Origin of the sequence: Rhabdaerophilum sp. SD176 (assembly GCF_030143245.1) — a bacterium.
Lineage (GTDB): Bacteria > Pseudomonadota > Alphaproteobacteria > Rhizobiales > Beijerinckiaceae > Rhabdaerophilum.
Window position 1 is genome coordinate 1 of sequence record NZ_JARJNS010000009.1, and the last position, 107,671, is coordinate 107,671.

The window sequence follows — 107,671 nt, forward strand, 5'->3', positions numbered from 1 at the left end:
TGGCCTTCGCGGAGCGCGTGCCGCGGCGGGCAATGCTCGTGGCGCTTGATCTCGTGCGGGCCGGGGTCGCGGTGTTCCTGCCCTTCGTCACCGAGATCTGGCAGGTCTATCTCCTGATTTTCGTGCTGCAATCCGCCTCCGCCGCGTTCACACCGACCTTTCAGGCCACGATCCCCGATGTGCTGCCGGATGAAGCGGAATACACCCGCGCGCTCTCGCTTTCGCGCCTCGCCTATGATCTCGAAAGCCTGCTGAGCCCAATGCTGGCAGCGCTACTGCTCACATTGATGAACTTCCACACGCTGTTCGGCGGAACGGTGATCGGCTTTCTGGCCTCCACTGCGCTCGTGCTTTCCGTAGCGCTGCCAAGTCCCAAACCCACAACTCCGCGCGGGATCTATGATCGGACCACACGAGGTATCCGGCTTTATCTTGCTACGCCGAGGCTTCGCGGGCTTCTGGCGATCTCCTTGGCTGTCGCCGCCGGCGGCGCGCTGGTGATCGTGAACACGGTTGTCTTCGTGCAGGCGAAGTTCGGGATGACGCAAGCCGATACCGCCCTGGCGCTCGCGGCCTTTGGCGCCGGGTCGATGACAATCGCTCTCGCCTTGCCGAGACTTCTCGACCGGCTGCCTGACCGGCCCGTGATGCTGGCAGGGGCAAGCCTTCTCGGCTTTGGCACGGCGCTGGCTGCCCTTCTGCCCGGCTATCTCTGGCTGTTGCCGCTCTGGTTCCTGATCGGCGCGGGCTATTCGATGGCGCAGACGCCATCGGGCCGGTTGCTCCGCCGGTCGTCGGCGGCAGAGGATCGACCGGCTTTGTTCGCGGCGCAGTTTGCCCTCAGCCATGCCTGCTGGCTCATCACCTATCCGCTTGCTGGATGGGCGGGCGCCCGGTTCGGATTGCCGGTCGCCGCGCTTCTGCTGGCGATTATCGCGGCAGGCGGGGTGTTGGCGGCAATTCACCTTTGGCCTCCCGAGGCACCGCTGGAATGAGCGATATCGCAGCCTATGGCGCGTTGTTCCTTGCGGCGTTTCTGGCCGCGACGATCCTGCCTGCGCAGTCAGAGGCCGTGCTCGCCGGCCTGCTGATTGCAGGGGAACACCCTGCCGTCCTCCTGCTGGCCGTGGCGAGCGTCGGCAATGTGCTGGGCTCGCTTCTCAACTGGCTTCTGGGGCGAGGGATCGAGCGCTTCCGTCACCATCGCTGGTTTCCTGCTTCGCCCGGGCAGCTTGAAAAGGCTGCGCGTTTCTATGCGCGCTGGGGCTACTGGTCGCTGCTCGCAAGCTGGGTGCCGATCATTGGCGATCCCCTGACCGTGATCGCAGGCATCCTCCGTGAACCCCTCTGGCGATTCTTCCTGCTGGTTTCGATTGCCAAGATTGGGCGCTATCTCTTGCTGGTCGCCATCGTCCGGCACTGGTTCTGATGGGTAGGCGCCCTGAAATCGCCCCAGGGTTCATTGACAGCTTCGCTTCCCTAGAGCAGCGGCTCGAGGTTGCGCAGCCAAAAAAGTCAAAAACCGGACGTTCACAGTATCTGGAAAATCAGGGGCGACACATGGCACCGGTCCGGCAATCGTATTGTTTTGTGGGGAGCGCTGCGCTCGGCTTGGATATTGTGCCGCAACGTGCCTCGGCGCCTTGTAGCCGAAGTCAATTCGTCTCGATTGATCTCCCCCACCGAAATGGCGAACGGTCAGGGCGAACGCTGCCTGCGCCGACCCAGTTCCCGATAGAGTGCCTCGGGCGAAACACCGATCTCCTCCGCCAGCGCGAGCCAATGCCCCTTTGCGGGCATGGTGCCCTGATGCAGAACAAGCCAGGCATCAAGCCGGTCCCCGACCTTATGCAGTGACAGAATTTCGGCGCGTGTACGAGTTTTTTGAACTTGCACAGCAAGATGCCGTGCCAGTTCCTCCATAATCTGAGGATCTGTTTGAGACATTGCTTTGAAAACGTCGATTGGAACGCTTGCAACTTCAGATTCGATGAGGGCGGTAGCATCACAATGGTAGGCCATGGCAAACATCGAGGCTTCTGCCACGATATCGCCTCCTCGCGCGCGCTGGAGGACAAGCCTGTGTCCTTGCAGCGAAATCCGCTCCAACGCGATCTGCCCCCGAACAACAAGATAGAGTCGTTGCACCTTCTGGCTGGTTCGGAAAAGGTGCTCGCCCGCCGAAAGCTGCTGTCGATTTGAGCCGAGACCAAAAAGTGAAGAGGCAAGCAGAGACATGATCATAATCATGTGCGACCTCCCGCCTTCATGCAATGGAGATCACCATCCGCCGCGGAGGTTCCCCATGAAGAAGTTCAATCTTGCTTTCCCCGGATTGCTGGTCGCCGGCTGGTTTGCGGTGCTCGCAACAGGTGCTTTGGCCCAGCATCAGAACTCACAGCACTCTTCTTATTCCGGGTTTGAAGGCCGGTCGATTAAGGCACTCTCGGACAGCCAGATCGCCGATCTCCGGGCCGGCCGTGGCATGGGGCTGGCGCTGGCCGCAGAACTCAACGGTTATCCCGGTCCGCTGCACGCTCTGGAGCTGGCAGACAAGCTCATGCTGTCAACAGAACAGCGTGAACGGATCCAGAGCCTGACCCTCACCATGCAACGGGAAACGATTGTCATCGGCGACGAGGTCATCGCTGCGGAAGCCGTGCTGGACGGTCTCTTTGCACAAAAGAAGGCTGATCCAGCCTCGCTCGCGAACGCAACAAAAGCTGTATCGGAGGCACAGGGACAACTGCGCGAGGCGCATCTGCGCTACCATCTCCATACCCAAGCCGCACTCACCCCTGAACAGATCGAGGATTATGCGCGGCTCAGGGGCTATGCTTCCCGCCCGTAACGGCTCACTTCACAGCTTCAGCGCTCGCAGCCGCAGGGCGTTGGTGATGACACTCACAGACGAAAGCGCCATCGCTGCGGCAGCTATGATCGGCGAGACCAGGATGCCGAAAGTCGGGTAAAGAATACCGGCTGCGATTGGGACCCCGGCTGCGTTGTAAACAAACGCAAAGAACAGGTTCTGCCGTATATTGGCCATTGTCGCGGCTGAGAGCTGGCGTGCTTTGGCGATGCCTTTGAGATCACCCTTGAGCAACGCTACCGAAGCGCTTTCGAGCGCGACATCAGTGCCGTTGCCCATGGCGATGCCGACATCGGCGGCGGCAAGCGCCGGCGCATCATTCACGCCGTCACCTGCCATGGCGACGATTTTGCCTTCAGCTCGCAAGGTGGCCACGACCTGCTGCTTGCGCTCGGGCGTGACCTCGGCCTCGGATCTGACAATGCCGAGCCGCTCTGCGATCGCTTCCGCCGTGCCTTTTGCATCGCCGGTCAGCATCATGATCTCGATGCCGGCGTCACGCAGAGCCGCAAGCGCCTCTGGCGTCGAAGCCTTGATCGGGTCTTCGATACGAAGAATGCCCGCCAACTGCCCATCGACCGCTACGAAAACGGCCGTTGCGCCTTCATGGCGCATGGTTGCTGCAGCCTCAATGTTCACCACGACACCGATCTCGGCGAGATAGCGTTCCTGGCCGATGGCGATATCGCGGCCGTTGATTCTGGCGCGGGCACCCTTGCCGACGGGCGAATCGAAATCGAGCGCGGGCAAAAGCGCAATACCGCGCTTCCCGGCTTCCGAGACGATAGCATGCGCCAGTGGATGTTCGCTGAGCTTTTCCACCGAGGCGGCGAGCTGGAGCAGGTCGCTCTCATCGATAGAACCCGTGGTGACAATATCGGTCACGCTCGGTCGTCCCTCGGTCAGGGTGCCGGTTTTGTCGATCACCAGCATGTCGACCTTTTCCATCCGCTCGAGCGCTTCGGCATTTTTCACCAGCACCCCGGCGCGCGCACCGGCGCCGACGCCGACCATGATCGACATCGGCGTCGCCAGCCCGAGTGCGCAGGGGCAGGCGATGATCAGCACCGCGACCGCCGCGATCAGCGCGTAGGAGAATTGTGGTGCGGGGCCGAAGACATACCAAGCCAGAAACGCGATGACGGCGATCAGCATTACCGCCGGCACGAACCAGCCGGATACCGTGTCCGCCAGACGCTGGATCGGCGCACGCGAACGCTGCGCCTGCGCCACGAGTTGAACGATCCGCGCAAGCATCGTGTCGCGCCCAACCGCAACCGCCTCGATCACGAGTGCGCCCGTGGTATTGATCGTGCCGCCGATGACGCGCGCGCCGAGCGCTTTCGCAACCGGCATGGGTTCGCCCGTGACCATGGCTTCATCGACATTCGAGCGCCCTTCGACCACGGTGCCATCGACCGGGATTTTCTCGCCGGGACGGACGCGCAGCCGGTCCCCGAGATGGACGTGCTCGAGCGGAACATCGGTTTCCGCGCCCTTCGCATCGATCCGCCGTGCGGTTTTTGGCGCGAGCCCGAGCAAAGCCTTGATCGCGCCGGAGGTCTGCTCGCGGGCGCGCAGTTCCAGCACCTGCCCGAGCAACACCAGAACCGTGATCACCGCGGCAGCCTCGAAATAGACCGCGACCGAACCATCCATCGCCTGGAAAGCCGGCGGGAACAGCCTGGGGGCAAGGGTCGCGACGATGCTGTAGATCCAGGCTGCGCCGGTCCCGATCGCGATCAGCGTGAACATGTTGAAATTGCGGGAGAGGAGCGAAGCCCAGCCGCGTTCAAAGAACGGCCAGCCGGCCCAGAGCACGACCGGGGTCGCGAGCGCGAGCTGCACGAAGTTCGAGGTCTGCCCGGCCATCAGCGCATGAAAATTGAACAGATGCGCGCCCATTTCGAGAAAAAACACCGGGATAGCTAAGGCAAGGCCGACCCAGAACCGGCGGGTCATATCCGCGAGTTCAGGATTGGGGGCGTCATCGAGGCTGATCATCTCCGGCTCGAGCGCCATGCCGCAGATCGGGCAGGAGCCCGGACCCTCCTGCCGCACCTCCGGGTGCATTGGGCAGGTATAGATCGTGCCCTCGGGCATCGGCTCGGCGACGCGCTCAGCGGTGGGCACGAGATACTTCTGCGGATTGGCCTCGAACTTTGTCCGGCATCCCGCCGAGCAGAAATAGTAATCCTCTTCTTCGTGCTCGAAATGGTGTTTCGCGGTCGCGGGATCGACGCTCATTCCACAGACCGGATCCTTCAGACCGGTCGTTGCAGCAGCATGCGCCGCGTGCCCGTGAGGATGGGAATGATCATCCCCGTGTTTATGCCCGCCGCAACATCCTCCAGCCGGCTTTACGGGGTGCATATTGGGTTCCGGGGTGGCCTTGATCATGCGAATCTCCAGCAAATCGAATTTGGAAAAGATGTTATTGAAACCAGTCAGCACCTTCCTACAATGGGAAGGTCAAGCGCTGAAATGGAGTATTCCAGATGCAGATCGGAACAGCGGCCGAGGCGAGTGGAGTCTCGGCGAAAATGATCCGGCATTACGAAGCCATCGGGCTGATCTCCTCCGGCGCCCGACGGATAAACGGATATCGCGACTATGATTCCCGCGATGTCCATGAGTTGCGGTTCATTCGCAGTGCGCGCGACCTCGGATTCTCGCTGGACGAAATCCGGACCCTGCTGGACCTGTGGCGCAACAAGGACCGCAACAGTCGCGACGTTCATCAACTGGCGGCGAGGCATCTTGCCGATATCGAGCGCAAGATCGTCGAATTGCAGGCGATGGCGGCCACGCTTCGTGAGTTGCTCCATGCCTGCCATGGCGATGCGCGGCCCGATTGCCCGATCCTCGCAGGCCTTAGCGGTAAAACCTCGATGGCCGGCCATTAGTTCCGCTTGAGTCGGCGCTGGGATTGTAACCTTCAAGCCGGTTTGCGATATCCTTCGGGATAGTCGAGAAAAACCGTGAGACTGCCATCCTTGTGAAAGGCCATCACGGAAAACGGCTCGGGCTTGGTGTCGGGCATTTCCATGCCGGGCGAGCCAACCGGCATATCCGGCACCGCCAATCCCAGGATTTGAGGCCGTTCGGCGAGAAGCTTTTCGATGGCTTCAACGGGTACATGGCCTTCGATCACATAGCCCTCGACAAACGCCGTGTGACAGGATTGCAGCGCTTCCGGCACGCCAGCCCGATTTTTGACCGGCGCCAGATCGGCTTCGTTGACGATCGTGACCGGAAAACCGGCGCGCCTGAGATGATTGGCCCAGGCGCCGCAGCATCCGCATGTCGGGCTGCGATGCGCTGTGACCGTAGGACGTGTCATCGCCCTGAGCGGAGAGGCGATAGCTGCGGCGAGAAACGCGAGGGTCAGTCGTCGACTAATCATGAGCGCATCTCCGTGTTGCCGTCCGCCGAACTCGTCAACGCGAGAATCCAGAGCGCGATGAGATTGATCCCTGGCACCAGCGCCAGCACCGACCAGAACGGCGAAAACCCGAGCCGCTTCAGGATCAGGCCGACGGGATAGAGGATCGCCGCAGCCATCACGGCGAACATCAGCCAGTGACCTAAACCCCAGCCACCCCCCATCATCCAGCCGTACCCGTCATTTCCAGAATGAAACATAGCTGTTCTCCTTGATGCATAACGTCAGGAAACGGACAACTCGGTCATCATACCTGTCGCCATGTGATAGAGGTGGTGGCAGTGCAGGAACCAGCGCCCCGCCTTGTCCGCATCAAACGCGACCATCACGGGCGAATGCGGCGGAACAATCACTGTATCCCGGATTGGCCCAGCAAACTGGCCGGCACGCGACCCCACGACCTGAAAATGATGCCCGTGAAGATGCATGGGATGCATCATGGAACTGGGGTTCATGAACATGATCGCGATCCGTTCACCGCGCCTGGCCTCGAGCGGCTGATGCTCGCCATGCACTTTGCCGTTGATGGTCCAGCGATATCCGGCTTCTTCTCCGAGCATTAGGTGAAAAGTTCTGTCCGGCTTGCGTTCGGGGAGGGGATTGAGCGCCCGCAGGCGCTCGTCGAGCGCAAGCGTCGCATTGGGTGCGGCCTCGAGCGCATTCTCGCCGATTTTCCTGATTGCCGCGCCGGCCGTGGCGAGCACGATACCGGTCTGCCGAGTATCGGCTTCGACCTGCGCAAGGATGGGGAACGCGCCGCCTTCTCCGGGAAGCGCGAGCAAGAGGTCAATGCGTTGCCCCTGTGCAAGCGGGAAACGCCGTCCCTTCAGAGGCTGGCAGGGCGATCCATCGACCGCGATGCAGGTGGCCTCGATCGATCCTGAATCGAGAAAGAAAGCTGTAGCGGTCGCGCCGTTGATCACACGAAGCCGGATGCGCCGGCCCTTCTCGACCCGGATGACCTCGGGATCGTCCAGTGTCCGGTCGTTTGCGAGATAGGCATCATACATCACGTCATTGGCGTGAACTCTCATGCCTTGGCCCATCCCCGGCATCATGCCCATGCCGGGCATCATTCCCGAGGAACCACCGCCATGATTCATCGCACCATGGTTCATGCCGCCCGGGCGGGATGTCTGCGGCGCAGGTGCTGGTCCCCCTCCATGCCCGCCATGGGCGCTTGAACCACCGAGACCGGCGAGGATTTCCGCCGGCGGACGATAGGCGAAATCGTGCAGCATCAGCACGAGCTCCTGAACCTCGCCAGCATCCTTTTCGCGCGCGATCATCGGCGCCGCAAGCAATTGCTGTTCGGTGAGCTGGTGCGAATGCATCCAGTGTGTGCCCGGTGTGAGCATGAAATCGTGCGTATCATGTGCTCCTGCTGCAAGCATTCCGCCATCAGGGCGCGAGCGGTCCTGATTGGCCGCCGCATGAACCTGTCCGTGCCAGTGCATGATCAGGGGTTCGCCGGTGGCATTGCGGATGGCGCCGGAAAAGCGGTCACCTTCGTTCGCCAATATCCCCTGCCTGCCATTTGCACCGGCAATGCCGAAGACAGTCGCGGCCTTGCCCTTCACATCAAGGGTGCGGCTGGCAACAGTCAGGAGCGGAGCCTCCGCTCTCAGAAGGTTGCCTGTCCATGGGGTCACGAGAGCGGCGACGCCAGAGCTTACGAGAAAGGTGCGACGGGAAATCGACATGGAAGCCTCCGTATCCGGTTGTTCGACTGGAGGTCATGATAGTGTCGCTGCCGAGGCCTGTTCTTGATCTATCGCACTGGAATTGTAACAGATTGTTTCACCATCTCGCCAAATTCAACGCTGAAGAGGCAGCTTTATACCCATACGCTCCAACAGACCATCCCGCCATATGAGGATGTGAACGAGGACGCCGACGACATGCAGCACGAGCAGGACGTAAAGTAGGCGGGTCAACAGGATGTGAACCAAACCAGCGGCGGAGATAATGTACATCTTTAGAAAACCGGTAATCGGCAGCAGGATCAGCGTCGTGTACAAGGCGAGATGTGCCAGCTTCGAGATGGTCGAGAGGGCCGGGTAAGGGAACCTCGGTGGTATGACTGGCGTGCGATGCCTGAGCCACAACCGGACAATCGCGAACACCAGAATAAGTCCGCCACTAATCGCATGAACCTGATGCAAGAAAAGGTCAAAGGGGTCAATCGGCACGCCGAAATGCGGCGCGTGATGCGTGCGCCCAATCGCTGGATATGTCCAAAGCTGGACGAGAAAAAGTGCGAAGGTTGCCCAATGAAGCGACTGGTGAAGGCCGGAATAAGTATGCCTAGTCATGCACCCTCCTTATTACCGGGCAATCTTGCCCATCCCGGCCGCGAAAAAAAGAACGCAAAAGCACCACTTCTCACGGCCCGCTCCATAGCAAGCGGCCCACAAATGGCAAATGCGAGAACCAAGGCCATCAACAAATTCGGATTTGTCACCTCGCCTGACGCAACCAGAAGTTCTCGACTGGACGCCATGAAAATGACGAATGCGAGATAGATCGCCATGGAATGTTGGCCACAATAGGCAAGCCAACCAAAACTGTTCAAACGCGCCAACAACAATGCCAAAACTGCGACAGCGAGCCCTCCCAGCATGCCGAAAAGCAGGGTCAAACCAGGAATACCGGTTATTCCGAGATGCAAAGCATAAGAGTGCATCAGAGCCCAAAGAATAAGCATTACGACTGTTTGTGGAAGTCGTTGCCTCGCAGTTTCAAGCATACCGTCTATCCAACGACGTCCAAAAAAGCCTGCGAGAAAAAAGACCAAGAACAAGGCAAAACTGTTAATGGCGGTCGATGGCGTCGCCTGAGATGCCATGGCGTAGTCCCCCCCAACGGGATACGCCGCGGCCCATAGATGCGCCAAGATGGCGCAGCCAGCAATTATATAGGCAAGCCTTCCTCTAGCCAACCTCGCTGTCAGCATGAAAAACGGCAGAACATAGATGAACCAAAGTGTACTGAACGGTTCGATTAATCCGAAAACAAACGCCAACATAACCTGCCACGGTTCAAGGAGCGAAGCCGTTCCTGATTTTAACAGCATGATGATCAACAGCCAAAGCACATAGAAGTATAAATACCGGAGTATTTTGCGATCAACGAAAAGCCGCCAATTCAACGCCCCCAGCCCTACAGCAAGATAGCCGGACATAAAGAAAAAATCGGGCAATCGAAAGGGTTTCGTCCAAGCGACGATTGAATGGAAGAACCCCGTCTGTCCGATTTCTTTTTCGACGCCAAGCGCGGTATGCATCATCACGACGAGAATAATGCATACGCCCTTTGCAAGGTTAATCCAGCGCTTCGTGAAAGCGCTGGATTGGATAAGCTCACTGTTTCGCTCGGTGATCAAGCGTCGTCACTTCGATTTCTGAAGCTTTGTAACCGTGATCTGCCCATTCACCCGGTCGGCGTCGAACTTTATCTTGTCACCGGCCTTCAGGCCCTTTAGCATCGCCGGATCAGCGGCGCGGAACACCATGGTCATCGAATCCATGTCGAGGTTCTTGATCGGACCGTGGTCGATCGTGAGCTTGCCCTGCGCGTCGTCGATCTTCTTCACCGTGCCAGGAACGGATTGTGCCAAGGCGGCGGACGCCAGCACCACAAGCGCGGACGTGCCAAAAACAGTTTGAATTTTCATGAATTTCTCTTTCACAAGTTTCAGCTGATAATTGACTCAGCGTCGATCACTTCACGATGATTTTGCCGGTCATGCCTGCTTCGCGATGCCCTGGGATGAGACAGGAGAAATCAAACTCTCCGGCCTTAGTGAAATGCCAAACAATGTCGCCGGTCTTCTTGGGGGCGAGGCGCTTGGCGTTTGGATCGTCATGCTCCATGTCCGGATTTTTCTTCATCTCCTCGGCATGCTTGAGGTTCTCCTGAAGAGTCGCGATCACAAGCTCGTGATCAAGCTCACCGCCATTTATCAGTTTGAACCGCACCTGCTCGCCCTTCTTGATCTCAACGATCGGCGGTGCAAAGAACATCTTGCCATCCCCTTCGCCCATTCGGATTTGCACAATTCGCGCAGGCTTCTTCGGATCCCCGGGCTTACCGTATGCGACCTCGGCATCGTGATGTCCGGCGGCACCAGGGCCCGCGATTGCAACATTTGTCGATAGAGCTGCGAACACCACTGCAGAACTAAGGATTGAAAGAACGCGTTTCATGAGCTGATCTCCTTCAGGGTCGAGGCTGTTCAATGATTGGAATGCGCGCCGCCTTTAGGCGCCGGCAGCGGGTTGCCGTCCGGCCCATGCGCGGGCTTGCGCGGGTCTTTCACGCGCCATTCAGCGGATTGGGCTTCTGGCGGCGCGGATGGCGTCACCGCAGCAAGCTTGCCTTTGTACTCATAGGCAACTGTACCCTCCGGGTGCTTGAACCAGCCCGGATCTTTGTAGTCGTTCTTGGCAAGGCCCTCGCGAACCTTCACGACCGAAAACATGCCGCCCATTTCAACGGGGCCAAACTGGGCGAAGCCGGTCATCATGGGGAGCGTATTATCGGGCAGAGGCATTTCCATGGAGCCCATCTCGCCCATGCCGTTTGAGCCCATCGGCATATAACCCGGCGCGATTTTCTGGATGCGCTTGGCGAGGTCCTTCTTGTCGACACCGATATAGGTCTTCACCGAATGGCCCATCGCGTTCATCGTATGGTGCGATTTATGGCAATGGATCGCCCAATCACCCAGTTCATCCGCGACGAAATCAAAGGCGCGCATCTGTCCGACAGCGCAGTCGATCGACACTTCATCCCATGCGGCAGCCGGATCCACCCAGCCGCCATCGGTGCAGGAGACCTTGAACTCATAGCCATGCATATGAATTGGGTGATTGGTCATTGTGAGGTTGCCGAAACGGATACGAACCTTGTCGTTTTTACCGACAACGAACGGGTCGATCCCCGGAAAAGCCCGGCTGTTCCAGCACCACATGTTGAAATCGAGCATGGTGTTGACCTTGGGCACATAGGAGCCCGGCTCGATATCAAAAGCATTGAGCAGGAATACGAAGTCCCGATCCACGCGCCGGAAGGCAGGATCTTTGGGATGAACAACGAAGAAGCCCATCATCCCCATCGCCATCTGGACCATTTCGTCCGAATGCGGATGGTACATGTAGGTACCCGAACGTCTGAGCAGGAATTCATAGACAAATGTCTTTCCAGGCGGGATATGCGGCTGATTGAGCCCGCCAACGCCGTCCATCCCGTTGGGGAGGCGCTGGCCGTGCCAATGCACCGCTGTATTCTCGGGGAGCTTGTTGGTGACATAGATGCGCACCTTGTCGCCTTCGACAGCCTCAATAGTGGGCCCCGGCGACTGACCATTATAGCCCCATAGATATGCGTTCATGCCCGGTGCGATTTCCCGCACAACAGGCTCGGCGACGAGATGGAACTCTTTCCAATCGCCATTCATTCGCCAAGGAAGCGTCCACCCGTTCAGCGTCGCAACTGGCTGGTAATCAGGACCCGACTTAGGAACGAGCGGCGCTTGTGTCTTCGGGCTCCTTGTCGTTGGCGCTTCGGGCACGGCGGCGAAAGCTGACCGACCCGAGACAATGCCTGCGCCGGCCAATACGAGGCTCGATGCTCTGACGAAATTTCTGCGAGAAACATCCATACTCAGTCTCCTTAATGACCCGGCTCGCCGCCACCTTGGGGCGCGGCTCCTCCGCTTGCGGCAGCACCGGAAACTCCGCCGCCGATTAGAGCATGTTTGAAGTCCACATCAGCTATGAAGAAGTCGCGCTTTGCATTGATTGCGGCGACTTGGCTCATCATTCTACCGCGCGCATCAGCAATAAGTTGCGTCACATCGATCAGCATACCGTTATACTGGAGCAGACTTTCTTCCTGAATGATTTTTCGCAACGGAAGAACCTGACCTTGATAAAGGCGAGACACGTCATGGGTACCGCGCCATACCTGATATGCTTCGCGTGCTTCTGATCGGATATTAACAGCCTTCTCAGCAAGCTTGTTCGCAGCCTGCATGTAGGTTTCCTCGGCTTGAGCAACACGGGATTGCCCAAAATCAAAAATCGGAATCTCAAGTTCCAACTCGAGCGTCCGCGTCCGCCGGCTTTCACGATCAAGGCCGCCCGCGCCATTATCTTTAAACTCCCGGTCATACGTTCGGCGCCCGAGCAGGTCGATATCGGCGATTAAGCGAGTCGCCTGAGTGAGACCCAGCGACTTGGCCAGCGCGTCGAGATCCGCTCGCGCCATTTGAAGATCAACACGGCGCTTGAGTGCCTCAGCTTCAACCTCACGCACCGTAGCAAGACGCGGCATCTGCGGCAGGGAGGCAGGAAGTCTTAGGGCTACAAGATCCTGACCCCAAAGCCCCATCAGGCGGATGAGTTTTTCGCGCTCAATCCGCTGCTGAATTCGGGCTTGGGCCAGTTGTGCGCCGGTCTCGGCATAAAAGACAAAGTCGCGAGCTTGGTTGAGTTTATTGACACCACCCGATTCCCCCAGCCGCTTAAACAGCTCGGCAGTCGCCTCGGCTGTGGATTTTGCCTGTACCAAAGCCGCGACCTGTTGGTTCGCAGCGACAGCTCTGTAGTATTGGCGCCGAGTGTCAGCTGCAAGCTTCAAGACATTTTCAAGCGTTCTCAATTGGGCTGAGCGGAATCGATCATTTGCAATCTGCGTGCGTGCTGGCAGAGTCGCCAGGGCCAAAATGGAACCGGAGATTTGCCGTTCGATCTCAAGCGCTAGTGACGCTGTTGTTCTGGCGATGGATATACGTGGATTCGGCGGCAAGCTTGCCTGTATCCTCTGCGCATCAGCGATTCCAAGTTCGTTGAATGCCGCCTGAAGACCGCGATTGTTCCAAAGAGCGATCTGAACTGCGGCATCTGCGCCAAGGGGCTGCTTCAACAGCGCTTCAACACGCGCCTTGGCGCTTGATGCGATCTCCTCAGACCCAATTTTCTCAATTTCCTTGCCAAGATCAGCCGACGCGCTTGCCTGGAGTAGTGCAATACCGTTCTCGGGCTGGACGGTAACGCAACCCGCTAGGAGCACTGCAACGCCACCGAGCAATGACGCGCGAATGGAAACACGGCGCAGCACACGAAAATCAAACTCATGCAACGTTTTCAAGGTCATGATTTCGGTCCCACGCGACGGTTGAGCTCTTCCCACCCCTTCGGCCCAACAGGCCGATAGGTCTTTGTCTCTGCCGCAACCGGAGTGTATCCGAGAGGCAGGATCTTCTGGGAAGGATCAGTGGGCTTCTCTAGGTAAGACGGCACGACCGAACAAGCGGTTAGAGCCAAAAGTACGAATGTGAGAACTAACAAGCGCCGCATAACCTATCCCCAAGCGAACATTCTGTTTGGAAGCGGGTAGCAAGAAGCGGCGCTATCTGTCTGTTACAAATTATTGCGGACGCTAATCCGGCGACTATTGCGAAATATTTCGAAATCCTCATGAAATGAAGGGCTTACAGAACCATACGATCCTGCCGGGACGGTGGGCTGAACGCCTCCGGACACGATAATCGTCAACAGTGGCGATTGACACTGAGGAGAAACAATATGAGCAAATTTGGCGGCTGGTTGATGATAGGCCTCGTTTTGGGAATTGGTACGGCTTCGGCCAATAACGGGATTCTGTTTTCGAACAGCTCCGACCCCTACTTCACGACCCCAGCGGAGTTCGTCGCCCTTGGGCAGCAACTGAATGGCAAGGTCGTGTTGGAGCGAGGTATCTCAGTCGTTGCAACCCGGGATACAGCTGCGACGGATCCGGCGCGAGGCGGGTCGACCGGGAAATAACCCAGTCCGCCCTGCCGAACTGGGCCTCGCTCAATTCGGCAGGGTGGACTTCAGAGGGTCCTATGGAACAAGTCACGACAAATCCAACGAATGACCACGGTAACATTCTCGTGGTGGATGATGATTCCGAGATCCGGTTACTGATTACTAAGTTTCTTCAACGTCACGGGTACTACGTTTACTCGAGCGCTGACGCCGTTAGCGTTCTGGAAACGCTCAAACGGTTTACGATTGATGCTATAATTCTCGATGTTATGTTGCCTGGAAAAACAGGAATCGAAGCCTGTCGGCAAATACGCCAAACCTCGCCAGTCCCTGTCATTTTGCTCACAGCCCGTTCGGAAGAGGATATCCGAGTCTCTGGGCTTGAGGGTGGAGCCGATGACTACATCACCAAGCCGTTTTCACCCCGCGAACTGCTGGCCCGACTTCGATCTGTTCTTCGCAGAGCGAGGAACGGAAGCATTGCAGCGTCAACGGCAACACAGGGCAAAATCCTCTTCGATGGCTGGACCCTGGATACCTTGCGACGCGAACTAACTACACCTGGCGGAGTTTTGATCGATCTCTCAACAGGAGAATACAATCTTCTGGTCGCATTCTTGGAACACGCCAATCGCGTTCTTTCCCGCGAAATGCTGATGGAGCTGGCAAAAACCCGGACCAGCGATCCCTTCGATCGGACGATTGATGTGCAAATAAGCCGATTACGACGTAAGCTCGAAACATCGGAAGCCGCTGGTCTCACAATAAAGACCGTCCGAGGGGCCGGCTATTTATTTGTCCCAAAGGTAACATTTGGATGAGACCGAGCCGCTTTCGCTGGTTACCCGACACCATAGTCGTCCGCGCTGTAATAATTTTGGTCGGCTCCTTAATCGCAATGAGCCTTGTCGGCTATTGGGTCTACCGTGTGGGAGCGGAAGGGCTGGCAACAAACGCCCGCGATCGAGGACTTGCTGAGCGTATTGTCTCGATCAAAAGGGCAATCAGCGCTATTCCTGATGAAGTTGATCGCGATAAAGCTGCTCACTCCCTGGCGACCGCCTCGCTCGAGGTTCACTGGAGCAAAGTCAGCCTTGTTCTGAATAACGCTCCAGTGACGGAGCGCTCACGAGCGATGGAGGGTCGGCTCAAAGAACTGGTACCTGAATTTGGTACGGAATCGTTCAGGGTCGGCTATGCAGACGACGGAGCACTCAACGCGGGAGAGGGTGATGCGTATCGACACATGCTGCTGGTTTCGGTGAAGCTTGACGATAACACCTGGCTCAACTTTGCCTCGCCGACCTTCGGAACAGCGCATCACCTAGCAGGAAACATTCTAGCGATTGCTGCAATTATGGGGTCGCTTATAATCCTCGTCGCTGTTCTGCTGCTTCGGTGGGTTACTCGGCCGTTGCGCAACCTGGCGATTGCGGCTGAACGATTCAGCCTTGATGAGGCGCGCGACCCCGTTGCTGAAATTGGCCCCGCCGAAGTACGCCGTGCGGCAAAGGCATTCAACACCATGGGCGACCGGGTACGTCGCCTCATTTCCGAACGGACGATGGCGCTGGCTGCCGTCAGCCATGATCTACGAACTCCGATTACTCGCTTGCGGCTTCGTTCGGAAATGCTCGATGATGAACAGACCCGTAATTTGATCGACGATGACCTCTCCGAAATGGAGCTGATGATCAATTCGACGCTCGAATATCTTAGTATGGGCGTTTCCACTGAGACCCCGAAAGTCTTCGACCTAGCTACCATGATCAGGACAATTGTGGACGGTGAAGCGGATCGTGGACATTCGATCACTGTAGACGATATCGATCATGTGACAGTGCTGGGTAGGCCTGTCGCGATGAAGCGCGCGATATGGAACATTATCGGCAATGCTCAAAAGTATGGATCCAATGTCTCTGTCGAGTTAAAGCGCGATGGCAAGCAGGTGAAAATACAAGTCCTGGATGATGGTCCCGGAATTCCGGAACCAGAAATCGATAAGGTATTCGAGCCTTTTTACAGAATAGAAAATTCTAGAGGCCGTGAAACTGGCGGATCTGGCCTCGGGCTCACTATTGCGAAATCAATAATACTCGATCATAATGGGAAAATTTTTTTGAACAATAAAATGCAAGGTGGCCTAATAGTGACGATATCAATTCCAATTCATGTGTAAATTTTCGAGTGTCGACAACAAGCGGTGATATACTTGTAGGACGGCTCCCGCCGAAAACACGATCCTAAATCGCTCGATACTTGGGCTACCGCTTGGAGGAGCGACGGAGGGGCAATCAAAACAACACGAAAATCAGCGCATCAGTGTTCATGCTGACAACAACCATGATCAGCGAGAGCATCGATGACTTGGCAGTCAGCGACCGGAACGCCACCCGAACAGCAACTTGATATCCGTTCCAGCTCGCTCTCGAGAGATCGCAGCCGCGCAATCTTGCTTCGCACATCGGCCAGATGCCGCGAGGCGATTGCGTGGGCCTCGTCGCATGGCATGGTGGGGCGATCCGAAAGCGTCAGCAAAGCGCGGATGGCCTCGACGCTGAAGCCGAGATCTCGGCCGTGCTTGATGAAATTGAGGCGTTCGAGATGTGCCTTGCCGTAGCGCCGTTGATTGCCCTCTGAGCGTTCCGGCTCGGGGAGGAGCCCAGCTTGCTCATAATAGCGGATAGTCTCGACCTTCACGCCCGTCCGTTCGGACAGTGTACCAATCGGCATCACACGGGGCAGGGAATAGTTTTTCAATGAGCGATGCATTTTTCGCTTGTTCCTATAGTCGCTAGAGGTTGTAGGTATCCTGGTCCAGAGGCCTGAAAAGGACAAGTCCATGACCAGAATTTCCTCATCTCAATCGGCGGTAACGGCCTCGTGGTTAGTTTCCGGCATGGACTGCGCGAGTTGCGCGGCGAAGATCCGGGGCGCTGTCGAGCGGTTGCCCGGCGTCTCGGACGTCAAGCTCTCGGTGATGACGGAAACGCTGACGCTTGCGCTCGACGAGCACCAGACCAAGCCGACAGAGGTCGAACGAAAGGTCTCAGACCTCGGCTACTTCGTTCAGCGTGTGGAAAAGCCGGTGAGGGAAGAAGATTCGAATGCGACGTCTTGCGGCTGTGGCCACGCCCATGAGCACAAACACGGCGATCACGATCATGAGGAACATGGTCACGACAATCACGACCACGACACCTCCTTGCAAAACACATCCCAAAAGGCTGATTCGGGCCATGGCTTGCCGGGCCACCTCCATGAAGCCACGCCGGATGGCGTGAGCTGGTATCAGACCGGCAAGGGCAGGCTCGTGCTGGGCACCGGAGCATTGTTGGCAGCGGCCTGGGGCCTCGGATTGATTGCCCCCGCGATTGCCAAATGGGCCTTCATTGCCGCCTGCCTGATCGGTGTAGCGCCTGTCGCTCGGCGGGCTTTCGCCGCCTTGCGGGCGGGTATGCCGTTCACGATCGAAATGCTGATGACCATTGCCGCCGCTGGCGCCCTTGTGATCGGCGCTGCGGAAGAAGCAGCACTCGTCGTCTTTCTCTTCGCCGTAGGGGAAGTGCTTGAGGGCGTTGCCGCGAACCGCGCCCGTGCCAGCATCAAGGCGCTTGGTGATCTCGTTCCGAAGACCGCGATTGTCGAGGAGGAGGGCGAACTCCATCAGGTCAATGCATCCAGTCTGAAAATCGGCCAGATCCTTCTAGTGCGACCCGGCGACCGCATTCCCGCCGATGGCGAGATCAGTGAGGGCACCTCGGGCATCGATGAATCCCCGGTTACCGGTGAATCCGTACCCAAGACGAAAACTCTGGGCGAACCGGTATTTGCCGGCTCGATCAATCGCGAGGCGGTTCTTCGCGTACGGGTGACCAAGACCGCGGAGGACAACACGATTGCCCGGATTGTCAGGCTGGTCGAAGAGGCGCAAGAGGCGCGTGCGCCGACTGAACGTTTCATCGATCGGTTCAGCCGCTTCTATATGCCTGCCATTGTCGGCCTCGCGATCCTCGTCGCGTTGGTTCCGCCCTTGGCCATGGGCGGGGACTGGAATACCTGGATCTATCGCGCACTCGCCTTGCTGCTGATCGGGTGCCCTTGTGCTCTGGTCATATCGGTGCCGGCGTCGATTGCTTCGGCTCTGTCGACGGGCGCGAAAAACGGCCTCCTGATGAAGGGCGGCGTCGTCATTGAGAACCTCGCTCGGGTCAAAACCGTGGCCTTTGACAAGACCGGCACGTTGACGGTCGGCAAACCGGTAGTGACCAATGTCAGGACGTTCAACGCAACGGAAGCCGAGGTGCTCGCACTCGCCGCCGGCGTCGAAACCGGATCAAGCCATCCGCTCGCCGAAGCGATCCTCGCCCTTGCCGCGAGCAAGGGGATCACCCCCAAGATTGCCACAGATGCGCGGGCAATCGTCGGACGCGGTGTTGAGGCCAAGGTTGGAGGCGAGAATGTCTTTGTCGGCTCCCCGCGCTTTGCTGCGGAAATCGGTGCCTTGTCAGAGGCGGTTAGCGAGGCAGCAGAAGCCCTCGAAGCAGAGGGCAAGACGGTTGCCGCCGTGTTCAGGGGTGGGCGCGTCATTGGCCTTTTTGCGTTGCGCGACGAGCCGCGCGAGGATGCAAAAATCGCCATTGCCGAACTCAAGGTGCTTGGCGTTGGCTCGGTGATGCTCACCGGCGACAATGCCCGCACAGGAGCGGCCATTGCTGGCAGCCTCGGCATGGATCACAAGGCCGAACTCATGCCGGACCAAAAAGTGGCTGCGATCAAGTCGCTGGCCGCGCATGACGGCGTGATGATGGTCGGAGATGGCATCAATGATGCGCCAGCGCTGGCAGCGGCGTCAGTTGGTGTTGCGATGGGCTCTGGAACCGATGTCGCGCTGGAAACAGCCGATGCCGCAGTGCTGAGGAGCCGCGTAACCGATGTGCCGCGGATGATCCGGCTGTCGCGCGCCGCTATGGCGAATATTCACCAGAACATCGCGATCGCGCTGGGATTGAAGGCGGTGTTTCTGGTCACCAGCGTCATCGGTCTCACCGGCCTCTGGATCGCCATTCTTGCTGATACCGGCGCCACTGTGATCGTCACGATCAACGCTCTGCGACTGCTGACGTTCAAGCCTGAGGCAAGAAGCTGAGGAGGGGATCACCCATGAGCTCGATGGAAGCTGTCAGCTATCTGTTGTTTTGCGTCTATCTCGCCAATTTTTTTGCTCTAAGCGCCGTGGCAGCAAGGCAGGCTGGACGCTCGGTTTGGCTCTTCAGTAAAGGAAAGGAGCAACAGACAATTCCCGCTTGGCTGTTCCGGATCGCCTTTGCCGGCGGGGCTCTCTTGCCTCTCTTGCGCGCGGTCGCTGGAGGCCCCCTCGTCAGCGATCCTGTTTTCTCCGCGCTTGACGGCGTGACGAGCGATATTATCGGCCACCTCCTGGTCGCGGTAGGTGCGATGATTGCCGCAATGTCGCAGATGCACATGGGCGCTTCGTGGAGGATCGGCGCAGCAGAAGGCGAAACTGGCGCCATTGTCGATACCGGGCCGTTCGCACTCTCGCGCAACCCTGTCTTCGTCGGTCAGGTCATCCTATTTGTGGGCCTCCTACTGGTATTTCCGGATGTCCTTCAAGCGGCACTGACCGTAGCTCTGATCGTCGCCATCCGCATGCAGGTCAAGATCGAGGAGCGCGTTCTCGCAGTTTCGCTTGGTGAACCCTACCTTGCCTATAGCCGCCGGGTTGATCGTTGGTTCGGTGCGAGAAAGATTTGATGGCGAGTATACAGTCACTTTTCCAGGAATACGGGATTGCAATCTATGCGCTCCTCTTTGCGTATTGCTTGCTGAAAAGCGGCAGCTTGCCCTTATTTGCAGGTTATGCTGCTCACATTGGATATCTCGATATCGTTTTTGTTGGTGCTGCTACTTTCTCGGGAGGGTATCTCGGGGACGAACTGCGCTTTTGGGTTGCCAGAGGCTATGGCAGTGAGTTCCTCAAAAGTAAGCCAGAAATAAATAATCTACTAAATACAGGGCGTCATTTGCTCGATCGATATGGCGTCGCGTATATCTTTCTCTATCGATACCCGAAAGGTATGCGTACGGTCGGAGCATTGCCGGTTGGGCTCACAAATATAGCGTGGCCCTACTTCACGTTCTTAAATTTCTTGTCCGCAACGATCTGGGCAACTATCCTGGTCGGAGCCGGTTACCTGTTCGGAAGCGCTATTGAAAGTGCAATCAATACGAACTGGGGCGCTTATAGCATTCTGGCTCTCGTGATTTTTGTTGGCTTGACCCTTATTGCGTGGTGGCAAGTGCGCCGCATTCAGCCTCGAAAAAGATGAACTATGGAATGCCGGCTGTGAGCACATTTTCGAAAAGATGTTTGCGCCTCGCGGCGATCGTTCTGGCCTGTCTCCTTGTCGACCAGATCAGCAAATGGATCATTCTCGAGCACGTCATGCAGCCACCCCAGCTGATCAGGATCACGTCGTTTTTCAATCTGACGCTCAATTTCAACACCGGCGTCAGCTTCGGGTTCTTCAAGGAGACACTCGCGGATTGGCCAGGTCTCTTGACCGGATTCAAGGTTTTTAGTGCAGCCGGATTGGTTGTATGGGCGGTTTATTCACCCCACCGCTACGAGCAGATTGGCCTTTCACTCATCTCAGGTGGCGCGCTGGGCAACGCTTTGGATCGTTGGCGGCAAGGCGCTGTGACCGACTTCCTCGATTTTCATTGGGGGGCCTGGCACTGGCCGACCTTCAACATGGCTGATGTCGCGATTGTCGCCGGTGCAGCGCTGATGATGCTTTGTGCTTTTATCCCTTCACAGAGATTACCAACCACCCAAGGCACGGTTGCTCCTGACTCATCGAGGGGCCCATGACAAAATGGCAGTGGGCCGGCAGGTTCGGAGTGGCCTTGGTCTATGCAATGATCGGCGCGATCCTCGGTTTTCTGTTTGGATATTTCTTTGTCCGCCCGTTCCTGATGATCAGTTTCTGGCCAGAATTCGTGCAGACCGCCGCATTCTGGGCTCCTCACGTGACCACAACGGCGACGGGGCTGTTGGCTGCAGCCGGGTATCTGAAAAGCGATACTCAGCCAGCCACGCCGCCATAACGAGAAGCCTTCTACTCAATTCCGGTCACATGATCACAACCACCTCAAGGTAAATGAAGCATTGATTTGTTCATGAGAAACAATGTGTTGGATTTTCCGTGAATTGAACGCGTGTCCTGTAGCTTGCTCATACAACAGAGCAATAACAGAGCGTCAAAACAATGCGTATCTCTTTCAAGAGCATCATCATCGCTGCAAGTTTTTTCGGTTTCGTAGCAATCAGCGAAACAGCTTCAGCCGGCGGGCAAACGGACCTGGCGCACCTGCATTCCGGTCAACGGACATCACCGCCACTGGGATGGACACAGTTCTGCGCTGAAAACCAAACAGAATGCCGGTCGGGTACGTCAACCACAATTTCCGTCGCCTTGAATGAAAAGCTCTGGCGTGAACTGGTGAAGGTCAACCTGCACTTCAATCAATCGATTGAAGCGGTGACCGATCAAGCTCAGTATGGAAGCCCTGAATACTGGACCTACGCAAAATCCGGAAGGGGGGATTGCGAGGATTATGTCCTTGAAAAGCGCCGTGAACTTGCCAGGCGCGGCTGGCCGCTCTCATCGCTGCTGATTACGGTCGTGCTCGACAAGGAAGGTGGCGGACACGCAGTCCTTACCGTTGTTACGGATCGGGGTGAGTTTATTCTCGACAATCAGACCAATCTCATTCTGCCATGGTCACAGAGCGAACTCACCTTCATCAAGCGCCAATCACCGCTGGACCCGAATGCTTGGGTCGAGCTTGGCCGCAAGCTAGGCCGGCCGGAAATTGTGACAGCCGGACTTCGCTGACGCCGCTCACGGTTTGGGAGCGAGAAGCGGCTCCAGGATCTTGTCGAACTGCTCCAGCGTCAGAGCGCCGGTCTGCTTTTCCCCGTTGATAAAAAAGGTCGGTGTCGAATTGACCCCGAATTCCCTCGTCGCGCGCTGAGCTGTCGATGTAACTCCCTTGTAGAGTTTCTCATCGCTGAGGCAGGCCTCGAAGGTTTCCTTCGTAAATCCTGCAAACTTAACGGCATTGAGAAGCGCTTCGACAGGCTTTTCCGAGTGACCCCAAGCTTCCTTGGTGCGGTAGAGCAGGTCAAGTGTGGGGTACCAGCGCTGCTCGCCTGCACACCGCGCCAGCATGAACCCAGCTGTGGCAAGCTGATCGAGCGGAAACTCTCGCATAATGAAACGGACTTTTCCGGTGTCGACGTATTTCTGCTTCAACGTCGGCCAGGTCTCGGTATGAAACCGCATGCAATGATGGCAAGTGATCGAGGCATATTCGATAATCGTCACAGTCGCATCGGCATTGCCGAAAACCTTGTCCGGAAGGTCGCCCGGCTCTAGAAGGCGTGCGGCGATGGACGGCCTTGACTGAGCAAATGCAAGGGATGGCAGGGCAAGCAACGAAACTGTCGCAAGCAGCGGCAAAAGACGGCGGCGATTCATGGCTTCACCCTTCCATTCCACCTTCTTGTAAATGCTGTAGCCACATGAGGTTCAAGAGGCGCGGACGAGACTTTCCTGCCAAGCGATCAAAATAGCGCGAGTTAGTGATTTCAGGCTTGAACCTGAAGCAGCTTCACGCCTTAACAGATTTCTCAGGATCTTTCTTCACGACCTGTCAGGCATAGCCGAGCTACGAATTCAGGATGAAACCCAGTTTTTTGAACCGTCAGGCGGGTCTTGTCGCAGCTCTTGTCGCCGGTGCGTTGCTGCTCGCCGGTTGCGTGACTACTGAAATCGACAACAAGCATTTGCAGCCGATTCCGCCGGCACTCTTGTCGGAAATGTCCGCAAAAGGCATGAGCGCTTCCGATCCGATCCTCGTTCGTATCTTCAAGAAAGAGAGCGAGCTGGAGGTTTGGAAACGCGACAATGCCGGCAGATATGCGCTTCTGAAGACCTATCCGATGTGCCGCTGGTCAGGTCAACTCGGGCCCAAGAAACGGGAAGGCGACCGCCAGGCCCCTGAAGGGTTCTACTCGGTCACGCCGGAATTGATGAACCCGCGTTCGCAATATTACCTCTCGTTCAACCTCGGCTATCCAAACGCTCTTGAACGATCCATGGGCTATTCCGGTTCGGCGCTGATGGTGCATGGTGCCTGCACTTCTGCGGGGTGCTATGCGATGACGGATAGCGGAGTTGCGGAGATTTACGCTCTGGCCCGCGAGGCGCTAGCAGGCGGGCAGAAAAACTTCCAGGTGCAGGCCCTGCCGTTCCGCATGACGCCCGAGAATATGGCGAAACACCGCAACAATCAGCACATCGCATTCTGGCGCAACCTCAAGGAAGGCTCCGACCATTTCGAGGCGATGCGACAGCCGCCGCGTGTTGTGGCCTGTGGCCGCCGTTATGTCTTTGACCCCAAGGAAGGTGCTGGGCCTTTCACGCCAGGCGCTCCTTGCCCCTCTTTCGAGGAGGACCCCACCGTCACCGCGGCCGTGATCAACAAGAAGGCAGAAGATGAAAAACGCCTTGCCGAGCTCGTTGCCAAGGGCACACCGGCACTGAGCTTTACGCATGTCGATGGCGGCATGCATCCGACTTTCCGTTCTATTCTGAAAGCATCAGGCCCCGAACGCCTTCAGGCGATGACATCTGGTCGCGTAGAGATTAGCCGACCTGATGCCGCGCTACTTGATCCATTCAATGCTATTGAGTAGCAGCCAGTATTATTTTTATCACTTTGCTTTTTTTGGTCGCCCATACAATTCAAGCCGGTGACCGGTGATTTCATATCCTAGTCTATCTGCTATTTCAGCCTGCAACCTTTCTATTTCTTCGGATTGGAATTCGATCACTTTGCCAGTGATTGTGTCGATGAGGTGGTCATGGTGGGAGCCAGTTGCGGGTTCGACGCGAAATCGCCCACCATCAAAGCTGTGCTGCTCGATGAGCCCGATTTCTGAAAACATCCGCATGGTCCGATAAACCGTCGCTAGTGAAATTCGTGCATCTCGGCGCATCGCTCGGCGATGAATCTCGGACACATCCGGATGGTCGTCAGCTGAAGAGATAACCTCGGCGATGACCCTGCGCGGCCCGGTAATCCGCCGACCTTGCGCCTTACACTGATCAATAAGCGTTTGCTTGCTTTGCGTCATACGGCTCTCAATTAGGCCCAATTTGTAATTGGGTTGACTCTCGATACTGAATACGTAGGATATCGCTAATGCGAATTATTTGCAATAAGGAATAGTAGATGCCAAGTTCCGAGAAAGCAGCGACCGAACCTGGATGGCGCCAAGCCAGGGGCGAAGCCTCGCTTTCCGATGTGCATCGTTCAATTCCGGTCAAAAGTTCCGGTCCGTCCTGGCGGCGCGCTGCCGCCTTCGTTGGCCCGGGCTACCTCGTCGCTGTCGGGTACATGGACCCAGGCAATTGGGCGACCTCGCTAGCTGGCGGCTCGAAATTCGGCTACACATTACTGGTCGTCGCGCTGGTCTCCAACATTATGGCGATCGTGTTGCAAGGGCTATGCGCGCGGCTCGCGATTGCCTCCGGGCGCGATCTCGCACAAGCCTGCCGCGATGCCTTCCCAAAGCCAGTTGCATTCGTACTTTGGTTTCTCGCGGAAATCGCAATCATCGCCACCGATATCGCCGAGGTCATCGGCACGGCCATCGGGCTGAACCTAATCTTCGGCATCCCCCTCGAAATCGGCGTCATCATCACCGCGCTCGACGTCTTCCTTATCCTCTATCTCCAGCGGCTCGGATTCCGCTGGGTCGAGGCGCTGATCATCACGCTGCTTGGCGTGATCGCGGTCTGTTTCGCGATCCAGATCGCGCTGGCCGATCCGGATTGGGGTGCTGTCATCAAGGGCTTTGCACCGACGACGCAAATCGTCACCAACCCGGAGATGCTGTATCTCGCTCTCGGCATTCTCGGCGCGACCGTGATGCCGCATAACCTTTATCTCCACTCCGGCATCGTGCAGACCCGCGCCTATGGCGACACCCTGCCCGAGAAGCGCGAGGCGCTGAAATTCGCCACCATCGATTCCACCGTGGCGCTGATGTTCGCGCTGCTGGTCAACGCCTCGATCCTGATCCTTGCGGCCGCGACCTTCAACAAGGCCGGGCAGACCAATGTCGCCGAACTCGGCGAGGCGCATAAGCTGCTCGCGCCGCTGCTCGGCCTTGCGATTGCGCCGACGCTGTTCGGTATCGCGCTGCTGTGCTGCGGCATCAACTCAACCGTAACGGCGACGCTCGCCGGACAGATTGTGATGGAAGGCTTCCTCAATATCCAATTGCCGCCCTGGCTGCGGCGTCTAATCACACGCGCCATCGCCATCGTGCCCGCTGCCGTGGTCACTATTTGGTATGGAGATGCTGGCACGGCGAAACTGCTGATCCTGACGCAGGTCGTGCTCTCGCTTCAGCTTTCCTTTGCAGTCTTTCCGCTGATCATGTTCACGGCGGACAAGAAGAAGATGGGCGATCTCGTCGCACCAAAATGGCTCATTGCTTTCGCGCTTATGATCGGCATCGTGATCGCCGTTCTCAACGTCAAACTGCTGGTGGATTTCGCGACCGGCGGCTAACAGGGCAAAAAATGCCCAGCCGCATCTTGGCCTTGGCGGCCGATTGAGCTAGAAAATGAGGATGAATGCCGGCGTAATCATCAAGGAAGCGGGAAAAGCTCTGATCGGGGCTGCTCTGGCCTTTTCTTTGGCGATCCAGCTGCTGCTGATTTCGATGGTTGGCGCAGTCCATGCCGGCAACAAGGCGATGGGGCTCGACCAACTCGGAATAACCTGCATCACCGCAGGTGCCCCCGATACTGAAAACCGATCCGAGCCTGACGACAACCATCATGGCTCCAACGCCTCGGCCTGTTGTACCTGGGCTCCCAGGGATGCACTTGCCGTATTCGCGATTGTCCCGCCTGACAACACAGGTCCACTCGTTCAACCAACACATCGTGTGGCGACGACGATCAGACCTCCCGACACTGCTCTGCAAGAATTGTCGACCTCATCGCGACGTCAACAACCGCGCGCGCCTCCCATCCTGATCTGAACAGAACAGCCGGTGATGAACTCGCCAATGCGAGCGCCGGTTTCGTTTCAGCATCAAAATCAGGATTTCGTCATGACCAAAACCATCCATCAGACGGCCTTCCTGGCGGTTTCTTGCGCTGCTTGCGATAAGCAAAGCCAGCCTTCGCCGATTAACGGCCCAAATCGACAAATCGTGATAGCAGCTAGATATGCAGCCTTGAGTGTCGTCACACTCGCCATGCTTGTCTGCTCAGCTTCTGCCCACGATTTCTCAATCGGAGACATCAATATTGATCATCCTTGGACACGTGCGACCCCAGGTGGAGCGAGGGTAGCTAGCGGGTATATCACGATCGAGAATTTTGGCAGTAAACCTGATCGACTGATCGGTGGCGCCTTTGAAGCGTCAGAACGGGTTGAGCTGCACGAAATGACTGTCTCGGACGGTTTGATGCGGATGCGTGCTCTTTCGACCGGGATTGAGCTTCCTGCTGGCCGACGTATCGAGGTGAAGCCGGGTGGCTATCACATCATGTTTCTCGAACTGCGACGGCCCCTGAAGCAGGGCGAGAAAATCTCCGGGTCTCTCGTGTTCGAACGGGCGGGCACCGTAGCGGTCGAGTTTCAGGTTGATGCCATGGGCTCACCCGGTGTGGAAGCGGGACATCCGCATTGAGGTTGCGCCATCATGAACATTTTGAAGCTGGTGCGATATCTCTCGTGGGCAGCCGTCGCGACAATCGTTTTTGTTACAACAGCTATCGTGCTGGGCTGGTGGCGGGTCGATGGTCCGGGCGGACTGCAAACGGACGCGGGAATTGAAATCAAGGGCCTCCCGCAACTTGGTGGTCCGTTCACGCTCGTCGATCATCGCGGGAAAACAGTTACCGAACGGGACTTTCTTGGCAAGCCAATGCTGGTTTTCTTCGGATTCACTCATTGCCCTGATGTTTGTCCAACGACATTGTTCGAGATCACGACCCGGTTTCAGAAGCTTGGCACCGATGCTGATCGCCTTCAGGCCATTTTCATCACGGCAGATCCTGAACGGGATACACCCGAGCAGATGGCGCTCTATTTGCAGTCATTCGATCCCAGAATTGTTGGTCTATCCGGCTCCCAGGAGCAAATTGATGGGGCGGTTGCGGCCTTTAAAGTTATCGCAAAAAAGGTACCGCAAGGGGACGGAAACTACACAATCGACCATACCGCCTCGACTTTCCTAATGGACAAGAACGGGAAATTCTTCGGCCTGATCGACTACCATGAAAAGGAAGATACGGCGCTTGCAAAAATGCGGCGGCTACTGGCAAAAAAATAAATCTTTTGCCAAATTCGTCTCAGGATTCGGCGAGGCAAGATTGCCCCTCTAACCCAGAAACCACATCATTCTTGGATTTTAGTGCTTTCGCTGCCATGTTCAGGAGATGAGAATCTGGGCTATCTATATCACAGCAGCCTTTGCCGAACTTGCCGGATGTTTCGCGTTCTGGGTCTGGCTGCGCAATGGCCGCTCCTTGCTCTGGGTCGTGCCCGGCATGGTTTCGCTCGTCGCCTTCGCCTGGCTGCTCACCTTGGTGCCGACCGAGGCCGCAGGGCGCGCTTATGCTGCTTATGGTGGAATCTATGTCGTGGCGTCGGTGCTTTGGATTCGGTTCGTGGAAGGTGTGGCACCGGACCGTTGGGATATGATTGGCGCAACGATCTGCATTCTCGGAGCCGCAGTGATTCTACTCGGGCCGCGAACCGCGTAGCTCTCAGCCGCCCATCCCCTCAAGAATTGTGCATTCCGGCAAATCCGCCTTCCCGGCAGGCATCCGAACGGTCCTATCCGACTTTCCCATTGAACCAAGTCCTGCTCGGTTTTTCAATGAACCGGAAGGTGATCCACGAAACCGCTACCACCGCCAGCAGATAGATGAGCGAGTAAAGGTCGTTCAGCAGAAAATGCCCGAAATCGTAGTTTATATGTGGGTTTCCGGCTCCAACATGCTCACGGGTGATCTCAACGCCAGCTCTGTTCGCGGCCAGCACCGGCACACGATTGAAGGGTAAGCTCACAAGCAGCGCGGTCATATAAATGGAATAGGAGAGATCTCCTAGCACGTGCCCGACCTTGCCGGAAAGAACGGCTGATATCCAACCGCTTTGGAAAGCAAATACCAGAACTAGGCCCGCAAAAACGAATGGCGCAGCAAGCGAGGCCTGAGTTCGTCCGACCAACGAGACGAACAGGATAGCTGCCGCGATTGCTCCGATTTCCAGTGATGTCGCGAATTTCGCCGTCAAGGTTTTGGCTCTCAACCAACCCTGCCAGGCAAAACTGGCCAGAACACCGGAGAAGAACCCTGCCAGACACCTCGCAAAGCCGAAATCAAACGTTGTATCCATCCCCTTTGGCGAAAAGGCGCCAACCACTGCAAGCCCGCCCAGGATCAGTGTAGCAGCGGCAACGGCGAGAAGGCGTCGCCCGCCAAAACAGAGCAAGGCGAAGACTATGTAGGTCCAGAACTCTGTTGAGATAGACCAAGCTGGCGTGTTCCAAAGCGTGACGCCGGTGAATCCTAGTGCTTGGACGAGAAGCAAGTCCCATAGAACCGTAATCGGCGCTCGCTGATCAATGAAGACAGAAACCGGCGCTGATCTTATAAACCCTGCAAGACCACGAGCAATTTCAAACGCTAAAAAAATGCCGAGTAGGACCACATGCAACGGCCATACGCGACCAATACGACGCACAATGAAAACGAGCGTTTCGCGAGGTTTGCCCAGTTTTCCAAGATAAGCGTAAGCGATTACGAAGCCAGACAGGACAAAGAAAAAATCGACGAAGAGCCAAGCATTTTGGACGAATGGGAGACCGTGCAGCCAGCCGTCAGCCTCCAGCCGGTATAAGGCAACGAGCAGAGCTGCGATGCCACGCCACGCATCGAGTGCAACAAAGCGATGCGATAGGGAGCCCTGCATTGGTAAATGCTTTCTTGTTCGAGTGCACGGTCGATCGACTTGCGCCTCTTCACTACATGCTCACCTCTTCACAGGCGTTTAATGGCGGTAACGTCAGCGGCACTACGAATCTTTCTGGGGTTCATAGACACCTTGGCACCCCGGAATGTGCCTTCACTTCCGCTGGCAAAAAGTGAAACCCGGACGTCCACCATTCGCTGGTCCGTCTGCCCATTTAGCCGAAAGCCCGTCCGGCAGGCCGCGCCCCTTTATGAGGGCGTAGACTGCCGGGATGACAAGGAGCGTAAGGATAGTCGAGGAGAACATGCCGCCGATCAACGGCACGGCGATGCGTTGCATCACCTCCGACCCGGTGCCTGTGGACCAGAGGATCGGCACCAGACCGGCCATGATGGCAACAACCGTCATCATCTTCGGCCTAACCCGGTCGACTGCGCCTTCCATGATCGCGGAGTCGAGATCGCGCCTTGTCAGCGCGCGCCCCTCGCTCGCCGCCAATTTCCGACGCTCTTCCAGCGCGTGATCGAGATAGATCAGCATGATCACGCCGGTTTCGGCGGCGACGCCCGCGAGTGCGATGAACCCTACAGCCACAGCAACCGAGAGGTTGAAGCCCATCCACCACATCATCCACAGCCCGCCGACCAGCGCGAAGGGGAGCGAGAGCATGACGATCAGCGTCTCCGTCATCCGGCGGAAGTTGAGGTAGAGCAGCAGCAGGATGATCAGGAGGGTGAGCGGCACGACGATGGTGAGGCGCTTCTTGGCCCGCTCGTAGAACTCGAACTGACCGCTCCAGATCACGTAATAGCCCGCCGGAAACTTCACTGTTTCTGCCACGGCCTTTTTCGCGTCCGCGACGTAGGAGCCGAGGTCGCGCTCACGCGCATCGACGAAGATATAGGCAGCGAGCTGGGCGTTCTCGGTGCGGATCGAGGCCGGTCCTTGCACCAGGCGGATTGTCGCGACCTGCCCCAGTGGGATCGAAGCACCGTTGGCAATCGGCACCAGCACCTCGCGCGAAATTGCCTGTGGGTCGGATCGCACATCGCGCGGATAGCGTAATGAGACGCCGTAGCGTTCGCGCCCCTCGACCGTCGTGGTCACCGTTTCGGACCCGATAGCCATAGCGATGACGCGCTGGACATCGCCAATCATCAGGCCATAGCGGGCGAGTTCGGCGCGGTTCGGCTCGATATCAAGGTAATAGCCGCCGATGATCCGCTCGGCGAAGGCGCTCGATGTGCCGGGTACCGTTTTGATCGCGCTTTCGATCTCGCGCGCAAGTTTATCGATCACATTGAGATCCGGGCCGATCACTTTGACCCCTACCGGCGTACGGATGCCCGTCGCAAGCATGTCAATGCGGGCCTTGATCGGCATGGTCCAGGCATTGGCGACTCCGGGGAACTGGAGCGCCTTGTCCATTTCCTGGATAAGGGAATCGATGGTGAAGCCTGGGCGCCATGCACTTGGCTGCTTGAGATTGATGACCGTTTCGAACATCTCGGTCGGCGCTGGGTCCGTTGCGGTGCCAGCGCGGCCCGCTTTGCCGAAGACGCTCTCCACTTCGGGAAACGTCTTGATGATCCGGTTCTGGGTTTGCAGCAATTCGGCCGATTTGGTGATCGACAGCCCCGGCAGCGTCGTCGGCATATACATGATCGTGCCTTCATTGAGGCTCGGCATAAACTCCGAACCGAGCCGCATAGCCGGCCAGATGCTGCCACCCAGGACCACGAGCGCTGCCAGGATGGTCATCACGCGTGCCTTCAAGACCATCCTGATAAGCGGACGATAGAGAAAGATCAGCAGCCGATTCACCGGGTTCTTATGTTCGGGAATGATGCGCCCTCGGACGAACACGACCATGAGTGCCGGAACGACCGTGATCGAAAGCAGCGCGGCGGCCGCCATCGCGAAGGTCTTGGTCCAGGCCAGCGGCTTGAACATCAGGCCCTCCTGCGCTTCCAGCGCGAAGATCGGCAGGAAGGAGACGGTGATGATCAGCAGCGAGAAGAACAGCGAAGGACCGACTTCGGTGGCGGCATTGATCAGCACCTCATGCCGTGGTGTCCCCGCCGGCGCGCGCTCGAGATGTTTGTGCGCATTCTCGACCATGACGATCGCGGCGTCGATCATCGCGCCGATGGCGATGGCGATCCCGCCAAGGCTCATGATGTTCGAAGAAAGTCCGAGCGACCACATTGCCGCATAGGCCATCAGGATGCCAAGCGGCAGGGTAAGGATGGCGACGAGCGCAGAGCGGGCATGGAGCAGGAAGACGAAACAGACCGCTGCAACGATCAGGCTTTCCTCGATGAGCGTCAGTTTCAGCGTCGCGATGGCGCGTTCGATGAGCTGCGAACGATCATAGACCGATACGATTTCCGTTCCCGAGGGCAGGGCGGCGGTGATGTCGGCAAGCCGTGCCTTGACGTTGTCGATTACGGTGAGTGCGTTTTGACCGTAGCGCTGGACCGCGATGCCGGAGACAACCTCGCCCTCGCCGTTGAGTTCGGTGACGCCACGCCGCTCGTCCGGCGCCAGTTCGACCCGCGCGACATCCTTCAGCAGCACGGGCGTGCCGGCCTCAGCCTTGAGCACGATCTGCTCAAGGTCCGAGATCGATCGGATATAGCCGCGCCCGCGCACCATGAACTCGGTCTCGGCAAGCTCGACGACGCGGCCCCCGACATCCATGTTTGAATCGCGGATGGCGTCGCGGATGGCGGTGAGCGGCAGGTTGAAGGCGCGCAGCCGTCGTGGATCGACCACGACCTGATACTGGCGGACGAATCCGCCCACCGAGGCAACCTCCGCAACCCCTTCGGCCTTGGCGACGCCGAACCGGACCTGCCAGTCCTGAATGGCGCGCAATTCGGCAAGCGAGCGCTGCTTACCCATCACCGCGTATTGATAGACCCAGCCGACACCGGTCGCGTCCGGCCCGAGGGTCGGTGTCACGCCGGCGGGAAGCGAGCGGCCGGCTGCGGAAAGATATTCGAGCACGCGCGACCGCGCCCAGTATATGTCCGTGCCTTCTTCGAAGATCACATAGACGAACGAGACGCCAAAGAAGGAGAAGCCGCGCACCACTTTCGAGCGCGGCACCGAGAGCATGGCGGTCGAAAGGGGATAGGTGACCTGATCCTCGATCACCTGCGGGGCCTGCCCGGAATATTCCGTGTAGACGATCACCTGTGTATCCGACAGGTCCGGGATCGCATCGAGCGGCACGCGCGTGACCCCATAAAGTCCGATCGCCGTCACCAGCAGTGTGAGGATGAAGACGAGGCCGAGATTGGTCGCCGACCAGCGGATGATGCGTGCGATCATGGCTGTTTCCTTTCGGCTTCCATCGATAGCTTCTCGGCAACCGGCGCAGCGCTCTCGCCCGGTTTCGGTTCTCCAGGATTGCCGGCGTCGGCGGTGAAGGCCGAAAGCGCCGCCTTGAGATTGCTTTCGGCATCGATCAGGAAAGTCGCGGCGACCACGACATTCTCATCCGCCTGGATGCCATCAAGGATTTCGACATGACGATCATTACGGCGCCCAGTTTTCACGGCGCGCGGCTCGAATCGGCCTTCGCCGCGATCGACCAAGACAACCTTGCGGCTGCCGCTGTCGATCAAGGCCGATAGCGGTACAGTGACCTGGTTCTGGCCAGCCCCCGTTCCGATTTCCACGTCGGCGAACATCTCGAAGCGAAGGCGCAAATCGGGATTGACCACTTCGATGCGCGCCTTCGCCGTGCGGGTCGCCATTTCGAGCGTGGGTTGAATGAAGGTCACGCGGCCCGCGAATTCCTCGTTCGGGAACGCCTTGAACCGCACATTCGCCAATGCCCCGATGCTCACCTCGCCGATATCTTGCTCAGCGATATCGGCGATGACCCAAATGAGCGACGGATTGGCGATCAGCATCATCTCCTCGCCCGAGCGCATCATCATGCCCTCGACCGCCTTTCGGCGCAGGACCACGCCAGAGACTGGCGAGGGCCAGTCGAAGCTGATCACGGGCTCCCGTGTTCTCTGGAGTTCCTCGACGACAGGCGATGGGATCTGGAGGTTCTGGAGGCGTTGCAGCGCGCCACGTTCCTCACGACTGCCGGTTCCGACATTCGCAACCCGGTAGTCGACCTGCACCCGGACCATGTCCGGGGAATAGATGCGGAACAGCGGCGCGCCCTTCTCGACCTTCTGGCCGAGTTCGTTCGCGTGCAGTTTCTCGATGAAACTGTCGGCCCTCAGCACCACCGAATGCAGGGTGCGCTCATCCGGTTTGGCGACACCGGGCGCTCGGATCGCACGCGACAGACTGCGCAACGCGGCAGGCTCCGTACGCACGCCCGAGCGCTGTACCTTGTCGAGGCTGACCTTGACGCTCGACCCATTTTCTTCCTCGCCCTCGTAGACGGGAAGATAATCCATCCCCATCCAGTCCTTCTTTGGCACGGGCGATGTGTCGGGCAAGCCCATCGGGTTGCGGTAATAGAGCAACTTCCTGCCGCCGCCCGCCGGCGCTTCGGCGGTTTTGGCGGGGGCAGGATCAAAGCTGGTCTCCTCGCTCTGACGCACGGCGATAAAGTCGCGGCCATCCGCTGTCTTCCTCGGCTCGGCCGAATAGACCGGCTTGCCGTCGGGATCGCGATAATAGATCACCGGGCCGCTCGGTTCCGGTTTTGGCGCGGCAACCGATGCTTTTGCGCCGATCCATGCTCTCACGGGTGCTGGAACCCAGCCAGGAAGAGGCAGGTCGCTCCGGCCGAGCCAAAAGCCAGCGCCGGCTGCGCCAGCGGTAAGAGTGACGAGCAAAATGGAGCGCGCGGCCCGCATCCACGCGGGCCGCCGCCCCGGACCACTCTCCCCGCCATGATCGGGAAGAGGGCCCGGAGCGGTGCTATTCACTTGCGCACCGCCTTGAGGATGAGGCGACTTTCGAGCGTGCCGGTCTCGCCCTGTACTTTCGCGCCGAGCGAAAGCCGCCAGCCGCCCTCCATCGTCAGGTCGGTCCGGAACCGGTAATGGCCGGGATTGTCGGCCGGGACGGCATCGATCTTCGAGGCCATCATTTCCATGCCGTCCGGTGCCATGTCGATGCGTTTGGCAACGATGACGGCATCCGGGACCGGCGCACCGGTCTTCTTGTTGACGAGGCGAACCTCGACAAAGACACCGTTCGCCTGAGTGACCTCCGGCGTAACGAGTTGGAACTCGTAGTCCCGGATATCAGCAAGGACCGGAGTTGTTGAGGCGAATGCGAGTGATGCCGCACCGCAGGCGGCGAGGAGAAGAGCTTTGGACATGAGAATATTCCCTGAAATGTGAAACCCGGCACAGGCATCACGCGCATGCCGCCACGTGCGCTTTCCAGTGACGGAAAGCGTGATGCAGGCGCCGCGAGCGCCTGATGTTTCAGCTTCGGGGTGGTGGGATATCTGGCGGGATCGTCCGGTTCCCAAGCCAACTCGACGGCGAGGAGCGGTAATTCAGTGTCGAAACCAGCCGCTGTGGCAAGGGTTCATTATCCCGAACAAAACCGGCAAGGCGCTGGGCGGCACAAAGGGCCTGAAGCGGGCAGATGTCGGCGCAATCCGCCGGCATCGGGCCCTCAGGCGGGCAGCGCGGCATGTCAGCCATGATGTCCGCTCCGTTCGTCATGCCCGCCGGCGTTGCGGCAGCAAAACCGGTTGGCGCCAGCGGCAAAAGCGCAGCGATAGCCAGCAGGCAAAGGCCGACAAAACGGCGGATCGAGCAGCGAGAACGCATATTTCTGTAAAGCTCGAATGCGAGTGCGCCGCAAGGCTATCGACTTCACAAATTCGGGATTGGTTCCTCGATCACCCATGTACGTGTTGCACCCCGATGGTCGCACTTGGCTGGGAATGTCTGTAATGCTGCTCCGCGCCGCGTAGACCTGCAGGTCTCCTACCGGCCCCCATTCCGACCTTCAGTCTCCCGCCTCATGGCCTCGCTCGTGGTCCCTTGACTGCCCTCGCGCTTGTGCAAGCCGTTCGAGCATTTCCGTCTGCTGGCGTCTGAGTTCGGCCAAAGGATCGATTGGAACACCGTGTTCGGGTGCTGGCTGAGCCTGATCGCTTACAGGTGATCGAGCTGCAGCTTGGACGCCTGCCGGCACATTCGCCTTTGCTTCCTGCGCCTGTTGCTGGTCGATACGTTCGGCAATCTTTTCGAGATAGCCAGTCGCCTGCTGCGTGAACCGTTGCCGTGACCCCTCCGGAAGCAGGTTTGTGACCTCGGCGATCCGCTGGTTCATCAGGCGGAGGTCTCGCAGCATGGCGTCAGCGGACTTCTCGGCGTTTTCCGTCATCTCTGGCGCTCGAACACTGTTGTTGGGTGAGGGGTGGGATGGGGCGACCTGCTCCGGAGACAGGACCGCCCTGAGGGCGTTGATCGCATCCCCTGCTTCCTTCGCCACGGAGAGCCGGTCGACCATGGCTCTCGCGACTTCATGAGCTGGATCGGCTTTCGCCAAGCCCTGCCAATGCTCGAGGTTTTCGCTCACGCCCGCACGCTCGCGCCCGGTCATTGGAATGCGAATGGGGTTGGCGCGGGCGATTGCCATGCGCTCCTGCGCGTTTCGGATGAGGTTGGCGTTCCGGGGATCGCTGGCATAGGCGCGATCCTGTTCCTTTCGCTTCGGCCTCGGATTGGTCGCAACGTCGACAATAGATTTGTCCTTCGGGCCATAGGAACGGGAGGAGGCCTGTTCAGCCGCGCGCGTCGCGACGACTTTCAGGCCGTGCTCGCGGGCATGGGAGGCATAGTTGACCCGCCATTGCGCGAGATCTGTGGGGCCGGGATGGAGCTTGGTGCCACTCTCACTTCTCACGGCCACGATTGCATGGGCGTGGATATGACCAGCCTCGGCCTTGTCCGTGTGCACGCCGAACATGAACTTGTGATCGGCAAACTGCTGATGGAGAAAAGAGCGGACGGCATTCGTGAAGACCTTCTCATCGGTGCCCGCCTTGGCCGAGACCACCATATGCATGGTGTCACGCGGACTTTGCGAGCGGAGATGACGACCCCAGTCTCGCGTAACGTCCCGGATATCCTCGGCGGTGCGGATCGGCCGCTGGAGATGGTCGAGGGCAGGGGCCTTCGAGATGAGCGTTGAGAGCCGTTGCCCGAGAGCATCCCGCCCGTGGCCTGGCGTTGCAGGTTCGATGCTGATCCCATGCTGGGGATAGCCCGTCGCCGTTTCGATCCGCGCCTTCATGGCTGCTTCAGACCGCGCATCGAACGCTTTACGCATCGGTGCATCCTCGGTGGTTCCCATGCGCTGGTCGACCACGCGAAGGCGAGGTGGCAGGGTAGAAGACTTCTCGCCATTCGTGCGGGCTGCACGGTTTAGCGCCTTCTCTTCTGGCGAGATTGTCCTGGCCATGACGACAACGGCGCGGGCCTCAATCTCTCCGCTGGCGCGGGCCTCAATCCTGAGAGCATGACGATGCCCCTCGAAGGCCGCTCCAGCAGCAAAGGACAGCCGCTCCCGATCCTCGGCAGTGTCGCGCAGACCGCTGAGCTGGAGACGGACGGTCACGACATCCTGACTGGGTTGGCGCTTCTCGAAGCTCGTGGACCAAGCCTTGATCTCTTCGGCAACGGCCGCCTTGTCGGCAAGAAGATTGCCCGCATGTGTCTCGAGTTCGACCTCGTCCCGTTCGATGTATTGGGCGGAGGCCGTCGCACGCGTTGCCCCATGCGCGTAGGAGACGACCTTCACCACTGCCGGCTGATAGCCACGGGCCAGCAGAGCCGCCGTTGAAACATTGCCGGCATCGCCCCGCGACGCCAATCCAGAGACACCCCCAACCATTCCGCTGAGCCCAACAGAAACGCCCTCTGGCTGCCGTCCGCCACGCGCCGAAATTGCGACAAGCCCGCGACGTCGCTCGTCGTCTCGATCGCCTGTGATCGTCTGCCCAGGCCGGAATGAGCCAGCATCCAAACCTCGGATGCCCAGCAAGCCGGTGCCACGGCTGCGCCCCGTGGCAATCCGAGCGGCCAAAGCAGCATTCGCCGCCACCCAGGGCGAGGGGTCAAAGCCGGGGGAGGGCGTAACACTCATTTTGCCGCGACGCTCGTTTCAGATTGTGCAGATGCAAAGGCCTGCAATCCAGCCCGCCCGCACAAGGCGGCGGATTGGCGTGTCGTCGCTTCACTAAAAGCAGAGAGCTCTGCATCAAGCGCCGCGATCAGCTCATGCAGCCCGCGCCAAACCGGTTCGCTCTCGGCGATGCCCACGGCCTCACCGCGATGAATGGCTTTGAGAACCTGCATCAGGTTGCGCCCGACGATCCGCACCTGACCCGCGAGATCTTCAATCTGCGCAATGCTCTCGGTCGAAAGGGCAGGGCCAACCTCTACCGAAGCACGCACCAGACGGCGCACGAGATCGGATTTCCCGACACCAAATAGAGCCGATGCCTGCTCAAGCAGCTCGAAATCCGCCGCGCTCATCTCCACACGAAGCGAGCGCTTCTCGTCCCTGCGTGCCACCGGGCGCTCCATACCAAGTCACTCCATCCGCTAGCAGATTCCGCACTCATTGGTGGCGAGCGCTTATCGCCCAAGCCTGCGTCAGCGCCCTCTGATTTGAACAACAAACCGGTATCTTGTCAATACATAACAAACAATATATTACATGATATAGGCGATGGAACGCTCCTTTCGCAAAGGTTTGCAGGGGCGGGGAGAATGTGATATTTCCTATGCACTTTTTCATTGGATAAAAGCTATTGTCACGCACGCCCACACCACAACGAGCCAACGCAATAGCCCTCCTGGAAGGTGGGGGGCTGATCCGCCTTCGGGATCTGCAGCGCGCGGGAGTAGGCCCAGAGACCCTGTCGCGTCTGGTTCGCGAGGGTGTAGCGACCCGGCCGGCGAGGGGCCTATACCAGCTGGCCGGTGCAGCTATCGATGCGCGCCATACGCTTGCAGAAGCCTCGGCGCTGACATCCAAAGCCGTCGTGTGCCTGACCTCGGCACTCCAGTTTCACGAGCTGACGCTGCAGATGCCGTCCGCAGTCTGGATGGCCATCGACCGCGCCGCCTGGAAGCCGCGTATTGAGTACCCACGCGTCCGCTTCGTCAGGTTCGGCACCAAAGCCCTATCAGAGGGGGTCGAACACCATACCATTGAGGGCGTCAGCATTGCCGTGTTTAACCCCGCCAAGACGATTGTCGATTGCTTCCGATACCGGAACAAGATCGGTCTCGACGTGGCCCTTGAAGGCCTCAGAGAAGGCCTGAGGAGCCGGAAGGTCACACCTGACCAGATCTGGCAATTTGCGCGACAGGCCCGAATCTGGTCGGTGATCAAACCTTATCTGGAAGCAATGGTGGCAGATGGCGCCTGAACTCAAAAACGTCGGCGCCTCTGTCCGAGCACGACTACTCGAGCGTGCCCGGAAAGAGGGATCGGATTTTCAGATCCTTCTGACACGCTATGCGCTCGAGCGCCTGCTCTACCGCCTCAGCTTATCAGGCGAACGAGAGCGCTTCATCCTCAAGGGCGCCATGCTGTTCATCACGTGGCTGACCGATCCATTCCGTCCGACGCGCGATCTTGATCTGCTCGGGCAGGGCGATCCCGATGTTGATACAATCACCTCGCGGTTTCGAGGGATATTCAGCACAGATGTTCCTGATGATGGTGTGAAGTTCGATATCGCAGGAATGCTCGTCGAGCCAATCCGAGATCAGGCTGACTATGGGGGTGTTCGGGTCAAAACATCCGCCTCGATCGCTGGCGCGAAAGTGCCGATCCAGATCGACATTGGGTTCGGCGATGCCATTACTCCAGGGCCGATAGACATCGACTATCCCGCGCTGCTGGACGCGCCATCACCAAGATTGAGGGCGTACCCGCCGGAAACCGTCGTAGCCGAGAAATTCGAGGCGCTCGTATCAATCGGCATCACAAACAGCCGAATGAAGGACTTCTACGATCTCTGGATGATCGCGCAGACGTTTCAGTTCGAGCGCAAGATTCTGAGCACGGCGCTGAGGCGGACATTCGAGCGGCGGAACACGCCGTGGCCGCCGGTCGACCCTACCGGTTTGACCGATGCGTTTTCGCTCGAAAAAGATAGAATGTGGCGCGCTTTTCTGAAAAGGGACCGCTTGGGTGCGGCACCAGAAGACATGTCGCGCGTCGTGGCTGATCTTCGAACGTTTTTCAAACCAATGATTGAGGAAAATACCAGTTATGAGCGCTGGCCAGCCGGAGGACCTTGGTCATAGGCAATGGATCAAAGCATTAGATTGCGATTCGCATAAGGATAATTATGGAACTAAAATATTGATTTAACAGGGTTTTCAGAAGATGTTTGCCGTCTACAATTGCCTGGCCGGGCTCCCAAGTCGTCGCCCTCGAGCAGAGCTGCGGACCAGTTCATTCGTCAACACGCTTGAGCATCGCTTCTATCGCCATACGCAAGGGTGGCAAATCATCCGTGATGACCGCCCAAAGAATATCTGGATCAACGCGCCAATATTCATGCCGAATGAGATTGCCAATCGAGCGAATATCCGTCCAGGCGATTTCGGGGCGTTTGGCCAAGATCGCTTCGGGAAGATGACGAACCGCCTCGGAAATAATCTCAAGCGACCGTTCGACACCGCGCTGAAGGAATAGGTCAGCGGCGAATGCGGCTCGATCCTTGGCGCCAATTGCGCTCTCGACGAGAGAGATCGTGTCCAGGATATCCTCGAGGACAACGCCAGGACGCCGCGGCATCAGAATACACGAACCGCCTCGCGCTCGATTTCGGCGCGGAGTTTGGGATGCAAGCCAGATCGGGTTGTCAGGTCAACGGAAACGCCCAGTTCCGTTACCAGGAGATTGTGCACCCCTGCCATATCGATCAGCGAGAATTTGCGATTTGGCTCAATCTCAATGAAAACGTCGATATCGCTGTCAGGCCGCGCCTCTCCCCGCACGGTAGAGCCAAAAAGATATGCAGCTGCCACGCCCCGTGAGCGCAAAGCTTTCTCGCGGCGGCCAATCTCGGAGAGGGCAAGGTCACGTTTCATGGGTTCATGATACACGGAACCTTGGGGATTTTGAAGCGGGTCACTTCAATATGGCAATCGACACCCCCTGCCCGCCCGAAAATCGGGATTCGGAAAAAAAACGGACGATCCGCCTCGCGCCCCCATGGCGGACGGTCGAAATTTCCAGAAGGTCGACCGACACCGGACGATCACAGCGTCCAGAAATCATGGTCCTGTTCACGCAGCCCGTGCGGCTGAACTGGCATGTTCCAGACATGGACGGCCCGGGAAGCGCTCGGCCGCAGCCAGCAGGCCTGGACCGCCTAGGTGACGCGAGTTGCCGGGTCGAGGCGCTGGTCCATCCTGGATTCTACGGGCGCGACCTCGCCGCCGAGTGCCAGCGCGAAGCTGTCACGGCCTGGGCGCTCGACCTGCGCCGGATCGCCACCATGGCGCGCGAGGCGAGGCGTTAGCCGGAAGGGCCTCTCCTGCCCGGGATTCCTGCCGCTTCTGACCCGCGCCGCCTGCCTCACCTCAATCGTTATTCCACTGAACGATCCGCCCGTCCTTCTCGATTGCGATCCTATGGCCGCCCCCGCAGGTGGTGACCTGACTGGAGCAGGCCCCGCCGGCCCAGCCGCGCGCCGTCCGGCCGTCGCGGAGACGCATGGTCACGTCGAGCATCGAACCGGAACAGCCATGGACCATGACAAGCCGAGCCTCCTCACTCGGCGATGACGGGGTCATGTCGGCCGCCAGCGGCGACCTCGGATCGGGATCGCGGTACAACCTGAAGCTCTCAATCTGCACGTGCATGCGCCGGGCTTCAATCCAGCCTGAACCGGCCAACAGTGTCCGCGCTGGGGTATCGTAGCCGGCGAAGCCAACATCGTGGATCAGAAGCCAGCCAGCCCGGGCACCGATCACTTGGAACTCGGGCGCGATACGCTCGCCTGCTTCGAGGCGGAAGGAAGGGATGGTTTTCAGAACGCGCGCATCGGATCGCGGCGCGGCTCGGATTGCGACCTGGTTTGTCGCTCTGTGGTCGAGCGCGCCTGGAACCCAGCAGCGGTTCACCACCGAAGAGCCAGCCGGAGCCGACCGCAGAAGGTTCGGAACTGCATCGAGTTGCTTCGCCCATTCGTCGGCGCGCGCCGGCGAAACCGACGCCACGATCAAGAGCGCCAGGGCGATGTAACCGAGCGTTAGCCGAGCCTGGTTGATGTCGAGGGCATAGCGTTGGTTTCTCGCTAAACAACGCGAGGGGTGAACGTGAGGGGAACATTGCTCAGGCGGCGGTGTAGGTAGCGGGCAGGATGAGCGCCTTGCGCGCTGTTGTCTGCGCCGCGCGATCCCAGAGGAAATCGCCGGAGAAGGCGATATGCTCCCACCCGACCGGCGAGGTATGAGCCACCAGCTGGTCCGGCGCGGCCTGGCCGGTTGCGGCGAGATGGGCCAGAGCGTCGCTCATGTAGGTCGCATTCCAATAGACGATCGCCGCGATTACGAGATTGAGGCCGGAGGCCCGATAGAGCTGCGCCTCGTGGCTGCGGTCGATGATCCGCCCCTGCCGGAATGTGCAGATGGCCTGGGTCAGGGCATGGCGCTGTTCGCTCTTGTTCAGCCCGGCCTGACAACGTCGGCGCAGGGAGGGATTTTCCAGCCAGTCGAGCATGAACAGGGTGCGCTCGATCTTGCCGATTTCCTGAAGGGCGACGTCGATCTGGTTCTTTCTCTCGAAGGCCGCGAGTTTTCTGAGCATCGCGGAGGGCAGGGCGTGACCCGAGCGGAGCGACGCAACCAGACGCAGGATATCGTCCCAGTGCGCGGCGATGATATCGGCACGGATACGTTTGCCGAGCAGGGGTTGCAGGGTCGGATAGGTCGAAGGGCTTTCCAGCGGCGCAAGACGGCGGTCGGGGAAGTCGCGCAGGCGCGGGCAGAACCGGAACCCGAGCAGCGCGCAAAGCGCGAAGACATGATCGGTCGCACCGCCCGTGTCGGTGTAATGCTCGAGGATGGAAAGCGATGCGCCATGATGCAGGAGCCCGTCGAGCACATAGGGCGCTTCATGGGTCGCTGCCGAAAGCACGGTGACATGGAACGGGGCATGCCGATCGGAGACATGGGTATAGAATGAGAAGCCGGGATCAGCGCCATAACGGGCATTGATCTCGCCGCCCGGTGCCACGCGCTTGCCGCCCCGGAAGAACTGCCCATCCGAACTCGAGGTGGTTCCCTCGCCCCAAGCGGCTGCGATCGGCAGTTTGTGGTGGGCGTCGATGAGGATGGCGAGGGCCGCGCGATAGGTTTCCTCGCGTATATAGGCATCGCGGGTCCAGATCAGCTGATCGCGCGTGACGCCCTGGCTTGAAGCCGCCATGCGGGCAAGGCCCAGATTGGTCGCATCGGCAAGGATCGCGGCCAGCAGCGCATTGTCATGGGGAGAGGGAGCGCCCGTGCGCAGATTGGTGAAGGCAGAGAGGAATCCGGTCTGCCGGGCGACTTCATGCAGGAGTTCCGTGATGCGGATGCGCGGCATCATCGCGTCGAGGCGCTGTGCGAGCTGCTCCGCTTCCGGGATCGGCGTTGCCCGGATCGGGGAGATCGACAGGCGCCCGTCAATCAGCGCGACGCCCTCGAGTTGCCCTCGGGCAAGACGCCGCCCAAAGCGCTTCAGCCGGTCGTCGAGTTCGTGACCACGTTCGGCCAGCCAGCGTTCCGGGTCGCTCGGCAAACCGAGCTTTCCAGCGATGGATGCCGCCTCCGCCGAGGGGACCAGGTAGGCGTCGAAGCGCCGGTAGGATGCGGAACGCTCGACATAGACATCCCCCGAACGCAGCTTGTTGCGCAAATGCGCAAGGACTGCCGTTTCGTAAAGTCGGCGGCTGGTCCGCCCATCAGGCTGGACAACGATTTTGCGCCATTCCTTCCGGAAGGGCATCGGTGCATCCGCCGGCACCTCACGACGCCCGGATCGATAGAGCGTCCTCAGGGTCGCGATAGCCGCGAGGGTGCGGGAGTCGCTTTTGCCCGCTCTGAACTCCAGGGCTTCGATCAGGGCAGGCGCGAACTTGCGCAACGTCTGATACCGATCTGCAGCGAGAACGAGAGGATCTTCTCCCGTGGAAGCGGCAATGGCGACAATCTCGGGCCGGGCGCGCAAAAGGGTTGCCCATCCGATGTTGTTGTCGAGCACGGTGAAGGGATCGGCGTCGGTTTCGACCGCGCTGGCCAGAGCGTCGATCGTGCGTTGGAAGAGACCCATCAGCCGGGCGACATCCCGGGCGGTCCCGGCATAGGTCCTTGCTTGTCGTGCCTTGGCACGCGTGAACAGCCCGCCGATCAGCTTGTCCGCCATCACGAGAGCGTCGTCGATAAGCTGGGCCTCTGCGTCGGCGAGATAAGCGACGAGCATCGCCCGTCGGCGCAGCGGCGTATAGCGTTCGATCAGATAGGCCGGCGACAGGCGGGCTTCCCGGGCGAACTGCCGTGCCCGGTCAGGATGCACCGTAGCGGCTCTTGCCGCTGGCAGATCGAGATCCCGAACGAACGCCAGGCGCTCTAGCAGCAGACTGATATGGTCGGGCCTGGCGGCATCCGGCAAGGTCTTGAGCCAGGAAAGGCGCGACATGCCGAGCACCCTGTCCTTGACAATCAGGGCATCGACAGCAGCGGATTGTATTTCCGAGAGTGGCACGACGAGCGCCTGCATGGCGGCTTTGCGCGCGCGTGCACGACCGGCCAACCCCGCCCGCTCGATCGTCGAGAGGGCCGGCAGCAGGATATGGTTGGCACGCAGCGCTGTCATAATTCCTGTCGCGATCGGCAGCTCACGATCCGTACCGCGTGCCGCTTCGGCTGCGGCATCGATCATCATCGGGATATCTCCGCGCACGGCGAGCCGAAGCCCCAGAGCACTGGCCAGATCGCGGGCATGATCCGTCATGGTCTGCGCCCGCGCCGCGTAGTCGGTGAAGGCCGATGCGGGAAGATCGAGGCCCTCGGAAAGAAACGAGACCAGCTCGACCGGAACGGCAAACCCACCCTGAAGCCAGCCCGCAAGCGTCACACCGGGATGACGCAGCAGAGCGAGTTGCACAGCAACGCCAAGACGGTTGGCATCGTCACGCCGGTCCCTGATTAGGGTGAGATCGGCGGCCTCGAATGTGTAGAGCCGGACCAGTTCGTCTCGCTCTTCCGGGATATGAACGAGCCTGCGGCGCTCAGCATCCGTCAGCAGTCGGTTCCTGTCCATTCCGGTCTCCTCGCCCGTCCACAAAAGGGCGTTCTGCGCTATGGACGGCAAGACATAAAGAGACATAGTTTATGGACTGATTTGCCGATGTCGGCTGGATACGCGCAGTCGCGTCCACGGAACGGCCGGTTGGGAGACAGCAAACAATGGGCGATATCCTGGGCTATGCGCGCGTCTCGACCGGCGATCAGGATATTGCCGGCCAGACCCTGCGCCTCGAACAAGCCGGTGCGATCCGGGTCTTCTCCGATATCCGCTCCGGCAAGAGCATGGATCGCCCGGGGCTCACCGCCCTGATCGACTTTGCCCGCAAGGGCGATACACTCGCCATCGTTCGCCTCGACCGGCTGGGCCGTTCGCTCGCCGAACTCCTCTCCACCGTCGCCATGCTGAAAGAGCGGGGCATTGCCCTGCTGAGCCTTGAGGAAAAGATCGATACCTCTTCCGCCGCAGGCGAACTCGTCTTCCACGTCTTCGGCGCCATCGCGCATTTCGAGCGAAGGCTCATCTCCGAACGGACCCGTGACGGCATCGCGGCGGCAAGGGCAAAGGGCAAGCGCCCAGGCCGCCAGCCCCTCGATCAGGCCAAAGTGGATGCCGCCATGACGCTCATTGCTGCCGGCTCCTCCCCCTCGGAGGCCGCGCGTCAGCTTGGTTTGGGACGCTCGACCCTCTATCGGGAAATGCGAAGGCTCGGTATCACAAGACCGGGCTGAGCGCGGCGCTGTAAATCTCCGCCAGTTTCCGCGCGTGAGCTTGAAGGGTCGGCGGTGCAGCCCAGAAAGTCTCGTATGCCGCCTCGCCCATCTCCCTCACCTTCTCAGGCATCCGCAATTCGGTGATCGCTTGCGCGATGGAATCAACATTGGGCGAAACAACGAAGCCGTTTCTCCCATGCTGTACCCGGCCGGCAGAGCCCGCTCGGTTGGAGACGATCACCGGCACACCTGAAGACATGGCCTCGGCGATCACCAGCGGTCCGGTTTCCGGCCAGCGCGATGGCGCGACAACGGCGAGCGCATCCCGCGCCACACGATCCCTGACGGCGTGTTTGTCAAGCCACCCGGTGATTTCCGCATCGGGATCGATCTCGCGGATGCGCTCGCGCAACGGTCCGTCGCCGATGAACAGGCTCGGCATGCCGAGATGCCGTGCAGCGCTGGCGACGAGGTCCGCGCCCTTTTCTTCGGTCAGGCGGCCGCAATAGACAATCTTGCGTGCATCGCCGAACTCGCGGGCACCACGATCCTCGCACTCGATCGGGTTTTCCAGAACGAATTGCCGGGCTTCCGCTGGTAGGAAATGGCCGATGGTCCGCCGCCCAATCTCCGAGACGTGGATCGCAGTGAAGGAACCATTCCCCAACGCCTTGTCTGTAGCAACAGATCGCATCACCCGGATGGCCTTGTGAAGCGAGGTTCGGGGATCGCATGGGGCGGTGAGGCACGCCAGCGACAGCGGCCTGGCTTCACAAGGTTCCTTCTTGTCGAAACGGTACATAAGCCCGGTAGGACAGCTCAGGAAATAGTCGTGAAGTGAGATCACCAGCGGCAGGCCTGACTTCCGGATAATAGAGAACACGCTCGGTGAGAAGAATTTCGTCCATTGGTGGACATGAACCACGGTATCGGCGGCATCGAACCCGGAGAGGATCGATGCCAGCCGTGCCTTGTGATCGCTATTCCAGATGCCATCCTTCGCGGCAGCCAAAAGATTCTTACTCCAGATATCCTGTCCGCCGAGGCTGATACGCCGGATATCGGAATGGGCATCCAGCGCCGCATCCCCGGCATCTCCCACGCCTTGAATATAGGTGACCTTATGGCCGAGCTCTGCAAGACCGATCGCCGAAGCGATCGCGACCTGCGGGGCACCACCTTCAGAGATCGCGTAATCGGCGATGATGATGACCCGCATACATGCCCTCAATCAGTATGTTCGGTTATGGCCCACAAGCAGGTTCCCGACCTGCTGATCGGGAACATTCCCGAATTCGCTCGTTCCGACCCGTTGGAACGGACCCGCGCCAACAAGTGTAACCGGAACGACTGAACCATTCGTTGCGCCACGCACCTGATTGCCGGTGATCATGACCTGACCGGCACCGCCCGCGTTGGAATAGCCGATGCCGATGGGAGAGAAAGTCACGAGATTGCCCGTGACATTGAGGTCTTCAGTCGCAAGGTTCGTCCCTGCAACAATCCCTACACCTTCGGCTCCCTCGACGATATTGCTGGAAACCACGCAAGCCCCTTCCACCTGTATGCCCACGGCGTTGGAAATCGTCGGCACATAGCCGGGATCGTTAATCTGCCGCTTGCGGACCTGCGCGACCTGATTGCCGGTGATCGTGACACGGCGGGCTATGCCGTCTCCTCCTTGAGCAAGGTTGACGACCTTAATCCCGTCGGCGCATTCAGCGATGATGTTGCCGGTAATAGAGCCCCCGATGGTATCGGCGCGCCCTGACCCTGTTCCCGGCGATTCAATGAAGATCGCTACTTCACGGGAATTCCAGCAATAATTGTTGGCCACAACCAGACTGCCTCCGCCGAAATAACGAACGGAAGAATAAGCGCAGTCCGAGATGAAATTTCCGATCGACCGCACCCCAACCGCCTTGAAGACAGTGATGCCGTTTCCGTTGGCTCCAGTGCCGCTGCCACTCTGAATATTCGAGATATTGTTGCCCTCGACGAGGCTTCCATCATTCTCGATGTTGGTGCGCCAGATGGCGACACCATTGTTCTGACAATTGAAAATCCGGTTCTTGGAGACATTGACCAAGGAATCGATGCTCCAGACCGCGAAGCTGCACAGCGAGAACTGGGAATTTTGAATGGTTCCGACGCTGCCGTTCCTGACGAGGGACCCAACACGGACGGAGCGAACGAACTCACATTGCTCAATCAGGAAGCGTTGCGAATTCTCGAAGCGCACCAAGGCCGATTCAGCATTGATCCCTGTGAAAGCAACGTTGTTTCCATCAAAAATGAGCCCGGAAAAGCGGACATCCGAAATGCCAGACACGAAAAACAGATTTTGTGCGAAGGAGCCGCTCTGGAGACGGAAAGTGACGGAACCCGGTGTTGCGTAAATCGAGCACTTGTTTCCGCCTCCCGTGCCGGCGGTAACAACAACCTGCTGGGTGTCGTAGATGCCTGGCCGCACATAGAGCGGACGGTTGTCCGTTCGGGCTTTGTCGACAGCGGCCTGGACGCTTGCGACAGTGGTCCATCCGGTGCCCGGCGATGAGGCCTGATTTACCAGGACGGTAGCATCGTCAATTGTGCGAACAAAAAGCGGCATGGAGCTCTCCTGTTTCTGAAACAGGGAGACCTGATCTGAGTTTCGTGGCTGGACTGTGACAAAGTCTATTCAGCCGAGCTTGGATAGAGGCAATAGGGCAGTGAAAATAGCACAGCTTTTGTTCTTGACTCGTTCTCCCTTAGCGTTGGTTAGCGAGAAATCAGCGCTATGCCCTCATGTCCCCCTCCCGCGCGGACGGACTTTCACGAATTCTCGCATTGATACGCTTTCGAGCCAGCTGGATTTTGTCAACCGGCATGAGTGCGGCAGTGGTCTCGTCACTACGAGGCAGCTGCGCGCCGCCAGATCTGACGCTCCCCAGCGTTCAATCGTTTCCGAAAACCGGTCATTCCGCATGACCAGAAAACCCGGGGCTATTCATATCTCAGCCCGATAGCGTTCGAAGCAAAGGCTGCGACAGCCTAAACCGGGTGTCCACAGAACCGGCAGCGGGCCACAGCGAAAGGGCTAAGGGATTGTCACGTTGGCCGCAGCTATCGTGGTTGATGGTGAGGCATCGAACCATAGATGCCAAACGGTTATGATGCCTGGATTGTTGGCCGGCGGGGATGTATGTGTATAGAGGAATGACCGGCCATGTTTCGACTGCGCTGCGTCGCAGCCGTTGACGGGATGGGCGGTAAGCCCGGTCTGTACGGCGTAGCTGGCTGCATACGCGGCCTGCGCCAGATAGGGCTGAAGGCGGGCCGAAATTTTCGTCCCATCCCGCACATAGGCAATCATAAACGCCTCACGACCACCCCAGCCATACTGTCCGTCGAGGAAGCGGACTAGGCCCTGGCTGCAATAGAGATGCTCACCGCGGGTCGCGTCAATGATCTTGGCTTCGGCGGTTAATGGAAAGCGGGTGGCGCGGCCCGATAGATGAATCGACAAGTCTGGCCGCTTCTCCAGATGCGTGCCATTGTAGTTCAAACTCTCGGCTCCACGTACCACGCTGCTGACGAGCTGGCGCCATAGTTGATCCTCTTCGATCATGCTGTTGAGCCGCGCCACCAAGATTGAGGTGACTTCTGCCTCGTCGCCGGTCGCGACCGTGCGGGCGTGATTGGCGCGGACGTCTTGGAACGCCTGTACTATACCTTGGGCAATGATCTGGAGATAGATCTCATCAATCGCAGGCAGGGGCAAGGCAAGCCCGCGGGTGAGCTCTGCGATCTGGTCAGGGCGAGGGGAGAGTGCCAAGGAGCTCATCCGCGACGGCGCCCCTTGAGGAAGTCGAGGCGTGACCAGATAAGATGTTGAGCCAGCAGCTTCGCCTGAGTATTGCTCCAGTACCGGTTCTGGGCGAGACGGCCGACCAGCAATGCGCCACATTCGTCCTCTACCACCATCTCGGTAGCAGCTGAGACATCCGCGACTGCGAGCAGCGCTTCCCAGTCCTTTGCGACCGCAGTCGAAGCGCTCTCGCCTGTTTGCAGGACAAAGCCCATCCAGGGTGAGGTCGAATGGCTTTCGATCATACGAACGCTGAGCGACTTGCCGAAGCGGTCCGTCCAAGGCGACAGCTCGCTGTGAAGTAGCGTACAGAACTCCTTTGTGACTTCAGGCTTGGGGCGGGCTTGAGCGGCCTTCTTGTTTTCGGCAAACGGCAAATTGTAGCTGAGCGTATCCGTGATGATCTGCAAATCGCCTGTGCTGAGACCATAGAGGCTCGCGACCCAGCGATCGACTTCGTCCCAAGCCAACGGGGACTGGTATACCGCTTCGAAGAGCTGCATGATTTCTGCCCATCGAACTGGTCCGAGCTGACGGAAGTCTGGAACCGGGATGCGGTCGAGTGCGGCCTTTTCAATGACTTCACGCTCGAAGCCGAATTCTCCGCTGGTCGTGAGCGCCAGCCAAAGTGTGAATTTGCTGCCGAACACGAGGGCGAGGTAGCGCACCAGAATATCCGCATTCTCAAAGCCCGTTGGACAGTAGCCATAAAAAGTTTCGTTGTAGACGGCCGGCCCGACGGCAATGCCGACGCGGATTCGGCCGCGATCGGCAGGCGGCGACTTGTGGACGATCGCGATCGGTCCCTCGAACAAATTCGCGTCGCGTAGTCGGTGAACACGATCCTGCTGGAATTTCTCTAACCTACTCTCGTCGATCACCAGTCGGTCCAAGGAGGCAACCGTGACATCGGGCAAGCCGCGAAGATGCCCGGCATCTTTGCCGGGCGGGGGGGATCCATCCTCGCGGGGACCACTGCTGTCGCGAAGCTGCTGATAGCCCTGCCCCGAACCGGCCATGCGCCCGCGATTCGATACGCCGATCGCCTCTCGCCAGAACGCTTCGACGGTAGGGAAGCCCTTGCCGCGAATGCGCTCGACCAAGCCGAGGTCGGACTTCGTCCCGCGAAATAGGATCTTCAGGATATCGGGAGTTGCGATCATGTGCTGGGTCGCAATGATCTCTGCCGCATGGGCGTCGATGCGCATTGTACCGGCAGCGTTGAGCTCCGTCTCCAGACGAGGGCTGAGCAGCCGGAAGCCGGCACCGGCGGCGGGCACGCGGTTGGTTGCGATCAGCAGGCAAAAGGGCGCCGAGATTTCCGGCCAGACCTTAGTCTGACGCAACTCGACGCCGTTGATCACTGAGGTGATGTCGAGCGCCTGGAATAGCATCCGGCGTGCATCGGCCATGCCGTCGCCTTGCTGGAAAAGCAGGCGCGCGTGGAGCGCGAAAGCGATCTGGCCGCCCGACTTAGCCCATTCCATAGCACGCCAGACAAAAGGGATGTCGAGCCCTTCATTGGGGAGCGGCGGCGCGAGCCTTGCGCTTAAGCGCTCGCTCGCGATTGCCGAAACAGCCTTCAGAACCAGTGACCAGTCGGCAAGCTTTGTACCGGTCGACCAAGGTGGGTTGCCGACAACCACGTCGTAGCGGCCACGATGTTCGTCACCTACCAGTGGCCCGAGACTGCCTAAGCTGGAACCGGGCTCTTCGTATTCGCTCGAGACTAGGTGGAGCACCTTCCCGCGAAGATCATCGAAGCGCAGGTTGTCGACGGGCTTCGGCTCGGGGTCGAGTTCGATCGAGACGAGATAGAGCGCCAGCGCGGCGAAGCGCAACGCCTCCTCGTTGATGTCGAAGCCCGTGATCTGCTCATAGAGGATCTCGCGCAGGCGCTTTGTATCGGGCCGCTTGCCATCAGCCCGCCAACACGCCGCTACGAGTTCGCGAAAGGCGGTCAGAAGGAAAACGCCAGCGCCCGCCGCGGGATCGAGGATGCGCGCCGTCGCGCTCGATCCGTCACGTTCGAGTGCGCGCAAAGAAGCGCGGACGAGCAGATCAGCGATCGGCCGCGGCGTATAGAAACCGCCTTCCTTACGTTGTTTCTCGGGAGCGTGGCGGCGCAGGTAGAGCTCGTAGGCTTGGCTTAGGACGCCGACCGGGATGTGGGCAAAATCGAGCCCATCCCAGCGCTCCGTCCAGCCGAGGAAGAGCTGGCCCCCTTCCGCACGCATCATGATGTTGCCCAGGACGTGATAGGCGTTCGTCGGCAATGTCTCAAAGATCTGCTTCGATAGCGGTAGCAGGTCGCCGTTGAAGGTCCTGTCGAGCCAGGCGTTCGCCTTCCGCGCATTTCCTACGTTGGCAAACAGCGCGGCGGTGGTAGCGGGCGCTGCCATATCTTCCGGCAAGAGATTGCGGTCACCGAGGAAGCGCGCGAACAATGCTCGTCCGACTAGCGAGATTGCGTCGCCATGCCCGACGTCCATTCGGATCAACTGATTGATCGCGTCGGTTAGGAGGTTAAGCACCACATTGGAGATCCAACCTTGCCGAGTGCGCGCCGCGCGCGGACGCCGATTTGCCAGGTGCGGGAACACACCCCTGTTAGGCGTGCCCGAACTGCCCAGCGGCACACGGGCCTGGGCCGGGGTCTTGCGATCAAGGGCAATCGCGTAGACTTCCAGTTGGCCTGGCGCGACGATGCCAAGATACGGCGCATCGCCGCGCATCGCGAGTAGGCGGCGGAGCCGATGGATATCGTCCTCGCCCGCAATCCGGACGGCATCAACGAGGAAGATCAGCGGGGCCTCTTGCCATTCGTACACAGCGCCCACGGTATTGAGGACTGATCCACCCTCTCGCCGTGCATTGGTCAGGGTCGCATAGGGCAGCAGTTCGGGAGCCTCGGCGTCAAGCAGGTGGAGTGCCTGCCGATCGGCGCCGAACGGCTCAAGCCAAGCGAGCCAATCAGTCATAGCCCGGTCCAGTACGGGTCCGCCAACTCATGACTGGAGGTCCAAATTGGCTTGGCGGTCTCCACCAAACTGGCCACGCTGAGTTGCGCCGCGGGGCTTCCGGGTCGGCGCGACCTTAGCGATCGCGCTTCGATAATCGACTGCGCACGCCGCCATCTCAGCCACTAGTACTGCGACAAGCGCGATATGTTGAGGAACGTCGCCCCGGCTGGCATAGTTGGTGATCGAGTTCGGGTTCATGCCGATGAGGTGAGCAAAACCGCGCACGCTGAAGCCTGCGCGCTCAAGTTCCCCGAGGAATTCAGTGTAAGGCATGGCCCGCTTCATCCCACACAGCATTTAATGTGCGCCTGCACATGGTTTGATGTGTTATAGCACACGAATTGATGTGTGCAATATGTTACTATTCCGTTGCGGGGGCAGTCACCTTGCGACGTTTTAGAGGTATCTGCCAAAGTCCGCTCTACCCATTTGCGTTCTTAACAACAGACAAGCAGCTATCGGCCCCAGAGCTGTCATAGCGGAATCCCCATCCCGCCCCGCATGGCCTTCAGCTTGGTGCCGATCAGCGCCATAAGGATGGGCCCGACGGAGAATTGCCCCTCGCGCTTCTTCTCGGTCAGCGCACGCAAATAACCGCCGGGGAAGCGCACCTCATCGCCCTTTTGCAGGATCGCCGCGATGACGATCGAGGCATCGGCCTGCCCCATGGTTTCCACGGCATCGCGCCAGGCATCCGGCGAAATCCCGAGCATCGCTCGCACCAGCTCCGCCGCCTTCAGGAACTCGGCCCAGCTTGGGGGTGAAGCCCCCTGCCCTTCCCGACCGTGGATGTAATCGAGGATATCCGGGCACGCCTCGAGCACCATCGGCAATGGCGTGCCGAGGCTCGGGCGGGTTGCGGCCGTCTCCCCTTCCCTCCCCTGCTCCGCTTGAACCGAACCATGGGTCTCAGGCTCGGGCCGGCGCTCACCGCCCCTGTCTTTCTCGAAAGCAGGTTCAGATTCATGAAGTTCTGGTTTTGAATTCTGTTTGTGGCGCTCGGAATGGGACTCATTGGCGCTTGAATCTGCGAAATTTGTGAAGAGTTCCAGATGCTTCAGGATCTCAGTGGAAAAGCCTTCGAGATCGTCCGCAATCACCTCCAGATCAGCGTGGCTGGCGGAGCGCTTGAGACGCCCGACAAGCGCCAGATACTGCCCGTGCAGGCCCTGCCAATCGCCCGGAAGCGCTTCTTCCATGCCGAGCAGGATCATTTTGGTGATGTCGCGGCGCGCCAGCGTGATGCGCTCCCGGGCGAGCCTCTGCGCCCGACGCTCGGCCTGAACCTCGGCCGCGAGTGCCTGAAATTCCTCGGCGCGCGCGACGAGCGGCGTCAGCTCGAACCCGAAGGCGAGGCTCACTTCGCCATCCATCCCGCGGCGGGCGTAGCGCTTACCGTTGGGGCTGTCACGGCGGACGACGATACCGGCTTCCACGAGAGTCGCGAGATGTCGCCGGAGAGTTGCCGGGGCGATCCCATGGGCGCGGCTGCAGAGTTTTTCGTTCGAGGGGAAGACGATCAGCGGATCGCCTGCCGTCAACGCCGTCTCCTGATGGAAAGACAACAGCGCATGGAGCACGGCAATCGCCCGGTCCGGCAGGCCGAGCTTGCCCTTGGCCTCCGTAATGGCCTGAAAGATTTTCCACTTGTGGACGGTCTTTTCCGGTTCAACCGCCCTCGCCTGCTGCTGCGTGGCGATCAGGCCAAGCGACAGCGTTCGCCGCCCGAAGGGCGTCGTCACCAATCCCTGTTGCGTCATGGTCTTTGCCTCAATCAGGCAAAAGAATTGCGCCCGCCGAAAAGGCAGTTGTCCGCTCGGGACTCTTGACAGCGATTCGCGGAAGTGGGATTCTCAAGGTGCGAACAAGAGAGGGCTTCCGGTGGAAACGTCGGGGGCCTTTTTCTTTTGTCGAATTGTCCTTTCCTGGTTGGGTCAGTGGTTCGGGTTCACTGGTTCCGCTTCTCGTACTCCTCAAAAAGCGAGGCGAGGCGTGAGCCTAGAAAAGTCGCGAAGTCTTTCGGCACCGATGGGTCGAACCGTAGGATGGTTCGACCGCTGTCTTCGGCCAGGAAGGCAAGCCCCCTCCCCTCGCCGCTTGACCAGATTGGTTGCGGCTGAAGCGGTTTTTCCGGCTTTGAGATTGCAGCCAGAACCCTCAGAAACCGGGTATCTGAATCGCGGCTGAGATCGGGATCGGCAAGAACACGCTGAACCACGGCCAGCGCCTTTCCCTGTTTGAGACGATCCGAAAGATCCATCCAACGGCGTCGGCCCGCCTTTGGTGCAGGTCCGATTGCTCGGGCAATCGGTTCGGGCACCGCCCTTGCGACGGAGATGAGCTTGGAGAGTTCCGTCTTATCGGTCGACAATGCCGCCATGATCAACTGGCGATCAGTTCCTCGATCTTCGAGAGATTTCGCGAACATCGCCTTCTCGATGAAGGACAGATCTTTTCGCGCCGAGTTCTCCAATCCCTGGGCGAGGACAAGAGCCTCATCATCGAATGCGCGAATAACGGCCTTGAGCGACAGCCCCAGTTCCTTCGCAGCCCGCCAGCGGCGATGCCCGTAGGCAAGCTGAAAATATCCGTCGCGAACAGGATGCGGGCGCAGCAGGACCGGAACTTCCTGTCCGTGCTCCCGCAGGGACGCCTTGAGCTGTTCAAACGCCTCGTCATCCGCCTGGTCAAAGCGGTCCAGAACGAAGGACGGCTCGACCCGCGCAGGATCGATCTCGACGACGTTCTGTCCCTTCGCCAGAGCCTCTTTCAGGGCCCGCGCTTCATCTTCGATCTTGTCCAGCGTCAGCCCCATCGTTCGTACGGGCCCCGCCAGCGTTCGCTGCGGCGGCTGCGCGGGTGGAGCCTGTTCAACAGGAGCAGCCGCGGCGGGAGCAGAGTTGGCCGCGGCCAACTGTTCCTCGATCAGGGACTTAATGAGATTGCGGCGCGTCATGCATCTCTCCCCCACGCTTTGCGGATGAGCCCAAGAATCTCGCCATTCACTGCGTCGAGCGATTCAATCGCACGATCATAAGTCGCACGCCCAACTGCGCCGCGATCAAGTTCATAGAGGGATTGTTTGGTGAGCCCAGCATCAGCGATGGCAGTGGATTTCCATACCGTCGCCGCCAGCACATCATCTCCAAAGAGCCCGCGAAGCAGCGCCACGACCTGCGACTGCGGCCCATCATGAGGTTCATGCCGGGTGACAACATAGCGAATGAAATCGTGGTGCAGATCACCGCCTGCATTGCGGACAACGGACATCAAGTCGGCCGTCATCAGCAGAAACTGCGACATCGAAGCGACGTCGACCATCTGCGGATGAATTGTCACGAGCAGCGAGGTAGCGGCACACAGCGCTCCGAGCGTCAAGTAGCCGAGCTGGGGCGGGCAATCGATGATTACCACGTCATAATCAGCCTCGACTTCGTTCAGCGCCTTGCCAACGCGCTGGAAGAACAGTCCGCCAGCCGGACGACCACCTTCAAGGAGAGCCCGGGGTGTATCATGCTCAAACTCCATCAACTCGAGATTGCCGGGGATCAGATCGAGGCCGTCGAAATAGGTCTTGCGAATGCACGACTTTGCAGAACGACGGGCATCGTCGTAGCGGATAGCTCCGTAAAGCGTGTCCCCTTCCGCAAGATCGAATTCCGGCTGAAGCCCCAGCATGGCCGTCATCGAGGCCTGGGGATCAAGGTCCAGAGCCAAAACCCGATATCCGCTCAATGCAAGAAATTGTGCCAGATAAAGCGCTGTTGTTGTTTTGGCTGAGCCGCCTTTGAAGTTGACGCAGGCGATTGTCTGAAGCCGCTCACCGGGCTTGCGGTGAGGCAGAATAACGTCGGCATCACGAGGCTTAGCATTGGCGATGTAGCGCCTAAGCACGTTGATTTGTGCCAGCGTATAGGAGCGCCGGCCAGTCAGGGAAACCTCCGGCGTCGGCCCAATTCCGTCAATCGAAAGCTGGCGGAGATAACCGTCAGACACATTCAGCAGCCGCGCAGCCTCGCCGGAGGTAAACGACCTCAGAGATTTCCTGCTATCTGGTGGAAAGAGTCGCGACCCGAGCGACTGCAACTGCCCAGAGAGCAGCTTTGCATGCGCCGCAATTTTGGCGTCTGATGCGACCCGACCGGAACGAAGCGAAGCCGTGTCCACGAATTAATTCTCCGATACGGATTTCAGTGCGAAACACCAGAATTTCCGTATCAGGAGAGACACGATTCTTTCGAACGAGCAAGAACTTTATCGTTAAGCCAGGTTAACCCGATTCTAGAAATGGCCTGCTCAGAAAGTTGGCCGCGGCCAACTCGAGAAGACCGCCCACCATTCAGCGGGCGGCCCTGTGTTCTCGCCTCAGTGGCGTGAGCGCTTCGCGGTACTGCGCGGACGGTTCCAGAGGAGGTCGAAGCCACCGTCACGATTGACCACCAGATTGGCGAAGATGGGCTTCGGGAGGCTCGGGTCATCGATGCGGACCTGATGGTATTCGCGGCCACTCTCGCGGGCGGTCTTGGGCCATGCGGCGCCAAGTTCGATATCGCCAGCGTAGAGCCGGAAGGAAGGCGCGCCCTTGCTCTCGCTTTCGACCGGCTCGAAGGTCGCCTGGGTGTCGAGGGTCAGGGTCTTGATTGCGCCCTGGAGGAAGCCGTCCTTGGCCAGAGAGAAGGTACCGATCGTCGCCATTTTGAATTCTCCATCTGTCTTGAGCTTCAGGCTCGCATCCATCGCGTTCCTGATGGCGATCGAAAGACCGGTGGCGAAGCGACCGGCACCCTGTGGGCCGAAACGCAGTGGAGGACGGGACAGACGGAGAAATTTGTTTCGCGATGCAAAGGCGGGTTACCCGCCGGCGGAAATTTCTTCGGATGGCCCGTTGCCAGGTCGAAGCGAGGATGCCCCGCAGCCGGCCTCCGGTCAGATCCGCCCATCACGGACGAGAAGGACTGCGCCAGCATCTCAGGACAGGTGGTCAAACAGCATGGCGCCTGAGACTCACCTTCCCTGCCAAGGATTTGAACTCTCCGAGTGCATTCACCCCCCTGCCCTCAGGCATCTGGGGTCGCTGTGGCGAAACGAAGAGGAAGCAGCGGCCAACCAACCGACTGTGTGTCGCGGCAGTGAGCATCCAAGCCTGAGCAATGATCCAGCGAGACGTCGGCAGATCCAGCTTCGGGGACCAATCCACACCAGCCACCCCTGCCCTGCAGGACCCAGTCAAGCGAGGCATTCGCCAATGGCTCCGCTCTGACCGGGCAAACTCACATCGCCAGCAGACGGAGACATTGCCCCTTGAGAGCCTACCCGCCGATTCCGCTGGGCGGGCTAGCTCCGTTAGAATCTGAAGCCTGAGCATCGCACGCGTCAGATCTTCGCCTCCGCTTCCTCCCGGCATAGCGGTCGTTTTTGGGGAATATGGCGATGGGCTGCACCGCAGCTCACACACACGCGTATCGATTGACCGGAGCACACGCACGAGGGCGCGCTTCCGCCCTCGATCAAGGCGACAGGCCGCGATTGAGAAGACGGCGGCGCCTATGCGCCGCCAGGCCCGCATTTCCAAACAGGAATTCCGAGCTTCCGCGCCTTGTCGCCGAGGTTCTCGACGATGCCTGAACCTGGAAACAGGATCAGGCCGATGGGCATGGCCTCAAGCAACTGATCGTTGCGCTTGAAAGGCGCCGCATTGCGGTGTTTTGCCCAATCCGGCTTGAAGACGACCTGCGGAACTTTCCGGCTCTCAGCCCAGCAGGCGGCGATGCGTTCGGCGCCACGATTGCCCCCACCATGGAGCAGCACCATGTCGGCGTGCTTGGCGCGGGCCTTGTCGAGGATATCCCAGATTCTGACGTGATCGTTGTAGTCGGTCCCGCCGGCAAAGCCGATCCGATGGCCCACCGGGACAAGGACTGTCGTCTCGGCCACCTTCCGCGCATTGATGAAGTCACGGCTGTCGATCATGGCTGACGTCAGGGCGCGATGATTGACGATCGAACCCGTTCTAGGGCGCCACGTCGAGCCGGTCTCGACGGCGAAGAGATTGGCCGCGCTGTCCCGGAAATACTCGAAGGCATTGCGGCGTTCGATGAGCGAGAGACCAAGAGCGGTGAGGCGCTCCAGCTCGACCGAGCGAACCTCCGAGCCATCCTGCTGGGCTTGGGAATTTCTCTGGGCGATCTCGTTGTCGTCGAGCAGCCGGCCCATGCGCTCGGTCTGACGGTGGAAGAGATTGACGAGGCTCCAGAGAAGATCGGGCAGATCCGGTTCAAGGCGCGTTTCGGCAAAGAGACCAGTTGCGGCTTCGAAGATTGTCGCCAATGCGAGTTCAGCGCCCTCAGGCGAGGGGAGGGGGCTCGGATCGCCCTCTTCCTCCAGTGGTCGATAGCCATGAAGCTGAAGCTCATCGAGGAGGTGTACCGAGGGTGAAGCCATAGTGACCTCTGCCCTCTCGTCCCTGAAGTCCTGATCATCCAACATCGTCGCGCCTTTCGTGAGATCGACCCCGCATCCACGCAGGGCCTTGACGGGCGATAAACGGGCGCGAGGGGAAGGGCGGTGCATCCCAAGGGGCCTTGTGCCCCGCCCGGGACCGCAACGAAGAGAAGGACAGCGCCAGCTGTTGCACCGACCTGAGCCTTGTGGCCCGATCGACCGTCTCTCCAAGGCCCGGGATGCGGGCTCTGACACCGACAAGGCGAGGGAAGGGGAGGAGGAATTCAGCGTCGGGCGTAGGCAGAGGTTAACAAAGCGTTAACGCCGTCATGCTGCCAACACCTCTGGCCATTGCCTCAGGAGGTTGGTCACGAGCACCTCCCTGCCGAGGAGACGCAGGTCCGCGTTAAAGTCCTTCAGGACCGGCCGAAGGATCGAAACGTTGATGCCGTTTTCGGCCGCACGGCTGGCGAGTTTCCGGGCTGCACGGATGCCCGCTGGCTCATTGTCTCGGGCAATGAGCAAAGATTTCACCCACCCCGGCAGGATGAACCCGGCGAGGTGAGAGGCCGAGAGAGCAGCGACCAAGCTTGCCGAAGGCAACACGGCGGCGAGCGAGAGCACGGTTTCGACGCCCTCGCCGATCAGAAGGGCGCCAGAGGGATGTTCTCGATCATCATGGCGCAGCCAGACCCCATGGCCGTGGATATGCCCCAGGGAGCGCCTGGGATCGTCAAGTGCAGCCTTCTGGCCATTCAGAGCCAGCCAACCGCGCTGGATACCCCTCAGGCAGCCTGAAGCGTCCCTGACGGCTGCGAGCAGGGCAGGGTGGAAGGCAATCTCGCCGGTCTCGTGGTCGCGATACTCCAGAGCAGAGTGGAAGCGGAGATCTGGAGGATAGGGTGGAGGCAAATGCCGAAGGCTGAGGTAGGTCTCGGCCAATGTGTCGGATAGCAGCCTGCCATCGGCCCAGATGCGCCTCGCGATTGCCGACGTATCGGATCGCGTGTGGAACGGAACATCACAGGCGTAGCCATCTCTGTCGCGCCGTTCCGGCTTACCCAGAAAGCGCCGGGCCTCGGCCAGGGTTTCGGCAAGGCTTCGAAGTCCTTCTCTCGCGGCTAAGAGATCCAGTAGATCGCCATGCTCCCCGGTCGCGGCGTCCTGCCACTTGCCCCGCGCGCCTTGGCCGTGCGGCGGTCCAGTGAGCCTGACAAAAAGCGAACGCCCTCGGTTGTTTCCGGTATCGCCAACGATCCAGTATCTCCCGGACCTGTGCCCATTCGAGAGGTAGTATCGGCAGAATGCCGCTGCGCGCTCTGCCAACTGGATCGAGAGATCGCGCGCCGGAGACCCGGCGCAGGAATGATGTCGTGACATCGCATCCCCCTCACGCAGCGTTGACACGTGCCGAAGGCACGATGCGGAGGAGAGGGTAGAGGTCGAAAAGGCGGCCGAGGATTTTGGCCGCATCATCGCCCGCGGGTACGAAGAGCCGAAGCTTCCAGGCGATGATCTCGGAGATCAGGCCAAAGGATTTAAGGCGCTGAACATCGAGATCCGAGAACCCCGAGAGCTCAATCCTGTGCCGCCCCATCACAAGCGAACGCTTGAGGGTGAGGCCCTCCCGCAGGATGAGACCGGTATTGTCACGGATAATCGTATCCGCAGCCTCTGCAGCTGAAAGGGTAGGGGCCTCGGACAGAAGCGTTTCCTTTAATGCTGCTGCGGTTACTGGCGAGACCAGCCGTCCGATCAGGCGCTGACCGCAATCGGTCTGCAACCGATAAACGCGCGTATTTTCCTCCGGAAACTGCTTCCAGACCGGCAGAAGCAGTCCTACAACCATATGGAAGCGGGTCTCGGTGAAGGGCGGGATCTCGCTGACTTCAGTTTCCCAGGCAACGTGGAAGCTGGTCTCCTCGGTCTCCCGCCATTGAGACTTCTCGAGTACCTCAACCGGCATGACATCTCGAGCATTGGGCCGGATCAGCCTGACGCGAGGCGTTACCGAACCATCATCCTGCATCAGACTCGTCGTCGGGATTACGAGCGCAGCCCGTCCGGATTGCCGGTTCAACATCAACCGCGCTTTCTGGTTGGCCTCGTGATGGGCGAAAACCTCATCGCTTGTCGTGATCTCGGTTTGATCTTTGCGCAGGAGCGTCATTAGCGACGTCGTGGCGCCACTCGCCTGATGCGTGGCAATGACCTTCTCCTCCTGAACCACGAGGCTCTCGGCCCGCATGGTCTCAACCCCGATATCGAAGGTCCCGGACTGCATGGCGCCTTCGATCGCTGTCTCCATCAGGCTCTCGAAGACCTCGAAGAGCTGGTTCTGGAGCGCGATCGGCAAAGCGAGGATGCGATTGAGGAAGGTCGTGATCGGCGGAAGCTCCTCAAGCAAGCTGCCATCTCGGTCCGTGAGACTGAGCCCCGTTGCCGCTTCGAAACGCGCGAGCGAACACGCCTCGACCTTGCCGGCATAGATCAGCTGGTAAAGCTGACGGAGCGCAAGGCGGCCATAGACGGATTCGAGATTGTCCTCGGCCCGGAACATGCCCTGGCCGCCGGTCTGGCGTTGTCCCCGCGTAATCGCCCCGAGCGTATCGAGACGCCGGGCGATCGTGGACAGAAACCGCTTCTCGCCCTTCACATCGCTCGCCACCGGACGGAAGAGCGGTGGCTGCGCCTGATTGGTTCGATTGGTGCGCCCAAGCCCCTGGATCGCGTTATCCGCCTTCCAACCGGGTTCCAGCAGGTAATGGACGCGCAAGCGCTGGTTCTTCGCCGAACGCTCGGCATGATAGCTCCGGCCAGTACCACCGGCATCCGAGAAGACGAGGATCCGCTTCTGATCACCCTGAAACGCACGGGTCTCCCCGAGATTGGCCGATGCGGCACGTGTTTCGACGCAGAGCCGCCGGGATCCATCAGGATTGGTCTTGGCGACGATCCGCCGCGAGCGCCCCGTCACCTCCGCGACCATATCCGTCCCGAAGCGCTGGATAATCTGGTCGAGTGCACCCTGTACGGCAGGAAGCGACGCCAGATGCTCGATCAACCTGTCCCGGCGTTCGATCGCTTCGCGAGAGTGGACGGGGTTTCCATCCTCATCGAGGGCAGGACGGGACTGAAGGTTCCCATCCTCATCCGAATAGACCTCGAAGAGTTGCGTGGGGAAGGAATGGACGAGATAGTCGAGGACATATTCCCGAGGCGTGATATCGACTGAGAGATCGTTCCATTCCGCTGTCGGGATCTCTGCCAAGCGCCGTTCGAGCAGGGCCTCATTGGTCGAGACGATCTGAATCACAGAGGCATGTCCTGCCTCCATATCCGCCTCGATCGCCTTGATGAGGCTCGGTGCCTTCATCGCGGTGATGAGATGGGCGAAGAACCGCTGCTTGTTCGACTCGAATGCCGAACGCGCGGCGGACTTGGCGTTCTTGTTGTAGGATTTACCGCCTTCGCCGGTGATGTGCGACGCCTCAAGCGCAGCATTGAGATTGTTATGGATGATCTCGAAGGCCGAGGCATAGGCATCGTAGATCCGAATCTGCTTTGACGAGAGCGGATGCTCCAGCATTGCAACTTCGACGCCGGCATAGGAGAGGGCGCGGGCAGTATAAAGCCCCAGGGCTTTCAAATCCCGCGCCAGCACCTCCATGGCCGCGATCCCACCGGATTCCATCGCCTCGACAAAGGCCTCGCGGGTGGCAAACGGCATATCCGTTGAGCCCCAGAGTCCAAGGCGAGAGGCATAGGCCAGGTTCGAGACCGTCGTCGCACCCGTTGCCGAGACATAGAGCACACGGGCCTGCGGCAGCGCGTTCTGGAGCCGCACACCGGCGCGCCCCTGTTGCGATGCTGATTTATCGCCTCGCTCGCCCTTCTCGGCCGCGGCATTCGCCATGGCATGAGCCTCATCGAAGACGATGACACCATCAAAGCTTGAGCCCAGCCAATCGATGATCTGCTTCAGGCGGGAAACCTTGATCGTGCCATCCGGACCCTGCCGTTCATCCGAACGCAACGTGGCATAGGTGGTGAACAGGATCCCCTCGGGAAGAGCGATCGGTGTACCCTGCTTGAACCGGGAGAGAGGGACGATCTGCAACTTCTCCTGCCCTAGGGCTGACCAGTCGCGTTGGGCGTCTTCAAGAAGCTTGTCGGATTTCGAGATCCAGAGCGCCTTTCGCCGGCCCTTCAGCCAGTTGTCGAGCACAATGCCCGCAACTTGGCGGCCCTTGCCGGCCCCTGTCCCGTCCCCGAGATAGAACCCGCGCCGAAACTGGAAGGCCGCATCATCATCTTCCGCCGCCGCTTCCAGCGCATCGAAGGTCTCGTTGACGCGCCAGAAGCCCCCAAGGTGCTGGCCGTGGGCTTCTCCAGCGTAAATTACCGTCTCAAGCTGGGCATCCGAGAGCAATCCGTCGGAAATGACTGCTTCAGGTAGATGCGGTCGGTAGGAGGGTTGAGGTAACGCCACGGACGCCATGGCAGCCGATTGCACCAGCACCGTCGGATGCGGCTTTGCGCCGTCAATCACAATCGATTGGACCGCGTAAGGCTCATAAAGGCCAGCTTCGATCTCAGCCTTGGGCGAAGCCACCTCTTCGCGAGGGGCGTAGGCAAGCTCGATGATTTCGAAAGTGACCGCCGTGGAACGCGGTGCTATGTCGGAAGAGATGACGGAAACAGGAGCCGCAGCGACGCCCTCAGCAAGAGGGGAGGGTGAGGTGCAATAAATTGGTTCCGGCGAACTCGCATCTCCAGAGGTGACGACAACCGGTCCACCCCCAGGCTCAAGGCGCCGGACAAAGGCTTGGTCAGCCAGTCCGGCGGTCAGAGGCTCTTTCGGAATCCGGGCCTTTCGACCGAACGCCAAGAGACGCGATGCGGGACGCGGTGCCAGAATCTCAACGGGCGAAGCCACAACAGACGCCAGAGGTGTCGAGAACCGCTCGACACGAGGCGGCACATGCTCCTCGACCAGAGCGAGGAGTTCTTGCAGGGTTTCTGCCGGGGGAAGCGGCACCGGAAACTGCGTCGGGTTCACCGCGGGAACCTTGTCGATCACAGTCAGCCGACTTTCGATATCTGTGCCATGCCGCCGGAAAAAGCCGCGCCGCATCGCGAAGGTTGCACGCAATACGGACGTCTGCTGGAGCGTTTCGAAGGCTCCACGCCAGGAGCGGCTATAGGGCGAGAAGCTTTCGCCTGTGATTGCAACGAGACGACCATTCGGCTCGAGGCGCGCAAGGGCTGAGCGGATATGCTCGAATGTCGCCGAAGTATGCCGTCCAGCGATCAGCGGTGAAGCCGAGAATGGCGGGTTCATCAGCACAACGCTCGGACGCAACGCGGGATCGAGCCGATCGTGGATCTGCGAGCCATCAAGCCGAGTGATAAAGTCCTTCGGGAAGAGCCCGGTCAGCAGTGCATGCCGATCCTCGGCCCACTCGTTCAGCAGAAGCTTCGCACCTGCGATTTCCGCCTGAATCGCAAGCATCCCCGTTCCGGCCGAAGGCTCGAGCACGAGGTCATCGGCGGTGAGCCTAGCGGCAATCGCCGCGACAAACGCCAGCTCAACCGGCGTCGAGAACTGCTGCAGCGCGTGCGAGGTTTCCGAGCGGCGGGTTTCGGTCGGGAGAAGGGCACCAAGGCGCTCGAGGATTAAGAGGATGTCGGCCGGCAAGCGACCGCTTCCGAAAATCGGGGCACCAAACTGGCGGAAGAACAAGACCTGCGCCGCCTCGACCGCCTCATAGGCGTCTTTCCAGGACCACAAACCTTCGGCGTCTGAACCGCCGAAGGCTTGTTCCATTGCGCTACGCATCACGCCGGCATTGATCTTTCGGCCAGCTGACAGGGCCTCGAAAAGATTCCGGGCGGCAGCCATCAGCAAAGCGCCATGATCAAGATGGGGCAACAGGCCAGACGGAATTGACGCGGCAAGTGCCGCAGCAGCAGGAGGGGTCATCACAAGTCTCCGGATTGGCAGGAAAAGCCCGGAAAACTCTCTCTTCACCTCCCAGGCTTCGAAAAACCCAGGGGCAACCCCCTACTTACCTGGCGAACACTCCGTCATGCTCAACGACCGGAAGGGGGCCGATTGCCGTTTGGCTCCTTTTGGTCGCAAACTCGCTATAACTGCCGAACGCCAGTTCGAGATTCTCGATACTTGTCCGTCGGATCGCGACGTTGTTGAAAGAGGAGTGAACGGCGAATGGACGAATTTGATTTGGAATAGCAGTGCCTCTGCGCCGAATCTAACCTCACAGACCTTGAGGGCGACGCATTCGGAATCAAATTCAGTCGGTCGCGAAGTTACTTTGGCAATTGGACTTCACACTTATGGGGCGCCGAAGCGACCTGAAGTGCGACGGGTTTCGGGCTTCAACTGGCACAACGCGCTTCTGCTGCGTGATCTGAATGAGCAGGCATATTACATGGGCGCCGTGGTTCAGCGAATTTCTAACCGGGACATGATCGGATAATGACTAACGAGGAAGTACCGAGAGGCGAAGCTGTACCCGATCCCTATGAGAATGATCCATTTTTCAAGCGGATCTTCGACAGCCAATGGAACGCATGCATCGAAAAGCAGGGGGAAGAGGAAAATTATATAGACGGATACATCGAGGCCGCTATCGAACTTGTGGACGCGATCTTCGACAAACAACTGATGGGGAAGCGCGACACGTTGGTCCTGCCCATCTTGTACAACGCGCGCCATGCCATCGAGCTGGCTTTGAAATTCGCAACGGAGCGTCTGATCGAAGCAGGTGCCATCAAGGATGAAGGCCGGAAACTGAGCCATGATATCAAGGCTTACTGGGATCACCTGCACAACAGCGAGATCGGGGACGAGATGCTCTCAGAGACGATCACAGCCCTGAAGCCGTATGTGGAAAGCCTGTCTCAGATCGATTCCGACGGTCAGGAGCTTAGGTATCACCGGAACCGGGAAAATGATCCCAGTCTCGCGAACTACGCCACTGCCAACCTGCGGCTTATTCAAGCCAGCCTGCGCAAATTGGAAAAAGTGCTATCCGCGCTGAAATACCGGACGGTGGATTTTGCCGACGAGCGGAAGACAGGCACTTTCACCAATCGGTGCTCAAGGCGCGATCTTCTTGAAGTCGCACGTTTAATGCCGAAGCGGGATTCTTGGGGTTCGCAGGCATTTGATGATCAGAAGGCCGCCGTGAAGGCACGTTACGGTTTGAGCGATAAACAATTTTCGATTGCACTCGACCGTCTTCAGAAAATGCGCCAAACGCGCTCCATGCTGGGCATGGAGAGCGACCTCATCCATCTGATTGATGATGAAATCGTGTTTGTGGTTGAGCGATGGCGTACGTTGCATCCCAAGCGCGAGCCCAACAACGAAGTCATTACGCTGGACTATTCTGACCCCAGTCATTTCGAGAAGCTGCGGGAACACGCAGCGAAGCGACAAGCAGTGGTTGAGTTAATCGAACTTCGACTGTCGCCGGAAGCTTTGGCCGAGCTAGAAGCCATGTTTTATGGAGCACGGGATCGCGTATTCGTCGAATATCACGACGCAATGACCGAAAGGATACTGAAAGAACATGTCGTAGCCAACGATAGGCAGGAGAACATTCGGCATCTCATCGAGAAGACGAATTTCCTGCAATGCATACAGCTTGGCGCGGCCCGTCTTGGTCGCCTGTTGCTGGCCGAGAGATTGAAGGGGATGTGAGCGATACTAATATGGCGGCACCGAGCCATTATCGCTTCATCGCAACATTCCAGTCAATCGCGAAGCCGGCGGCCTGCAACTCGCGGCTGAGAGCCTGCTTCCAGCCGCCGCCGGCATCGAAGGGTTCATAGACGACGCCCCCGAAGTCCGACGGAACCTCCATGTCCCCGCGCTTGAGCGCGCAGACACGCGAGCGCCCGAGGCGTCCCACGAAGTACCCCAGTTCGAGAAGGACATTCTGGCGTGCTCTGGGCTGGAGGTCGCCACCCTTCACGCTGCCGACATCATCGGGCGTGAGCAGGATGACCGCGAAGCCGACATCGCCGTGCGCTTCAATCTTTTCGATGATCGTGCGGCCCTGATTAGCCTGTTCATGCAGGATAATCGGGGCGAATTTGAGCTGTTCCAGGAACCGCGCGACCGACTCGCGCGCGCCTTCGTCGTGACCGTGCACGATGAATACTTTGCGCGCGGCCGGACCTGAGCGCTCGGGCAGGAGAGTCGGCTCGGCCGTGCCGGTCGTCGTCTTGACGTGATCTATATAGTCCCGCGCAAACGGCACGATCATCTGCGCCACCATGTTTTGCAGATTGGCGGTCAGCTTGTTTCCCGCGTAGTAGAAGGTGTGGGAAAAATCCATTGCCGCGTCAGGATTCTCGGCAAACCGATCTATCAGGAGGATGACCAGTCCAAGTTCCCAGCGCGTATCGCTGGGCCATTCGAGCGAAGCGCTGCCGACCATGCCGCCCTGGGTGGCTTGGCCCACGTTGAGCCAGGCATCAAGATCAACGCCCTCGGTGAGCGCGCGTGAGATCGGCTCCAGCGTCACTGAATGCAGGATGCGCGAGAGTTTTTTGATGTGGCGGTCGAAGGTGGCGTGTTCGGCCGACCGAAGGTCGCTCACGGTGTTCTCGATTTGCCTTAAAATGGTTTGGTCAATCGGTCCGTTGGTCATGTTGTTTGCCTCGTTATTCAGCCGCGCGGCGGCTGCGCGCGACAGAATCTCCTCTTCGTATTGCTGTTTCAGTTGCGCCACGAGCCCCTCCACTGCGGCGCTGCGTTCGAAGCCCGAGACTTTCTGATCAATCGCGAGCTTCATGTCGGCGATTGCGCGCTCGATGCTGGTCTGGTCAGTGGGGTCGAAGCTCAGCGTGGCGATGTCGCCGTGGAGCGCTTCCGCGACACTGGCCAGCAACGACATCTCGCGCTGAAGTTCATCCAGTCCTGTGATCTTGAAGCTCATGCTCGCTCCGTACGCTTAGCCTGCGCGTGGGTTAGGCACGGGGCCACGGATACTGTGCCTAATTCGCCGTTGGCCCGTTCAAGAGCCAAAGAAGTGGAAAGAAGTTGGTGCGGGTTGTCATAGGTTCACGGTACCGACTTAAGGCGCGAGCCGGTGCAGCCGGTTTGGGTCGGCTGGCGGAGCGTTGGCGGCGAGACCCGCAGCCCGCAGGCTGGCATCGGCGCCTGCATATCCTGCCGTGAGCAGGAGGTTGATTTCAGCGGTGGAGAAAGGATTGAGCCGGGTGCGAAGGCGAGCGGCATGCGATGCCGCTTCATCGGAAAGCTTGATGGCATCTGACACGCCGTAGGCGCGGATCGGCGTCTCGATGCTCCAGAATGCGACGCGGCGTTGCTTGAGATTATGCACGCCAAACAGAAGGCGCTTGCGCGAGTTTTCAGCCTGCTGCTGCACGATGCTCAGGACTCGGTACACTTGCCCGAACCATTGGCTTGTCGGCGAGCCCAGCTCGGGCGTCGTGGCGCCTCCGTTGCTCACCAGAACGGTGCGGCAGCGGCGCCAAATGCGTTCAAGCCCAAGATTGTCATAGACACCGCCGTCTGTGAGCACGGCTTGTTCGGTGAAGGGGGATTTGTGAAGATCCGCGCCCGCCATCGGCTTGACGCTGCCGGGCTCGAAGTCGAGCCGGACCGGGGACAAGAACGGCGGGAATGCCGATGATGCGGCGATAACCCGAGATAGCGCCAGGCGCGGAGTCTCGATGCGCCCGACGCGGTGGTCGGCCGCGTAGTCTTTGGCGAACCGCCAGCCGCTGCCGGTCTGAAGGTTGGTCGCCATGAAGGTGAACCGCGGTGTATCGGGCAGGTCCTGGAGCGTGGCTCTAGCGAACAGGTGACGGTCGTACGCCTTGGCGACTTCTCCGGCAGCCGTAAGGCCTGGCAGGAGGCCCACGAGAATGGCCTTCACATCAACACCGGTAGTGGCGAAGCGTGCAAGCGGATTGACAACGAGCGGGAGAAAGTTGGGAGCATGGCCGGTAGAATCAAAGTCGAGCTTGGACCATGCCCGGCCAAGTACCCCTGCCGTGATGGAGCCACCGGAGACGCTGGCGATTTCGCGCAGACGCGGCAGGAAGCCGAGTTCGTTCAGTCTGGCGAGCGCGCCCGCGTGATACAGCATTGCTCGGTATCCGCCGCCGGACAGACAGAGCCCGATCACGTCCTCGATCTTCCCGGCGGTGAGAAAGTCGTTTCGTCCGGCCTGGGCTTCAAAGAGGCCCTGAAGATCGCTCCGGCGGACAGGCAGGCCCGCATTGTTTGATTCACCCGTTGCCTTCATTGGGCGTCCCCAGTGTTGGCCTTCGCGGGACGGCTCAGGGCAAACGAGAACCGGTCATCCTGTGCGGCAATCGCCATCAATCCCGGCAGGCCTTCGTTCTCAAGTTCGTGCCCCAGCCAGCGGAGTTGCATGAGGTCAACGCTGCTGGGCATGGACGAAGTGCAATCCGGATGGGAATGCCATTCGCCGACGTAGCGGAGCTGGTGCATAGTCGCAGCGACGGCGGCAGCGACTTGCTCGGTGAGATTCACCACGCCCCGTTCGAAGCCGGTCTGCGATGCGCGGCTGTCTTCCGGCGCGGGCAGCGCATGCGCGATATGGACTGACTTGCGGCTCATATCGGCGATTCCAAGGAGCACCCCGCCCGTTTCATTGGGCAACATGGCGCGGCGCATGGCGGCAAGGTCGTCCAAGAGGCCAGCGTCGTATGCAATCGTCCATGCGCCCAGGTCCAGGTGGACAACAGGCGCGCCGCGACGCTGCACGCGGCTGACTTCCCCGTTGGGATGGAGGGTCCAGAGCGTGATAGTCGCTTCGTCCTCCGCCAGCGCGGAAACGATGCCTTTGGCCACGAGCGCGCTTAGGATGGCGGCGCTGCTGGCCGGGATGCGATTGGTCAGCGCCCGGCATGACCCGGTATAGCGCACGCCGGGACCGCTTGCGGCGAGGTGACCGGCCAATGCAGCGTCGGTCAACACGAGGCGGTGATACTGGGCTTCGAGATCACGCAGTGTCAAAGAGCGATCGGCATTCTCGGTCAGAAGCACGACCGAGGTGCCGGAGGGATTAAAGAAGGCGCAGACGCGGCGGGCCTTTGCGTTCGGCAGATCGGACAGATGGCGCGAGACCGCGACCGACGCCGAAGCGTCAATGATGACCTCGGCTTCCGTCAGCGCAGTGTTGAGGCGGGTTTGGCAGTCAGCGGCCGGGGTAAGAACATTGCACTGGATCGCGTCAACCGGTTCGTCGAGCAGGCCCGCAAGCGTATCGGCTAGCGCGGCGGCCTTAGGGGCGCCGAGATCACCAACAAACAGGGCGTGGCGGACAAGGTTATGCGGCAATAGGAAATCGTCGTCGCTGATCGTCCATGCAAAGGCACCCTCGCGGGCAAGAGCGACTGAGAGCTGCGAGCCCAGGGAACCAGCGCCGACCAGCACCGCGCGGCGGCGGTCAGGCGTTGCATGGCCCGCGATGGCAGCGGCGAGGTCTCGGTTGAGGGAAAAGTGCACCTGCGCGGGTTCAATGCGCAGCGGCTGGTTGCCCGGCGCGCCTTCGGGGATAGCCGTCATATAGGCGCGCTTATCGCCAACCTTGCTGTTGTTGGCGCAAAGGACACCGAGCGCGACGCCGATCTCTCCGGCGGTGTCGAAGGTAAGGAAGGCGCGGAAGTCGTTGACGGCACGACACTGGCCCTCGGCTACGGGAAAGACCACCACGACGGCGAGACGGGATGCAAGGCGGCGGACATCGGCGTGTTCAAGCCCAGCCCAGGCTTTCAGCCGGTTCTTGAGTTCATCCATCAGCCGGATACCGCATTTACCCAGTTCGTCAGCGAGTGCTGCCAGCGTATCAGGCGCGTGCCGCAGGCGGGCCATGGTCTGCGGCTGGGCCTGAAACGCCAGCACGGTGAACGCCGGGGGCTGCCGGTCGGAAGGATCGGCGGGCCGTGAAATGATTAAATTCTGATTGTCGGGGCGGACGATGCCCGCCACCTCGCCCGGCTCCTTCGTGTCGGCAAGCGCCGCTTGGGGAAGAACGAGGCCAAGCTGCGAGGTAAAGAAGAGCGGATCGGGCGGTTGCGCCGGATCGTGCAGTTCGCCTCGCGCCGCCTTAGCTAGCCAGAGCTGGATGCGGCGCGCGATGTCGTTGGCGGAGGTCGTCAGCCGCGCTTCGGCCCACGGGCGGTCGTCAATGCACAAGGCGTAGGGACCGCCGGGCGGCGACCAGTTCTGATGCAGCGTGTCGGGAAAGTCCTCGCGTAAGGACACGATGCTTGGCTGGCCGCCTGCGTAAGGAAGCACAACGGCGACCTGCTCGATGGCCCGGATGGGATGAGCGAGGTCTTGCGGGCGCTCCACGGCCACCTCAAGCCCGACCGCCGCGTAGCCCAGTTCCGTTGACTGGCGCAGTCCGATCAGCGTCATGCCGGGTAGCGCGCCCGCCATAGCGAGCGACGCCAGCTCCCGGGCGAGAACCGGAATCAACCCGGCGGTGTCGGCGACCTCGGTGCCGAAAGTGGTCCACCATGTGTGCAGGGCCATGGCGTCCGGTCACCCCGCCCGCGCCGGGGTGGAGATCACGCTGGCCGCGCCGACGGTGGCGGAGACTGTGAGCAGTGTCGCGCCGCGATTGGTAATCTGGATGGTGGTGGGCTTGGGTTTGCTCGCCGACGGCAAGTCCATCGTTACCTTGAAGGCACCATCCTTCATCTTCGCGACGCGCTTGTAATAGGCTGCTGCCTCGCGATGCGGCGGCTGCACATCCCTGTCTTCGGCACTGCCCTTGATAGGAATGGTGTCGCTCGTGGACATCATTGTGCAGCGCTCCTGCCCTTGCTCTTCACACAACCACTTCACATCAGCGGTAGGCTCTGTTTCGTCTTCACCCTTTTCCGGCCCGATCGAAAGGTAGGAGCAGTGGTGCGGAATCTTGAAGACATCCCAGCGCAGACGGTCCTCGTTCTTGTGGCGTTTGCTGGTCTGCACGATCTGGTCAATCGAGTCGGAATTAATATCCGACATGAACAGCGCGTTCGTTTCGCGTGCCCCTTCGAGGAAGGTCGCCTGAAAAACGACGCTGTCCTGGTTGCGGTCCACGACCTCGTTCTCGTTCTGGCGCCAGCCGAACGGGCTGTGGATGAAGAACTGCACGCGCTCCGGTCCGGCGGTCGAGAAACCGGGCACGTACTGGCCGGCGTCGGTGATGAGATGGGCGCGCGATTCCAGCGTCAGGCCGTTCTTCTCCAGCCACTCCTTGAGCTTCGTCGGGCGCGAGAAAACGCGGATGCCGGAGCCCTTCTTGAGGCGGTGGCGCGCTTCCTGGCGGATGATGCGCGCGCTGTCGTCGAGACCGTCTTCGAGGATCGCGGCAGCGGGCACCCAGAGTTCCTTGATCTTGATGCGCCCCTCGCCTTGATACTTGCTTGCATGCTCGAGCCAAAAGAAATCGCCGGAGCCACAGCAGTGGTCGTCGTCGAGATGCGTGAACAGGGCAACATCGAAATAGTCGCGCTTTGCCACCCGCAGGTCGGCTTTCAATTCCTCGGGCAAATCGATGCGAAGGTCTGACGAGTCGGCCGAATTACGCATGTCGGCGTAGTCGACAAGCAGCTTCCTGCCGTCCGCAAGGTCGAAACGGGTGCAATCTGCATTGCCGAGAGGGTGGAATGTGAGTTTCGCGGTCATAGCCCGCCAATCCTTTCTAGATCGCAATATGGACGATTTCGTATAGATATATCTTACGATTTGCATCGTCAAGGCGTTGTTATATGAAACCGTGCAACTAAATCAGACGGCGCGCTTGAGGGCATTGGACGAGTGCGCAATAATGGGAGCAAAATGCCATGACATTAGCGTCTAAGATCAAAGAGTTACGAATGAAGAGCGGAAAGTCTCTTCAAGAGGTCGCTGATGCCGTTGGCGCGTCGAAAGCCCATATGTGGGATATCGAGCGAGGAGCGAGCAAGAATCCATCGCTCGATCTCTTGGGCAAGCTGGCTGGATTTTATCGGATTCCAATCGCCGATCTGGTTGGGGAAAATCCAAATGCTTCAGGAGAGCCGGAGGAGCTGGTAGTTATGTACCGTGACCTAAAGGAACTTGATCCGCGAGACCGGGAGGTCATTGCCGGATTAATGGAACAAATGAAAGCACGGAAGCAAAGCTGATGGCAGTCTCGCGGATGGATCTGGCCGATGCTGCTTCTCCTGATCGAATCGTGATGGAGATTTTTAAGCATGAACCCAACCTACCCATCCCCGTTCCTATCGAATCGCTTTGCCGCCAACTCGACATCAGCGCAGTCCAGCCGTTACAAACTGCTGGTTATGAAGGTGGATTGATTACTGATCGTGACAAATGCGATGGCATCATTCTGTTCAATGCCAACAGCCCAGAGACGCGAAAACGCTTCACGATTGCCCACGAACTTGGGCATTTTCTGATACCCTCACACGTGCCGTCTGCAGACGGCCAATTTCTGTGCTCGCAGCAGGACATGTTTCGCTTGTCAGCCGGAGAGCGGGACAAGCGCCATCGTATGGAAGTTGAAGCCAACCGGTTTGCGTCACGCCTCCTCCTTCCCGCCAAGCAATTCCGGATCGATGTCGCGGCATCCAAAGATCCAGACATCCAGCAGGTGGCAGCACTTGCCCGCCGATACAATGTCAGCAAGGAAGCTCTGGGACGAGCGTATGCCGAGTTTCGTGAGGAACCAACCGCGATCCTGATTACCAAGGACGGAAAGCTGCTCCGATCGTACGTCCCGCCTACAAAATTTCCATTCCTGTCGGTTCGCAACGGTTCCCCGATACCACGGCAGTCTTTGTTATGGCGCCGCCGTCATGAAGTTGGCATCGCAAGCGATTTGGACGAAGCCGATGCTGGTGTCTGGATTGACATTGAGCGCGGAAAACGCGCACCAACGCTCTACGAGCAGGTTCTCCCGCAAAAACAAGGCTTCGCGATGATCCTGCTGACGATAGATCCGCCAGCCGATGACGATCATGATCCTGACGGGGATCGAACAGCGAAGGAACGTTTGCAACATCGACAGGCGCAGTGGCGACGTTGAGGAGCTTTGTCTAGGATTCAAAGTGCGCTTGATGACCGGATTTCGAAATTGGGTTTGTGTACTTTGCGACAGCAATGGGGGCGCGCAAAGCTATCCTAGAAGCTAGAGGCGGTTCAGGCATGCACGCTCACTCTTCTGGGAAAATGATCCGGGCTTCAAAGCCGATTTCCTGCAACAGGTAGAGCAGATTGCCCCCATCGATGAGCTCGATCGGCTTATCCTTGGCGAAATCAAAGGCATCAGGTCCATACCCGCTGGTCGAAACGAGAATTCCCTTGTTGGCCCCCTCATTCATCATGGTTCCGTAAAGATCGCGGACGGCTGACACACCAACCGTGTGGCGGTATCGTTTGGCCTGAATGACAACCTTGCCGCCCAGGACCGGACGCCTGTCGAAGGCTACGCAGTCAACCCCGCCGTCGCGCGAAGAACGAGTCAGTTTGCTTTCGAGGCCCATCTGCCCAAACAGATTCGCCACGAGCTGCTCGAACTCGAAAGGCGTCAATTCCATTAGGTTTTTGGCCGATGCGAGGCCGGACACCAGGTCGGTCTGATCAACGAAGCGCGCATCCGCCATCTTGAACTCGATGATTGGTTTCACCGGTTGTGCTTCTTCCGGCCGTCTTGAGACTTGTGCACCGAGGTTCTTGAGGCAAACCGCTTTGTCGATGCGTCGAAGGTCAATCTGCTGGAATTTCTCGCGGGTCGTCCTGACCGATATCAGATGCGGCTGGATATCCTGACCTGTCGCTGGGTCGACTGTATGGATATAGCCGTTGAAACAAATCACCTCTATATGTGTGTGGCTGTCTGCCTCGAAAAGTTCGTGAATCGTGCGCAGAGCAGTTGCTGCGATCACGTCCTGATAAATCTCTTTGATTTCTGACGCCTTGCGCGGTTTCTCGCTGATCGTGTCCTGCGAACGGACATAACGGTATTCGGCTACGGCAGGCACAACGTCGCTTGTGGGGAGCTGATATTCGACAACCAGCTGTTTTGAGGCACTCGTGTAAGCAACCGAAAAGACCTGCGGGAAACCCTCAGGGTACGATGAGCGTTCCAGAACCATAGTTGAATATGAGACAATCGCATTTGGATCGCCAGCTTTGTAATCGGCTTCAAAGAGATCGACCTCAGCGTTCCGTTGAGCTTTTTTCGCGTCGAAGTCATGCTGCTTACGCGCATGTTCAGCCCGAGCAGCATCTAAAGTCGCGATCCGTTGCGCCTCTCTCAACTTCCAGGCCGCAAGCTCTTTCTCAAATTCCGATTTCGCGTTCTCGATCGCCTTCTCATGGCGCCCCTTAGAGCCCGGCACCAGCTTCTTCATAAATGTCAGTGCAGGAATGCGTTGGAGATAGCCATCCAGATCGGGTGTGGGGGCCTGTGTGATCTGCGAGCGTGCAGGAGTAAATGCGGGAAATGTATCGTGTATCCGCAGCGCGGAAAAATCGATCCGATCATCGACAGAAAGGGTGTCGTTCAGGATCGATTTCAATTGTTCAATCTTCTGCTCGGCTTCCGCCTTGAGATCAGCGGCTTCTTGTTCGCGATCTTCCAGATATTGCTCTTTTTCGTAGCGGGCTTGCTCTTTCAAAGAACGAAGGTTCTCACGTTCCTCTCGTGCTGCTTCCCGTAGTTGCGCTCTGACATATCGATCATGTTCGCGAGCGGCCTTAGCACGCGCTGCTTCAGATTGCCGCTGGGCGCGCGAGACATCGCGCGCGATCGCCATCAGTATTCCACCTCTGCGCCCCACAGTTCTTGGCTCCCGTTCACGTTGCTATATTTTTATTTCACAAAATAACGCACGCGTTGCAACTGACTTGGAACTCCAGCTTGTGTATCGCCCATTTATCCGGCCAGACCGCGAACAAGTCCCAGATAACGCTTGCCAATCTGTCATCGGCATGCAGCTCGCGATGATCCGATTACCCCCTGGAAGCGGCCAAAGCGCCGCTCCAACATCGGGGGCAATAAGGGGGCGAGGTGAATGACCGGCTGAAATGGAGAGCGCATACCTGCCGCTACCCAAATCTGCTTCCCGCCTCGGTGAACGTATACCCGCTGGCGATAATGCCTTCTTGCACCACCTCGTTCGACATCTGGTGGTCATATTCCTGCTCAAGCTGGCGATAGAGCCATCGCGCGAGATCTCGGAGGGCGTCTGAAACGCCTTCCTCGGCGTTGGCGGTTGGAGGCTGAGATCGATCGCTGTTTCGCTCGACAGAAATCTCCATGCTGTGCTCGTGGTAGTATCGGCCCCGATGCGTGACGCGGGCCTCAAGGGCATAGAGGTTCTTGTGCTGGATCTGCTGAAGCTGGTCGGCGATTGTGGCCAGCCGCATATCCCTTGGCGCATAGGCTCGGATGGCGCGGGACGCGCCTTTCCGATAGCTATAGCTGCCTTCGAAGCACGCGCCGTCACCCTGGCTCGCAAACCCTGAAAACCAGATGCAGGACTTCTGGCAGGTACCGCCGCCATAGAGGCGCACAGGCCGGGTTGCGAGAACCACACCGAGGATCTCGCAGATGCGCTCGAAATCCTCGAAGACTGTAACATGCCAGTCGTCATGGGCAGACGCCTGACGATACCAATCGCGAGCGCGCTCCTGGGCGCGCTCATCCAACTCATCGAAGGTGTAGACGGTTGTTTCGATCAACTCAGGCATCGGAAATCTCCCGGATCAGGAGATGAGGATCGAGATCGATCTCGATTTTCTGGGTGCGCCCCATCCATGGCACAGGCTGGATCGCTCGAGCCCAGTCCGCGAAACTCGGGATGAAACCGAGATCCTCGGTGACATGCTGCTCGCCGACCCAGCGTGTCGGGATGACGCGGCCCGACGAGAGGGTGATCGTCACACCGAAGATCGTCTCGGCCATGAAGATGCCCTCGGCATGATGCCGGAGCGCCCTGTGCCGGAAATCCGCAACGATCTCCTTCGACGCGTCGAACCAGGTGTGGATCGCAAGATAATCGTCGACGGTGCCGCCCCATTTTTTGCTTGAGGAGAGAGCGTGGTGATAGGGATGAGCCATGATCGCCTCCGCTCAGAACGTGTGGGAGGAGAATTCGGTGACGGTCATCCGCTCGTGATAGTCGAGCCGGATTTCCTGAGGGGTAACGTCGAAGACGAACTCCCCATAGGCACCTTCATTGAGCTCCCATCCGCCATGGGTTTCGCTGAGGGCGTCGTAGACCAGATGCTCGATCGCTTCGGTCAGCGTCATCTCGCGGGGCTCCGGTTCGCTCTTTCCCCAGACAATCGCGACAATGCTGATCGCCTGGTCGGGTAGCGGAAGGATCATGTTGGCGGCATCGCGCGCCTCGATGCTCTCGATCTGCCCGCTATCGCCGTAGCCATCAAAGCTGACGGTGACGGTTGCGACGCCAGCGCCGGCGAGCGCAGCAAAGACGGCAGATTTGTTCGCGGGGCGCAGAGCTGCGCGTTGTAACTTCTCGGCTTCAATCTCAGCCATGATGTCGGACATCGTCACCGGAAGGGCGATGAGTGTCGGTTCGGGCGTTGCGGGACTATTGGCTTCGTTGGCCATGGGGCTCTCCAGAATGAAAAAGCCCGACACGAGACAGGCTCGGCCGGGCAGGGGATCGATGAGGCAAGGAAGGGCTATTCGGCGGCGATGGGATAGGTGGCCACCGATGCCAGGCCCTCGGTCAGGAAGGCTGGGAGCGTGACAGCCTCTGAATTGGCATCCTCACTCCCTTCGCTCGCGGGCTGTGTGGGAGCTTCGACCGTCGTGGCAGATGGGGCGACAAGCGCGTGCGAGCCCATTTCATGCGTCGATCGCAAGGGGGCCGGCAACCAGTTCGCGCCAGTGACAAGGCGCTCGGCCTCGGTCGCCATGTCAGACTTCTTGAGGTGATCGATCATTTGTGCCGCCGCCTCGCCCTTCACCTCACGTACCGTCGCGAGGATCTGGGATTTCGTGACCTTCCCGAAGAAGCTTTTCGAGGTCGCAGCCCAATGGCGGCGCATATCGAGAACAACATGATCCGCAAGCCGGTCGGCATGAGCGAGTTCACGGGTGCGGCGGATATGCGGGAGTTGCAGTGCATTGACGCCTGTCGAGACGCACCAAGCGAAGAGGGCTGCGAGCGCATCCGCATCAAAAGCGACGAGGGCGTCCCAGAGATCAGCCGGATTCTTCGGTAGCATCCCGGCCCAGCGCGCCTGGCGAGCGCTCATGCGGTTGGCGACATCGCTTTCGCCAAGCTCGGCAGCATGGGCATCCAACGAGGAGGACCGGACATCGAGTTCGAGACAGGTTTCCGAACCGGCGAAGCGATAGAAGCTCTTGAGCACCAGGGCATGGGTCAAGGTGAGGAGCGCGGTATCGGGATCATCGGCGAGCGATTCCCGAAGGGCGAGCGTCCGATAGGCCGTGAGTTCAGCGACAAGGCGATCGGAGAGGCGGGCAGTGGTCTCGATTTCGACGTCATCGGCGTCCTCTGACGCGTTCGGCCCAGCGCCTCCAGACTGACCGGACAAAGCAGAATCATCGCCTGTGGTCGGATTGCCCGACGGCTGACCAGATGTGCTCGGAACCCGATCTTCGGGGCGGACATAGCCAGCCTCGATGCGCAGACGACCATCATGCTCGATGCTCACGAAAACGCCGGCATGGGCGATTTCGTGAGGGATGAAGATTTCGGAGCGTTCATCGACCGTGGCGAGGATGTCCTCGAGCTCGCCCATGCGCAGGTCGATTTCCTCGGGAAGCTCCTCGACGCCCTCGAATTTCTCCGACAGCGCGTTGTATTCGGCAAGGGCGGCGTCATAACGCGCCTGCTCATCAGCCGAGACCGGCACCGGTGTCGGTGAGAGCCGTGTCAGTCCGTTAAGATGGCCATAGGGGAAGCTGAGGGCCGTTTCGACCCATTTCCAGCCCTCGGTGGCGATGGCCTTGGCCTCTTCGGCCAGCTTCTCCGTCGCGAGGCGATCCAGCAGCGCGACATCCTGGAACCAGCCACCCCCATCATCCGAGAAGAGGTCACGGAGGATCAAACCGCCTGCCGCCTCATAGGCCGCAGCACCCACGAAGAGGACACGCCGATCATTGCCCCTGACCGCACCTTCCGTGAGAAGGCGGCGGATGACATACGGTTCCTTGTTGTAGCCATGCCGGATCTGCTCCCAGACCGCCTCCTGACGGGCATGGTCTGCGGTCACGCAGAACGCCATGAGTTGATCGAGCGTCATCTCGTCCTCGGCATAGGCCGCAAGCAGGGTCAGGCTTGCAGAGGCGAGCTTCAGGCGTTGGTGAACGATCTGCGGCGAGACAAAAAACCGTGCCGCGATCTCATCGACCGAAAGCCCTTCGTCGTCGGCCAAAGCCTTGAAGGCCCGGAACTGGTCGAGCGGATGAAGACCGGCGCGCATCACATTCTCGGCAAGGGAATCCTCGATCTCGATGCCCGTGGATTTGACGAGACAAGGGATCAGGTGATCAGGGTTGATGCGTCCTTCAGTCTGCAGCTTCTGCAGGGCGGCAAGACGCCGCCCACCGGCCTGGACCGCGAACTGACCGGTCTCGTCGCCGGCCTCATTCTTCAATGGACGCACAGAAAGCGACTGCAAGAGCCCACGACGCGCGATGTCCTCCGCGAGATCGTCAATGCTCACGGCGGCTCGAACCTTCCGGACGTTGGCAGCAGAAGCGACGAGCTGGGAAAGGGGAATCTCGCGAGGGGCGGCGAGGGCACCAACTATGGGCCTGTGAGTAACAGTGCTGGAATCCGTCTGGGTCATGTCCGTCATCTCCGCGACGGCCGGGGAAGAACCTCTCTCTTCCCCTCTCAAACCGTCACAAACGGCCCGAAATCACCTCTTCCTCCAGCCAAAGCCAGATGGACGTAAACCCCGACAGTTTCATAAAAAACGGTCAATACATGATCTAATATATTGCAGATTGTATTGTACGAAAGTCTATGGCATGGCTCCGCGCTTTCCGCCCACGGCACAGACGGGGAGACCAATGCCGGAAAGCCTGAAGATACCAAAGATACCAGAGCGTGCGCCGATCGATACGCTGCTCCCCTATCTGCAGACATGCCCTGAAGCAAACGTCAAAGAGCTGATTGCTCGCAATCTCGCGACCGGCGTGTTTTACAACGATCCGAACGAGGTTCTCTACTGGGCGACGGTCCAGATCGCCTATTCCGGCAAAGGTCTGCACGCATCACTTATCTCTGAAGCGATTGACCGATTGGGCAAACTGGCGCCGGTGAACCACTAGAACGGATTTCCCTCCGACCCGGCCCAATGGGAACGGTCATCCATCCGAAGGTCTCTCATTGTGCGATCTATTGCGTATCGTAGAAAATGTATGCACGCTGCAGCCAATCATTGGATCATGGATCGGGCAGGCAGATGGCTCCCAAAGCGGGGCGCGGCAGAACCGCGGAAAAGACATTGGCATCGGTACTCGGCATCAGGCTTGAACAGCTTGCGGCTGACCACGAGGATCTGGCGAGCTTTCTAGCCAAGGTCGGGATTTCTCCGGGGACCTACTACCTGCTCGTCAAGGGCGACGCCAACCCGACGCTCGATACCCTCGAACTCATCGCGAAGGGTCTGGGGCTCTCGGTCTGGGAACTCCTCGGGCTCAACGATGGCGTTGTGAAGAAAGCGCTGGATGCCCGGGACATTGATCTCGAGGCCATAAAGGCTTCCAGTCGGGCACGCGTCGAGGCGCTCGCGCAACTCGAAAGCCAGCGCGTCGAGTTCAAAAAGAAATCCACGGGGCAGGCGAAGAAGCCGGACAACGAAGCTTGAGCGCCTGATGTTCAACAACATTCTATTTTGTTGAACATCAAGCGCTCAATCATGCCGGGTTCTTTGGAAGCACCTCGACGCTTGCGGCCCCAGCGGCCGAAGCGAGCGCTCGATCAAGTGTCACAAGAGGCAAGCGTTTGCGCTGTGCGAGTTCCAGATAGGCAGCGTCATAGACCGTAAGCCCATGGTAATCCGCCAGTTGTAGCGTCGCCTTCCAGGCATGCCGTTCTGTCTCAGGATCAATCGAGATTTCCAAAGCGGAGAGATCAGCAAGAGCATCGCTCCGCTCTTGCGGCGATATCCGCTCTCGCCGTATGGCAACAGTCAGCGAATTGGCGACTTCCAGAACCCAAAGAGCGGGAACGACGGCACCCTGCTCAGCGATCTGATCGAAGATTGTATCAATTGCGGGCGTGGACTCGTCACTGAAAATCCATGCCAGTGTCGCCGAGCTATCCAGAACAAGGCTCATTTCCGGCCTTCATTCTTATAGGCGATCCAGTCGTCAACGGAGAGAACGGGACCGGTTCTATTCAGTTTGCGGGCACGAATCCGGGCTACTGCCTCGCGAGCAGCCTGGCGATCGCGCGCTTCATGCTCGGGAATGAGGCGCGCGATGGGCTTTCCATGGCGAGTGATCACAACCTCCTCGCCCTTTTGGACGAGATCCAGCAGTGACCCGAGTGTGTTCTTTGCCTCGAACGCACCGATTTCGCGCATAGCTATTCTCCAAACCAGCTTACCTAGCTTAAAATAAGCCCGCTAGGCAGCCGATGCAAGCGGAACTTACAGATATCCGTGGTCGCCAGGCGCATGAGAATATCCCGCGTCACAGCGGGATAGAGCACATTGGCGTCGAGGAGCGCGGTGTAGGTCATCCCCGCTCAGTATCCCATGCCCTGCTCCTGAGCGTCGGCAACAAGAGCGTCGAGCACGGCTTCCCGGTCACGGTCGATCCGCGCCTTATAGGCCATGACGTCTTCCATTCTGACCCGGCGGTGCTTCCCAACTTTCCGGTGCGGAATGGCATTATCCTCAAGAAGCTTGATCAAAAACGGACGCGAGACATTGAGAACCCCGGCAGCTTGCACGGTCGTGAGCTCGGCATTCTCAGGGATGATGGTCACGCCTTGACCAGCAGCCATCGCGCCAAGGATATCCAGCAGGAGGTCAATGGCGACGGCAGGAAGCTCGATCGGCGCCTCCTGTCCGCGATCAATCACACGGACACGCAAAGGCTCGCTTCTGCGGACAAGCGAACCCAGGCGCTGAGCCGAGGAACGGGCAAGCGTAATTTCAGCCTGGTTGGGCGGCGGAGCACGATGTGCGGTGGTGGCGCGGGACATGACACTCTCTCTGATGGTGCTTGCGCACTCTTAAACGCATTAAGTGCTACAAATGAAATAAGTGCAAAGATTGTCAAGCGCCATGTCTGACGTGCCGCATTGGAAGGCAGCGCTTGGCCTGTGACTTAAACCTCTCCCGAGCCCACCATGATATCCGTCGCGGCCGGCGCTGGTGGCACGGCAGCAACAGGTTGGCCAGGCGGAAAATCCCCTGGCCCCTGCTCGCATGCGGGCGTGTTGGGATTGTTCTGACAATTCGGGTCGGCATTGGATTGCGCGGCGCGCGCCATGTCGCAGATGGTTGTGCCGTTCGAATCCGCGAAGCCCGAACAGCGCCCGGAATTCACCATGGTCTGGCAATTGCCAACACCGAGCTGGATGCAGGCGGCGATAAAGCTCGCATCCACGCGTCGCCCATCAAACACGCCCATTTCGGTCAGACGGAGGACTACACCGGTTCTGTATCCGTCATTGGTCAGGCGCGCCCAGGCATCGACCTGCTCCTGCAGGCTCATGCAGCCAAAGGTCTCTCGATCGACACCGGCATAGTCGCGAACGTTCCGATTGTTGAGCTGGAAGATGCCGGTGCAGCAGCTCCCATTGTAGACGCCCTTGTTTCCACCCGATTCAAAGCGGCCAAGCCCACCGAGGGAACAGGAGGTCGCTTTCAGCTCATCCCGGAGCGGCGAGGCGTTCACGGCGTTGGTGATCTCCTGAGCGGAGTAATTGGTGCGCTCGCAATATTGCTGGCGCTGAGCCGTAGCCGAGAACGGCATCAACAGAGCGACGAGAGCAAGCATTGCTGCACGGGAGAGTTGGCCCTGCTTCCACCTCTGGAGGTACAACATCACGGCAACCGGAACTCGCGGGAGCAGCGAGATGCCCACTGGCCGCCGATCAAGGCACGCATCCGAACCACACGCCGCGCCGGATCAAACTGCACCTGCACGCTGTCATGCTGGTTGGCCAGAGGCGCCCCTTGCTCAGGTGGCTCAACGAGGCAGCCGGTATCCTCTATCGCGATCTGGACATTCCCGCCGGATACCAGCGCGATCTTCAGCGGACAAACCGAAGCTTCTCGTCCGCTGGCATTGTGGTTCGCGCCATTGTCGCATTGTCGGGATGTCAGGACGGACACCACGAGGCGCTGATCGCCGAGTGCGAACGTCGATGCGAGCGCATTGATCCAGGCGTTACGCCCGCCAAGATCGCGCTTGAGTTCTTTTTCGACGAAGTCATTCTGGGATCGGATTTCAGCCGGCCACATCGTGGTCTGCAGAATATCCGTCGAGGATTTCTCGCGGAGATCGCGGAACTCCATCGACGTCCACTCGGCGTTCTGGGCGAGGGCAGAGCCACTGGTGGCGCCGAGAAGCACCCCCATCAAAAGGCCAAATTCGACAGGTCTCATCTCTTACTCTCCTCTCACGGGGACCGATTGCGAACAGCCGTCCACGGCCTCTCCTCCTGCCACGACACCGAGGCGGATCGCGCGGGATCTGGGGTCATATGATGCATAGGCGCGCGGCCCCGCACCGCCTGCGGAAGCACCCACGAAACAGGCCTTGCCCTCGCGGATCGTCGTCCCGTTGGGATCGAAGCGCACGAGACGCATTGGACAAATCAAGACCTGCGGCGCGACGGGCCGAGGCTCACATGCCCCTTCGACCTGCAGGATCGACAACATGACCACGACTTCTGGGGAGCGGATCACGACATTGGCGGCCATGGCTGATTGGCCACCTAGAGACGAATTGAGCGGGGCACTCTTAGACTTGGAGAAAGCTGCAAGCCGGTCATGCCAGAGCCGTGCCGTGGGCAACTGGTTCGGTCCGACGAGGCGAAGATCGACCATCGTCAGGGGTCGCCAGGCTTTGGCCGGATGCGGCTCGCTTTCGGCTCTCGAGATGGCAGGGGCAGCGCACTGCATGCCCATCGCCAGAGAGCATATCAAAAGCCAGCGCTTCATCGTGGCGCTCCAGGTCCAACGGGTTGAGCCGCGCGGAGCGTCTTGAGAATGATCGGCCCAGGCTCGGGTAAATCGACAAAAGCCCAGAGACCTGCCTTCGCCCGTTTCGCATCGAGTTCGGCCACAAAGTAGGGCAGGTGAACCGGCTTGCCGTCGGGCTGAAGTGCGGCGAATGCGAAACCCGAGGCGATCAGCGCTGTGCCAAGGTCAATCCGCGATCCTGAGGAACTGCTTCCTTTCGCTGCAGCGACGCAGGTAACGTAGCGGATACCGTTGGGCGCACCTTCGAGAACGTGCGCACAGAGCGGCCGATAGTCCCGGATCAGGCTGATGAGCATCGCGAGGCTCGCTTCGCCGCAATCCCGCTTCTGGCCCGAGGCATTGGTGAAAGCCGTGCCTCGAAGGCAGGCCTGAACGCCATAGAGTCTGAAGCGCTGTCCGCCAGCGATCCAGCTATCGCCGGTCTCAAAAATTGCATTTTCGGGGATGGCGGCCCAGGGCGAAGTCTGTGCTGCCGAGGGCAACGACGCCACGAGCACACCCGCAGCCAACAGCCAGCTTGATCGGGCCATCGCTCAATAGCCCCGAAGTGAAAAATAGAACCGCGACGTCTGACCACCGCTGGTGATGTCGACGTAATGCGGGTTTTCCCGCTGGGGCCTCGGGATTGGCAGGTCGGCGGGATCACAAACCGGACCGTTATCACCACGGCTTTGGCAGGCACGTTCGAGCCGTGTTGGATCCGCGCATTGGTCGCCATTGGGATCGGGCCGCAAGGGCTCAGGACCGTTGTCACCGCCCGTCGGGCGCCCCCCGGAATACGCAATCATTGGCGCCGGGCAGGGAAGATAAGGATCATAACCGAGCCCGCCAGCATTACCTTCGGGGCAGGTTGGCCAGGGACGACCACGGGCGAGCATCCGGAAGAGCTGCGTCATCACCGGCACGCAATAAGGAATGCCGGACCAGGATGGGTTCGAGGCGGCAGCACAAAGCAGAACCTTGCAGCCGAACGAGGCATCCTTTGCGTGCGCAGGCAGGGATGGCGTCATTGCCAACATCGCGGCAGTGGCGCCTGCGATCGCATATCGACGCAGCGGAAAGACCAGAAACATGTGGAGACTCGACCCGCCCCAAAAAGGAGCATTTGTTGCGTTGACTTTAATACATTGTTTATTGCATATCGCTTGAAAGAGATCACCGCAACCCCAGAACGGTGATCCCTATGATTCGAATTGTCAGCGCCGGCCTCGCCCTTCTTGTCGCCGGATCAGGAGCTGTGATGGCGCAGAACGCGCAAAATCCTGCCGGATCGCCTGCCCACATGTCGGCAAAGGTCGAGGCGCGACTGCCGCCGACGCGCGTGTCGCTTCGCGAGGCGCCCGCGCCGCAGCCAAACGCCATTCTCGACGCGCATGGGCGTGTTGTTCCCTTGGCCGCTGTGAATGTCGACGCGGTGCATCCAGGTAGGGAATGCAGCACGGCGAGTCGCATGCGGCCGGCCGAAATCCGTAAGATCGCGGAGGCGGAGGCAGAGCGGATCGGGCTGTCGCAAGATCTGGTTGTCGCCGTGATCCGCGCAGAAGGCCTTGTGGGTCCTGATACATCCGCAACAGGCGCTGCGATGCTCAAACAGGGGTCTGCGGAGGGATCCTGCGCCGATCAGGAAGGCGCCATTCGCAAGGCTGTCGCGCATCTCGCACGCATGCGCCAGCTCTACCCGGCGCCGGTTCACCACCTCACGGCCTATCGCGAGGGAGAGGAAGCGTTCCTAGCGAGTGGTGGTCTTCCTGAACGTGCCGAGACCCTGCGATTCGTTGTGACCGCCTTGAATGAACTCGCGACGCCTCCGGGCGAACTCCCGGCAGCCAGTCGGTCCCAGAGCGCCAGAAGAGCAGGAGCTCCACCAGCTGTGGCCGCGCCGCAAACAGCGGCCAATCGCACACCTCAAGCCGGAAACCCCGACCCCCGCTGGGTCTCGGGCTTTGTGTTTAACCTCGAGTAAGTGATCATGACATCAGCGTATCCACGTTCCGCCGCCCGCTTTGCCGGGATCGCCGCCGCAATCCTCTTTTTCGCTGGGGAGGCCTTCGCACAAGGCACGCTCCAGCCGGTACAATCGACGCTGCAGACCCTTGTTCAGGCGCTGACGGGACCGATCGCCACCTCGCTTGCCATTCTCGCGGTCATCGCCTGCGGCTTCCTTGCCTTCACTGGCCGATTGACATGGGGCATTGCCGGCTCAGTCATCTTTGGGATCGTGCTGGTCTTCGGCTCCGCACAAATCGTCCAGTTCTTCCAATCGGCTGTCGGCCGATGACCGAGAACGATCTCGAAAAGCCCCTGATCGTTCCGCTCGTGCGGGCACTGACGCGCGCGCCGACGCTGATGGGCGTGCCCTACATGTATTTCATGATGAACGGTGTTGCGACCGCCGTCATTTTTCTGGCGAGCCACAACTTGGCCATGCTGCTCGTTGCGATCCCGCTGCATCTCTTCGGGTTCGTCATGACCCTTCGCGACGAGCGCATTTTCGAAATCCTCTTCGTCCGCTCCACGAAATGCCCACCCCGCTCTCGCGCCTTCTGGGGTGCGGACAGCTATTCCGTGTGAGGCAGGGATGGTTGCGCGGGCACTTCTAACGGAAATGACCTTTGGGACGGCTGCCAGTCGCGAGCGCCCGCTCGGGATCCATATCCCCTATGCCCGTCATGTCGATGATCGCACCATCAGAACCAAGACGGGCCTCCTCCTGACGACCCTCAAGCTCGAGGGCTACTGTTTCGAAACAGCTGATATGAGCGAGATCAACGCGCGCATGATGGCGCGCAACGATCTCGTGCGCATGCTCGGGAATTCCCGTTTCGCGCTTTACCAGCACATCATCCGCCGCGAGGTCGAACCCGGCATACCCTCGACCTTTGACAACGCTTTCTGTGCCGAGCTCGACCGTCGCTACCATCAGGCGCTCGGGAAACGCCGGATGTTCGTCAACGACATCTACCTCACGATTCTCCGCCGCCCTCTCCAGGGACAGGCCGGCAATTTCGAAGGCCTCCTTGCAGCCATTCTCGGCAAGAAGACCGCTGGCGGCCATTCTGCGGATGAAGCGGAAGCTCTCTCTGAACTCAGCGATGTCACAACAGCCATTCGGGAAACCCTGGGGGCCTATGGCGCAAGAAGCCTTTCGGTCGAAGCCCGTGACGGCATCTGGCATTCCGAGCCGCTCGAGTTCTTGCTCCAGCTGGTCAATGGCGGTGTGCCGCGTCCCATGCCCTTGCCCCGCATGCCGCTCGATGAAGCGCTCTCCCAAAAGCGCATTTTCTTTGGTCGCAACGCCGTCGAAATCCGAGGGGCTTCCGATGCCGAGACCCGCTTTGGCGCGATGCTCTCGATCCGGGAATACCCCGCTTTTTCCGGTCCGGGATCCCTCGACCTCCTTCTGAAGGTCCCGCACGAGTTTATCCTGACCCAGAGCTTTGCGATTATCGATCGGCCGGAAGCTGCCAAGCAAATCGACCGCGTGACGCGCCAGGTCGATATGTCGGATGAAGCGGAATCCGTCGTCGCAGACCATCTCGCGATCGCAAGGGACGAACTTCTCGCGTCAGAAGCGATCTATGGCGAACACCATTTCTCGGTGATGCCGCTCGGGCGCAATCTCAACGAGGTCTATGCCGCGATCACCGCGCTTGGCGCGGCACTCACCGATCGCTCCGTCATCTGGGTGCGCGAGGATCTCAATTGCGAGCCCGCCTTCTGGGCGCAGCTCCCAGGAAACTTCGCCTATATCGCGCGCAAGGCCACGCTCTCCTCGAAGAATTTCTCCGGCTTTGCTTCGCTCCACAATTACCCCTCGGGACAAGCCAGGGGGAACCATTGGGGTCCCGCACTCTCGGTCTTCGAGACGAGTTCCCAGACCGCCTATTATTTCAATGCCCATATTCGCGACCTTGGGAACTTCACCGTGGTCGGTCCCTCAGGTTCGGGTAAGACGGTCTTTCTCTCGTTTCTCTCCGCTCAGGCGCAGCGGATTGTCCCGCGCCCCAAGCTCCTCTTTGTCGACAAGGATCGTGGTGCTGAAATCTTCATACGTGCTATGGGCGGGCAATATGAGGCACTCTCACCCGGAGAACCCACGGGCTTCAACCCGCTCGCACTGCCGGATAATGGCGAAAACCGCGAGTTCCTGTTCCAGCTCTTCGCCTACATGCTGAAACCGGTCGACGATCGGCTGATGTCCGCATCCGAAGAGCAGGTCATTCGCAACGCGATCGCCGCGGTGCTCACGGGACCTATCGAAGGCAAGACACTTCCTGCCTTTGCCACGCTCCTTCGGGGCCGCATTCGCGCGGGGGAGGGCGATCTTCTCGGGCGCCTCGAGACCTGGCTGCGACAGGATCAGCGCGGCTGGCTCTTCAACAACGAGACGGACAAGTTTTCCCTCACATCCATGTTCGGCTTCGACATGACCCGCGTGCTGGATGACCCAGTCATCCGCACATCAGCGCTGATGTACATTTTCCACCGGACGAATGAGCTCCTGACGGGGGATCCCGTCATGATCTTCCTCGATGAGGGCTGGCGGCTTCTCGACGATGAGGTCTTTGCAGGGTTTATCAAGGACAAACTCAAGACGATCCGCAAGCAGAACGGGATCATCGGCTTTGGCACACAGTCTGCCGCCGATATCGTCCGTTCGAAATCTGCGAACACGCTAATCGAGCAGACCGCAACCAATATCTTTTTCCCCAATCCGAAGGCGGATGACGAGAGCTACCGGAAGGCTTTCCGGCTCTCGGCGCGTGAGGTCGAATGGATCCGGACCTCCGTGCCGGAGCAGCGCTCGTTCCTAATCAAGCATGGTCAGGACAGCGTCATCGCCAAGCTCAACCTCTCCGGCATGAGCGATCTCATCAAGGTCCTCTCGGGACGGACGGAAACCGTCGCCGAGCTCGAACTCCTGATGGAGGCGGTCGGAACAGACCCCGCGATCTGGCTCCCGATTTTCATGGGCCGGGCACCCACGCCCGGGAATGTGCCGTCATGACCCGGCTCCTCCTGATCCTGACCTCGGCACTTGTTCTCGGAAGCCATGCGCTTGCTGCCGTTCCCACCCGCGATGCCGCGATCCTCGAGAGACGGGCACAGGAAAGCGGGCACAAAACCGAGCTAAAAACCATCCTGCTCGACCACAAGAGAAAACGCGAGGGGATCAACTGCGCCGTGACCAAGGGCGGACGCGGCAATGTCCAGAATCCAGAGAGCCCGGCTAATCCCGCCACGGGGTCGAATGCCGTCCAGCGTTATGCACCCGGCGCCCCCGCTGCGCCGCTGACCGGCGCAACAGGCGGCACCCTCAGCGAACAGCAACTCGGATCAGAAACCGGCAAGGTCATCTCCGGGGTCGAAGCCACGCAAGGTACGGTTCAAGCGACCCAAGGGGCCTACCAAGCCCGCTCTGGTGAGGTCGGGTCCGCAAAGACGGTCATGGAAGCCTTCGACCAGAACAGTTCAATCCGCATCCAGAACGGGATGAGCTGGAACCAGACCATCGCCACGACGAACCTTCTCGTTCAGGCGCTCAATGCGCTCAACCTCGCGAACCAGAGTGATACCAGCCAAGGCGCGAGGGTGCTGGTCGGACCACAACCACCTGTTTTGCCTGGCCGAACATGTCCGGCCGGGATGACTGGCTCCGGGACGAGTGCAGATCCTTGCCGCCCCTCCCAATGTTCGACGACACCGTCCGGCACGCCGGCTGATCCTGCCTGCATCGTCAGGCGCTACACCGACAGCCATGGGAACGTCCTGACCTATCTCGAACTCGCTTCGCGACGGGTGCCCGACACCCCGGTGGCAGCGACCCGGCAGCCCAATACCGGGGCGATCACAGAAGCCGATCTCCTTGAAGCCCTTGCTGCAAGCCATGCGCGTGCTGCTGGCCAGAACTGAAGGAACTCCCATGCGTTACTCATGCAATTCCACCGTCATTGCTGGCCTCCTTTTTTGCCTTGGCGCTGGGCCTACTTTGGCGCAAGTGCCGGTCAATGATGCGGCCAATCTCGCCAAAGCGCAGGAGATCGCCTCCTCCACGCGGCAGATCCTCGAGACGGACCGGGAGATCCTGACGAACACACAGCGGACCTTGCAGGCGATCACCGGCGATCGCTCCTCTGTCGCACAAGGGTCGCTGGCCCAAATGGCGCTTGGCGGCGGGTTCACGATGGCCAGCGCGCCCTCCCTCGGTTCCGTGATCTCCGGCGGTACGCTCGCCTTCGGCGGCATGGGTTCGGATGCCCAAGGGATCGTCTCGAACCTCATCAACGGGCTTCAGCTCGTTCGCTCGATCACGGGCCTCATCAATGGTTCGTCACGTCCGACGGATCAAGCCTACCAGAACTCGGTCAATGTCGCGGCGACCATCACCGGTCTCGTCTCGGCAACGCAAGGGGCGGTTCAGCAGAGAAGCTCAGCCTTCATGCAGGGCGGCAACCAGATCGGCTCGGCTCCGGATCTCAAAGGATCGATCGATCAGAATACGCAGGTGCAGATCCAGACCGGGCAGACCGTCAACGAACTGACCGGCGTCGTCAACACAGCCGTGACCGCGACCAACCAGGCCAATCTCGACCGTCTCGCGGCGGCCTCCGCTGCGGCCAATGCCATGACCTATCGTCCGTTCAATGCGACCAACACCCCGGATGGGGCCGCACGATGATCGGAAGGCTGGCCCTGGCGATCGGTGTTGTGATGTTTCTCGGGGCTTGTGGACACAGGCCCCTCAAGGCGCCCTGCGAACCGGGGGATGCCCAACCTCTCTCGGCTCTGATCGTCTCGATACTACCGGAGACGCTGGGAGCGCTGATCCCGCACGGAACTGAATGCGGTCCGTTGCGCCCGCTCTGATTGGTCCTGTCGCCCGAAAGCTCGCCCGATGTCGCTCGTCACCGATCTCCTCAACAACGTGGACCGTGCAGGGAACACCTACGTCGCCAACGCCTATGGCGCGCTCGCGCAATCCCTGACCGAGGGCGGGCCCGTCTCGGTCGGCAGCCTCATGCTCACGCTCTATGTCATCTTCTGGGGAATCGGCATCTGGCAGGGAACAGCGAGCGGGGGGCCAAGCGACCACGCCTTCCGGCTCTTCCGAGCCTTCCTGATCTACACGCTCGCGACCGAGTGGGGCAGTTTCCAGAGCCTGGTCTATACCGCGATGAATGACGGGCCAGCCGCGATCGGCAACTCGCTCCTCAACACCGTCGGGTCCATGAACAATACCGGGCTCTCGATCAACCTGACCTCGGTCAATGCCGTGCAGACCGCCCTCCAGAACCTCTGGGATACAACGGGGAATGCAGTCGCGGCCTTTGTCAAGAACGCGGGCATCACCAATCCCGGTCCTTACGTGATCGCAGCGATACTCCTCATCGCCATGGCCATCCTGATCGGGTTCGGGCTCTTCCTGATCATTCTATCCAAGGTCTTCATGTGGCTGCTTCTCGGACTCGCCCCCATCTTCATCGTGCTGCTGCTCTTCGGGGTGACCTCGCGCTTCTTCTCTGGCTGGCTCGCGACGCTAGTGCAGTATTTCATCGTGCAGGTCATGGTCTATGCCTTCATCGCCTTTTATGTCGGCCTGACCCATCAGTTTTTCGATCGTCTCAACACGGCGAATAACAGCTACACAACGACGTTTGCAGACATTGCCCCGATCATCCTCGTAGCGATCATCGGCGTTCTGCTTCTCCACCAGCTCAACGCCGTTGCAGCCTCAATCGCTGGCGGGATTCCCATGGGCTATACCTGCCTCGGGCGCTTCTTCAACGCCGCAGGCAATGCCCGCATCCCGTTCACGCCAATGCTCTCGATCAATGAACGGATCGCGGCACGGCGCATGGCGCGGATGCAGAATGCCGTCGCAGGCTACCGCGAAACCGGGATACCCGCTCCGCCGGGACGAGCCCGTGAAAACCCGGATCAGAACCGCCTCGCAAACCAGCTGAGGCAACCGATTTGACGGCGCAAGCAAGCCAACGCGCCTTCACTCCCCGAACGAATTTTCAGAGATCTTGATATGACCATCCCCAATGCGGTTCAGGCGCCGCCAGCTCAAAGCAACGAGTCGCCACCAGCACAGCGACACGAGTCGCCGCCACCTCTGTCACCGTCCCGCTACTATGACGAAGCCCGGACCTGGGAACATGATATCGCGCGGCGCAACCGGAATAGCCGGGCCATCGCCTGGATCATCGCGAGCGTCATGACGATCCTCGCGGGCCTAGCGCTTCTCGCGCTCGTGTTGCTCGTGCCGCTCAAATCTTACGAGCCCTATATGGTGGTCGTCGACAAGGCGACGGGCTTCGTCGAGGTCAAACGCCCAATAGCCGAGGGCGTTCTCAATCAGGATGAAGCGGTGACGACCTTCAATGTCGTCCGCTACATCCGGATGCGCGAGACCTACGATCCCAAGGCGCTGAAGGAGAATTTTGAGATCGCGCAGCTGCTTGCGACCGGCGACGCCGCGCGTGAACTGACGGAGATCTATTCGCCAGCCAACCCGAAAAACCCGATCAAGGCTCTTGGCCTCAATACGGTCGTCGCCGTCACCATTAAATCCGTGACCTTCCCGAATAGCCGCACAGCCCTTGTGCGCTTCTCGACGGAAGAAAAAAGCCAGACCAACATCGTGACCCGTCATTGGGTATCGCTTGTGCGCTTTCGCTACACCTCGACCCCGATCCGCAATGAGTACCGCTTCGAAAACCCCCTCGGGTTTCAGGTCACAGAATATCGTCGCGATCAGGAAACAGTGCCGTCGCCGGGATCCGTTCCGGGAGCCAAGCCATGACACCCGCAACGATGACCCGCGCTGCTGTTGCCGCTGCGATGATGCTAGCGGTTCCCACCCTGTCGCATGCCGAATCCTCACCGCGCGCCGGGCAGCTCGATCCGCGCGTCCGCGATGTCGTCTACCACAAGGACAATGTGGTCGGCGTCGATGCCAGCTACGGCGTCTCGACCATGATCATCCTTGGCGAGGATGAGAAAATCGAGACGCTTGCATTGGGCGACTCCATCGCCTGGAAGGTCGAGCCCAATCGGCGCGGGAACATCATCTTCATCAAGCCGGTCGATAAGGACGCGCATTCGAATCTGAATGTTGTCACGAACAAGCGGCTCTATTCCTTCATCCTGCGCTCGGCCTTCCGCGACCCGAAACGCCAGATCTTCAAGATCCGCTTTCGCTATCCCGAGGATGATCTCGATCAACGCCTCCTCGCCAAGGCGAAAGAGCGGGCGGCGATGCCGAACATGCGCGATTTCAACCGGGCCAATGGCAATACCGAGTATGGCTTCAAGGGCTCAACCAGGATCAAGCCGGTTCTCACCTTCGATGATGGCGTGAAGACCTGGATTGAGTTCCGTCCCGAAACCGAGACACCGGCGATCTTCCTCGTCGATAAGGACAGGAACGAAAGCCTCGTCAATTTCCGGCGAGAGGGGAATTTCCTCGTCATCGACAAGGTCAATTTCCAATGGACCCTTCGGCACGGGGACGAGGTTACCTGCCTCTTCAATCTCCGTCTCGACCCAGACAACCAGCCCGTTGCCTCTCCCGCCCTTCAGCGCATCGGCTTTGATGCCAATGCAACCCCGGAGGCGCGCTGATGCCGAGCCCTCAGGACTACCGCAATCTCGAACTCGATCACGCGGCAGCGACATCCGTCGCGCGAGGCGCCACGACCTTTGGAGCGTTCCTCAAGGTCGGCGTCCCGCTCGGCGCAGTGGGGCTTGCCGCCTTTATGATCTACCAGAGCCTTTATGGAGCGAAGGGGCCGACAACGAACGCGGACCGCGAGGAGTTCCGGACGACACAATTCCCGGCGCCGAACCTCGAAGCGCCTCGGGCGCAGGTCGATACCGGACGCTTCACCCTGCCTCCGCCGGAACCTGCCCCACCCCCTCCACCGCCGCCCCCGATCGCACCCCCGGTTGCAAGCCTGGCGCCTCCGTTCGCACCACCCGATGACGGCGAGGCACGGCGATTGGCTGAACTCGAACGCCTCAGGCGTGAAGAGGAGGAGCGCCGGAAATGGGAACGCCTTCGCGCGCCACAGGTCGTCGCGGATAATGCCGATGCCTCAATGCCCGGCAGGGCAGGGGGAGACAATGCCAACGCAGCCCGAGGTCCCGCTGAGCGCGAAGACGATCCCAACCGCCGGTTCCTCGCGAGCGCGGGAAGTGCCGGCGTTGAGGTATCGACCGCCACGAAGAACAACCGCATCGATGCCCTGATCGCGCAAGGCACGTTCATCCGCGGCATTCTCGAAACCGCGATCCAGTCAGATCTTCCGGGCATGGTCCGTGCGGTGACGTCAGAGAATGTCTGGTCCTTCGATGGTCGGCGCATACTGATCCCCGCAGGCTCGCGTCTCATCGGAGAATACAAATCCGGCATCGCACAGGGGCAGACCCGTGTCTTCATCGTCTGGACCCGGCTTCTTCTGAGCGACGGCGTATCGGTCCAGTTGGCATCATTCGGGACCGATAGTCTCGGGCGCGCCGGCAGCTCTGGATATGTCGATAATCATTATTACGAGCGCTACGGCTCAGCCGTGCTCCTCAGCCTCGTCGGCGGTGTCTCCCAGTTCATTGCCGGTCTCGGTCAATCGAGCCAAAGCCAGCAGGGCCGCACGATCACCGTAACCGATCCTGTTACGGGGCAGACCTCGACGACAACCATTCAGCCCGACGGCATGCTCGGCAATGCGCGCCAGATCGGCGCGCAGCAGGTCTCGCAAACCCTGACCAATCTCGCGAATGAGGCCCTGAAAAATTCGATCAACATTCCGCCGACGATCCATATCAACCAGGGCACACCCATCACGGTCTTCGTCCGGCGCGATCTCGATTTTTCGCTGTTCTATCCGGACCCGGTCCGCGAAGCGCTCTCCGAGATCAAGGCAGAGATGAAGCGCGGGCCTATTCCTGCAACACCAGCGCCAGCGTCTATGCCAAGCGGCCGGATCGTCAAATGAGCCTCCGCCCGCTCGCTAAAACAGGAGCTTTGCATGAGACGGTTTTTGTCGAGACCGCTATGCAACCGCTCAGGCCCTGGCTCGACAATCCTAACGTGGTCGAGATCTGCGCCAATCGCCCGGGTGAAATCTGGGTTGAGGTGATTGGCGCCCCCGCGATGGTCCGGCATGAGCTGCCCGCCCTGACAGTCGGGGCCCTCCGCCATTTCGCGGAGCGCGTTGCGGGACATACGGGGCAATCGATCAATGAAGAACACCCACTCCTCTCGGCCGCCCTTCCATCAGGAGAGCGGTTTCAGGGGGTCCTGCCACCAGCGACAACGGAAGGTGGCGCCTTCGCAATCCGAAAACAGGTTATCAAGGAGATGCGCCTCGAAGATTACCGGCGCATGGGTTCCTTTGATCGCGTCAAAGCAAGCGGGGCAGGGGAACTCACTGACCTCGACCGTGAGCTCTGCACACTTCTTGAGGCGAACGAGATCGAGACTTTCATTCGTCTCGCAGCACAAAACCGGATCTCGATGCTCGTCTCGGGTGGCACGTCCTCGGGCAAAACGACATTCCTCAATGCCGTCCTGAAGGAGGTTCCCGTCGAGGAGCGTATCCTATCGATCGAGGATACACGGGAGTTGAAACCCCACCAGCCGAACTACCTGCCGCTTGTCGCCTCCAAAGGTGATCAGGGTCAGGCGCGTGTCACGGTCGATAGCCTCCTGCAGGCTTCGCTCCGTCTTAGACCTGACCGAATCTTCCTCGGCGAGATCCGGGGCGCCGAAGCCTATTCCTTCCTCCGCGCGATCAACACGGGGCATCCCGGATCGATCACCACGGTTCACGCCGATAGCCCCGCCGGTGCCTTCGAGCAGCTCGCCCTCATGGTCATGCAATCCGGCCTTGGCCTGAGGAAGGATGAGATCATCGCCTATATCCGGGCTGTCCTCCCCATCGTCATACAGCAAAAGAAAATCGGCGGATGGCGCGGCACGGCCGAGATCTACTTTTCGAAGATGGCGGAATGGCGCCAGGAGAACAGTCACAAGGAGAAGGGCAGGGGCGCGACAACAAAAGGATCGGCAAAGAGAGCCAGACCGCGATCCCCGAGAGCCTGATCGATTATGGCTCGTCTCGCCGGCTCTCTGTTCATTGGTGTGTTCATCGTCGTCTCGGTCGCCCTGGCCTGGGTCATTCCCTATGCGGCGATCACCGGTCTGCGCTCGGGGCATGTCGATCGCGCGAAGAAATGGGAGCTGCTGGTTCGGGTCTCGACCGAAAACCCGAAATGGGATTTTGCCAACACCCCGCCGATTTCGATGCGCCACGGGTTTCCGCTGGCGTATTGGCATGCCCTGACCTACGGACAGGACCCGAAATACCGCCAACGCATCCTCGAGAATGCCGGGCTCGCGTTCGGCGTTCTTGTGCTTTTTGCAGGCGGGATTGCCGTACTCTTCCTCTTGAGCCGCCCTTCAACCCTTCATGGCGATGCGCGCTTCGGAACGATCAGCGATGCAAGAAAAGCGCGGCTTCTCGGCAAGAAAGGTCTGATCCTCGGGAAGCTTGGCGGTCACATTCTCCGGTCCAACGATCCCGGCCATATCCTCGTGGTCGGCCCGACACGCTCGGGCAAGGGAATCTCCTTCGTGATCCCCAATGGCCATGCCTGGTCAGGGTCCATGGTGATCCTCGACATCAAGATGGAAAACCACGGTGCTTTCGCCGAAGCACGCCGCAGTCAGGGCAATGAGATCTTCGTCTTTGCGCCGGGTTCGATAAAGAGCCATCGCTACAACCCGCTCGACTTCGTGCGGCCCGGCCCGGAGATGGCGACCGATTGCCAGAACATCGCGGGGTTCCTGACTGCCGTTCAGAACGAGAACGAATGGTCACTCGCCGCCAGAAAACTCGTCGCAGCGCTTCTCGGTTACGTCTTAACCAGCCCTCTTCATGAGCAAAGCCGCACAATCCGCACCGCCGTCACCGTCATATCGACCGGCAACGATATTGCTGACGTCCTCAAGGTATTGGTCGCGACCGAGCGGCAGCATCTTCCACAATGGGTCGTCGATGACTTCAACCAGTTCATCGCGATCCCCGAGCGCACACGCGGATCGGTGCTGTTCAACGTCGCCAACGCCTTTGCGCCCTGGTCATCCGAGCTGATCGCGGAGGCAACATCGGCGAGTGATTTCGACATCCGGGAACTCCGGCGCTCGCGGATGACGATCTTCATCGGCACACCCCTCGCGGATCTCGAGAGCTATCGCCCTCTGATCCGCATCCTGTTCCAGCAGATCCACGATGTCCTGATGCGCAACCTTCCGGGTAAGGACGAGCCCCATCAAGTGCTCCTCATGCTCGATGAGTTCTTTGCCCTGGGACGGATGACGTCACTGGCTTCAAAAATCGCGGTCTCAGCCGGGTATGGGTTCCGGATGGCGATCATCCTGCAGAACCTCTCGCAGCTCGATGAGATCTATGGGAAAGCGACGCGAGAGACACTGATCGCTGGGTGTGCTGCGAAGCTGTTTGTTGCGATCAACGATAATGCCACCGCGCAATACGTCTCGGAAGCGCTTGGGAACTATACAACCGACAACCGCACAAAGATCGTCGGCACCGGGATCACGCAATCAGCACGGATCTCGGTGACGAAAATCGGTGTGCCACTGAGGAGACCAGAGGCGTTGATGAAAATGTCGCGAGATAAATCGCTGCTTTTGATAAGCGGGACAAGGGCGATCGAGGTGATAAAGGCGACCAGAACATCCGTTTGAATCGGAGCGGCCCGGTAGGCAGACTTTCTCGCAGATCTGAGTGCTCGGGACTCGATTATGTAGCCCGCAGCCGAACAGCAACATCGTAACAAGCGCCGACGAGCAAAGATGAATTTCTATGAAGATCCGAATGTCGTTTCGGCACGATGCCCATGCCATTAATCATTTTCGTCAATGATTCCAAACAACGCACTTTGGCCGATTGCCGCTATCCGGCGCCACGAATACGCGTCCATTTGGGGGGCAACAATGGCGGCATCTTTCCAACATGGTTTGATGTCGGCATATTCTACGGTTAGCCGTGACCCGCAGACTCGCAAATCGGGAGCTGGCAATGGTGGGACTGAAACAACCGGACAACGCCCTACAATTGGTGGTCATTTGGGTGGCAGGCCTCAACCTCGCTTATTTCGGGGTTGAGTTCACGGTTGCCCTCGCTATCGGATCCGTTTCGCTGTTCGCCGATAGCATTGATTTTCTCGAAGATGCCTCGGTCAACATACTGATCGCCCTCACGCTGGGATTGTCGGCCAGAGGCGGCGCCCGCATTGGCATGCTGCTAGCTGTCATTTGTTAGTTCCGGCTCTGGCCACACTTTGGACGGCCTGGGACAAGTTCTGGGTGTCATCAGCGCCACCCCCTCTGCCGCTCACCCTGGCAGGTCTTGGAGCCCTGGCGGTCAATCTGACGTGTGCCATTATGTTATCGCGCTGTCGCGGCCAGGGTGGCAGCCTTACCAAGGCCGCGTTTCTCTCTGCCCGCAATGATGCTTTTGCTAATCTGGCTATTGTTGCTGCGGGCCTTGTCACAGCATATTTTTGGCGTTCATTTTGGCCGGATCTGATTGTCGGAATAGCCATTGCAGCGATGGATGCCGATGCGGCGCGCGAGATCTGGGACGCCGCTCGTGGTGAAGACGAAATCGTTGCTTGATAAGACCAAAAACCGAAATGAATGGTTGTCTTATCCAATCATCGGCGTGGGCCTCGCCTCGTGCCTCAATGCAGGATCTGGCTGAGGAAGAGCTTTGTGCGCTCGTGCTGGGGGTTCTTGAAGAAGGCGTCCGGCGTGTTGATCTCCACTATGTGGCCCTGATCCATGAAGATCACGCGGTTTGCCACCTGGCGCGCGAAGCTCATTTCGTGGGTCACGCAGAGCATGGTCATGCCCTCTTCCGCGAGGGCCACCATGGTGTCGAGAACTTCCTTCACCATTTCCGGGTCGAGCGCCGAAGTCGGCTCGTCGAACAGCATGATTTTCGGGCTCATGCAGAGCGAGCGGGCAATCGCCACGCGCTGCTGCTGGCCGCCCGAGAGCTGGCCCGGATACTTGTGCGCCTGCTCGGGGATCTTCACGCGGGTGAGGTAGTGCATGGCCACCTCTCCCGCTTCCTTCTTCGGCATCTTCTTCACCCAGATCGGCGCGAGCGTGCAGTTCTCGAGGATGGTGAGATGCGGGAAGAGGTTGAAGTGCTGGAACACCATGCCGACTTCGCGGCGGACTTCGTCGATCTTCTTGACGTCGTTGGTGAGTTCCACACCATCGACCACGATGTGGCCCTTCTGGTGCTCTTCCAGCCGGTTGATGCAGCGGATCATCGTCGATTTGCCGGAGCCCGAGGGCCCGCAAATGACAAGGCGTTCGCCCTTGGCAACCGTGAGGTTCACATCCTTCAGGACATGAAACTCGCCATACCATTTGTGCACATCCGTGAGCTTCACGGCCGTGTCGGTGTTGAGCGGGGTGGGCTTCATAGTGGCGAGTGACATGGGACTGAACTCCTGACCGGCCGTCAATGTCCGGTTTTGTTGCGCCGCTCTAAGAAGTCTGCAAAGCGAGCGAACGAAAAGGCTAGAGTAAAGTAGATCGCTCCGATGAAGAGATAGGTCTCGGCTGACGGCGAGGGCCAGGCTGGGTCGGCCAATGCCGCTTTGCCTGAGCTGATAAGGTCAAACAACCCGACAACGAGCACGAGGCTGGTGTTTTTGATCATCACGATGATCGTGTTGGCGAGCGCGGGGATGACGATGCGAATCGCCTGCGGCAGGATCACTAGCCTCTGCATGCGCCAGTAGCCTAGGCCCAAGGCCTTCGCCCCCTCGTACTGGCCGCGGGGTACCGCTTGCAGACCGCCGCGGATGACCTCGGCGAGGTAGGCCGAGGCGAACAATGTTAGCGCGATGAGCGCGCGGACGAACTTGTCCGGCAGCAAGGCCTCGGGGACGAAAAGTGGTAGCATGATCGATGCGACGAAGAGGATCGACAGGAGCGGCAGACCGCGAACCGTTTCGATGAACAGCACGCACATCACGCTCACCACCGGCATCTCCGAGCGCCGGCCGAGCGCCAGCAGAATCGACAGTGGGAAGGCGATGCCGATAGCGACCACAGTGAGGATCAGCGTCACCGGAAGGCCGCCCCAGGAGGATGTCGGTACAAACGGCAAGCCGTAGCCGCCGGCCATTATCCAGATCACCAGAACGAGAGTCGCGGCCCACAGAAGAAACAGCCGTCCGTTCCAGCTCGTCGGCCGCACCGACCAGCCCAGCAGTACGAGGATCAGGACGCAGGCGAGCCCTGGCCGCCAGCGCTCGTCCGGGGGATAGATGCCGAACAGGATCTGGCTGGACTTCGCAAACACGAAACTCCAGCATGCGCCCGCCGCTGCCTGACAGGTGCGTGGCTCGGCCGGAAGGAACGCGGCATCGAAGACAAGCCAACGGAGAAGACCAGGCAATATCCAGAGCAGGCCACCGAGGAACACGGCGCTGAGCGCCGCGTTCAGCGGAGTTCCGAACATCCTCGAGATGATGCCGGGCGGACGAACAGGCGGCCGCTCAACCTCAACGGCGCCCGCTTTTCGGCTGCTGGCAATGCTAGCGGCGTCAGTCATGGCTAGCGCTCCACGATCGCCATGCGGCGGTTCACCCAGTTAAGCGCGCCCGACAGTAGGAGATTGAGGATCAGGAAGATGCCAAGGATGATGGCGATGCCTTCGACGGCATGGCTTGTCTTGTTGATGATCGTACCGACGATCGTCATGAAATCCTGATACCCCACGGCGATGGCGAGCGTGGAGTTTTTGACGACGTTGACGTACTGGCTGGTCAGCGGCGGCAGGACGACGCGTAAGGTCTGCGGCACGACCACGAGCCTGAGGATCCTGCCTTGCGTCAGGCCCAGCGATCGCGCCGCCTCCCATTGCCCTTTGCCGATCGCGAGGATGCCGCCCCTGACGATCTCCGCGATGAAGCCGGTGGTGTAAATCGTCAGACCAACGAGGATCGTGGTCAGCTCCGGCGTCAGCTGGAGTCCTCCAATGACATTGGTCCTGCCGAGCCTCGGCCACTCGACGGTGGCGGAGACCCCTGAAAGGACGGCAGTAGCGGCGAGCGTCGCGATGGACGCTGCGACCGCCACGGTGACATAGGCCGGTCGGTGACCGCTCGCCTCCTGCCGTCGCACGGCGAGGCCGCGCGCCGCCCAGACGGCTGCCGCGCAAGTGATGAGCGTCATCACCAGCGCGGGCGGCCATGCGATATCGACCAGGGGCAACGCCAGGCCGCGCATCGACAAATAGACGCCAGGCAGGGGGTTCGCCGCCTCGCTCGCTGTCGGCAAGATCTTCCACCACAGCGCATAGACGAAGATCAGCAGGATGAGGACGGGCGTGTTTCGGGCGATCTCCACCCAGACGCGCGTCGCGCCGGCGACCAGCGGGTTGCCGCTAAGCCGCCCGATTCCGACGAGCAGTCCCAGGATCGACGACGCCGAGATCACGACAGCCGACACAAACAGCGTGTTGGCAATGCCAACGACGATGGCCCACCAGTTCGGATCCTGCGGCTTGAACGGCAGCAACGTCTCGGAGATCGAAAAGTTGGCGGGCGCGAAGAGGAAGCCGAAGCCGAGCGGGATGCCGCGCGCTGAGAGGTTGGCCGCGGTCCCGGTGACGAGCACATAGGCTCCGACGCTGACCGCCGCGATCAGGGCTCCCTGCAGGACGATCGCGCGGTGGCGGGCATAGGTCAGCATCGTCGCTCAACCTTTCGTAGGGCGGTGCAGTGATGCATCCCTCGGGCTGGAGGGACGCACGCTTCTTATGGATGGCGTCAGTTCATCGGGATGGGAAAATGCAGTCCGCCGTCCTTAAAGAGGCGGTTGCGCCCGCGCTCGGCCTTCAGCGGGCTGTCCTTGCCGAGGTTGCGGTCCCAGACTTCTGCGTAGTTCCCGATCTGCTTGATGATGTTGTAGGCCCACTTGTCGTCGAGGCCGAGATTGCGGCTCCAGCCCGGCTCCAGGCCAAGAACCTTTTTGACCTCCGCGCTGCCTGTCGTCCTGGCGATCTCATCGACGTTCTTCGAGGTGATCCCCTTCTCTTCCGCCCAGATCAGGACGTTCACCGCATAGCGCACGATGTCGAACCACCGGTCGTCGCCGCGGGGAATGGCGACGCCCAAGCCCTCAAGCGTGAGCCCGCTCGAAATTATCTGATGCTGATCGGGGTCACGTGCATTGGAACGTTGCCCGACCGCAGCGAGCCCGTCTGTCATGTATGCATCACAGCGACCGGAGAAGTATGCATCTCGCGCTTGCACGGTTGAGTCAAAGTAAACTCGATTTACCTTGATCTTGAAGACTTCGACAGCCTCATCAAGTGCTTTTTCGAGTAGGCTACCACCGCCTTGCAGGCAAACAGTTGCGGTGTTGAGATCATTGAATGTCTCCGCCTTAAAGGCCTTGCGGACCATTGCAGCGTCGCTGTCGAAGAGGTTGGTCGCGACGAAGCGCACCGCCAGATCGCGTGAGAAGGTCCAGGTGGTGGTCCGCGACAGCACGTCGATTTCTCCGGTCTGTAGAGCCGGCAGACGTTGGGCAGCGTTCAACGGGACAAATCGCGCCTTTTCCTTATCGGCAAAGACCGCGACAGCGACGGCGCGGCAAGTCTCGACGTCGAAGCCCGTCCAGGCGCCACGCTCGTCCGGGCGCGACAGGCCGGGCACCCCTTGGCTGGCACCGCAGCTTACATAGCCGCGCTGCTTGATTTTATCAAGAATAGATTGGGCCGACGCGCCCACAGGCATGGCGATCGTCAATACTACAATCGCACTGATTCCAAACCCTCTAAAAGATTTGATTTTCATTCGATGTTCTCCCTTCAATGATGGTTTGTGTTATTCTGCGGAACCGCCGAATGCGTTTGCAGCGGGACTGCCGTTGACCTGATCGAATACAGATAAGGCGAGTGAAAGATCGTTGATAAGGTCGGAACAGTCTTCCAAACCAATCGACATCCGCCAATAAGGACCATCAACGATCCCGTTAGAGAAAGACCTGCCCTTCCTGGGAACGCTTGGGGCCACAAGGCTTTGCACGCCCCCCCAGCTTGCGCCGATCCGAAAGACTTTCAGCTGGGCCAAAGCAGCAGCTTGGAAATCACGTGGGAAATGCTTGAACACGATGCCAAAAACGCCAGGTGCTCCAGAAAAGTCACGCTTCCAGATATCATGCCCTGGATGCCCGGGTTGAGCAGGATGCAGAATCTGAGCAACAGAGGGTTGCGCTTTCAGCCATTCGATCAACGTTGCCGCCGTCATCGCAGAGTGGCGCATGCGGACGGGCATCGTTTTCAGCCCACGCTCGCACAGGGCGCAATCATCGGGTGAAACCCCATATCCCATTAGTCGTGCGACATCCTTCAAGCGCCGGAACAGTTCCACATCTCGAACTGCGACCGACCCCAAAAGCAGATCTCCGTGCCCACTTGCGTGTTTCGAGAGGGCCTGCATCGAGATGTCGACGCCGTGTTCCAGTGGGCGGAAAAAGAGATGTGATGCCCAAGTATTATCGGCAGCAACACGAATGCCGCGCGCATGTGCGGCACGGACAATCGCGGGGACGTCCTGAGCCTCGAACGATAGCGAGCCGGGCGACTCGACCCAAACGAGCCTTGTCTGGTCAGTCAGAATTTCGCCGATGCCGCCTCCTACTAACGGGTTATAGATACACACCTCGACACCGAGCGGCGCGAGAATGCCGAGAGCCATATCTTTCGCTGGGCCATACACAGAATCCGGCAGGAGCACCCTATCTCCCGCAACCGCACAGGCCATTGTGGCAACAACGATGGCGGAGAGCCCTGAAGGCGTCAGGAGTGCACGCGTCCCTCCTTCCAGCTCAGCAATATGGTCTTCCAGAACCCGGCTGGTTGGCGTCCCGTACAAGCCGTAGCTGAAACCATCGTACAGATTAGCCCCTCGCTGCTCGAAAGAGTCGAGGTCATCGAACACCACGGTCGACGCCCGCTCGATTGCCACGCTCAACGAACGAAAGGGCGCCGTGCTGCGCTCAGGCTGTCGGATATGATTTGTGTCGCTCATAAACTTTTTCATGGGCGACAACGCTATGTCGAAGCATCATATCATGCTATGGCTCAAAAATGAGATATCAATCCATTTTAGTTATGAGTCGATCTTGAACCTACGTGACATCGATGTCTTTCGAGCAATCATGAAAGCGGGTGGCGCGAGCAATGCAGCCGAGATTCTCGGAATTTCCCAGCCTGCAGTCAGCCGTGCCCTTGCCTCACTGGAGAGTGATGTCGGCTTCAGGCTGTTCGATCGGGTAAGGGGACGCTTAGTGCCAACCCGTGAAGGGCAACTGTTTCACCAGGAAGTGAGAGCAAGTCTGGCAGGGCTCGATCGCCTGAAACTGCGCGCCGCCCAGATCAGAGAAGTTGGCCAGGGTACTCTCAGCATCGCAAGCCTTTCGGCTCTCGGTCATGGAGTGGTCCCGCGGGCTATCGCGGCTTTCATCAAGAAGCACCCGGGTGTTCGTGTGAGTTACCAGGTCAGAACGTCCAACATCGTCCGAGACCTTGTCGCGTCGGGACAGGCAGATATCGGCCTTGCCGCGGACGAGGTCGATACCTCCGGTGTTCTACACACAGTGTTCACGACTCCCCGAGCAGTCTGCGTCATGCCTCAATCGCATCCGCTATCCCAGCTTCCCGAGATCACACCGGAAGATCTTGCTGGTGTACCGCTTCTAACGCTCGCGCCAGACGATACCGTTCGCCGTGCGATGAATGAAGCCTTCAACGAGGCGGGGATCACCCCTCAGATCCTGATTGAGACCCCTTATTCGCTATCGATAGCAATTCTTGCCGCGCAAGGCATCGGTGTAGGTCTTTGCAATCCCATGACCGTCGCTGACGATATGGTGAGGGGGCTAGCTGTACGCATTTTTAAGCCAGCCATCTATTTCCGAACGTTAGTTCTACGCCCTGCTGACAGCACAAGTTCCGTTTTACTGAACGAATTCATGGCAGAACTGTATCAGGCTCGAAACGCACTTTCATTTCAACCGGCTTGAGAACTGCGACGACGCCTGCTCAATTCTCGATGCAAAGCTTCAGGTTTGACCGCCAGTTCGTAGGCAAATGGCAGCCAGCGTCCTCTACCGGGAAGCGCATCGTTGTGGAACAACAGCCACGCGTCCTTTGTGTAACATCCGAACGTATAGCCATCGAACTCACTTTGAGCGCATCCGATAGCTATGCGGGCGGCACTATGGGCCGCCCGTCTAGATAACTTGGCTTACATCTTCTTGAGGTCGGTGTAGTCGCCATTGACCTTCAGCTTGATCGTGACTGTTTCCTTGTCACGATTGCGCCAGAACCAGCCATGGGTGCCGTCAAACTTCGCTTCGAGCACACCGGTATCGCCGGCCACGCCGCGATCCTTCTTGTAGCTCGTCTCGATCTTGCTCCAGGGCGTGCCGTGCATATCATAGTTGACCTTGCCGCCGGTCACTTCCCAGCCATAGTTCACCTTGGCCCCCTTCTTCATGGTCATCTTGTATTCAGCCCCTTCGCCGGGCTTGAGCGAGATCGTCAGCTCTTCGGAGCGTGCAGCCGCTTGAGCGATCTTGAGCTCCTGCGCCTGTGCTGACCCGATGATCCAGCTGGCGATCGTTGTGCCGAGGCTCGACTTTTTCTCCGGCTGGGACTGCTGATCCTTGATCCGGTCAGCTTCGGCTTCTGCCGCGAGCTGCTTCTTGATCTCGCCCATTTCGGTCAGCTTCAGCATGCGCCCGATCCCGGTGGGGTCGATCGCATGTTCGGCCGGCAACACGACCGTGAAGAGCAGGACGATCGCAACGACAAAAGCGATGATCGTCGATTTGATGAGCTGGGCCGTGCTCGGCAGTTCGGCGCGGCTGGGAATGTCAGAATTGTACATGGGTCAGGTCCTCAAGCGAGTGATTTGACGTAGCCGGCGATATGCATGCCCATCAGGATGAAGCCGGCAGACATCATCGCGACATTGGCGGTGTAGGCGTGGCGCCAGAAGCCATCGGAACGGCGCCAGTAGCTCATGGCGATCAGGATCGCGCCGAGCGCCAGCAATTGCCCGAGCTCGACGCCGAGGTTGAAGGCGATGAGGTTGGTGAGCAGGCCATCCTGAGCGATCTGGTATTCCTGCACCTTGGCCGCGAGGCCAAAGCCATGGAACAGGCCGAAGATGAAGGTCGCCGCCTTAGTGTTCGGCTGGAACCCGAACCAGCGCCGGTAGGCGCCCATATTGTCCAGCGCTTTATAGACCACTGAGAAGCCGATGATGGTATCGATGATGAAGGCGCTGATCGCGATGTTGTAATAGACGCCGAGGATCATCGTGGTCGAGTGGCCGATCGCGAACAGGGTCACATAGATCGCGATGTGGTTGAGCCGGTAGAGGAAGAAGATCACACCGGCCAGGAATAGCAGGTGATCATAGCCGGTCATCATGTGTTTCGCCCCGAGATACATGAACGGGATGAAGTTGATGCCAGTAATCTCCTGGATATAGCCCTTATCGCCTTCCGCGACGGCATGCGCGAGGGCATGGCCGGGCAAGGCGAAGAGGCTCAGCGTGATGAGCGCGAACGTGAGGACAGCATTCCGGCCAAGCCGGATGGCTGCCCTCGGGGCAGTCTCTTGCATGGAAAAACTCCTGATGAAGGGAAATATGAGGCCACAGAATCAACCGTGCCGGTTCATCAGGTATGGCGGGGCGGCCTTTCCAGCGGCGATTGCGTGCCAAGGGGCCCCTCCATCGTCTCGAGAGTGACAATGCTTTTTGGCAGCGGGCAAATTATCGGGTGGTTCAACCGGGCCGCCATAGCGGTCTCGTGACTGTGATCGCCAGGATTGTGTGGCTTGTGGCCGCTATGCTCTGGCTCATCATCATCATGCGAATGGCCGTGATCTGCTTGGCCATTCTCGTGATCTCCGACTGGCAGGCTGGCCAAGTCGGTCATCCCGGCGTCCGGCTTCCCATGAAAATGGAATTCAGCACGCAAAGGTGGCGCCAGCAGCAGGGCCAGCGTCAACAACCCGAACAGGATGGCTCGAAGGGCGTGCATGCAGCGATAACTGGTTCGGTGCCCGACATCGGGCAAGGCGATGAAAAGTGTTCAAACCACGAATGCGGTTAAAATTTGATTGATGTATCCTATCAGGGGGGATAGGACACAAAACACGCCATCCATTGTTTTGAAAGGCAAGGGCATGTCTGTCCATTCCTCCCATCCCGAGATCATCAAGCGGCTGAAGCGCGCCGAGGGGCATCTCCATGCGATCATCGGGATGATCGACGCCGGACGGCCTTGTCTTGATCTCGCCCAGCAGTTGCACGCGGTCGAGAAGGCCGTAGCGGAAGCGAAGAAGACCCTGATCCGCGATCACCTCGACCATTGCCTCGAGGATGTTGCCGGCGCGATCTCGCGTGACCAGCGCCATGTGATCGACGAGTTCAAAGCCATCACCAAATATCTGTGAGCCCCATGCTTGGCGTGCTCGCGAACCGCACCTACCGGCACCTGTTCCTCGCGCAAGTTGTGGCGCTGATCGGGACCGGCCTTGCCACGGTGGCTTTGGGCTTGCTTGCTTTCTCGCTGGCGGGAGAGAATGCCGGCGCGGTTCTGGGCACCGCCTTGGCGATCAAGATGGTTGCCTATGTCGGCGTGGCGCCGGTCGCGATGGCCTTCGCGGAGCGCGTGCCGCGGCGGGCAATGCTCGTGGCGCTTGATCTCGTGCGGGCCGGGGTCGCGGTGTTCCTGCC

Annotated in this window: 104 protein-coding genes and 2 pseudogenes; 46 read left to right on the forward strand and 60 right to left on the reverse strand. The window is 59.5% G+C overall.

The features are described 5' to 3' along the window. Both P0652_RS17225 and P0652_RS17230 read left to right on the forward strand, forming a co-directional pair. Positions 1-995: MFS transporter (locus tag P0652_RS17225; protein ID WP_284180118.1), on the forward strand; the 995-nt coding region annotated here is incomplete at its 5' end. Then, a complete protein-coding gene (locus P0652_RS17230; RefSeq protein ID WP_284180119.1) occupies positions 992-1,429 on the forward strand; it encodes a YqaA family protein in 438 nt (145 codons plus the stop codon). The genes P0652_RS17225 and P0652_RS17230, both read left to right, overlap by 4 nt. 269 nt (positions 1,430-1,698) lie before the next feature. On the opposite strand, the gene P0652_RS17235 is transcribed toward P0652_RS17230, so the two are convergent. Continuing rightward, positions 1,699-2,250 carry a Crp/Fnr family transcriptional regulator gene (locus P0652_RS17235; protein ID WP_284180120.1) on the reverse strand — a complete coding sequence of 184 codons (552 nt, stop codon included), beginning with the start codon at positions 2,248-2,250 and terminating at the stop codon, positions 1,699-1,701. A 55-nt stretch (positions 2,251-2,305) separates the two neighbouring features. On the opposite strand from P0652_RS17235, the gene P0652_RS17240 reads away from it, so the two are divergent. Then, positions 2,306-2,851, forward strand: coding sequence for a Spy/CpxP family protein refolding chaperone (locus tag P0652_RS17240; RefSeq protein WP_284180121.1), 546 nt, complete (start codon positions 2,306-2,308; stop codon positions 2,849-2,851). A 9-nt stretch (positions 2,852-2,860) separates the two neighbouring features. On the opposite strand, the gene P0652_RS17245 is transcribed toward P0652_RS17240, so the two are convergent. Then, the gene (locus P0652_RS17245; RefSeq protein ID WP_502947548.1) at positions 2,861-5,272 is read right to left on the reverse strand and encodes a heavy metal translocating P-type ATPase; all 2,412 of its coding nucleotides are present in this window, start codon (positions 5,270-5,272) and stop codon (positions 2,861-2,863) included. Positions 5,273-5,370: 98 nt separating this feature from the next. Here P0652_RS17245 and cueR point away from each other — a divergent pair, with 98 nt between their 5' ends. Next, positions 5,371-5,778, forward strand: a complete 408-nt coding sequence (gene cueR, locus P0652_RS17250; RefSeq protein WP_284180122.1) for a Cu(I)-responsive transcriptional regulator — start codon at positions 5,371-5,373, stop codon at positions 5,776-5,778. A 32-nt stretch (positions 5,779-5,810) separates the two neighbouring features. Here cueR and P0652_RS17255 read toward each other — a convergent pair whose 3' ends face one another. The 9 genes from P0652_RS17255 to P0652_RS17295 form a co-directional block, all read right to left on the reverse strand. Next, positions 5,811-6,278: a DUF411 domain-containing protein gene (locus tag P0652_RS17255; RefSeq protein ID WP_284180123.1), complete on the reverse strand. Its 468-nt coding sequence runs from the start codon at positions 6,276-6,278 to the stop codon at positions 5,811-5,813. After that, positions 6,275-6,517, reverse strand: coding sequence for a hypothetical protein (locus tag P0652_RS17260; RefSeq protein WP_284180124.1), 243 nt, complete (start codon positions 6,515-6,517; stop codon positions 6,275-6,277). Before P0652_RS17260 ends, P0652_RS17255 begins: the two co-directional genes overlap by 4 nt. 24 nt (positions 6,518-6,541) lie before the next feature. Next, positions 6,542-8,020, reverse strand: coding sequence for a multicopper oxidase family protein (locus tag P0652_RS17265; protein WP_284180125.1), 1,479 nt, complete (start codon positions 8,018-8,020; stop codon positions 6,542-6,544). 114 nt (positions 8,021-8,134) lie between these two features. Continuing rightward, positions 8,135-8,632 (reverse strand): cytochrome b/b6 domain-containing protein, encoded by a 498-nt coding sequence (locus P0652_RS17270; RefSeq protein ID WP_284180126.1) that lies wholly within the window; start codon positions 8,630-8,632, stop codon positions 8,135-8,137. Further along, a complete protein-coding gene (locus P0652_RS17275) occupies positions 8,629-9,702 on the reverse strand; it encodes an acyltransferase family protein (RefSeq protein ID WP_284180127.1) in 1,074 nt (357 codons plus the stop codon). The genes P0652_RS17270 and P0652_RS17275 overlap by 4 nt, the downstream gene beginning before the upstream one ends. Before the next feature lie 6 nt (positions 9,703-9,708). Next, complete coding sequence (locus tag P0652_RS17280; protein WP_284180128.1) at positions 9,709-9,993, reverse strand: copper-binding protein; 285 nt, start codon at positions 9,991-9,993, stop codon at positions 9,709-9,711. A gap of 46 nt (positions 9,994-10,039) precedes the next feature. Then, positions 10,040-10,525, reverse strand: coding sequence for a cupredoxin domain-containing protein (locus P0652_RS17285; RefSeq protein WP_284180129.1), 486 nt, complete (start codon positions 10,523-10,525; stop codon positions 10,040-10,042). Positions 10,526-10,554: 29 nt separating this feature from the next. After that, entirely contained in the window at positions 10,555-11,982 is a 1,428-nt protein-coding gene (locus P0652_RS17290) for a multicopper oxidase family protein (RefSeq protein ID WP_284180130.1), read from the reverse strand. A gap of 11 nt (positions 11,983-11,993) precedes the next feature. Then, the gene (locus tag P0652_RS17295) at positions 11,994-13,478 is read right to left on the reverse strand and encodes a TolC family protein (protein WP_284180131.1); all 1,485 of its coding nucleotides are present in this window, start codon (positions 13,476-13,478) and stop codon (positions 11,994-11,996) included. Positions 13,479-13,909: 431 nt separating this feature from the next. Between P0652_RS17295 and P0652_RS17300 the strand changes: the two genes are divergently transcribed. The 3 genes from P0652_RS17300 (at position 13,910) to P0652_RS17310 (ending at position 16,313) form a co-directional block, all read left to right on the forward strand. After that, positions 13,910-14,149: a hypothetical protein gene (locus P0652_RS17300; protein WP_284180132.1), complete on the forward strand. Its 240-nt coding sequence runs from the start codon at positions 13,910-13,912 to the stop codon at positions 14,147-14,149. 62 nt (positions 14,150-14,211) lie between these two features. After that, on the forward strand, positions 14,212-14,955 hold the full coding sequence (locus P0652_RS17305; RefSeq protein WP_284180133.1) for a response regulator: 744 nt from the start codon (positions 14,212-14,214) through the stop codon (positions 14,953-14,955). Further along, positions 14,952-16,313: an ATP-binding protein gene (locus P0652_RS17310; RefSeq protein WP_284180134.1), complete on the forward strand. Its 1,362-nt coding sequence runs from the start codon at positions 14,952-14,954 to the stop codon at positions 16,311-16,313. The genes P0652_RS17305 and P0652_RS17310 overlap by 4 nt, the downstream gene beginning before the upstream one ends. A gap of 140 nt (positions 16,314-16,453) precedes the next feature. On the opposite strand, the gene P0652_RS17315 is transcribed toward P0652_RS17310, so the two are convergent. Continuing rightward, complete coding sequence (locus P0652_RS17315; RefSeq protein ID WP_284180225.1) at positions 16,454-16,870, reverse strand: MerR family transcriptional regulator; 417 nt, start codon at positions 16,868-16,870, stop codon at positions 16,454-16,456. A gap of 106 nt (positions 16,871-16,976) precedes the next feature. Between P0652_RS17315 and P0652_RS17320 the strand changes: the two genes are divergently transcribed. The 6 genes from P0652_RS17320 to P0652_RS17345 all read left to right on the forward strand — a co-directional run bounded on the left by P0652_RS17320 (position 16,977) and on the right by P0652_RS17345 (position 22,056). Continuing rightward, positions 16,977-19,283, forward strand: a complete 2,307-nt coding sequence (locus P0652_RS17320; RefSeq protein WP_284180135.1) for a heavy metal translocating P-type ATPase — start codon at positions 16,977-16,979, stop codon at positions 19,281-19,283. A 14-nt stretch (positions 19,284-19,297) separates the two neighbouring features. Beyond that, positions 19,298-19,909, forward strand: a complete 612-nt coding sequence (locus P0652_RS17325; RefSeq protein ID WP_284180136.1) for a methyltransferase family protein — start codon at positions 19,298-19,300, stop codon at positions 19,907-19,909. Then, positions 19,909-20,484, forward strand: a complete 576-nt coding sequence (locus P0652_RS17330) for a DedA family protein (protein ID WP_284180137.1) — start codon at positions 19,909-19,911, stop codon at positions 20,482-20,484. The genes P0652_RS17325 and P0652_RS17330 overlap by 1 nt, the downstream gene beginning before the upstream one ends. Positions 20,485-20,501: 17 nt before the next feature. Beyond that, on the forward strand, positions 20,502-21,029 hold the full coding sequence (gene lspA / locus P0652_RS17335; protein WP_284180138.1) for a signal peptidase II: 528 nt from the start codon (positions 20,502-20,504) through the stop codon (positions 21,027-21,029). Beyond that, positions 21,026-21,265, forward strand: coding sequence for a hypothetical protein (locus tag P0652_RS17340; RefSeq protein ID WP_284180139.1), 240 nt, complete (start codon positions 21,026-21,028; stop codon positions 21,263-21,265). Before lspA ends, P0652_RS17340 begins: the two co-directional genes overlap by 4 nt. Before the next feature lie 161 nt (positions 21,266-21,426). Next, positions 21,427-22,056, forward strand: a complete 630-nt coding sequence (locus P0652_RS17345; RefSeq protein ID WP_284180140.1) for a transglutaminase-like cysteine peptidase — start codon at positions 21,427-21,429, stop codon at positions 22,054-22,056. Positions 22,057-22,062: 6 nt separating this feature from the next. On the opposite strand, the gene P0652_RS17350 is transcribed toward P0652_RS17345, so the two are convergent. Next, positions 22,063-22,701: a DsbA family protein gene (locus P0652_RS17350; RefSeq protein ID WP_284180141.1), complete on the reverse strand. Its 639-nt coding sequence runs from the start codon at positions 22,699-22,701 to the stop codon at positions 22,063-22,065. Between the two features lie 203 nt (positions 22,702-22,904). Between P0652_RS17350 and P0652_RS17355 the strand changes: the two genes are divergently transcribed. Then, positions 22,905-23,921, forward strand: a complete 1,017-nt coding sequence (locus tag P0652_RS17355) for a L,D-transpeptidase family protein (RefSeq protein WP_284180142.1) — start codon at positions 22,905-22,907, stop codon at positions 23,919-23,921. Positions 23,922-23,939: 18 nt separating this feature from the next. On the opposite strand, the gene P0652_RS17360 is transcribed toward P0652_RS17355, so the two are convergent. Beyond that, the gene (locus tag P0652_RS17360; RefSeq protein WP_284180143.1) at positions 23,940-24,362 is read right to left on the reverse strand and encodes a Fur family transcriptional regulator; all 423 of its coding nucleotides are present in this window, start codon (positions 24,360-24,362) and stop codon (positions 23,940-23,942) included. Between the two features lie 98 nt (positions 24,363-24,460). On the opposite strand from P0652_RS17360, the gene P0652_RS17365 reads away from it, so the two are divergent. From P0652_RS17365 to P0652_RS17385, 5 genes are all read left to right on the forward strand, one after another. Further along, positions 24,461-25,807 (forward strand): Nramp family divalent metal transporter, encoded by a 1,347-nt coding sequence (locus tag P0652_RS17365; RefSeq protein WP_284180144.1) that lies wholly within the window; start codon positions 24,461-24,463, stop codon positions 25,805-25,807. 61 nt (positions 25,808-25,868) lie between these two features. Then, a complete protein-coding gene (locus tag P0652_RS17370) occupies positions 25,869-26,285 on the forward strand; it encodes a hypothetical protein (protein ID WP_284180145.1) in 417 nt (138 codons plus the stop codon). A 72-nt stretch (positions 26,286-26,357) separates the two neighbouring features. After that, positions 26,358-26,942, forward strand: a complete 585-nt coding sequence (locus P0652_RS17375; RefSeq protein WP_284180146.1) for a copper chaperone PCu(A)C — start codon at positions 26,358-26,360, stop codon at positions 26,940-26,942. A 12-nt stretch (positions 26,943-26,954) separates the two neighbouring features. After that, positions 26,955-27,587: an SCO family protein gene (locus tag P0652_RS17380; RefSeq protein WP_284180147.1), complete on the forward strand. Its 633-nt coding sequence runs from the start codon at positions 26,955-26,957 to the stop codon at positions 27,585-27,587. Positions 27,588-27,693: 106 nt separating this feature from the next. Continuing rightward, entirely contained in the window at positions 27,694-28,020 is a 327-nt protein-coding gene (locus P0652_RS17385) for a YnfA family protein (protein ID WP_284180148.1), read from the forward strand. Between the two features lie 73 nt (positions 28,021-28,093). On the opposite strand, the gene P0652_RS17390 is transcribed toward P0652_RS17385, so the two are convergent. The 6 genes from P0652_RS17390 to P0652_RS17415 all read right to left on the reverse strand — a co-directional run bounded on the left by P0652_RS17390 (position 28,094) and on the right by P0652_RS17415 (position 37,773). After that, positions 28,094-29,233 (reverse strand): acyltransferase family protein, encoded by a 1,140-nt coding sequence (locus P0652_RS17390; protein ID WP_284180149.1) that lies wholly within the window; start codon positions 29,231-29,233, stop codon positions 28,094-28,096. Positions 29,234-29,386: 153 nt separating this feature from the next. Further along, positions 29,387-32,572 carry an efflux RND transporter permease subunit gene (locus P0652_RS17395; protein ID WP_284180150.1) on the reverse strand — a complete coding sequence of 1,062 codons (3,186 nt, stop codon included), beginning with the start codon at positions 32,570-32,572 and terminating at the stop codon, positions 29,387-29,389. Further along, complete coding sequence (locus P0652_RS17400; protein WP_284180151.1) at positions 32,569-34,071, reverse strand: efflux RND transporter periplasmic adaptor subunit; 1,503 nt, start codon at positions 34,069-34,071, stop codon at positions 32,569-32,571. Before P0652_RS17400 ends, P0652_RS17395 begins: the two co-directional genes overlap by 4 nt. A 68-nt stretch (positions 34,072-34,139) precedes the next feature. After that, positions 34,140-34,541 (reverse strand): FixH family protein, encoded by a 402-nt coding sequence (locus P0652_RS17405; RefSeq protein ID WP_284180152.1) that lies wholly within the window; start codon positions 34,539-34,541, stop codon positions 34,140-34,142. A gap of 644 nt (positions 34,542-35,185) precedes the next feature. Then, positions 35,186-37,057, reverse strand: coding sequence for a relaxase/mobilization nuclease domain-containing protein (locus tag P0652_RS17410; RefSeq protein ID WP_284180154.1), 1,872 nt, complete (start codon positions 37,055-37,057; stop codon positions 35,186-35,188). Between the two features lie 269 nt (positions 37,058-37,326). Continuing rightward, positions 37,327-37,773, reverse strand: coding sequence for a hypothetical protein (locus tag P0652_RS17415; RefSeq protein ID WP_284180155.1), 447 nt, complete (start codon positions 37,771-37,773; stop codon positions 37,327-37,329). A 227-nt stretch (positions 37,774-38,000) separates the two neighbouring features. On the opposite strand from P0652_RS17415, the gene P0652_RS17420 reads away from it, so the two are divergent. Continuing rightward, positions 38,001-38,624 (forward strand): type IV toxin-antitoxin system AbiEi family antitoxin domain-containing protein, encoded by a 624-nt coding sequence (locus P0652_RS17420; RefSeq protein ID WP_284180156.1) that lies wholly within the window; start codon positions 38,001-38,003, stop codon positions 38,622-38,624. Further along, positions 38,614-39,510, forward strand: coding sequence for a nucleotidyl transferase AbiEii/AbiGii toxin family protein (locus P0652_RS17425; protein ID WP_284180157.1), 897 nt, complete (start codon positions 38,614-38,616; stop codon positions 39,508-39,510). Before P0652_RS17420 ends, P0652_RS17425 begins: the two co-directional genes overlap by 11 nt. Positions 39,511-39,661: 151 nt before the next feature. Here the strand turns inward: P0652_RS17425 and P0652_RS17430 are convergent, their stop codons facing one another. Both P0652_RS17430 and P0652_RS17435 read right to left on the reverse strand, forming a co-directional pair. After that, a complete protein-coding gene (locus P0652_RS17430; protein ID WP_284180158.1) occupies positions 39,662-40,006 on the reverse strand; it encodes a HepT-like ribonuclease domain-containing protein in 345 nt (114 codons plus the stop codon). After that, positions 40,006-40,302 carry a nucleotidyltransferase family protein gene (locus P0652_RS17435; RefSeq protein ID WP_284180160.1) on the reverse strand — a complete coding sequence of 99 codons (297 nt, stop codon included), beginning with the start codon at positions 40,300-40,302 and terminating at the stop codon, positions 40,006-40,008. Before P0652_RS17435 ends, P0652_RS17430 begins: the two co-directional genes overlap by 1 nt. A gap of 50 nt (positions 40,303-40,352) precedes the next feature. Between P0652_RS17435 and P0652_RS17440 the strand changes: the two genes are divergently transcribed. Beyond that, a complete protein-coding gene (locus P0652_RS17440) occupies positions 40,353-40,736 on the forward strand; it encodes a hypothetical protein (protein WP_284180161.1) in 384 nt (127 codons plus the stop codon). A gap of 61 nt (positions 40,737-40,797) precedes the next feature. On the opposite strand, the gene P0652_RS17445 is transcribed toward P0652_RS17440, so the two are convergent. Together P0652_RS17445 and P0652_RS17450 are read right to left on the reverse strand one after the other, a co-directional pair. Continuing rightward, a complete protein-coding gene (locus P0652_RS17445) occupies positions 40,798-41,436 on the reverse strand; it encodes a hypothetical protein (protein ID WP_284180162.1) in 639 nt (212 codons plus the stop codon). Between the two features lie 115 nt (positions 41,437-41,551). Then, positions 41,552-44,521, reverse strand: a complete 2,970-nt coding sequence (locus P0652_RS17450; protein ID WP_284180163.1) for a Tn3 family transposase — start codon at positions 44,519-44,521, stop codon at positions 41,552-41,554. Between the two features lie 146 nt (positions 44,522-44,667). On the opposite strand from P0652_RS17450, the gene P0652_RS17455 reads away from it, so the two are divergent. Then, entirely contained in the window at positions 44,668-45,237 is a 570-nt protein-coding gene (locus tag P0652_RS17455; protein ID WP_284180164.1) for a recombinase family protein, read from the forward strand. Here the strand turns inward: P0652_RS17455 and P0652_RS17460 are convergent. The 12 genes from P0652_RS17460 to P0652_RS17515 form a co-directional block, all read right to left on the reverse strand. Further along, a complete protein-coding gene (locus P0652_RS17460; protein ID WP_284180165.1) occupies positions 45,221-46,438 on the reverse strand; it encodes a glycosyltransferase family 4 protein in 1,218 nt (405 codons plus the stop codon). The two genes, P0652_RS17455 and P0652_RS17460, sit on opposite strands and share 17 nt — an antisense overlap. A 12-nt stretch (positions 46,439-46,450) precedes the next feature. After that, positions 46,451-47,899: a TIGR03808 family TAT-translocated repetitive protein gene (locus tag P0652_RS17465; RefSeq protein WP_349774997.1), complete on the reverse strand. Its 1,449-nt coding sequence runs from the start codon at positions 47,897-47,899 to the stop codon at positions 46,451-46,453. 399 nt (positions 47,900-48,298) lie between these two features. Then, complete coding sequence (locus tag P0652_RS17470; protein WP_284180166.1) at positions 48,299-49,036, reverse strand: hypothetical protein; 738 nt, start codon at positions 49,034-49,036, stop codon at positions 48,299-48,301. Between the two features lie 5 nt (positions 49,037-49,041). After that, positions 49,042-52,050: an HsdM family class I SAM-dependent methyltransferase gene (locus P0652_RS17475; protein ID WP_284180167.1), complete on the reverse strand. Its 3,009-nt coding sequence runs from the start codon at positions 52,048-52,050 to the stop codon at positions 49,042-49,044. A gap of 27 nt (positions 52,051-52,077) precedes the next feature. Continuing rightward, positions 52,078-52,365 carry an XRE family transcriptional regulator gene (locus P0652_RS17480; protein ID WP_284180168.1) on the reverse strand — a complete coding sequence of 96 codons (288 nt, stop codon included), beginning with the start codon at positions 52,363-52,365 and terminating at the stop codon, positions 52,078-52,080. Between the two features lie 200 nt (positions 52,366-52,565). Beyond that, a complete protein-coding gene (gene repC, locus P0652_RS17485; protein ID WP_284180169.1) occupies positions 52,566-53,852 on the reverse strand; it encodes a plasmid replication protein RepC in 1,287 nt (428 codons plus the stop codon). Positions 53,853-54,040: 188 nt separating this feature from the next. Then, positions 54,041-55,048, reverse strand: coding sequence for a plasmid partitioning protein RepB (gene repB, locus P0652_RS17490; protein WP_284180170.1), 1,008 nt, complete (start codon positions 55,046-55,048; stop codon positions 54,041-54,043). Continuing rightward, positions 55,045-56,259, reverse strand: a complete 1,215-nt coding sequence (gene repA, locus P0652_RS17495; RefSeq protein ID WP_160084477.1) for a plasmid partitioning protein RepA — start codon at positions 56,257-56,259, stop codon at positions 55,045-55,047. The genes repB and repA overlap by 4 nt, the downstream gene beginning before the upstream one ends. 198 nt (positions 56,260-56,457) lie before the next feature. Continuing rightward, entirely contained in the window at positions 56,458-56,787 is a 330-nt protein-coding gene (locus tag P0652_RS17500) for a DUF736 domain-containing protein (protein ID WP_160084478.1), read from the reverse strand. A gap of 849 nt (positions 56,788-57,636) precedes the next feature. Next, positions 57,637-58,533: a DUF2493 domain-containing protein gene (locus P0652_RS17505; protein ID WP_349774996.1), complete on the reverse strand. Its 897-nt coding sequence runs from the start codon at positions 58,531-58,533 to the stop codon at positions 57,637-57,639. Positions 58,534-58,860: 327 nt separating this feature from the next. After that, positions 58,861-59,859: a DUF7146 domain-containing protein gene (locus P0652_RS17510; RefSeq protein ID WP_284180172.1), complete on the reverse strand. Its 999-nt coding sequence runs from the start codon at positions 59,857-59,859 to the stop codon at positions 58,861-58,863. 64 nt (positions 59,860-59,923) lie between these two features. After that, entirely contained in the window at positions 59,924-64,519 is a 4,596-nt protein-coding gene (locus P0652_RS17515; protein ID WP_284180177.1) for a strawberry notch-like NTP hydrolase domain-containing protein, read from the reverse strand. Positions 64,520-64,625: 106 nt separating this feature from the next. On the opposite strand from P0652_RS17515, the gene P0652_RS17520 reads away from it, so the two are divergent. Continuing rightward, the gene (locus P0652_RS17520; protein WP_284180178.1) at positions 64,626-65,036 is read left to right on the forward strand and encodes a hypothetical protein; all 411 of its coding nucleotides are present in this window, start codon (positions 64,626-64,628) and stop codon (positions 65,034-65,036) included. Next, positions 65,036-66,265 carry a hypothetical protein gene (locus P0652_RS17525; protein ID WP_284180179.1) on the forward strand — a complete coding sequence of 410 codons (1,230 nt, stop codon included), beginning with the start codon at positions 65,036-65,038 and terminating at the stop codon, positions 66,263-66,265. Before P0652_RS17520 ends, P0652_RS17525 begins: the two co-directional genes overlap by 1 nt. Before the next feature lie 28 nt (positions 66,266-66,293). Here the strand turns inward: P0652_RS17525 and P0652_RS17530 are convergent, their stop codons facing one another. The 4 genes from P0652_RS17530 to mblB all read right to left on the reverse strand — a co-directional run bounded on the left by P0652_RS17530 (position 66,294) and on the right by mblB (position 72,250). Next, positions 66,294-67,508, reverse strand: coding sequence for a YuaX family protein (locus P0652_RS17530; RefSeq protein ID WP_284180180.1), 1,215 nt, complete (start codon positions 67,506-67,508; stop codon positions 66,294-66,296). A gap of 138 nt (positions 67,509-67,646) precedes the next feature. Next, positions 67,647-68,846, reverse strand: a complete 1,200-nt coding sequence (locus tag P0652_RS17535; RefSeq protein WP_284180181.1) for a patatin-like phospholipase family protein — start codon at positions 68,844-68,846, stop codon at positions 67,647-67,649. Then, positions 68,843-71,107, reverse strand: a complete 2,265-nt coding sequence (cap2-3, locus tag P0652_RS17540; RefSeq protein ID WP_284180182.1) for an anti-phage 6A-MBL system cap2_3 protein — start codon at positions 71,105-71,107, stop codon at positions 68,843-68,845. The genes P0652_RS17535 and cap2-3 overlap by 4 nt, the downstream gene beginning before the upstream one ends. Positions 71,108-71,116: 9 nt before the next feature. After that, positions 71,117-72,250, reverse strand: a complete 1,134-nt coding sequence (gene mblB / locus P0652_RS17545) for an anti-phage 6A-MBL system MBL-fold protein (protein ID WP_284180183.1) — start codon at positions 72,248-72,250, stop codon at positions 71,117-71,119. A gap of 158 nt (positions 72,251-72,408) precedes the next feature. Here mblB and P0652_RS17550 point away from each other — a divergent pair, with 158 nt between their 5' ends. Together P0652_RS17550 and P0652_RS17555 are read left to right on the forward strand one after the other, a co-directional pair. Beyond that, positions 72,409-72,732, forward strand: a complete 324-nt coding sequence (locus P0652_RS17550) for a helix-turn-helix domain-containing protein (protein ID WP_284180184.1) — start codon at positions 72,409-72,411, stop codon at positions 72,730-72,732. Then, positions 72,732-73,637, forward strand: coding sequence for an ImmA/IrrE family metallo-endopeptidase (locus P0652_RS17555; RefSeq protein ID WP_284180185.1), 906 nt, complete (start codon positions 72,732-72,734; stop codon positions 73,635-73,637). Before P0652_RS17550 ends, P0652_RS17555 begins: the two co-directional genes overlap by 1 nt. 127 nt (positions 73,638-73,764) lie before the next feature. Here the strand turns inward: P0652_RS17555 and P0652_RS17560 are convergent, their stop codons facing one another. The 5 genes from P0652_RS17560 to P0652_RS17580 all read right to left on the reverse strand — a co-directional run bounded on the left by P0652_RS17560 (position 73,765) and on the right by P0652_RS17580 (position 79,417). Further along, positions 73,765-75,369, reverse strand: coding sequence for a restriction endonuclease (locus P0652_RS17560; RefSeq protein WP_284180186.1), 1,605 nt, complete (start codon positions 75,367-75,369; stop codon positions 73,765-73,767). Positions 75,370-75,661: 292 nt separating this feature from the next. After that, positions 75,662-76,306, reverse strand: a complete 645-nt coding sequence (locus P0652_RS17565; protein WP_284180187.1) for a DUF8835 domain-containing pootine — start codon at positions 76,304-76,306, stop codon at positions 75,662-75,664. Next, on the reverse strand, positions 76,299-76,676 hold the full coding sequence (locus P0652_RS17570; RefSeq protein WP_284180188.1) for a DUF6915 family protein: 378 nt from the start codon (positions 76,674-76,676) through the stop codon (positions 76,299-76,301). Before P0652_RS17570 ends, P0652_RS17565 begins: the two co-directional genes overlap by 8 nt. A gap of 12 nt (positions 76,677-76,688) precedes the next feature. After that, positions 76,689-77,192 carry a DUF6878 family protein gene (locus P0652_RS17575; protein WP_284180189.1) on the reverse strand — a complete coding sequence of 168 codons (504 nt, stop codon included), beginning with the start codon at positions 77,190-77,192 and terminating at the stop codon, positions 76,689-76,691. A gap of 74 nt (positions 77,193-77,266) precedes the next feature. Then, positions 77,267-79,417, reverse strand: a complete 2,151-nt coding sequence (locus P0652_RS17580; RefSeq protein ID WP_502947549.1) for a ParB/RepB/Spo0J family partition protein — start codon at positions 79,415-79,417, stop codon at positions 77,267-77,269. A 217-nt stretch (positions 79,418-79,634) separates the two neighbouring features. Here P0652_RS17580 and P0652_RS17585 point away from each other — a divergent pair, with 217 nt between their 5' ends. Next, on the forward strand, positions 79,635-79,895 hold the full coding sequence (locus P0652_RS17585) for a hypothetical protein (RefSeq protein ID WP_284180190.1): 261 nt from the start codon (positions 79,635-79,637) through the stop codon (positions 79,893-79,895). 176 nt (positions 79,896-80,071) lie between these two features. Then, positions 80,072-80,434, forward strand: a complete 363-nt coding sequence (locus tag P0652_RS17590; RefSeq protein WP_284180191.1) for a helix-turn-helix transcriptional regulator — start codon at positions 80,072-80,074, stop codon at positions 80,432-80,434. A gap of 49 nt (positions 80,435-80,483) precedes the next feature. Here the strand turns inward: P0652_RS17590 and P0652_RS17595 are convergent, their stop codons facing one another. From P0652_RS17595 to P0652_RS17630, 8 genes are all read right to left on the reverse strand, one after another. Continuing rightward, on the reverse strand, positions 80,484-80,906 hold the full coding sequence (locus tag P0652_RS17595) for a type II toxin-antitoxin system VapC family toxin (RefSeq protein ID WP_284180192.1): 423 nt from the start codon (positions 80,904-80,906) through the stop codon (positions 80,484-80,486). Next, positions 80,903-81,154: a type II toxin-antitoxin system Phd/YefM family antitoxin gene (locus P0652_RS17600; RefSeq protein WP_284180193.1), complete on the reverse strand. Its 252-nt coding sequence runs from the start codon at positions 81,152-81,154 to the stop codon at positions 80,903-80,905. Before P0652_RS17600 ends, P0652_RS17595 begins: the two co-directional genes overlap by 4 nt. A 164-nt stretch (positions 81,155-81,318) precedes the next feature. Continuing rightward, a complete protein-coding gene (locus P0652_RS17605; protein WP_284180194.1) occupies positions 81,319-81,780 on the reverse strand; it encodes an excisionase family DNA-binding protein in 462 nt (153 codons plus the stop codon). Positions 81,781-81,905: 125 nt separating this feature from the next. Further along, entirely contained in the window at positions 81,906-82,667 is a 762-nt protein-coding gene (locus P0652_RS17610) for a hypothetical protein (protein WP_284180196.1), read from the reverse strand. Further along, positions 82,628-83,164, reverse strand: coding sequence for a hypothetical protein (locus P0652_RS17615; RefSeq protein WP_284180197.1), 537 nt, complete (start codon positions 83,162-83,164; stop codon positions 82,628-82,630). The genes P0652_RS17610 and P0652_RS17615 overlap by 40 nt, the downstream gene beginning before the upstream one ends. Before the next feature lie 30 nt (positions 83,165-83,194). After that, positions 83,195-83,749: a hypothetical protein gene (locus P0652_RS17620; protein WP_284180198.1), complete on the reverse strand. Its 555-nt coding sequence runs from the start codon at positions 83,747-83,749 to the stop codon at positions 83,195-83,197. Further along, the gene (locus tag P0652_RS17625; RefSeq protein WP_284180199.1) at positions 83,746-84,321 is read right to left on the reverse strand and encodes a thermonuclease family protein; all 576 of its coding nucleotides are present in this window, start codon (positions 84,319-84,321) and stop codon (positions 83,746-83,748) included. Before P0652_RS17625 ends, P0652_RS17620 begins: the two co-directional genes overlap by 4 nt. Before the next feature lie 3 nt (positions 84,322-84,324). Continuing rightward, positions 84,325-84,864 carry a hypothetical protein gene (locus P0652_RS17630; RefSeq protein WP_284180200.1) on the reverse strand — a complete coding sequence of 180 codons (540 nt, stop codon included), beginning with the start codon at positions 84,862-84,864 and terminating at the stop codon, positions 84,325-84,327. A gap of 167 nt (positions 84,865-85,031) precedes the next feature. On the opposite strand from P0652_RS17630, the gene P0652_RS17635 reads away from it, so the two are divergent. From P0652_RS17635 to P0652_RS17695, 13 genes and pseudogenes are all read left to right on the forward strand, one after another. Continuing rightward, on the forward strand, positions 85,032-85,754 hold the full coding sequence (locus P0652_RS17635) for a hypothetical protein (protein ID WP_284180201.1): 723 nt from the start codon (positions 85,032-85,034) through the stop codon (positions 85,752-85,754). A 6-nt stretch (positions 85,755-85,760) separates the two neighbouring features. Then, a complete protein-coding gene (locus P0652_RS17640; RefSeq protein ID WP_284180202.1) occupies positions 85,761-86,069 on the forward strand; it encodes a TrbC/VirB2 family type IV secretion system protein in 309 nt (102 codons plus the stop codon). Then, on the forward strand, positions 86,066-86,362 hold the full coding sequence (locus P0652_RS17645) for a VirB3 family type IV secretion system protein (protein ID WP_284180203.1): 297 nt from the start codon (positions 86,066-86,068) through the stop codon (positions 86,360-86,362). Before P0652_RS17640 ends, P0652_RS17645 begins: the two co-directional genes overlap by 4 nt. A 7-nt stretch (positions 86,363-86,369) precedes the next feature. Beyond that, the gene (locus P0652_RS17650) at positions 86,370-88,799 is read left to right on the forward strand and encodes a VirB4 family type IV secretion/conjugal transfer ATPase (protein ID WP_284180205.1); all 2,430 of its coding nucleotides are present in this window, start codon (positions 86,370-86,372) and stop codon (positions 88,797-88,799) included. Further along, complete coding sequence (locus P0652_RS17655; RefSeq protein ID WP_284180206.1) at positions 88,796-89,704, forward strand: hypothetical protein; 909 nt, start codon at positions 88,796-88,798, stop codon at positions 89,702-89,704. Before P0652_RS17650 ends, P0652_RS17655 begins: the two co-directional genes overlap by 4 nt. A gap of 10 nt (positions 89,705-89,714) precedes the next feature. Further along, the gene (locus P0652_RS17660; RefSeq protein WP_284180207.1) at positions 89,715-90,470 is read left to right on the forward strand and encodes a type IV secretion system protein; all 756 of its coding nucleotides are present in this window, start codon (positions 89,715-89,717) and stop codon (positions 90,468-90,470) included. A gap of 216 nt (positions 90,471-90,686) precedes the next feature. Further along, positions 90,687-91,769, forward strand: a complete 1,083-nt coding sequence (locus tag P0652_RS17665) for a TrbL/VirB6 family protein (RefSeq protein ID WP_284180208.1) — start codon at positions 90,687-90,689, stop codon at positions 91,767-91,769. A 57-nt stretch (positions 91,770-91,826) separates the two neighbouring features. Beyond that, on the forward strand, positions 91,827-92,600 hold the full coding sequence (locus P0652_RS17670) for a VirB8 family type IV secretion system protein (protein WP_284180209.1): 774 nt from the start codon (positions 91,827-91,829) through the stop codon (positions 92,598-92,600). Continuing rightward, positions 92,597-93,421: a P-type conjugative transfer protein VirB9 gene (gene virB9 / locus P0652_RS17675; RefSeq protein WP_284180210.1), complete on the forward strand. Its 825-nt coding sequence runs from the start codon at positions 92,597-92,599 to the stop codon at positions 93,419-93,421. Before P0652_RS17670 ends, virB9 begins: the two co-directional genes overlap by 4 nt. Continuing rightward, positions 93,421-94,791, forward strand: coding sequence for a type IV secretion system protein VirB10 (virB10, locus tag P0652_RS17680; RefSeq protein ID WP_284180211.1), 1,371 nt, complete (start codon positions 93,421-93,423; stop codon positions 94,789-94,791). The genes virB9 and virB10 overlap by 1 nt, the downstream gene beginning before the upstream one ends. A gap of 59 nt (positions 94,792-94,850) precedes the next feature. Further along, positions 94,851-95,900 (forward strand): P-type DNA transfer ATPase VirB11, encoded by a 1,050-nt coding sequence (virB11, locus tag P0652_RS17685; RefSeq protein ID WP_284180212.1) that lies wholly within the window; start codon positions 94,851-94,853, stop codon positions 95,898-95,900. A 201-nt stretch (positions 95,901-96,101) separates the two neighbouring features. Beyond that, a complete protein-coding gene (locus P0652_RS17690) occupies positions 96,102-97,565 on the forward strand; it encodes a type IV secretory system conjugative DNA transfer family protein (RefSeq protein ID WP_284180213.1) in 1,464 nt (487 codons plus the stop codon). A 334-nt stretch (positions 97,566-97,899) separates the two neighbouring features. Next, positions 97,900-98,498, forward strand: a pseudogene (locus tag P0652_RS17695) (cation efflux transmembrane domain-containing protein). 65 nt (positions 98,499-98,563) lie between these two features. Here the strand turns inward: P0652_RS17695 and P0652_RS17700 are convergent. The 5 genes from P0652_RS17700 to P0652_RS17720 form a co-directional block, all read right to left on the reverse strand. Continuing rightward, positions 98,564-99,319, reverse strand: a complete 756-nt coding sequence (locus P0652_RS17700) for an amino acid ABC transporter ATP-binding protein (RefSeq protein ID WP_502947550.1) — start codon at positions 99,317-99,319, stop codon at positions 98,564-98,566. Positions 99,320-99,357: 38 nt separating this feature from the next. Continuing rightward, positions 99,358-100,458, reverse strand: a complete 1,101-nt coding sequence (locus P0652_RS17705) for an amino acid ABC transporter permease (protein ID WP_284180215.1) — start codon at positions 100,456-100,458, stop codon at positions 99,358-99,360. Between the two features lie 2 nt (positions 100,459-100,460). Then, positions 100,461-101,600: an amino acid ABC transporter permease gene (locus tag P0652_RS17710; protein WP_284180216.1), complete on the reverse strand. Its 1,140-nt coding sequence runs from the start codon at positions 101,598-101,600 to the stop codon at positions 100,461-100,463. Between the two features lie 77 nt (positions 101,601-101,677). Then, a complete protein-coding gene (locus tag P0652_RS17715) occupies positions 101,678-102,709 on the reverse strand; it encodes a transporter substrate-binding domain-containing protein (RefSeq protein WP_284180217.1) in 1,032 nt (343 codons plus the stop codon). Positions 102,710-102,739: 30 nt separating this feature from the next. After that, positions 102,740-103,945: a trans-sulfuration enzyme family protein gene (locus P0652_RS17720; RefSeq protein ID WP_284180218.1), complete on the reverse strand. Its 1,206-nt coding sequence runs from the start codon at positions 103,943-103,945 to the stop codon at positions 102,740-102,742. A gap of 10 nt (positions 103,946-103,955) precedes the next feature. On the opposite strand from P0652_RS17720, the gene P0652_RS17725 reads away from it, so the two are divergent. Beyond that, positions 103,956-104,939: a LysR substrate-binding domain-containing protein gene (locus P0652_RS17725; RefSeq protein ID WP_284180219.1), complete on the forward strand. Its 984-nt coding sequence runs from the start codon at positions 103,956-103,958 to the stop codon at positions 104,937-104,939. 224 nt (positions 104,940-105,163) lie between these two features. On the opposite strand, the gene P0652_RS17730 is transcribed toward P0652_RS17725, so the two are convergent. Together P0652_RS17730 and P0652_RS17735 are read right to left on the reverse strand one after the other, a co-directional pair. Next, entirely contained in the window at positions 105,164-105,808 is a 645-nt protein-coding gene (locus P0652_RS17730) for a transmembrane anchor protein (RefSeq protein ID WP_284180220.1), read from the reverse strand. Positions 105,809-105,819: 11 nt separating this feature from the next. Beyond that, positions 105,820-106,551: a HupE/UreJ family protein gene (locus P0652_RS17735; RefSeq protein ID WP_284180221.1), complete on the reverse strand. Its 732-nt coding sequence runs from the start codon at positions 106,549-106,551 to the stop codon at positions 105,820-105,822. A gap of 218 nt (positions 106,552-106,769) precedes the next feature. Here P0652_RS17735 and P0652_RS17740 point away from each other — a divergent pair, with 218 nt between their 5' ends. From P0652_RS17740 to P0652_RS17750, 3 genes and pseudogenes are all read left to right on the forward strand, one after another. Next, positions 106,770-107,045: a hypothetical protein gene (locus tag P0652_RS17740; RefSeq protein ID WP_284180222.1), complete on the forward strand. Its 276-nt coding sequence runs from the start codon at positions 106,770-106,772 to the stop codon at positions 107,043-107,045. Positions 107,046-107,118: 73 nt separating this feature from the next. Continuing rightward, complete coding sequence (locus P0652_RS17745) at positions 107,119-107,388, forward strand: metal-sensing transcriptional repressor (protein WP_284180223.1); 270 nt, start codon at positions 107,119-107,121, stop codon at positions 107,386-107,388. Positions 107,389-107,393: 5 nt separating this feature from the next. After that, positions 107,394-107,671, forward strand: a pseudogene (locus P0652_RS17750) (MFS transporter); the annotation flags it as partial.

Bases quoted from the DNA above. Each gene is read 5' to 3' on its own strand.
- P0652_RS17565 (WP_284180187.1), bottom strand. From the start codon at position 76,306: ATGCCTGAGTTGATCGAAACAACCGTCTACACCTTCGATGAGTTGGAT.
- repC (WP_284180169.1), bottom strand. From the start codon at position 53,852: ATGACGCAACAGGGATTGGTGACGACGCCCTTCGGGCGGCGAACGCTG.
- P0652_RS17325 (WP_284180136.1), top strand. From the start codon at position 19,298: ATGAGCTCGATGGAAGCTGTCAGCTATCTGTTGTTTTGCGTCTATCTC.
- P0652_RS17580 (WP_502947549.1), bottom strand. From the start codon at position 79,417: ATGACGGACATGACCCAGACGGATTCCAGCACTGTTACTCACAGGCCC.
- P0652_RS17285 (WP_284180129.1), bottom strand. From the start codon at position 10,525: ATGAAACGCGTTCTTTCAATCCTTAGTTCTGCAGTGGTGTTCGCAGCT.
- P0652_RS17715 (WP_284180217.1), bottom strand. From the start codon at position 102,709: ATGAAAATCAAATCTTTTAGAGGGTTTGGAATCAGTGCGATTGTAGTA.
- P0652_RS17340 (WP_284180139.1), top strand. From the start codon at position 21,026: ATGACAAAATGGCAGTGGGCCGGCAGGTTCGGAGTGGCCTTGGTCTAT.
- P0652_RS17480 (WP_284180168.1), bottom strand. From the start codon at position 52,365: ATGCCTTACACTGAATTCCTCGGGGAACTTGAGCGCGCAGGCTTCAGC.
- repB (WP_284180170.1), bottom strand. From the start codon at position 55,048: ATGACGCGCCGCAATCTCATTAAGTCCCTGATCGAGGAACAGTTGGCC.
- P0652_RS17725 (WP_284180219.1), top strand. From the start codon at position 103,956: ATGGGCGACAACGCTATGTCGAAGCATCATATCATGCTATGGCTCAAA.
- P0652_RS17430 (WP_284180158.1), bottom strand. From the start codon at position 40,006: ATGCCGCGGCGTCCTGGCGTTGTCCTCGAGGATATCCTGGACACGATC.
- P0652_RS17255 (WP_284180123.1), bottom strand. From the start codon at position 6,278: ATGATTAGTCGACGACTGACCCTCGCGTTTCTCGCCGCAGCTATCGCC.
- P0652_RS17655 (WP_284180206.1), top strand. From the start codon at position 88,796: ATGACCCGGCTCCTCCTGATCCTGACCTCGGCACTTGTTCTCGGAAGC.
- P0652_RS17355 (WP_284180142.1), top strand. From the start codon at position 22,905: ATGAAACCCAGTTTTTTGAACCGTCAGGCGGGTCTTGTCGCAGCTCTT.
- P0652_RS17300 (WP_284180132.1), top strand. From the start codon at position 13,910: ATGAGCAAATTTGGCGGCTGGTTGATGATAGGCCTCGTTTTGGGAATT.
- P0652_RS17520 (WP_284180178.1), top strand. From the start codon at position 64,626: ATGCTCAACGACCGGAAGGGGGCCGATTGCCGTTTGGCTCCTTTTGGT.
- P0652_RS17600 (WP_284180193.1), bottom strand. From the start codon at position 81,154: ATGCGCGAAATCGGTGCGTTCGAGGCAAAGAACACACTCGGGTCACTG.
- P0652_RS17505 (WP_349774996.1), bottom strand. From the start codon at position 58,533: ATGGCTTCACCCTCGGTACACCTCCTCGATGAGCTTCAGCTTCATGGC.
- P0652_RS17240 (WP_284180121.1), top strand. From the start codon at position 2,306: ATGAAGAAGTTCAATCTTGCTTTCCCCGGATTGCTGGTCGCCGGCTGG.
- virB10 (WP_284180211.1), top strand. From the start codon at position 93,421: ATGCCGAGCCCTCAGGACTACCGCAATCTCGAACTCGATCACGCGGCA.
- P0652_RS17605 (WP_284180194.1), bottom strand. From the start codon at position 81,780: ATGTCCCGCGCCACCACCGCACATCGTGCTCCGCCGCCCAACCAGGCT.
- P0652_RS17515 (WP_284180177.1), bottom strand. From the start codon at position 64,519: ATGACCCCTCCTGCTGCTGCGGCACTTGCCGCGTCAATTCCGTCTGGC.
- P0652_RS17370 (WP_284180145.1), top strand. From the start codon at position 25,869: ATGAATGCCGGCGTAATCATCAAGGAAGCGGGAAAAGCTCTGATCGGG.
- P0652_RS17730 (WP_284180220.1), bottom strand. From the start codon at position 105,808: ATGTACAATTCTGACATTCCCAGCCGCGCCGAACTGCCGAGCACGGCC.
- P0652_RS17615 (WP_284180197.1), bottom strand. From the start codon at position 83,164: ATGGGGGTGCTTCTCGGCGCCACCAGTGGCTCTGCCCTCGCCCAGAAC.
- P0652_RS17450 (WP_284180163.1), bottom strand. From the start codon at position 44,521: ATGGACAGGAACCGACTGCTGACGGATGCTGAGCGCCGCAGGCTCGTT.
- P0652_RS17260 (WP_284180124.1), bottom strand. From the start codon at position 6,517: ATGTTTCATTCTGGAAATGACGGGTACGGCTGGATGATGGGGGGTGGC.
- mblB (WP_284180183.1), bottom strand. From the start codon at position 72,250: ATGACCGCGAAACTCACATTCCACCCTCTCGGCAATGCAGATTGCACC.
- P0652_RS17455 (WP_284180164.1), top strand. From the start codon at position 44,668: ATGGGCGATATCCTGGGCTATGCGCGCGTCTCGACCGGCGATCAGGAT.
- P0652_RS17595 (WP_284180192.1), bottom strand. From the start codon at position 80,906: ATGAGCCTTGTTCTGGATAGCTCGGCGACACTGGCATGGATTTTCAGT.
- P0652_RS17500 (WP_160084478.1), bottom strand. From the start codon at position 56,787: ATGGCGACGATCGGTACCTTCTCTCTGGCCAAGGACGGCTTCCTCCAG.
- P0652_RS17350 (WP_284180141.1), bottom strand. From the start codon at position 22,701: ATGAATCGCCGCCGTCTTTTGCCGCTGCTTGCGACAGTTTCGTTGCTT.
- P0652_RS17475 (WP_284180167.1), bottom strand. From the start codon at position 52,050: ATGACTGATTGGCTCGCTTGGCTTGAGCCGTTCGGCGCCGATCGGCAG.
- P0652_RS17230 (WP_284180119.1), top strand. From the start codon at position 992: ATGAGCGATATCGCAGCCTATGGCGCGTTGTTCCTTGCGGCGTTTCTG.
- P0652_RS17245 (WP_502947548.1), bottom strand. From the start codon at position 5,272: ATGATCAAGGCCACCCCGGAACCCAATATGCACCCCGTAAAGCCGGCT.
- P0652_RS17415 (WP_284180155.1), bottom strand. From the start codon at position 37,773: ATGGAGCGCCCGGTGGCACGCAGGGACGAGAAGCGCTCGCTTCGTGTG.
- P0652_RS17710 (WP_284180216.1), bottom strand. From the start codon at position 101,600: ATGCTGACCTATGCCCGCCACCGCGCGATCGTCCTGCAGGGAGCCCTG.
- P0652_RS17280 (WP_284180128.1), bottom strand. From the start codon at position 9,993: ATGAAAATTCAAACTGTTTTTGGCACGTCCGCGCTTGTGGTGCTGGCG.
- P0652_RS17745 (WP_284180223.1), top strand. From the start codon at position 107,119: ATGTCTGTCCATTCCTCCCATCCCGAGATCATCAAGCGGCTGAAGCGC.
- P0652_RS17620 (WP_284180198.1), bottom strand. From the start codon at position 83,749: ATGAAGCGCTGGCTTTTGATATGCTCTCTGGCGATGGGCATGCAGTGC.
- P0652_RS17390 (WP_284180149.1), bottom strand. From the start codon at position 29,233: ATGCAGGGCTCCCTATCGCATCGCTTTGTTGCACTCGATGCGTGGCGT.
- P0652_RS17535 (WP_284180181.1), bottom strand. From the start codon at position 68,846: ATGAAGGCAACGGGTGAATCAAACAATGCGGGCCTGCCTGTCCGCCGG.
- cap2-3 (WP_284180182.1), bottom strand. From the start codon at position 71,107: ATGGCCCTGCACACATGGTGGACCACTTTCGGCACCGAGGTCGCCGAC.
- P0652_RS17660 (WP_284180207.1), top strand. From the start codon at position 89,715: ATGCGTTACTCATGCAATTCCACCGTCATTGCTGGCCTCCTTTTTTGC.
- P0652_RS17550 (WP_284180184.1), top strand. From the start codon at position 72,409: ATGACATTAGCGTCTAAGATCAAAGAGTTACGAATGAAGAGCGGAAAG.
- P0652_RS17625 (WP_284180199.1), bottom strand. From the start codon at position 84,321: ATGGCCCGATCAAGCTGGCTGTTGGCTGCGGGTGTGCTCGTGGCGTCG.
- P0652_RS17460 (WP_284180165.1), bottom strand. From the start codon at position 46,438: ATGCGGGTCATCATCATCGCCGATTACGCGATCTCTGAAGGTGGTGCC.
- P0652_RS17670 (WP_284180209.1), top strand. From the start codon at position 91,827: ATGACCATCCCCAATGCGGTTCAGGCGCCGCCAGCTCAAAGCAACGAG.
- P0652_RS17735 (WP_284180221.1), bottom strand. From the start codon at position 106,551: ATGCAAGAGACTGCCCCGAGGGCAGCCATCCGGCTTGGCCGGAATGCT.
- P0652_RS17690 (WP_284180213.1), top strand. From the start codon at position 96,102: ATGCGCCACGGGTTTCCGCTGGCGTATTGGCATGCCCTGACCTACGGA.
- P0652_RS17320 (WP_284180135.1), top strand. From the start codon at position 16,977: ATGACCAGAATTTCCTCATCTCAATCGGCGGTAACGGCCTCGTGGTTA.
- P0652_RS17555 (WP_284180185.1), top strand. From the start codon at position 72,732: ATGGCAGTCTCGCGGATGGATCTGGCCGATGCTGCTTCTCCTGATCGA.
- P0652_RS17560 (WP_284180186.1), bottom strand. From the start codon at position 75,369: ATGGCGATCGCGCGCGATGTCTCGCGCGCCCAGCGGCAATCTGAAGCA.
- P0652_RS17265 (WP_284180125.1), bottom strand. From the start codon at position 8,020: ATGTCGATTTCCCGTCGCACCTTTCTCGTAAGCTCTGGCGTCGCCGCT.
- P0652_RS17310 (WP_284180134.1), top strand. From the start codon at position 14,952: ATGAGACCGAGCCGCTTTCGCTGGTTACCCGACACCATAGTCGTCCGC.
- P0652_RS17635 (WP_284180201.1), top strand. From the start codon at position 85,032: ATGGCGCAGAACGCGCAAAATCCTGCCGGATCGCCTGCCCACATGTCG.
- P0652_RS17295 (WP_284180131.1), bottom strand. From the start codon at position 13,478: ATGACCTTGAAAACGTTGCATGAGTTTGATTTTCGTGTGCTGCGCCGT.
- P0652_RS17400 (WP_284180151.1), bottom strand. From the start codon at position 34,071: ATGCGGGCCGCGCGCTCCATTTTGCTCGTCACTCTTACCGCTGGCGCA.
- P0652_RS17530 (WP_284180180.1), bottom strand. From the start codon at position 67,508: ATGAGCTTCAAGATCACAGGACTGGATGAACTTCAGCGCGAGATGTCG.
- P0652_RS17360 (WP_284180143.1), bottom strand. From the start codon at position 24,362: ATGACGCAAAGCAAGCAAACGCTTATTGATCAGTGTAAGGCGCAAGGT.
- virB11 (WP_284180212.1), top strand. From the start codon at position 94,851: ATGCAACCGCTCAGGCCCTGGCTCGACAATCCTAACGTGGTCGAGATC.
- P0652_RS17705 (WP_284180215.1), bottom strand. From the start codon at position 100,458: ATGACTGACGCCGCTAGCATTGCCAGCAGCCGAAAAGCGGGCGCCGTT.
- P0652_RS17645 (WP_284180203.1), top strand. From the start codon at position 86,066: ATGACCGAGAACGATCTCGAAAAGCCCCTGATCGTTCCGCTCGTGCGG.
- P0652_RS17235 (WP_284180120.1), bottom strand. From the start codon at position 2,250: ATGATTATGATCATGTCTCTGCTTGCCTCTTCACTTTTTGGTCTCGGC.
- P0652_RS17525 (WP_284180179.1), top strand. From the start codon at position 65,036: ATGACTAACGAGGAAGTACCGAGAGGCGAAGCTGTACCCGATCCCTAT.
- P0652_RS17330 (WP_284180137.1), top strand. From the start codon at position 19,909: ATGGCGAGTATACAGTCACTTTTCCAGGAATACGGGATTGCAATCTAT.
- P0652_RS17665 (WP_284180208.1), top strand. From the start codon at position 90,687: ATGTCGCTCGTCACCGATCTCCTCAACAACGTGGACCGTGCAGGGAAC.
- P0652_RS17570 (WP_284180188.1), bottom strand. From the start codon at position 76,676: ATGGCTCATCCCTATCACCACGCTCTCTCCTCAAGCAAAAAATGGGGC.
- cueR (WP_284180122.1), top strand. From the start codon at position 5,371: ATGCAGATCGGAACAGCGGCCGAGGCGAGTGGAGTCTCGGCGAAAATG.
- P0652_RS17585 (WP_284180190.1), top strand. From the start codon at position 79,635: ATGCCGGAAAGCCTGAAGATACCAAAGATACCAGAGCGTGCGCCGATC.
- virB9 (WP_284180210.1), top strand. From the start codon at position 92,597: ATGACACCCGCAACGATGACCCGCGCTGCTGTTGCCGCTGCGATGATG.
- P0652_RS17700 (WP_502947550.1), bottom strand. From the start codon at position 99,319: ATGAAGCCCACCCCGCTCAACACCGACACGGCCGTGAAGCTCACGGAT.
- P0652_RS17425 (WP_284180157.1), top strand. From the start codon at position 38,614: ATGGCGCCTGAACTCAAAAACGTCGGCGCCTCTGTCCGAGCACGACTA.
- P0652_RS17385 (WP_284180148.1), top strand. From the start codon at position 27,694: ATGAGAATCTGGGCTATCTATATCACAGCAGCCTTTGCCGAACTTGCC.
- P0652_RS17375 (WP_284180146.1), top strand. From the start codon at position 26,358: ATGACCAAAACCATCCATCAGACGGCCTTCCTGGCGGTTTCTTGCGCT.
- P0652_RS17395 (WP_284180150.1), bottom strand. From the start codon at position 32,572: ATGATCGCACGCATCATCCGCTGGTCGGCGACCAATCTCGGCCTCGTC.
- P0652_RS17380 (WP_284180147.1), top strand. From the start codon at position 26,955: ATGAACATTTTGAAGCTGGTGCGATATCTCTCGTGGGCAGCCGTCGCG.
- P0652_RS17305 (WP_284180133.1), top strand. From the start codon at position 14,212: ATGGAACAAGTCACGACAAATCCAACGAATGACCACGGTAACATTCTC.
- P0652_RS17345 (WP_284180140.1), top strand. From the start codon at position 21,427: ATGCGTATCTCTTTCAAGAGCATCATCATCGCTGCAAGTTTTTTCGGT.
- P0652_RS17720 (WP_284180218.1), bottom strand. From the start codon at position 103,945: ATGAGCGACACAAATCATATCCGACAGCCTGAGCGCAGCACGGCGCCC.
- P0652_RS17575 (WP_284180189.1), bottom strand. From the start codon at position 77,192: ATGGCCAACGAAGCCAATAGTCCCGCAACGCCCGAACCGACACTCATC.
- P0652_RS17290 (WP_284180130.1), bottom strand. From the start codon at position 11,982: ATGGATGTTTCTCGCAGAAATTTCGTCAGAGCATCGAGCCTCGTATTG.
- P0652_RS17270 (WP_284180126.1), bottom strand. From the start codon at position 8,632: ATGACTAGGCATACTTATTCCGGCCTTCACCAGTCGCTTCATTGGGCA.
- P0652_RS17650 (WP_284180205.1), top strand. From the start codon at position 86,370: ATGGTTGCGCGGGCACTTCTAACGGAAATGACCTTTGGGACGGCTGCC.
- P0652_RS17630 (WP_284180200.1), bottom strand. From the start codon at position 84,864: ATGTTTCTGGTCTTTCCGCTGCGTCGATATGCGATCGCAGGCGCCACT.
- P0652_RS17440 (WP_284180161.1), top strand. From the start codon at position 40,353: ATGGCAATCGACACCCCCTGCCCGCCCGAAAATCGGGATTCGGAAAAA.
- P0652_RS17405 (WP_284180152.1), bottom strand. From the start codon at position 34,541: ATGTCCAAAGCTCTTCTCCTCGCCGCCTGCGGTGCGGCATCACTCGCA.
- P0652_RS17435 (WP_284180160.1), bottom strand. From the start codon at position 40,302: ATGAAACGTGACCTTGCCCTCTCCGAGATTGGCCGCCGCGAGAAAGCT.
- P0652_RS17640 (WP_284180202.1), top strand. From the start codon at position 85,761: ATGACATCAGCGTATCCACGTTCCGCCGCCCGCTTTGCCGGGATCGCC.
- P0652_RS17365 (WP_284180144.1), top strand. From the start codon at position 24,461: ATGCCAAGTTCCGAGAAAGCAGCGACCGAACCTGGATGGCGCCAAGCC.